The 85,970-nt window shown below is 67.8% G+C and carries 83 protein-coding genes, 1 tRNA gene and 2 pseudogenes (2 of these 86 cut by a window edge); 29 read left to right on the top strand and 57 right to left on the bottom strand.

The genetic code is table 11. The features are described 5' to 3' along the window. Positions 1 to 215 carry the 5' end (the start) of a DNA-3-methyladenine glycosylase gene (locus tag H0B43_RS31855; protein WP_185724297.1) on the bottom strand. The gene continues 403 nt to the left of window position 1, outside the view, so 215 of the gene's 618 nt are visible here — the first part of the coding sequence; the start codon lies at positions 213 to 215; its stop codon lies off the left edge, out of view. Between the two features lie 92 nt (positions 216 to 307). Here H0B43_RS31855 and H0B43_RS31850 point away from each other — a divergent pair, with 92 nt between their 5' ends. From H0B43_RS31850 to H0B43_RS31840, 3 genes are read left to right on the top strand one after another with little or no spacing between them, the layout of a single operon-like run. Continuing rightward, entirely contained in the window at positions 308 to 1,039 is a 732-nt protein-coding gene (locus H0B43_RS31850; protein ID WP_185724298.1) for an ABC transporter ATP-binding protein, read from the top strand. Continuing rightward, positions 1,039 to 1,794: an ABC transporter permease gene (locus tag H0B43_RS31845; RefSeq protein WP_185724299.1), complete on the top strand. Its 756-nt coding sequence runs from the start codon at positions 1,039 to 1,041 to the stop codon at positions 1,792 to 1,794. Before H0B43_RS31850 ends, H0B43_RS31845 begins: the two co-directional genes overlap by 1 nt. Beyond that, positions 1,791 to 2,417, top strand: coding sequence for a TetR/AcrR family transcriptional regulator (locus tag H0B43_RS31840; RefSeq protein WP_185724300.1), 627 nt, complete (start codon positions 1,791 to 1,793; stop codon positions 2,415 to 2,417). The genes H0B43_RS31845 and H0B43_RS31840 overlap by 4 nt, the downstream gene beginning before the upstream one ends. Here H0B43_RS31840 and H0B43_RS31835 read toward each other — a convergent pair whose 3' ends face one another. From H0B43_RS31835 to infC, 17 genes are all read right to left on the bottom strand, one after another. Then, entirely contained in the window at positions 2,418 to 2,630 is a 213-nt protein-coding gene (locus tag H0B43_RS31835; RefSeq protein WP_073361972.1) for a Trm112 family protein, read from the bottom strand. A gap of 38 nt (positions 2,631 to 2,668) precedes the next feature. Next, positions 2,669 to 5,653: an acyl-CoA synthetase gene (locus H0B43_RS31830; protein WP_185724301.1), complete on the bottom strand. Its 2,985-nt coding sequence runs from the start codon at positions 5,651 to 5,653 to the stop codon at positions 2,669 to 2,671. Positions 5,654 to 5,765: 112 nt separating this feature from the next. Beyond that, positions 5,766 to 7,214: an argininosuccinate lyase gene (gene argH / locus H0B43_RS31825; protein ID WP_185724302.1), complete on the bottom strand. Its 1,449-nt coding sequence runs from the start codon at positions 7,212 to 7,214 to the stop codon at positions 5,766 to 5,768. A gap of 2 nt (positions 7,215 to 7,216) precedes the next feature. Beyond that, positions 7,217 to 8,416, bottom strand: coding sequence for an argininosuccinate synthase (locus tag H0B43_RS31820; protein WP_185724303.1), 1,200 nt, complete (start codon positions 8,414 to 8,416; stop codon positions 7,217 to 7,219). A gap of 47 nt (positions 8,417 to 8,463) precedes the next feature. Next, positions 8,464 to 9,027 (bottom strand): arginine repressor, encoded by a 564-nt coding sequence (locus H0B43_RS31815; RefSeq protein ID WP_185724304.1) that lies wholly within the window; start codon positions 9,025 to 9,027, stop codon positions 8,464 to 8,466. Further along, positions 9,024 to 9,959 (bottom strand): ornithine carbamoyltransferase, encoded by a 936-nt coding sequence (argF, locus tag H0B43_RS31810; RefSeq protein WP_213015295.1) that lies wholly within the window; start codon positions 9,957 to 9,959, stop codon positions 9,024 to 9,026. Before argF ends, H0B43_RS31815 begins: the two co-directional genes overlap by 4 nt. 8 nt (positions 9,960 to 9,967) lie before the next feature. After that, positions 9,968 to 11,167, bottom strand: coding sequence for an acetylornithine transaminase (locus tag H0B43_RS31805; RefSeq protein WP_185724306.1), 1,200 nt, complete (start codon positions 11,165 to 11,167; stop codon positions 9,968 to 9,970). Next, positions 11,164 to 12,090 carry an acetylglutamate kinase gene (gene argB, locus H0B43_RS31800; RefSeq protein WP_185724307.1) on the bottom strand — a complete coding sequence of 309 codons (927 nt, stop codon included), beginning with the start codon at positions 12,088 to 12,090 and terminating at the stop codon, positions 11,164 to 11,166. Before argB ends, H0B43_RS31805 begins: the two co-directional genes overlap by 4 nt. Further along, positions 12,087 to 13,331, bottom strand: coding sequence for a bifunctional glutamate N-acetyltransferase/amino-acid acetyltransferase ArgJ (gene argJ, locus H0B43_RS31795; RefSeq protein WP_185724308.1), 1,245 nt, complete (start codon positions 13,329 to 13,331; stop codon positions 12,087 to 12,089). Before argJ ends, argB begins: the two co-directional genes overlap by 4 nt. After that, positions 13,328 to 14,383: an N-acetyl-gamma-glutamyl-phosphate reductase gene (gene argC, locus H0B43_RS31790; RefSeq protein ID WP_185724309.1), complete on the bottom strand. Its 1,056-nt coding sequence runs from the start codon at positions 14,381 to 14,383 to the stop codon at positions 13,328 to 13,330. Before argC ends, argJ begins: the two co-directional genes overlap by 4 nt. Positions 14,384 to 14,450: 67 nt before the next feature. Continuing rightward, entirely contained in the window at positions 14,451 to 14,849 is a 399-nt protein-coding gene (locus H0B43_RS31785) for a hypothetical protein (protein WP_185724310.1), read from the bottom strand. A gap of 42 nt (positions 14,850 to 14,891) precedes the next feature. Continuing rightward, entirely contained in the window at positions 14,892 to 17,378 is a 2,487-nt protein-coding gene (pheT, locus tag H0B43_RS31780; RefSeq protein ID WP_185724311.1) for a phenylalanine--tRNA ligase subunit beta, read from the bottom strand. 67 nt (positions 17,379 to 17,445) lie between these two features. Further along, complete coding sequence (gene pheS, locus H0B43_RS31775; protein ID WP_185724312.1) at positions 17,446 to 18,531, bottom strand: phenylalanine--tRNA ligase subunit alpha; 1,086 nt, start codon at positions 18,529 to 18,531, stop codon at positions 17,446 to 17,448. A gap of 94 nt (positions 18,532 to 18,625) precedes the next feature. Continuing rightward, positions 18,626 to 19,435, bottom strand: coding sequence for an RNA methyltransferase (locus H0B43_RS31770; protein ID WP_185724313.1), 810 nt, complete (start codon positions 19,433 to 19,435; stop codon positions 18,626 to 18,628). A gap of 38 nt (positions 19,436 to 19,473) precedes the next feature. Continuing rightward, the gene (gene rplT / locus H0B43_RS31765; protein WP_185724314.1) at positions 19,474 to 19,863 is read right to left on the bottom strand and encodes a 50S ribosomal protein L20; all 390 of its coding nucleotides are present in this window, start codon (positions 19,861 to 19,863) and stop codon (positions 19,474 to 19,476) included. A 63-nt stretch (positions 19,864 to 19,926) separates the two neighbouring features. Further along, entirely contained in the window at positions 19,927 to 20,121 is a 195-nt protein-coding gene (rpmI, locus tag H0B43_RS31760; protein WP_005247390.1) for a 50S ribosomal protein L35, read from the bottom strand. A gap of 58 nt (positions 20,122 to 20,179) precedes the next feature. Further along, complete coding sequence (infC, locus tag H0B43_RS31755; protein ID WP_185729731.1) at positions 20,180 to 20,824, bottom strand: translation initiation factor IF-3; 645 nt, start codon at positions 20,822 to 20,824, stop codon at positions 20,180 to 20,182. A gap of 401 nt (positions 20,825 to 21,225) precedes the next feature. On the opposite strand from infC, the gene H0B43_RS31750 reads away from it, so the two are divergent. Both H0B43_RS31750 and H0B43_RS31745 read left to right on the top strand, forming a co-directional pair. Then, on the top strand, positions 21,226 to 21,609 hold the full coding sequence (locus H0B43_RS31750; RefSeq protein WP_185724315.1) for a DUF1844 domain-containing protein: 384 nt from the start codon (positions 21,226 to 21,228) through the stop codon (positions 21,607 to 21,609). A gap of 1 nt (position 21,610) precedes the next feature. After that, positions 21,611 to 22,024, top strand: a complete 414-nt coding sequence (locus H0B43_RS31745; protein ID WP_185724316.1) for a DUF1801 domain-containing protein — start codon at positions 21,611 to 21,613, stop codon at positions 22,022 to 22,024. Positions 22,025 to 22,031: 7 nt separating this feature from the next. On the opposite strand, the gene H0B43_RS31740 is transcribed toward H0B43_RS31745, so the two are convergent. Beyond that, the gene (locus H0B43_RS31740; RefSeq protein WP_397517505.1) at positions 22,032 to 22,268 is read right to left on the bottom strand and encodes a helix-turn-helix transcriptional regulator; all 237 of its coding nucleotides are present in this window, start codon (positions 22,266 to 22,268) and stop codon (positions 22,032 to 22,034) included. A gap of 47 nt (positions 22,269 to 22,315) precedes the next feature. Between H0B43_RS31740 and H0B43_RS31735 the strand changes: the two genes are divergently transcribed. Both H0B43_RS31735 and H0B43_RS31730 read left to right on the top strand, forming a co-directional pair. Continuing rightward, positions 22,316 to 22,627, top strand: a complete 312-nt coding sequence (locus H0B43_RS31735; protein WP_185723806.1) for a transposase — start codon at positions 22,316 to 22,318, stop codon at positions 22,625 to 22,627. Continuing rightward, entirely contained in the window at positions 22,624 to 23,529 is a 906-nt protein-coding gene (locus tag H0B43_RS31730; protein ID WP_185723805.1) for an IS3 family transposase, read from the top strand. The genes H0B43_RS31735 and H0B43_RS31730 overlap by 4 nt, the downstream gene beginning before the upstream one ends. Positions 23,530 to 23,551: 22 nt before the next feature. On the opposite strand, the pseudogene H0B43_RS31725 reads toward H0B43_RS31730, so the two are convergent. After that, positions 23,552 to 24,025, bottom strand: a pseudogene (locus H0B43_RS31725) (helix-turn-helix transcriptional regulator); the annotation flags it as partial. A gap of 119 nt (positions 24,026 to 24,144) precedes the next feature. On the opposite strand from H0B43_RS31725, the gene H0B43_RS31720 reads away from it, so the two are divergent. Continuing rightward, positions 24,145 to 24,891, top strand: a complete 747-nt coding sequence (locus H0B43_RS31720; protein ID WP_185724317.1) for an alpha/beta fold hydrolase — start codon at positions 24,145 to 24,147, stop codon at positions 24,889 to 24,891. 6 nt (positions 24,892 to 24,897) lie between these two features. On the opposite strand, the gene uvrA is transcribed toward H0B43_RS31720, so the two are convergent. After that, positions 24,898 to 27,888, bottom strand: a complete 2,991-nt coding sequence (gene uvrA, locus H0B43_RS31715; protein WP_185724318.1) for an excinuclease ABC subunit UvrA — start codon at positions 27,886 to 27,888, stop codon at positions 24,898 to 24,900. A gap of 151 nt (positions 27,889 to 28,039) precedes the next feature. Between uvrA and H0B43_RS31710 the strand changes: the two genes are divergently transcribed. The 4 genes from H0B43_RS31710 to H0B43_RS31695 all read left to right on the top strand — a co-directional run bounded on the left by H0B43_RS31710 (position 28,040) and on the right by H0B43_RS31695 (position 32,687). Continuing rightward, positions 28,040 to 28,729, top strand: a complete 690-nt coding sequence (locus H0B43_RS31710) for an MBL fold metallo-hydrolase (protein WP_185724319.1) — start codon at positions 28,040 to 28,042, stop codon at positions 28,727 to 28,729. Between the two features lie 170 nt (positions 28,730 to 28,899). After that, complete coding sequence (locus tag H0B43_RS31705; protein WP_185724320.1) at positions 28,900 to 29,862, top strand: DoxX family protein; 963 nt, start codon at positions 28,900 to 28,902, stop codon at positions 29,860 to 29,862. 159 nt (positions 29,863 to 30,021) lie between these two features. Beyond that, a complete protein-coding gene (locus tag H0B43_RS31700; protein ID WP_185724321.1) occupies positions 30,022 to 32,304 on the top strand; it encodes an ATP-binding domain-containing protein in 2,283 nt (760 codons plus the stop codon). Then, complete coding sequence (locus tag H0B43_RS31695) at positions 32,301 to 32,687, top strand: DUF732 domain-containing protein (protein ID WP_185724322.1); 387 nt, start codon at positions 32,301 to 32,303, stop codon at positions 32,685 to 32,687. Before H0B43_RS31700 ends, H0B43_RS31695 begins: the two co-directional genes overlap by 4 nt. Before the next feature lie 10 nt (positions 32,688 to 32,697). Here H0B43_RS31695 and H0B43_RS31690 read toward each other — a convergent pair whose 3' ends face one another. The 3 genes from H0B43_RS31690 to uvrB form a co-directional block, all read right to left on the bottom strand. Continuing rightward, positions 32,698 to 33,150, bottom strand: a complete 453-nt coding sequence (locus tag H0B43_RS31690; protein ID WP_005247414.1) for a universal stress protein — start codon at positions 33,148 to 33,150, stop codon at positions 32,698 to 32,700. A 187-nt stretch (positions 33,151 to 33,337) separates the two neighbouring features. Then, positions 33,338 to 34,210 carry an SCO6745 family protein gene (locus tag H0B43_RS31685; protein WP_185724323.1) on the bottom strand — a complete coding sequence of 291 codons (873 nt, stop codon included), beginning with the start codon at positions 34,208 to 34,210 and terminating at the stop codon, positions 33,338 to 33,340. A gap of 46 nt (positions 34,211 to 34,256) precedes the next feature. Further along, entirely contained in the window at positions 34,257 to 36,419 is a 2,163-nt protein-coding gene (gene uvrB / locus H0B43_RS31680) for an excinuclease ABC subunit UvrB (RefSeq protein ID WP_185724324.1), read from the bottom strand. A gap of 78 nt (positions 36,420 to 36,497) precedes the next feature. Between uvrB and H0B43_RS31675 the strand changes: the two genes are divergently transcribed. After that, positions 36,498 to 37,016, top strand: coding sequence for a DUF402 domain-containing protein (locus H0B43_RS31675; RefSeq protein ID WP_185724325.1), 519 nt, complete (start codon positions 36,498 to 36,500; stop codon positions 37,014 to 37,016). Between the two features lies 1 nt (position 37,017). Here the strand turns inward: H0B43_RS31675 and coaE are convergent, their stop codons facing one another. Continuing rightward, on the bottom strand, positions 37,018 to 38,232 hold the full coding sequence (gene coaE / locus H0B43_RS31670; protein WP_185724326.1) for a dephospho-CoA kinase: 1,215 nt from the start codon (positions 38,230 to 38,232) through the stop codon (positions 37,018 to 37,020). A gap of 169 nt (positions 38,233 to 38,401) precedes the next feature. Here coaE and H0B43_RS31665 point away from each other — a divergent pair, with 169 nt between their 5' ends. Beyond that, a complete protein-coding gene (locus H0B43_RS31665) occupies positions 38,402 to 38,620 on the top strand; it encodes a hypothetical protein (protein ID WP_185724327.1) in 219 nt (72 codons plus the stop codon). A 134-nt stretch (positions 38,621 to 38,754) separates the two neighbouring features. Here H0B43_RS31665 and rpsA read toward each other — a convergent pair whose 3' ends face one another. Beyond that, positions 38,755 to 40,239 carry a 30S ribosomal protein S1 gene (gene rpsA / locus H0B43_RS31660; RefSeq protein ID WP_012687956.1) on the bottom strand — a complete coding sequence of 495 codons (1,485 nt, stop codon included), beginning with the start codon at positions 40,237 to 40,239 and terminating at the stop codon, positions 38,755 to 38,757. A 249-nt stretch (positions 40,240 to 40,488) separates the two neighbouring features. Here rpsA and H0B43_RS31655 point away from each other — a divergent pair, with 249 nt between their 5' ends. After that, positions 40,489 to 41,382: a class I SAM-dependent methyltransferase gene (locus tag H0B43_RS31655; protein WP_185724328.1), complete on the top strand. Its 894-nt coding sequence runs from the start codon at positions 40,489 to 40,491 to the stop codon at positions 41,380 to 41,382. 40 nt (positions 41,383 to 41,422) lie between these two features. Here H0B43_RS31655 and H0B43_RS31650 read toward each other — a convergent pair whose 3' ends face one another. The 4 genes from H0B43_RS31650 to H0B43_RS31635 form a co-directional block, all read right to left on the bottom strand. Next, the gene (locus tag H0B43_RS31650; RefSeq protein WP_282555424.1) at positions 41,423 to 42,184 is read right to left on the bottom strand and encodes an amino acid ABC transporter ATP-binding protein; all 762 of its coding nucleotides are present in this window, start codon (positions 42,182 to 42,184) and stop codon (positions 41,423 to 41,425) included. Continuing rightward, on the bottom strand, positions 42,181 to 43,164 hold the full coding sequence (locus H0B43_RS31645) for an amino acid ABC transporter permease (RefSeq protein ID WP_185729732.1): 984 nt from the start codon (positions 43,162 to 43,164) through the stop codon (positions 42,181 to 42,183). Before H0B43_RS31645 ends, H0B43_RS31650 begins: the two co-directional genes overlap by 4 nt. Before the next feature lie 20 nt (positions 43,165 to 43,184). After that, complete coding sequence (locus H0B43_RS31640) at positions 43,185 to 44,114, bottom strand: ABC transporter substrate-binding protein (protein WP_185724330.1); 930 nt, start codon at positions 44,112 to 44,114, stop codon at positions 43,185 to 43,187. Positions 44,115 to 44,262: 148 nt separating this feature from the next. Further along, the gene (locus H0B43_RS31635; protein ID WP_185724331.1) at positions 44,263 to 45,357 is read right to left on the bottom strand and encodes an isocitrate/isopropylmalate dehydrogenase family protein; all 1,095 of its coding nucleotides are present in this window, start codon (positions 45,355 to 45,357) and stop codon (positions 44,263 to 44,265) included. 19 nt (positions 45,358 to 45,376) lie between these two features. On the opposite strand from H0B43_RS31635, the gene H0B43_RS31630 reads away from it, so the two are divergent. Continuing rightward, positions 45,377 to 45,898, top strand: a complete 522-nt coding sequence (locus H0B43_RS31630; protein WP_185724332.1) for a 2'-5' RNA ligase family protein — start codon at positions 45,377 to 45,379, stop codon at positions 45,896 to 45,898. Here the strand turns inward: H0B43_RS31630 and H0B43_RS31625 are convergent, their stop codons facing one another. Beyond that, a complete protein-coding gene (locus H0B43_RS31625) occupies positions 45,899 to 46,801 on the bottom strand; it encodes a DMT family transporter (RefSeq protein WP_185724333.1) in 903 nt (300 codons plus the stop codon). 194 nt (positions 46,802 to 46,995) lie between these two features. On the opposite strand from H0B43_RS31625, the gene H0B43_RS31620 reads away from it, so the two are divergent. After that, positions 46,996 to 47,994 carry a helix-turn-helix domain-containing protein gene (locus H0B43_RS31620; protein WP_185724334.1) on the top strand — a complete coding sequence of 333 codons (999 nt, stop codon included), beginning with the start codon at positions 46,996 to 46,998 and terminating at the stop codon, positions 47,992 to 47,994. Positions 47,995 to 48,066: 72 nt separating this feature from the next. Continuing rightward, entirely contained in the window at positions 48,067 to 48,435 is a 369-nt protein-coding gene (trxA, locus tag H0B43_RS31615; protein WP_005247443.1) for a thioredoxin, read from the top strand. A gap of 19 nt (positions 48,436 to 48,454) precedes the next feature. Here trxA and polA read toward each other — a convergent pair whose 3' ends face one another. Beyond that, positions 48,455 to 51,199, bottom strand: a complete 2,745-nt coding sequence (polA, locus tag H0B43_RS31610; RefSeq protein ID WP_185724335.1) for a DNA polymerase I — start codon at positions 51,197 to 51,199, stop codon at positions 48,455 to 48,457. 225 nt (positions 51,200 to 51,424) lie between these two features. Here polA and H0B43_RS31605 point away from each other — a divergent pair, with 225 nt between their 5' ends. From H0B43_RS31605 to H0B43_RS31590, 4 genes are read left to right on the top strand one after another with little or no spacing between them, the layout of a single operon-like run. Next, positions 51,425 to 52,795 carry a branched-chain amino acid ABC transporter permease gene (locus H0B43_RS31605; RefSeq protein ID WP_185724336.1) on the top strand — a complete coding sequence of 457 codons (1,371 nt, stop codon included), beginning with the start codon at positions 51,425 to 51,427 and terminating at the stop codon, positions 52,793 to 52,795. A gap of 4 nt (positions 52,796 to 52,799) precedes the next feature. Further along, a complete protein-coding gene (locus H0B43_RS31600; RefSeq protein ID WP_073361903.1) occupies positions 52,800 to 53,789 on the top strand; it encodes a branched-chain amino acid ABC transporter permease in 990 nt (329 codons plus the stop codon). After that, positions 53,782 to 54,801, top strand: a complete 1,020-nt coding sequence (locus tag H0B43_RS31595) for an ABC transporter ATP-binding protein (RefSeq protein ID WP_185724337.1) — start codon at positions 53,782 to 53,784, stop codon at positions 54,799 to 54,801. The genes H0B43_RS31600 and H0B43_RS31595 overlap by 8 nt, the downstream gene beginning before the upstream one ends. Continuing rightward, positions 54,798 to 55,592 carry an ABC transporter ATP-binding protein gene (locus H0B43_RS31590; RefSeq protein ID WP_185724338.1) on the top strand — a complete coding sequence of 265 codons (795 nt, stop codon included), beginning with the start codon at positions 54,798 to 54,800 and terminating at the stop codon, positions 55,590 to 55,592. The genes H0B43_RS31595 and H0B43_RS31590 overlap by 4 nt, the downstream gene beginning before the upstream one ends. A gap of 61 nt (positions 55,593 to 55,653) precedes the next feature. On the opposite strand, the gene H0B43_RS31585 is transcribed toward H0B43_RS31590, so the two are convergent. Both H0B43_RS31585 and H0B43_RS31580 read right to left on the bottom strand, forming a co-directional pair. Continuing rightward, entirely contained in the window at positions 55,654 to 56,976 is a 1,323-nt protein-coding gene (locus H0B43_RS31585; protein ID WP_185724339.1) for an ABC transporter substrate-binding protein, read from the bottom strand. A gap of 166 nt (positions 56,977 to 57,142) precedes the next feature. Then, entirely contained in the window at positions 57,143 to 57,703 is a 561-nt protein-coding gene (locus H0B43_RS31580) for a TetR family transcriptional regulator (RefSeq protein WP_185724340.1), read from the bottom strand. 110 nt (positions 57,704 to 57,813) lie between these two features. Here H0B43_RS31580 and H0B43_RS31575 point away from each other — a divergent pair, with 110 nt between their 5' ends. Next, a complete protein-coding gene (locus H0B43_RS31575; RefSeq protein ID WP_185724341.1) occupies positions 57,814 to 58,653 on the top strand; it encodes an oxidoreductase in 840 nt (279 codons plus the stop codon). 43 nt (positions 58,654 to 58,696) lie between these two features. On the opposite strand, the gene H0B43_RS31570 is transcribed toward H0B43_RS31575, so the two are convergent. Then, positions 58,697 to 59,326, bottom strand: coding sequence for an ANTAR domain-containing response regulator (locus tag H0B43_RS31570; RefSeq protein WP_185724342.1), 630 nt, complete (start codon positions 59,324 to 59,326; stop codon positions 58,697 to 58,699). Positions 59,327 to 59,426: 100 nt separating this feature from the next. Here H0B43_RS31570 and H0B43_RS31565 point away from each other — a divergent pair. Beyond that, positions 59,427 to 59,500, top strand: a tRNA-Leu gene (locus tag H0B43_RS31565). Positions 59,501 to 59,583: 83 nt separating this feature from the next. Here H0B43_RS31565 and H0B43_RS31560 read toward each other — a convergent pair. Next, positions 59,584 to 60,039, bottom strand: a complete 456-nt coding sequence (locus H0B43_RS31560; protein ID WP_185724343.1) for a carboxymuconolactone decarboxylase family protein — start codon at positions 60,037 to 60,039, stop codon at positions 59,584 to 59,586. Between the two features lie 98 nt (positions 60,040 to 60,137). Here H0B43_RS31560 and H0B43_RS31555 point away from each other — a divergent pair. From H0B43_RS31555 to H0B43_RS31545, 3 genes and pseudogenes are all read left to right on the top strand, one after another. Continuing rightward, positions 60,138 to 60,665, top strand: a pseudogene (locus H0B43_RS31555) (sigma-70 family RNA polymerase sigma factor); the annotation flags it as partial. 240 nt (positions 60,666 to 60,905) lie between these two features. Next, a complete protein-coding gene (locus H0B43_RS31550; RefSeq protein WP_185724344.1) occupies positions 60,906 to 61,409 on the top strand; it encodes an SRPBCC family protein in 504 nt (167 codons plus the stop codon). Between the two features lie 18 nt (positions 61,410 to 61,427). Further along, positions 61,428 to 62,453: a DUF4185 domain-containing protein gene (locus H0B43_RS31545; protein ID WP_185724345.1), complete on the top strand. Its 1,026-nt coding sequence runs from the start codon at positions 61,428 to 61,430 to the stop codon at positions 62,451 to 62,453. A 7-nt stretch (positions 62,454 to 62,460) separates the two neighbouring features. Here H0B43_RS31545 and H0B43_RS31540 read toward each other — a convergent pair whose 3' ends face one another. The 13 genes from H0B43_RS31540 to H0B43_RS31480 form a co-directional block, all read right to left on the bottom strand. Next, a complete protein-coding gene (locus H0B43_RS31540) occupies positions 62,461 to 64,248 on the bottom strand; it encodes an ABC transporter ATP-binding protein/permease (RefSeq protein ID WP_185724346.1) in 1,788 nt (595 codons plus the stop codon). A 94-nt stretch (positions 64,249 to 64,342) separates the two neighbouring features. Further along, complete coding sequence (locus tag H0B43_RS31535; protein WP_185724347.1) at positions 64,343 to 64,585, bottom strand: hypothetical protein; 243 nt, start codon at positions 64,583 to 64,585, stop codon at positions 64,343 to 64,345. Between the two features lie 105 nt (positions 64,586 to 64,690). Continuing rightward, positions 64,691 to 65,569, bottom strand: a complete 879-nt coding sequence (locus H0B43_RS31530; protein WP_185724348.1) for an acyl-CoA thioesterase II — start codon at positions 65,567 to 65,569, stop codon at positions 64,691 to 64,693. After that, on the bottom strand, positions 65,570 to 66,988 hold the full coding sequence (gene pyk / locus H0B43_RS31525) for a pyruvate kinase (RefSeq protein WP_185724349.1): 1,419 nt from the start codon (positions 66,986 to 66,988) through the stop codon (positions 65,570 to 65,572). A gap of 37 nt (positions 66,989 to 67,025) precedes the next feature. Beyond that, positions 67,026 to 68,528, bottom strand: coding sequence for a glutamate synthase subunit beta (locus H0B43_RS31520; RefSeq protein ID WP_185724350.1), 1,503 nt, complete (start codon positions 68,526 to 68,528; stop codon positions 67,026 to 67,028). Then, positions 68,521 to 73,104 carry a glutamate synthase large subunit gene (gene gltB, locus H0B43_RS31515; protein WP_185724351.1) on the bottom strand — a complete coding sequence of 1,528 codons (4,584 nt, stop codon included), beginning with the start codon at positions 73,102 to 73,104 and terminating at the stop codon, positions 68,521 to 68,523. The genes H0B43_RS31520 and gltB overlap by 8 nt, the downstream gene beginning before the upstream one ends. 273 nt (positions 73,105 to 73,377) lie before the next feature. Beyond that, positions 73,378 to 74,205 carry a TM2 domain-containing protein gene (locus H0B43_RS31510; protein WP_185724352.1) on the bottom strand — a complete coding sequence of 276 codons (828 nt, stop codon included), beginning with the start codon at positions 74,203 to 74,205 and terminating at the stop codon, positions 73,378 to 73,380. Continuing rightward, a complete protein-coding gene (gene lgt, locus H0B43_RS31505) occupies positions 74,198 to 75,250 on the bottom strand; it encodes a prolipoprotein diacylglyceryl transferase (protein WP_185724353.1) in 1,053 nt (350 codons plus the stop codon). Before lgt ends, H0B43_RS31510 begins: the two co-directional genes overlap by 8 nt. Continuing rightward, entirely contained in the window at positions 75,247 to 76,050 is an 804-nt protein-coding gene (gene trpA / locus H0B43_RS31500) for a tryptophan synthase subunit alpha (RefSeq protein ID WP_185724354.1), read from the bottom strand. Before trpA ends, lgt begins: the two co-directional genes overlap by 4 nt. Next, complete coding sequence (trpB, locus tag H0B43_RS31495) at positions 76,047 to 77,366, bottom strand: tryptophan synthase subunit beta (RefSeq protein WP_185724355.1); 1,320 nt, start codon at positions 77,364 to 77,366, stop codon at positions 76,047 to 76,049. Before trpB ends, trpA begins: the two co-directional genes overlap by 4 nt. Positions 77,367 to 77,429: 63 nt before the next feature. Then, complete coding sequence (gene trpC, locus H0B43_RS31490; protein WP_185724356.1) at positions 77,430 to 78,239, bottom strand: indole-3-glycerol phosphate synthase TrpC; 810 nt, start codon at positions 78,237 to 78,239, stop codon at positions 77,430 to 77,432. Positions 78,240 to 78,325: 86 nt separating this feature from the next. Further along, on the bottom strand, positions 78,326 to 79,027 hold the full coding sequence (locus H0B43_RS31485) for a TIGR02234 family membrane protein (protein ID WP_185724357.1): 702 nt from the start codon (positions 79,025 to 79,027) through the stop codon (positions 78,326 to 78,328). Beyond that, positions 79,024 to 80,610, bottom strand: a complete 1,587-nt coding sequence (locus H0B43_RS31480) for an anthranilate synthase component I (protein ID WP_185724358.1) — start codon at positions 80,608 to 80,610, stop codon at positions 79,024 to 79,026. Before H0B43_RS31480 ends, H0B43_RS31485 begins: the two co-directional genes overlap by 4 nt. Before the next feature lie 59 nt (positions 80,611 to 80,669). Here H0B43_RS31480 and H0B43_RS31475 point away from each other — a divergent pair, with 59 nt between their 5' ends. Next, positions 80,670 to 81,134: a peroxiredoxin gene (locus tag H0B43_RS31475; RefSeq protein WP_185724359.1), complete on the top strand. Its 465-nt coding sequence runs from the start codon at positions 80,670 to 80,672 to the stop codon at positions 81,132 to 81,134. Here the strand turns inward: H0B43_RS31475 and H0B43_RS31470 are convergent. After that, entirely contained in the window at positions 81,122 to 81,901 is a 780-nt protein-coding gene (locus H0B43_RS31470) for a dioxygenase (RefSeq protein ID WP_185724360.1), read from the bottom strand. The two genes, H0B43_RS31475 and H0B43_RS31470, sit on opposite strands and share 13 nt — an antisense overlap. 179 nt (positions 81,902 to 82,080) lie before the next feature. Between H0B43_RS31470 and H0B43_RS31465 the strand changes: the two genes are divergently transcribed. After that, on the top strand, positions 82,081 to 82,590 hold the full coding sequence (locus tag H0B43_RS31465) for a MarR family winged helix-turn-helix transcriptional regulator (protein ID WP_185724361.1): 510 nt from the start codon (positions 82,081 to 82,083) through the stop codon (positions 82,588 to 82,590). A gap of 30 nt (positions 82,591 to 82,620) precedes the next feature. On the opposite strand, the gene H0B43_RS31460 is transcribed toward H0B43_RS31465, so the two are convergent. The 7 genes in view from H0B43_RS31460 to hisH are tightly spaced (at most 20 nt apart) and all read right to left on the bottom strand, a layout consistent with a single transcriptional unit that may run on beyond the window. Further along, complete coding sequence (locus H0B43_RS31460; protein WP_073361860.1) at positions 82,621 to 82,809, bottom strand: 2-hydroxymuconate tautomerase family protein; 189 nt, start codon at positions 82,807 to 82,809, stop codon at positions 82,621 to 82,623. 20 nt (positions 82,810 to 82,829) lie between these two features. Continuing rightward, positions 82,830 to 83,174 (bottom strand): phosphoribosyl-AMP cyclohydrolase, encoded by a 345-nt coding sequence (hisI, locus tag H0B43_RS31455; protein WP_185724363.1) that lies wholly within the window; start codon positions 83,172 to 83,174, stop codon positions 82,830 to 82,832. Next, positions 83,171 to 83,944, bottom strand: a complete 774-nt coding sequence (gene hisF, locus H0B43_RS31450) for an imidazole glycerol phosphate synthase subunit HisF (protein WP_005247506.1) — start codon at positions 83,942 to 83,944, stop codon at positions 83,171 to 83,173. Before hisF ends, hisI begins: the two co-directional genes overlap by 4 nt. Beyond that, complete coding sequence (locus H0B43_RS31445) at positions 83,941 to 84,774, bottom strand: inositol monophosphatase family protein (protein WP_185724364.1); 834 nt, start codon at positions 84,772 to 84,774, stop codon at positions 83,941 to 83,943. Before H0B43_RS31445 ends, hisF begins: the two co-directional genes overlap by 4 nt. Positions 84,775 to 84,783: 9 nt before the next feature. Further along, positions 84,784 to 85,518 carry a bifunctional 1-(5-phosphoribosyl)-5-((5-phosphoribosylamino)methylideneamino)imidazole-4-carboxamide isomerase/phosphoribosylanthranilate isomerase PriA gene (gene priA / locus H0B43_RS31440; protein ID WP_185724365.1) on the bottom strand — a complete coding sequence of 245 codons (735 nt, stop codon included), beginning with the start codon at positions 85,516 to 85,518 and terminating at the stop codon, positions 84,784 to 84,786. A gap of 19 nt (positions 85,519 to 85,537) precedes the next feature. Then, complete coding sequence (locus H0B43_RS31435) at positions 85,538 to 85,795, bottom strand: hypothetical protein (protein WP_185724366.1); 258 nt, start codon at positions 85,793 to 85,795, stop codon at positions 85,538 to 85,540. Continuing rightward, on the bottom strand, positions 85,792 to 85,970 hold the 3' portion of the coding sequence (gene hisH, locus H0B43_RS31430) for an imidazole glycerol phosphate synthase subunit HisH (protein WP_185724367.1). 457 nt of this gene lie beyond the right edge of the window; 179 of the gene's 636 nt are visible here — the last part of the coding sequence; its start codon lies beyond the right edge, outside the window — the gene reads right to left on this strand; the stop codon is at positions 85,792 to 85,794. The genes H0B43_RS31435 and hisH overlap by 4 nt, the downstream gene beginning before the upstream one ends.

Raw genomic sequence — 85,970 nt, 5'->3', positions numbered from 1 at the left:
TACAGGTGGCCCGCGGGTCCGAACATCACCTCGTTCCGCGGTGTCCGCCCGCGGTAGGAGTGGGATGCCGGATCCGGCCACGGGCCGTCCTTTTGCCCGCCGTACGCCTCCACCTCGACGATGCGGATGCGCACGTCGCCGACGATCAGCGTCGAACCGAGCACGATCTTCGCGGCGTCGACGGGTTCCGCCCGGGCAAGTCGATCGATGGTCACGCCCCGATTCTCCACACCGTTGACGTGGGCACCGAAACGGTCGCATAATTCATCAAGCAATGAATTCACCCAGTGATGAATTGAGGCACGCCATGAGCGGCAGCCCTGCGATCGACATTCGAGACCTGCATGTGCAGCGAGGGAAGAACGAAGTACTTCATGGCATCGACGTCGAGGTGCCGAGCGGATCCATCACCGGCCTCCTCGGACCGTCGGGTTGCGGGAAGACCACTCTGATGCGCTGCGTCGTGGGTACCCAGATCGTGGAATCCGGGACGGTCACCGTGCTGGGCTCCCCCGCCGGTTCGGTGTCGTTACGGAGCCGCGTCGGTTACGTCACCCAGTCGCCCAGCGTGTACGCCGACCTCACGGTGAAGAGGAACGTGGCCTACTTCGCGGCGCTCTACGGTCAGCCGTCGAGTGCCGTCACCGAGGCCGTCGACGCGGTAGGCCTGACCCGCTTCGCGACACAGAAAGCCGCGGATCTGTCGGGAGGTCAACTCGGGCGGGTCTCCCTCGCCTGCGCCCTCGTGGCCCGCCCCGAACTCCTCGTCCTCGACGAACCGACGGTCGGACTCGATCCACTCCTGCGCGTCGAACTCTGGGAGCGGTTCGAAGCTCTCGCCGACGCAGGGACCACCCTGCTCGTGTCGAGCCATGTCATGGACGAGGCCGAACATTGCGCGTCACTGCTCCTCATGCGCGACGGCTACGTTCTCGCGCAGGTCTCCCCCGGCGAACTCCGGGAGCAGACCGGTGAGACGAGCCTCGAAGACGCCTTCCTGAACCTCATTCGCGCATCACACGTCGGGAGCGAGAACTGATGAACGTCACGATCTTCGCGGCCACCACCGGCCGGATCCTCGCGCAACTGCGCACGGATCACCGTACCGTCGCCATGATTCTGGTGGTACCCAGTCTGCTCATGGTGCTGCTGTACTTCCTGTACCAGAACGTGCCTGCGCCGCCCGGTCAGCTGTCGCTGTTCGAGCGCGTCGCGATCACGATGCTCGGCATCCTCCCGTTCGTCGTGATGTTCCTCGTCACCTCGATCGCGATGCAACGCGAACGGACGTCGGGAACGCTCGAGCGCCTGCTCACCACCCCGATGGGCAAACTCGACCTGCTCGGCGGCTACGCGGCGGCGTTCTCCACGGCCGCGGCCGCGCAGGCGGCGCTCGCCTGCATCGTCTCGTTCGGATTCCTCGGCCTCACCACCGAGGGCAGCGTGACGTGGGTGCTACTGATCGCTGTCCTGAACGCGATACTCGGCGTGGCGCTGGGCCTGCTGTGCAGCGCGTTCGCGCGCACCGAGTTCCAGGCGGTGCAGTTCATGCCGGTGGTCGTCGTCCCCCAACTGTTCCTGTGCGGGCTGCTCGTTCCGCGCGATCAGCTCCCCACGTGGCTCGAGTGGATCAGCAACATCCTCCCGCTCAGCTATGCCGTCGACGCGCTCCAGCAGGTCGCCACCCATCCCGGAGCGACGGGCGACATGTGGCGTGACCTGGCTGTGGTCACCGGTTTCGCGCTGCTCGCGCTGTCGCTGGGGGCCGCAACGCTGAGGCGCCGCACCCCATGACCGACCCCGCAACACGCGAAGAAGCGGCCACCGCCCAACGGACGGGACGCCGTCCCGGCAACCCGGACACACGATCGCGAATCCTGGCGACGGCCCGGAAACTGTTCGCACAGAACGGATTCGACAAGACGAGCGTACGATCCGTGGCCGGCGGGGCGGGCGTCGACTCCGCTTTGGTCCACCACTACTTCGGCACCAAGCGTCAGCTGTTCCTCGCCTCGGTGGACATCCCCGTCGACCCGACGCAGGTGATCGCGCCGGTGCTCGCCGGCCCTACCGACGAGATCGGACGCCATCTCGCGCGTGCCGTCCTCTCGGTCTGGGAGTCTCCGCACCGGCCCGCCGTCGTCGCGGCGTTCCGGTCTGCGATGTCGGGAGACGAACCCACTCTGATCCGGACGTTCCTGCTGGAGGTCGTGCTCCGAGACCTCGGCCCGCGGGTCGACGAACCGCCTGGAACCGGGATGCTGCGCATGCAACTGGTGGCATCCCAGATGGCGGGTGTCCTGGTGACGCGGTACGTCCTCGAATTCGAGCCACTCGCGTCGCTGCCCGTCGACGACCTGGTCACGATCGTCGCTCCGACGTTGCAGCGCTACCTCACCGGCGATCTGCCGGTGTGATCAGGCCTCGCCGGCGGCCCTAGCGAGCAGCGTGGCGTGCTCGTCCTCGCCGACGTCCCGCGCCTCGTCGATGAGGAGGACGGGAATCCCGTTCTCGATGGGATACGCCCGCCGGAGCCGAGGGTTGTAGAGCAACTCGTCTCCGACCAACAGCAGAGGTCCCTTGTCCTGCGGGCACGCGAGAATGCCGAGCAATGTCGGATCAATAACCACGGAAGTCCTCTCCAACCGTTCGGGTGAGCAGTGTCAGGTTACCGCGCGCCGGCAGGCACTCCGGCCGACCCGTCCTGGAACTCCGCGGCGACCGCCTTCGTCAGCCGCTTGTACTGCTGCGAGCCCGGATCGAGGTACCACACACGAGTTCCCGGTTTCGGAAGCCCGGCGGCGCTCAGGGCCTCGGCGTTCGGACGGTACGAGGACCCCAGCGGGATGTCCGCCACCACCTGGACGAGGTCGGGTCGCAGCGCTAGGGGAAGCTCGTCGAAGGCCTGGGCGATTTCGGTGAGCCTCGGCGGCCGGCCCTCCCGCACAGTGAACGCCGCGACGGCCAGCGTCCGACCACCCACGTCCACGCCGTACGCGACCGCGAGATCGACGCGATCGACGGCGCCGAGTGCGTCGACGATCGGCTGCGTGAAGACCGGTCCTCGCGGTGTGGCGATCACGGTCTTCCTGTGATCGACCAGCCAGTAGTCCCCATCGGCATCGCGACGGAAGAGGTTCTCCGTCGGAATCCACGCGTCGCCCGCCGCGAAGATCCCCCGCATCGCTCCACCGGACATCTCCGCGTGGACGCCGGCCCTGCCGAGAAGCAGACCCACCTCGCCGTCCAGGCATTCTCGGATGAATCCCTGCTGATCCTCCAACAGCCGACCGGCGATCGGGTCGTAGGCGGCGAGACGCACCTCCGCACTCCCGGGAAGGGGGCGCCCCTTGGACCCGACCTTCGCGCCGGCGACGTTCGCGAGTACCACGTCGCCCTCCGTCGAGGCGTAGAACTCGAGGACCTTCGCCGGGGCGAACCGCTCGGTCGTGCGGCGCCACAACCCCTGCGGCATACCGGATCCGATGAACAGCCGGACGGGGTGGCTGCCGTCGAGCGCGAGGTTATCCGCGTCGAGGATCTCGCGCATCATCGTCCACGTGTAGCTGACGACCGTCACGCCGTACCGGTGGACTTCCTCGGCGAATCGTTCGGGGTCGAGTCCGCGCGACAGCGCGATCCGGGAGCCACCCGCCACCGCGCCACCGATCGCGGCGAGCAGGCTCGACGAATGGTGGAGCGGTGCAAGGCAGTACACGGTGTCACCGCGGTCGAGATCGGCCGCGGACGCCGTCCCGAATGCGGACAGCGCCCACCGGTAGTTGGTGATCTGCTTGGTCTCCCAGTGTCCGTTGGACTCACTGCAGATGATGAACGCCAGTTCGCGCGCCAGACCGGGATCGGGCCGGTACCAGCCAGGCAGGGTCACGGTTTCGGGATCGATCTTCTCGAGATCCACGACGTCAGCCGAGGCGGGTACGTCGAGGTCACGCTGGGCGCCGCCGCCCAGTACCAGCACCTGCATGCCGGTCGCGATCGCCGCGTCCAGATTCTCGGGGTCGGTGACGACGCGCTCGACACCGTCGATGCGGAGGGCGGTATGGACCTCGCGGCCCGGCGGCAGGAGAACCGCGACGGCACCGAGACGGGACAGCGCGACGATGGCGGCGAGTGCGCTCGGGCGCGTCTGCATCATGACGCCGACGTGCGCGGCGGGGCGGACACCGGCCTGGATCAGGCCACGCACCACGTTGTCGATCCGCTGGTTGACCGCCTCGTAGGTATGGACGCGGTTGTCGAAGAGGAAGCACTCGCCACCCGGTGCCTTCCGGCGCTGCTCGGCCAGCAGTCGGCTGAGCGAAATCTGGGTGTGCGGCTGGATCTGCCCGAGCCGTGCCAGCCGCGGCAGGGCGCGGGTGGCCTCACCGGACAGCTCGACGGTTCCCCGCAGCGCGCCCGACGCGAAGTCGCTGATTCCCTTGCCGACACCGACACCGACCTCGGCGACCGAGGCCACGGTGTGGATGATGCGGTCGCTGATGGAGACTCCGGACTCACTGCCGAAGTGCTCGTCGTAGCGCATGAGATCGATGTCGGCGGGCCGCGCTCCGAGCCCCTCGTTCCACAGCACCCACTTGCCGGTAGTGGGCCACGTGTGGGTCGCCGCCGACGACCCCACCACGAGGCCGAAATGACCTGCCCTCAAAGTGGATTCATACACGTTCGCTCGCGGCGCGGCACGGCGGATGCCGCGGACCGCCAACGGCTGACCGATGTCGTCGACCTCACCGACGAACGCAAGGATCGGGCAGGTCAGTTCGGCGAGCGAGACCACCTGGTCCTTGATCACGAACCCGCCGGTCATCATGCGGTTGTGCACGATGAATTGTGTGAGCAGCTCGGCGACGGCGGGACCGGACCACGCCACCCAACCGTCGGTTGCGAGGAATCGTCGCTGCTGCTCCCGCGGCAGGAGCGCTTCCCTGTCGTGCAACTGACGAAGGAAGTCGAGTCGCGACTTCAGGGTCTTGACGGGATCGAGGAGCTGAAAACCGGTGCGCGCCATCCACCCCGACACCGCGAGGCGGTTGAAGACGTGGTCGGCGAGGAAACCGGCCGCGTCGGTGGCGAAACCGGCGGGTATGCCGAACGGCAGCCCGGCGAGCGTGTCGACCGGACTTCCGAACGTGACCAGGCCGGCGATGTCACGGCTTCGGCGATAGGCCGCCGCCTGGTACGCGAACATGCCGCCCTGCGAGTAGCCGGAGAGGTAGACGTCCCGGCCCGTGTGCGCCCGCACGTGGTCGATGATCTCGCTGATCGCGATGATGTGGTCGGCGAGAGTCCGATCCCAGCCCCCCTCTTCGGAATCGGGCGATCCGAAGTCGACCACCCACGGGTCGATCCCCATTCCGCGGAGGATGCCGACCGCCCCCTGATCCCGCGTCACGTCGTACACGTCGGCCGACATCATCATCGGCGGAATCAGAACGATCGGAGGTCCGGCGTCGGCAGGGTCCGTGTCGGGGAAATACCGCCGCAGCCGATACATCGGCGCACGTTCGACCACCTCGAACGGCGATGTGGTGAGGTCTGTCTCGAGCCCCCCGAGACGGACCACCTCCAACCCGTTCTGCGCCGTCGCCACCACGCGACGGATCGGGCCCATCACCGTTTCGGTATTCAATCCCACGAATACTCTCCCAGACTCTCGCTCCGCAACGCAGTTCTCACTGCCGCCCGCCCTCACCCTACTGCGCTCGACGCGTCACAAAGCCCCTAATCTGGGGCGTCCGACACCGGTCTCATCGACACCATTCGCGCAGCGACTCCGACAGCCGGCGGACCCCGCCCAACTGTTCGGCAACACGGACACCGGCCGTACCGCCGCGGGCGTTACGCGAGGCGATCGAGCCCTCGACGGTGAGCACCTCGCGCACGTCCGGAGTGAGCGCCGCGTCGACGCCGGCGAGTTCCTCATCGGTGAGGTCTTCGAGTCCGGCGCCCCGGGCCTCGGCGACGCGGACGCACGCCCCCGCCGCCTCGTGCGCGACCCGGAACGGGACGCCCTGCCGCACGAGCCACTCGGCGATGTCGGTGGCCAGCGTGAACCCTGCCGGCGCCAGTTCCGCCATTCGGTCCGTGTGGAATTCGAGGGTGGAGACCAGCCCGGTGATCGCCGGGAGCAGCAACTCGAGCTGCGCCACCGAATCGAAGACCGGCTCCTTGTCCTCCTGCAGATCCCGGTTGTACGCGAGCGGTTGCGCCTTCAGGGTCGCCAGCAGGCCGGTCAGGTTGCCGATCAGCCGACCCGCCTTGCCGCGGGTGAGTTCGGACACGTCGGGGTTCTTCTTCTGCGGCATGATCGACGAGCCGGTAGACCAGGCGTCGGCGAGCGTGATGTATCCGAATTCCGGGGTGCTCCACAGGATGACCTCCTCGGCCATCCGCGACAGGTCGACGCCGATCATCGCGAGGACGAACGCCGCCTCGGCCGCGAAATCCCGGGACGACGTGGCGTCGATGGAGTTCTCGGCGGAAGAATCGAATGCGAGTTCCGCGGCGATGGCCTCGGGATCGAGCCCCAGGGACGAGCCGGCCAGCGCGCCGGAACCGTACGGCGACACGGCCGCTCGCACGTCGAAGTCCCGCAACCGCTGGACGTCACGAAGCAACGGGTGCGTGTGCGCCAGCAGATGGTGCGCAAGCAGAACCGGCTGCGCCGCCTGCAGGTGCGTCTTGCCCGGCATCACCGCCGACGGGTGCGCCGCCGCCTGCGTCGCGAGAGCGTCGACGACGTCGAGAACGCCCTCCGCAACCCGGCGGACCGCGTCCCGCAACCACATCCGGAACAGCGTCGCCACCTGATCGTTGCGCGACCGCCCGGCGCGCAGGCGACCGCCGACCTCCGGACCGACCCGGTCGATCAGGCCACGCTCGAGTGCCCCGTGCACGTCCTCGTCGGATTCGCTCGGGACGAAGTCACCGCTCGCGACGTCGGCCGCGAGTCGGCCGAGACCGTCGAGCATCGTCGCCAGATCGTCGTCACCGAGCAGGCCGGCCTTGTGCAGCACCCGGGCGTGCGCCTGGGACGCGCGCACGTCGTAGGGCGCCAGCACCCAGTCGAAATGGGTGGACTTGCTCAGCGCCGCCATGGCGGCGGCCGGTCCGGACTCGAACCGGCCGCCCCACAGTGCGCCGGTCACGGTCGCACCCTGACGGGGCGCTCCTTCGTTGGTGCCGTGAGCACTCATACCTAGAGGCCCAGATCGCGCTTCGCCGCGACCTTCGAGGACAGCCCGTGGATCTGCACGAATCCCTTGGCGTAGGACTGGTCGAACGTGTCGCCCTCGTCGTAGGTGGCGAGGTTGAAGTCGTACAGCGACTGGTTACTGCGTCGGCCGTTGACGATGATCGCACCCCCGTGCAGCACCAGCCGGATGTCGCCGGAGACGCGTTCCTGGGTCTTCTCGATGAAGGTGTCCAGTGCGACCTTCAGCGGCGAGAACCACAGGCCGTCGTACACCAGCTCGCTCCAACGCTGCTCGGTCTGCCGCTTGTAGCGGCCGAGTTCGCGTTCCTGCGTGACGTGCTCGAGTTCCTGGTGGGCGTTGATCAGCACCATCGCGCCGGGGGCCTCGTAGATCTCACGGCTCTTGATGCCGACGAGACGGTCCTCGACGACGTCGAGGCGGCCGACGCCCTGGGCACCCGCGCGGCGGTTGAGTTCCTGGATGGCCTCGAGCACGGTGACCGGCTTGCCGTCGATCGCGACCGGGCGGCCCGCCTCGAAGCTGATGATCAGCTCGTCCGGGGCCTGCCAGTTGACGGTCGGGTCCTGGGTGTAGTCATAGACGTCCTTGGTCGGCGCGTTCCACAGGTCCTCGAGGAACCCGGTCTCGACGGCGCGTCCCCACACGTTCTGGTCGATCGAGAACGGCGACTTCTTGGAGACGCTGATCGGGATCTCGTTCTCCTCGGCGAACGCGATCGCCTTCTCACGGGTCCACGCGTAGTCACGCACCGGCGCGATCACGTCGAGGTCGGGGGCGAGCGACCCGAAGCCGACCTCGAACCGAACCTGGTCGTTGCCCTTGCCGGTGCAGCCGTGCGCGACGGTGGTGCCGCCGTGGGCGCGCGCCGCCTCGACGAGGTGCTTGACGATCAGCGGCCGGCTGATGGCCGACACGAGCGGGTAGCGGTCCATGTACAGGGCGTTGGCCTGGATGGTCGGCAGGCAGTATTCGTCGGCGAACTCGTCGCGCGCATCCACCACGACCGATTCGACCGCACCGCAGTCGAGTGCACGCTGACGCACGACCTCCATGTCCTCGCCGCCCTGGCCGAGATCGATGGCGACAGCAACAACTTCCTTGCCCGTCTCCTTGCCGATCCAGCTGATGGCGACTGAGGTGTCCAGCCCGCCCGAGTAGGCGAGTACGACGCGATCGGCCATGGTCCTTGTGCTCCTTAGGTTGAAGATCTGTAGAGATGATTCAGTTGTCAGGCGAGGGATTCGATCTTGGCCGCGAGTTCCGCCCCGCTCAGCGGCTCACGTGCCACCACGAGAACGGTGTCATCCCCCGCGATGGTTCCCACGACGTCAGGTAATGATGCCCGATCGAGTGCACTCGCCAGATAGTGCGCTGCCCCCGGAGGAGTTCGCAGCACCGCCATGTTGCCACTGGAGTCGGTCGACACCAGTAACTCCCCCAGCAACCGAGACAGCCGGTCGGTGCCGCCGGACACCCCGCGGACGGGATTTCCGTCCTCGGGCACCACGTACACCCCGGCGCCACCGTCCGCGGCGCGGAGCTTCACAGCACCCAGTTCCTCGAGGTCACGCGAGAGCGTGGCCTGCGTGGCATCGATGCCTTCGGCCGCGAGCAGGGCCGCGAGTTCCGTCTGGCTGCGGACGGGATTGTTCGACAGGATCGCGACGATCCGCGCCTGCCGTCCCGCCCGGGTCGGTGCCGTCGCCGCGTTCGCGGCGCGCGGGCTCTGCGGCTGAGCCGCACCTGGGCTCTGCGGCTGAGCCGCACCTGGACTCTGCGGTTGAGCAGTCACGGACGGTCACCGGTTCGTTGTGCGAGCAGCCACACCAGCAGCGCCTTCTGCGCGTGGAGGCGATTCTCCGCCTCGTCCCAGACGACGCTCTGCGGTCCGTCGAGAACCTCGTCGGTGATCTCCTCGCCGCGGTGGGCGGGCAGGCAGTGCAGGACCACCGCGTCGGCGTCGGCCTTCGCGAGCAGTGCGTCGTTGATCTGGAAGGGACGGAAGGGACCGACCCGGTCGAGTCCGTCGTTCTCCTGACCCATCGACGTCCAGGTGTCGGTCACGAGTGCGTCCGCGCCGGCGACCGCCGTCTGCGGGTCGTCGGTGAGGGTGATGGTCGCACCGGTCTCGGCTGCCCGCGTCCGGGCGGCCTCGACCACCCACGGCAGCGGTGCGAACCCCTCGGGGCTGGCGATGGTCACGTGGACGCCTGCGGTCACACCACCCAGCATCAGCGAGTGCGCCATGTTGTTGGCGCCGTCGCCGAGGTAGGTGAGCTCGAGCCCCGTCAGCGACCCCTTCCGCTCCGCGAGCGTCTGCAGATCGGCCAGGACCTGGCACGGGTGGAATTCGTCCGACAGCGCGTTGACGATCGGCACGCTCGCGCCGGAGGCCATCGCCTCGAGCCGCTTCTGCCCGAACGTGCGCCACACCACCGCGTCGACGTACCGGGAAAGGACGCGGCCGGTGTCCTGCAGCGTCTCCTCTCGGCCGAGCTGGGTGCTGCGCCCGTCGACGACGATCGCGTGCCCGCCGAGCTGCGCGATGCCCATCTCGAACGAGAACCGGGTGCGCGTCGAGTTCTTCTCGAAGATCACGCCGACCCCGCGGGGTCCTTCGAGCGGACGTTCGGCGAACGGGGCCTTCTTCAGTCGGGCGGCGAGCTCGAGGACCTCGGCCTGCTGCGCGGGGGTGAGATCGTCGTCGCGGAGAAAGTGCTTCATTTCCGTCGTCACTGCTTTCCCGGCTGAGCGGCCGATTGTGCGTTGTCGAGAATCGCGGGCAGCGCCGCGACGAAGGTGTCGGCCTGCTCGTCCGTCAGGACCAGCGGCGGAGCCAGCCGGACGACGCCCGGCTGTGCGGCGTTGACCAGGTATCCGGCCTCGCGCGCGGAGTTCTCCACCGCGGGGGCCACGTCCTCGGTGAGGACGATGCCGAGCAGCAGTCCTGCGCCCCGGACATGATCGACGAGCGGATGGCCGAGGCCTTCGATGCCGGCCGACAGCGACTTGCCGAGCGTGTCGGCGCGGGAGATGAGGTCGTCCTCGGCGATCGTCCGCAACACGGCGAGGGCTGCCGACGCGCAGACGGGGTTCCCGCCGAATGTCGTGCCGTGCTTACCCGGGCCGAAGAGGTCCGCGGCCGCACCGGTCGCGATGCACGCGCCGATCGGCATCCCGCCCCCGAGACCCTTCGCGAGGGTCATGACGTCGGGGACGATCCCGACCGCATGGTGAGCGTAGAACCAGCCTGTGCGGCCGATCCCGGTCTGCACCTCGTCGAGCACGAGGAGAGCACCACGATCGGCGGTGATCTGCCGTGCGCCCACGAGGTACCCCTCCGGCGGAACGACGACACCACCCTCGCCCATCATCGGCTCCAGGAACACGGCCGCGGTGTCGGCGTCGACGGCACGGTCGAGGGCGTCGAGGTCGCCGTACGGCACGTGCTCGACACCTGGAGGCATCGGCTCGAACGGCAGTCGCTTGGCGGCCTGCCCGGTGAGCGCGAGGGCGCCCATCGTCCGGCCGTGGAAGGAGTTCTCGGCCGCGATGATCTTCGATCGGCCCGTGGCCCGCGCCAGCTTGAACGCCGCCTCGTTGGCCTCCGTCCCGGAATTGCAGAAGAAGACACGTCCGGGGGCACCCAGGTGGGAGAGCAGCTTCTCGGCCAGTTCGATTGCCGGTTCGCTGGCGTACAGGTTGGACACGTGCCCGAGGGTCGACAGCTGCGCCGTGACGGCCTCGATGATGGCCGGGTGCGCATGTCCGAGGATGTTGACGGCGATGCCCGCGAGGAAATCGACGTACTCCTTGCCGTCGGCGTCCGTCAGCACCGCGCCCTGACCGCGCGTCAGGGCCACCCGGGGGACGCCGTACGTGTTCATCAGAGCGCCGGACCAGCGCTGCTGGAGTTCCGGGGTTCCGGTCATGGGGCTACTCCCTCGGTAGGTGACGTCGGGCCGGGCGTGACCATCGTGCCGATGCCCTCGCCCGTGAACAGTTCGAGCAGAACGGAATGCGCGACGCGGCCGTCGATGACGTGCGCGGTGGGCACTCCGCCGCGGACCGCGCGCAGGCACGCCTCCATCTTGGGCACCATGCCGGCGTCGAGGCTCGGGAGCAGTTGCGCGAGCGCGTCCACGTCGATCTCGGTGGCCAGCGAATCGCGATCCGGCCAGTTCGTGTACAACCCTTCGACATCCGTGAGGACCACGAGCTTCTCGGCACCGATGGCCTCCGCGAGCGCGGCGGCGGCGGTGTCCGCGTTGATGTTGTGCACCACGCCGTCCGAGTCGGGAGCGATGGTGGACACCACGGGAATTCGGCCGGCGCGGATGAGGTCGAGCACGGCCTCCGGGTTCACGGTCGTCACGTCACCGACGAGGCCGATGTCGGTCGGCGTGCCCTCGACCATCACGGTGCGCTTGGTGGCGGTGAACAGGTGCGCGTCCTCACCGGAGATGCCGACGGCATACGGTCCGTGCGCGTTGATCAGCCCGACCAGTTCGCGGCCGACCTGGCCGAACAGCACCATGCGGACCACGTCCATCACCTCGGGAGTGGTGACACGGAAGCCACCCTTGAATTCCCCTGTCATGCCGAGCTTTCCGAGCATGGCATTGATCTGGGGGCCACCGCCGTGCACGACGACCGGTTGAATGCCGACCGTCCGCAGGAACGCCATGTCGGCGGCGAACGCCGTCTTCAGCGCGTCGTCGACCATCGCGTTGCCGCCGTACTTCACGACGACGACCTTGTCGCGGAATTGTTGCAGCCACGGCAGCGCCTCCGCCAGAACGTGTGCCTTCTGGTGATCGGTGATGCCGGTGAGCGCCTCGCTGGTCGCCGTCATGACGAATACGCCGAGTTCTCTTCGACATACGCGTGCGAGAGGTCGGTGGTCCGGATGGTCACCGCATGCTCGCCCAGCCCGAGGTCGATGTCGAGCGCGATGTCCGTGTCGCTCAGGTCCACGTCCCGCGCGCCTGGTGCACCGACGCCGTCGATGCACACCGGCGCGCCGTTGAACGACACCGAGATCCTGTCGGGGTCCAGTTCGATCGGCGCGATGCCGATCGCGGCCAGCACCCGGCCCCAGTTGGGGTCGGACCCGAACAGCGCCGTCTTGACCAGGCTGTCCCGGGCCACCGTCCGGGCGCCGATCAGGGCGTCGTCCTCGCTGACCGCGCCGCGAACCGTGACCCGCACCCGCTTGGTGACACCCTCCGCGTCGGCCATCATCTGGTCTGCGAGATCGTCGCAGACGGCCGTCACGGCCGCATCCAATTCTTCCTGGGTCGGTGTCACGTTGCTCGCACCGGACGCGAGCAGGAGCACCGTGTCGTTGGTCGAGGTGGCTCCGTCGACGTCCAGTCGATCGAATGTCACCCGGGTAGCGGCACGCAGCGCGGCATCGAGTTGTGCCGCCGTCGCCACGGCGTCGGTGGTCACGACACACAGCATGGTCGCCAGCGACGGGGCCAGCATCCCGGCGCCCTTCGCCATCCCGCCCACGTTCCACTTGCCCGCGTGGTGCAGGGCGGCCTGTTTCGGCACCGTGTCGGTGGTCATGATCGCGTAGGCGGCGTCGGTGCCACCCGAGATTCCCCCGGCGAGTTCGTGCACCGCCTCCGTCACGCCCGCCAGGACCTTGTCCATGGGCAGGCGGTCGCCGATGAGCCCGGTGGAACACACCGCGACCTCGACGGCGCCGGTCTCGGTGCCCCAATTACTCAGCGCCGACGCCACTTGCTCGGCCGTCTTGTGCGAGTCCTGGAATCCGCCGGCACCGGTGCACGCGTTGGCCCCACCGGAATTGAGCACCACCGCGCGCAGCCGGCCCGTCGTGAGCACCTGCTGCGACCACAGCACGGGGGCGGCCTTCACCTTGTTCGCGGTGAAGACGCCGGCGGCCGCGAGCTCGGGTCCCTCGTTGACGACGAGGGCCAGGTCGGCGTTGCCGTTCGCCTTGATTCCCGCCTTGATCCCGGCCGCACGGAAGCCCGCGGGCCCCGAGACTCCCTGGCTTCGGACCAGGGTGCCGCCGGCGACCTCCCGGGTCGGGTGCGTATCGATCGTGCTGTCACTGGTCACGGGGCAACTCCCACTGTCGAGAGACCGGCGGTCTCGGGTAGGCCAAGCGCAAGATTCATCGATTGCACCGCTCCCCCGGCGGTGCCCTTCGCAAGGTTGTCGATCACCGCGATCACGACGATCTGACCGGCGTCCGCGTCGACCGTCACCGCGATCTGGACCGCGTTCGATCCGACCACTGCGCCCGTCTGCGGCAGCACGCCCTGGGGCAGCACGTGCACGAACGGCTCGTCCGCATAGGCTTTCTCGTAGATCGCGCGCACTTCGTCCTCGGAGGCGTTGGTGGCCGCGGTGCACGTGGCGAGGATGCCGCGCGGCATCGGCGCCAGCACGGGGGTAAACGACACCGTGACCCGCTCACCGGCGAGTTCGGAGAGGTTCTGGATGATCTCCGGCGTGTGGCGGTGCACGCCGCCGACACCGTAGGCACGGACCGAACCCATCACCTCGGAACCGAGGAGGTCGGCCTTGGGCGCGCGACCCGCACCGGAGGCGCCGGTGACGGCGACGATCGTGACCCGCGGTTCGACGACACCCGCCGCGACCGCCGGCGCCATCGCCAGGCTGGACACCGTCGGGAAACACCCGGGGACTGCGATGCGCGTGGCACCGGCCAACTTCTCCCGGGCGCCAGGGAGTTCCGGAAGTCCGTACGGCCAGCTACCCGCGTGTGGGCTCTTGTAGTACCGCTCCCAGTCCTCCGCATTCGTCAACCGGAAGTCGGCGCCGCAGTCGATGATGACCGTGGACTCGGGCAGCGACTTCGCGTACTGCGCCGAATTGCCGTGCGGCAGACCGAGAAACACGACGTCGTGCCCGGCGAGGGTCTCGACGGTGGTGTCTTCGAGCACCCGGTCGGCGAGGGGTAGCAGGTGCGGATGGTGCGAGCCCAGCGTCGATCCGGCGTTGCCGCCGGCAGTGAGCGCGCCGATGACGAGCGAGCCGTCCGCATACGACGGGTGCCCCAGCAGCAGACGCAGCACTTCGCCACCGGCGTATCCGCTCGCGCCGGCGACGGCGATCCTGATCGGTCTTCCCGCGTGCTCAGTCATACGATTGATTATGCATCATCATGCAAGCTAATACACAAAGCCGCACCCGAGAGGGCGAAATCCGCGGTCACTGCTTGCCGAGCGACCGCCGGATCTCGTCGAGTTTGGCCTTGCCCGCCTTCTCCCGCGCTTCCCACGCCTCGTCCAGCGACTGCCCCGACGGACTGTCGTGCGCCAATTCGGACGATCCCATCGCCGTCCCGAACCGTCCCTCGATCCGGTCGCGCACACGATCGAAGGTCGGGACACCGCCCGTGGTGTAGTCGGGCTCGGGGGCCCCGGGCGCGAAATGCGGCACGACCTCCGCCGTCACCGGTTCGCCCGTCGGCACCGCGGCGCCGACGTCGACGGCGGCGAGGAGCGCGCCGAGACCCGGACGACCCGCGGCGACCGCCCGCACCACCTCGAGGAACTCCGCGTCGGTCAACTGACTCGCCGCTGCCACGACGTCGCGCACTTCGGTCATCGCTGCTCCTCACCGCCTCGGGCCCACCACCCAGGCTACGGGTCAGCTGCGCAGTTCGGCACCCACCGCGGCAGACGCGGCGGCGACGGCGGCATCGCGGGCGGCGCTCGCCTCGTCCTCGGTCAGCGTGCGATCGACGCCGCGGAATCGCAGTGCGAACGCCAGCGATTTCCGGCCGTCCCCGACCTGCTCGCCCTCGAACACGTCGAACAGCCGGATGTCCTCGAGAAGGTCACCGCCACCCGATCGCAGCGCCGCCTGGACCTCGGCGGCGGGTACCGCGGTGTCGACCACGACCGCCACGTCCTGCAGAACCGCCGGGAACGGCGAGACCTTCGGGGCGGGCAGATTCTCCCGCAGGGGCAGTGCGTCGACGTCGATCTCCACGGCACACGTCCGCGGAGGAAGCCCGGACCGCTCGAGCACGGCCGGATGCAGCTCGCCCGCGTGTCCGACGACGACGCCGTCGACGAGAAGTTCCGCGCCGCGGCCCGGGTGCCACGGCAGGTACTGCGTGGCACGGAACTCCAGTTCGACGCCGGCCGCCGCCGCGATCGTCCGGGCGGCCGCGAACGCGTCGGTGGCGTCCGCAACCCGGCCCGGCCCCCACGGACCGCTCGGTTCGCGCTGACCGGTAAGTACGGCCGCCACGTGCACCGGCTGGTCCGGCAGCGACCGCAGCAGCGCCGTGATCTGCTCGTTGGTCGGGCGCCGGTCCACCGCAAGCGCCTCGACCGGTTTGGTGTCGGGGCCCGGCAGCACGACCTGCGCGATGCCGAACAGCGACAGATCGCGCTGACCACGGGAGACGTTGCGGGCGAGGACCTCGAGAAGTCCGGGCAGCAACGTGGTCGCCAGCTCCGGCCGATCCGATTCGAGTGGATTGAGCACCTTGCTGGTGGCCCGGCGCGGATCGTCGGCGTCCAGTCCCCACGTGTCGAAGACCGCGGTGGGCAGGAAGACAGGGGGAAGGATCTCGACGTACCCCGAGAACGCGAGGGCCCGGCCCACCGCGCGCCTGCGACGCTGCGCGGGCGTCAATCCACGACCCGCCGGTGCGGCGGGCAGTACCGACGGAATCTTCTCGAGACCCTCGAGACGCAGCACCTCCTCCACCAGGTCGGCGGGCTGCACCAGGTCGGGACGCCACGACGGCGGACCGGCGACGAGCTGGCCCTGACCGGTGTCGCTGACACCGACCTCGACGTTGCAGCCGATCTGCGTCAGCCGGCGCGCCGACGTTCCGTTGGGGTAGTCGACCCCCGCCACGCGGTCGGGAAGGTCGATGTCCATGTGGATGGGCGCGTGCGGGGTGACCTCACCGATGTCGGTGAGCACCGGTTCGACCCGGCCGCCGGCGATGTCCACGAGCAGCGACGCCGCCCGGTCCAGCGCCGCCACCGGAATCTCCGGGTCGACCTCGCGCTCGAAACGCTTGCTCGCCTCGCTCGACAGCTTGTGCCTGCGCGCGGTCTTGAACACCGCGAGCGGATCCCACGTGGCCGCCTCGAGCAGGATGTCGGTGGTGTCCGACCCGACCTCGGTGGACGCGCCGCCCATGACACCGGCCAGCGACACGACACCCGAATCGTCGGCGATCACGACGTCCTCGGGATCGAGGACGCGCTCGGCCTCGTCGAGAGTCGTCAGCTTCTCCCCGGCCACCGCACGCCGCACCACGAGCTCACCGCTGATCTTCGCGGCATCGAACGCATGCAACGGCTGGCCCAGTTCGAGCAGCACGTAGTTGGTGACGTCGACGGCCGGCGAGATCGGGCGGATACCCGACAGCAGCAACCGGCGCTGCAGCCACCACGGGCTGACCGCCTTCGGATCGATACCGGTGACCCGGCGGGCGGCGAACCGCCGTGCCTTCGAGTCCGATTCGACGCGGATCGGCCACGCCTCCCCCTCCGCGGGGTACCGCGCCACCGACGCCGGGTCGGCGAAGTCGAGGTCGAAACCGCACGCCAGTTCACGCGTGAGCCCGCGCACCGAGAAACAGTAGCCGCGGTCCGGGGTGATGTTGAGCTCGATGACGGTGTCGTGCAGGCCCATCAACTCGTTGGCGTCCGCGCCCGGGAGTGCGGTTCCCGGTTCGAGAACGAGAATGCCCGAATGATCCTTGCCGATGCCGAGTTCGGCGACCGAGCAGATCATCCCGTCGGAGACCTGGCCGTACGTCTTGCGCGACGCGATGGCGAAACCACCGGGAAGGACAGCGCCCGGCAGAGCCACGACGACGAGATCGCCCTCGGCGAAGTTCCGGGCGCCGCACACGATGCCCTGCGGCTCGGCCGCCCCCACGTCGACCTTGCAGAACCGGATCGGCTTCTTGAATTCGGTGAGCTCGGTGATCTCGAGAACCCGTCCGACCACGAGCGGGCCGTCGACGGGCTCGAGCCGGTCGACTTCCTCGACCTCGAGCCCGACCCGGACGAAACCTTCGTCCAGCTCCTCCGCGGTGACATCCCAGTCCGGGGTGGCACGCTGCAGGATCTCGGTCAGCCAGGATTGCGCTACTCGCACGTCTGCTCAGCTCTCTCGTTCGTGAAGATGTCGTGACTGTGGTGGACGGGATCCGGGTGACGCCCGGTCAGTCCTGAACTCCGAAGGGCAGCGTGAACCGCACGTCGCCCTCGACGATGTCGCGCATGTCGGGAATCCCGTTCCGGAACTGGAGCGTGCGCTCGAGCCCCATGCCGAACGCGAACCCGGTGTACACGTCCGGGTCGATTCCGGAGGCGCGCAGCACATTCGGGTTGACCATGCCGCAGCCGCCCCACTCGACCCAGCCCGCGCCGCCCTTCTTGTTCGGGAACCAGACGTCCACCTCGGCGGACGGTTCGGTGAACGGGAAGTAGTTCGGCCGCATCCGGGTGCGGGTCTCGGGACCGAACAATGCGCGGGCGAACGCGTCGAGCGTGCCGCGCAGATGCGCCATCGTGAGGCCCTTGTCGACGGCGAGCCCCTCCACCTGGGAGAAGACCGGGGTGTGCGTCGCGTCGAGTTCGTCGGTGCGGAACGTCCGCCCGGGACACACCACGTAGATCGGCACCTCGCGCGACAGCATCGTGCGCACCTGCACCGGCGACGTGTGTGTGCGCAGCACCTGGCGCGAGCCCTCGGGTGCGAGGTGGAACGTGTCCTGCATCGTGCGCGCGGGATGGTCCGGCAGGAAGTTGAGCGCATCGAAATTGAAGTGCTCGGTCTCGACCTCCGGGCCCTCGGCGACCTCCCAGCCCATGGCCACGAACACGTCCTCGACCTGCTCGGAGATGATGCGGATCGGGTGGCGGGCACCAACCGGCTGACGCTGCGACGGCAGTGTCACGTCGATGGACTCGGCCACGAGGACGGCGGCGTCGCGCTCGGCGAGCAGGACGGCGCGACGCTCGTCGAACGCCGCACTGATCCGGGTGCGCGCGACATTCACACGCTTGCCTGCGTCGGCCTTCTCCTTGCCCGGGAGGGCTCCGAGTCCGCGGCGGGCGAGAGCGATCGGCGACTTGTCACCCATGTGTTCGACCTTGGCCTTCGCCAGGTCGTCGAGATCCACCGCCGAAGCGAACGCCTTCTCGGCGCTCTCCGCTGCCGCAGTCAGAGCATTTTCGGTGAGCGCGCTCGGATCGACCGCGTTGTCTTCGACCCCCGAGGAGGCAGCGCCCTCTTTTTTAGCCACGACCGGTGCCACTCCTTAAGTTCTTTCGATCAACACTCACGACGAAACCGAAACAGCTCGCCGTCAAATCTTATGCGATCCAATTTTCGCCGTTTCAGCTGTCGGTTCGGCTGCGGTTCTGGATCCGCGCACTCGAATACAGGCAAATCGACGCCGCCGTCGCCAGGTTGAGGCTCTCGGCACGACCGTGGATCGGAATCCGCACCCGGTGGTCCGCACGCGCCGAGGTGGCAGCGTCGAGACCGTGAGCCTCGTTGCCGAACAGCCACGCCGTGGGACGGGCCAGCAGTTCGTCTGCGTCGTCGAGATCGACTTCGCCGCCCGCGGCCGTGGCGAGCACCTGAATTCCGGCCGCGCGGATGCTGTCGAGCACTGCGGCGGTGTCTCGCTCACGCACCACCGGAAGGTGGAACAGGCTGCCCGCGGACGCCCGGACGCACTTGCCGTTGTGCGGGTCGACGCTGTCGCCCGCGAGGATCGCCGCGTCCGCACCCACCGCGTCCGCGACCCGGATGACAGTTCCTGCGTTGCCCGGTTCCGCGACCGCGACCGGAACCGCGAGCAGCCGCGTTCCGGGTCCCACCGCGTCGGCCAGCGGTACGTCGAGGAGATCGCAGACCGCGACCAGGCCCGGAGGTGTCACCGTGTCGCTCAGCGCGCGAATCGCCCGGTCCGTGACCAGCGACGTCCGGACACCCGCCGCGTGCGCGCGGTCGATCAACCGGGCATACCGCCGCTCCGCGTCCTCGGTGTAGAAGAGGTCGTGCACGCCCCTCGTGCCGAGTGCCTCGCCGACGGAGTTCTCGCCCTCCACCAGGAACCGACCGACCTTGCGGCGTTCCGCCGTGCGCAGCAGCTTGACAGCAGAAACGACCCGCGGGGTTCGCTCGGTGAGCGGGTCCACGGGTCGTTTCCGGGGCGTCAGGGGCCGGGGTGCGAGACTCAGGCCGCTTCTCCGGCAGGAGCGTTCACGTCAGCCGGGAGCGCCGCCTTGGCCAGTGCCACGAGGCCGGCGAATGCCGCCGCGTCCGACACGGCCAGCTCGGCGAGGTTCTTGCGGTCGACCTCGATCTCGGCCAGGCGCAGACCCTGGATCAGGCGGTTGTACGTGATGTCGTTCGCCCGTGCAGCAGCGTTGATACGCGTGATCCACAGCTTGCGGAAGTCGCCCTTGCGCGCACGGCGGTCACGGTAGGCGTAGGTCATCGAGTGGAGCTGCTGTTCCTTCGCCTTGCGGTACAGGCGCGAGCGCTGTCCGCGGTAGCCGCTGGAGGCTTCGAGAATCGAACGACGCTTCTTCTGGGCGTTTACCGCCCTCTTTACGCGTGCCACTGAAAAATCCTGTCAATCTTGGGGCGGTGAGCTGCCCCGGGTGGTCAGTAAAAGGGTGTCGACTCAGATGTCGAGCAGGCGCTTGATGCGAGGAGTGTCAGCCTTGCTGACGACAGCCACGCCATCGAGGCGACGGGTCACCTTCGTGGCCTTGTGCTCGAGCAGGTGGCGGCGACCGGCCTTCTGGCGCAGGATCTTTCCGCTGCCGGACACCTTGAATCGCTTCGCGGTGCCGCTGTGGGTCTTCGACTTGGGCATGGAGTCCTCAGTTCTCTGTATCCGGACCATTGATCCGGGTCGTGCTGGTGTAGTCGGACTAGCTGGTCGGCGCTTCGCCGGGCGCCTGCTCCGCAGGTGTCGCCGGAGCCTGTGCCGGTTCGGCAGGCGCCGGGGCAGCCCGCTGCGCCGGCGGCGCCGCGGCGCTTTCCTGCGCCTTCACACGGGTCTTCGCGCCCTTGTGCGGAGCGAGCACCATCGTCATGTTTCGACCGTCCTGCTTGGCGGACGTCTCCACGAACCCGAGATCCGCGACGTCTGCACCGAGACGCTGCAGCAGTCGGAATCCGAGCTCCGGACGCGACTGCTCACGTCCGCGGAACATGATCGTGACCTTGACCTTGGATCCGGCTTCGAGGAAGCGAACGACATTGCGCTTCTTCGTCTCGTAGTCGTGATCGTCGATCTTGGGGCGGAGCTTCTGCTCCTTGATGACCGTGAGCTGCTGGTTCTTGCGCGACTCACGCGCCTTCTGCGCGGCCTCGTACTTGAACTTGCCGTAGTCCATGATCTTGCAGACCGGCGGGCGAGCGTCGGGGGCCACCTCGACCAGGTCGAGATCGGCCTCGAGGGCCAAGCGGAGTGCATCTTCAACACGCACGATGCCAACCTGTTCACCTCCGGGTCCGACGAGGCGGACCTCGGGAACTCGGATGCGATCGTTGATGCGGGTCTCAGTGCTGATGGGGCCTCCTAGGTTGAACGGTCTTGTCTCGAGACCGCCAGCAGCCCGTACGCCCGGATTCCCAACAAAAAAGCCCCGCTGCGGTGAATCCTTCTCACCATGCGGGGCCCGATGTCGACCGATCAGACGAACTCACGGCTCACGCCGATCTGCCATCTCCTCGCACTCGAGGAACTCGACCCGAGTAGCCTCGGACCGAGCGACCGGACCACTGAGCTGCAGTTTTACCTGCCGCGCAGAGGTGGGAGTCGGACTCCACTTGCTGCCCCCGACAAATCCGAAGGCGGTCGTTGCGTCAAGGGTAACATTTGCGCACGTCGTGAGCTAATCGATACCGGGACGTTGCGTCCCACGCCCACCTGGCCGTCATCCCACCAGCCGCTGGTGGAATCCTCTAGGGCATGACGGACAACATCGATCACCCCCCGAACGACGGCACCCCGCCCGGCGGCGACCAGAATACCGACGTCCGGGAACTGGCCGACGTTCCCTCGGTCGAGGTCATCAGCCGCGCCGCGGTCATGCTCATGAGTTCGGCCGCCGAGAAGCTCGGCCTGTCCGACCCCGATCCCGAGTCCAGCCCGCACCTCGACCTCGACGAGGCCCGGCGTGTCATCACCGCCCTCGCCGGGTTGGTGACCGCGTCCATCGAATACCTCGGACCGCATGCCGGACCGATCCGCGAAGGCCTCCAGGCGCTGCAGCGGGCGTTCCGCGAAGCGTCGTCACACCCCGACGAGCCCGGCAAGGGCCCGGGAGAGAAGTACACCGGCCCCGTGTACTGACATGGCGAGACGCAACAAGACCGCGCGAACGCCGGCCGGCGTCGACGAGTTTCTCGCCACCGTCGCCGACCCGGTCAAGCGCGCCGACAGCGCACGACTGGTGGAACTGCTCACCGCGGCGAGCGGTGAACCGCCCGCGATGTGGGGCACGAGCATCATCGGATTCGGTTCCCGTCACTACCGGTACGCCAGCGGCCACGAGGGCGATACCGCTCTGATCGGCTTCTCCCCTCGGGCCGCGGCGCTCACCCTCTACCTCTCGATCGACTTCACCGAGCACGAGGCCGAACTCGCCGCGCTCGGCACGCACACGCTCGGCAAGGGCTGTCTCTACGTCAAGAAACTCGCCGACGTCGACGAGTCGGTGCTCGTGTCGCTGCTGAACCGGTCCGTGGCGGCCGCCCGCGCGCTCTGATCCGACCTCACCGGTCGAATACCGTGCGGGCGTCGCCGGGAGGTTCGCCGAAGAGGGCCGGATCACGCGGGACGAACGACCGGCCGGTGAGGGTCGCGTCGGACACCCGATCCAGCCGGAACCACCGGACACCCGACCGGGTCAGGCACCACGCGACGAGGAACCACGATCCCCTCGTGTGGGCGAGCAGGTGCGGTTCGACGACGCGTTCGGTGCGACCGCCGTCACGATCCACATAGCGCAGCGTGAAGTGGACCCCGTTTGGTGGACACCTCGTGTAGGAGGTAGTTCATGTCGAATGGTGAAGGTCCGGTCCGTCGTCGGAGGACGACGTATACCCCGGAGTACAAGGCCGACGCCGTGGCGATGGTCCTCGATACCGGTCGCACGATCGCCGAGGTCGCCCGCGGCCTCGGAATCGGTGATCAAACGCTGGGTGTGTGGGTCAAGCAGGCCCGCATCGACCGCGGCCAGCGCGAGGGCCTGAGCAGCGAAGAACGGGACGAGCTGACCCGACTACGCCGGGAGTTGGCGAAGGTCACCGAGGAGCGCGATCTGCTCAAACGAGCCACGGCTTTCTGGGTGAAGGAGTCGACCCGGTGACCCGCTACCGCTGGGTCGACGACCGGAAAGCCGAAGGATTCCCGGTGCGCCCCGCGTGCCGGGTGGCGCAGGTGTCGACCTCGGCGTACTACGCCTGGGCCGGCCGACATCACCGCGGCCCCACCGTAGCCGAACTCGACGAGGCGTACCTGGTCAACGCGATGCTCGACATCCAGACCGAACACGACCGCACCTACGGGTGGCGGCGGATGACCGCGGCGCTGCGCCGAGCCGGCTGGTTGGTCAACCACAAGAAGATCGCCCGGCTGATGCGCGAGAACCGGATCGGTGCGCTGCTGCGGCGACGGAAGAAGCGCACCACGATCCCGGCTCCGAATCCGCCGGTGGTACCCGATCTCGTCGAGCGCCGATTCGCACCCACGGCACCGGATGTGGCCTGGTGTGGGGACATCACCTATGTCCGAACGGGTGAGGGCTGGCTGTATCTGGCCTCGGTCCTGGATCTGGGCTCGCGGAATCTGCTCGGGTACGCGATGGCCGATCACATGCGCACCGACCTGGTCACCGACGCATTGACCATGGCGGTGGGAATCCGCGGCGGCAAGACGAACGGAATCGCCTTTCACAGCGACCGCGGCAGTCAGTATCTGTCGGCGGATTACCGGCAGCATCTCGCTGCATTTGGGATGCGGCAATCGGCTGGCCGGACCGGTCAATGTTGGGATAACGCGGTGGCCGAATCGCTGTGGTCGAGTATCAAACGCGAACTGCTGCATCGGTATCGGTGGCCCACCCGGGCGGCGGCACGGCAGGCGATCTTCGCCTGGATCCATCGCTATAACCGGACTCGGCTTCATTCGTCCCTGGGTTATCTGCCGCCGGTCGAGTACGAACAGCAGTACCATCACAACCGAACCGTCAGCGGACTCGAAGCCGCATAATCACGTGTCCGGCAAACGGGGACCAGGTCAGCGACACCATCAGGTCGCGCTGCACTCCCTCCTCCACGACGCGGCGGATCCGCGGTTCCGCGCCACCCGGATCGGCGTCCCGCCGGATCCACACCTTCGCGCCGAGCCGCTCCACCCGCTCCCTCGACTCCGCATCCAACACGTCCAGCAACTTGGCCAGCGCCGCGCGGCCGTCGGTCGAGAATGGCGCATCGCGACATGCAGTTAGAGCAAGGGCGACCGAGACCGCTTGCGCGGGAGTGAAATTCACCGGAGGCAGGGTGCCGCTCCCGATGATGCCGTAACCCCCGCCCGGCCCTGCCGTCGCCCGGATCGCGGCACCGGAGGACTGCAGCACCGCGATGTCCCGCTTGATCGTGCGGGTGGTCACCTCGAACTGCGCCGCCAACTGCTCCGCGGTACGGCCGCGAGACCCCGCCCGGCGTAGTTCTTCCGTCAGGGCGTGGAGGCGGGCTGGGCGGTCCATGAGGGCATTCTGCCGAACGAGCACGACAGAGTCGCCGCTCTCGCCGACGAAGTCCGTTATGTGACTGTGACATACACGGTGACATGCTGATGTCACCGTTGCCGGTTCATCGTTGTCTCATGACTCCGACACACGAAGTACCCGGCAGTTCGACCACACACGTCATTCTGGTTCCCGGATTCTGGCTCGGTGCGTGGGCCTGGGAGTCGGTGGCATCCGACCTCGCCGGCCGCGGCCACCACGTCTCGACGCCGACCCTGCCCGGTCTCGACTCGGTCGACACCGATCGTCGCGGCATCCGGCTCGACGACCACGTCTCCGCCGTCGTCGACGCGGTCGCCGCGACGCCGCCGTCGGAGCGTGCGGTCGTGGTCGCACACAGCGGCGCCGGTCCGGTGGCCTACGCCGCGAGCGACCGGGTGGCCGGCCGACCGGCCCGGCTGGTCTACGTCGACTCCGGGCCGTTGCAGAACGGCACCGCACTTCGCGACGACCTCGATCCTGCGGTCACCGAGATCCCGCTTCCGTCCTGGTCCGAACTCGAGGCCGAAGGCAGCAGCCTGGGCGGTCTGGACGATGCCACGCTCACGATGTTCCGAAGCCGGGCGGTGCCCCAACCGGCCGGTCCGGCGCGGGACACGCTCGACCTGCGCGACGCCGGCCGTCTGGACGTGCCGAGCACGGTGATCTGCACCAGCTTCCCGTCGGACGCCATCCGGCAGATGGCGGAGGCCGGCCACCCGATGGTCGCCGAACTCGCGCAGATCGCGAACGTCGACTACGTCGATCTGCCGACCGGCCACTGGCCGATGTGGTCGCGGCCGGCAGATCTGGCGAGCGCGATCGACGCGGCCGCCACTAACTGACCGAACTCAGCTGACGGCCGCGGCCTTCTTCGGAGCCCGCTTGCGCGGTGCCGCCGAGGCCGCGGCCGTCTTCTTCGCCGTCGCGCCCTTCCGCGCCGTCGACGACTTGGCCGCCTTGGACTTGGTGCCGGTTGGCGCCGGCACCGCGAGGACACTCTCGAGGAACCGCCCCGTGTAGCTCTCCGGCACCTGCGCCACCTCCTCCGGGGTTCCTTGCGCCACAACGGTTCCGCCGCCGGACCCGCCCTCGGGACCCATGTCCACGACCCAATCGGAAGTCTTGATGACGTCGAGGTTGTGCTCGATCACGATCACCGTGTTGCCCTTGTCGACCAACCCGTTGACGACACCCAGCAACTTGCGGATGTCCTCGAAGTGCAGACCCGTCGTGGGCTCGTCGAGGATGTACACGGTGCGGCCTGTCGACCGCTTCTGCAGTTCGGCGGCGAGCTTCACGCGCTGGGCCTCGCCACCGGACAGTGTCGGCGCGGGCTGACCGAGCCGCACGTATCCGAGACCGACCTCGACCAGGGTCTTGAGATACCGGTGAATCGAAGTGATGGGCTCGAAGAACTCCGCTGCCTCCTCGATCGGCATGTCCAGCACCTCGGCGATGGTCTTGCCCTTGTAATGGACCTCGAGCGTCTCGCGGTTGTACCGAGCGCCGTGGCACACCTCGCACGGCACGTATACGTCGGGAAGGAAGTTCATCTCGATCTTCAGCGTGCCGTCACCGGAACAGGCCTCGCACCGGCCGCCCTTGACGTTGAACGAGAACCGGCCCGGCTGGTAGCCACGCACCTTGGATTCCGTGGTGGCGGCGAACAGGGTGCGGATCTTGTCGAACACCCCCGTGTAGGTGGCCGCGTTGGAACGCGGGGTGCGGCCGATCGGTGACTGGTCGACCTGCACGAGTTTGTCCAGGTGGTCGAGCCCGTTGACGCGGGTGTGCCGGCCCGGCACCTGGCGGGCGCCGTTGAGTTTGTTCGCCATCACCGTCGCGAGGATGTCGTTGACGAGCGTCGACTTACCCGACCCGGACACGCCGGTCACCGACGTGAGCACGCCCAGCGGGAAGCTGACGTCGATGCCCCCGAGGTTGTGTTCGCGCGCACCGATCACCGTGACCTGCCGCTTGCGGTCGACCGGACGGCGGATCGCGGGAATCTCGATGTGACTGCGGCCCGACAGGTAGGCGCCGGTCAAGGATTCCTCGCAGTCGAGCAGTTCCTGGTACGGCCCGCTGTGGACGACCTTTCCGCCGTGCTCACCGGCGAGCGGTCCGATGTCGACCACCCAGTCGGACGTGCGGATCGTGTCTTCGTCGTGCTCGACCACGATGAGCGTGTTCCCGAGGTCGCGCAGGCGTGTGAGGGTCTCGATGAGACGCCGGTTGTCGCGCTGATGCAGACCGATCGACGGCTCGTCCAGCACGTACAGGACACCCACCAGGCCGGAACCGATCTGCGTGGCGAGACGGATGCGCTGCGCCTCACCACCGGACAGTGTCCCGGCGGCGCGGGCGAGCGACAGGTATTCGAGGCCGACGTCGAGCAGGAACCCGAGGCGGGCCTGCACTTCCTTGAGCACCTGACCGGCGATGGCCTCCTCACGGCTGCCCAGCGTGAGGCTGTTGAGGAAGTCGGCGCAGTCGGAGATCGACAGTTCGCAGACCTCGGCGATCGACTTCATCCCGAACTTCTCGCTCGCGATGGTGACCGACAGGATCTCGGGGCGCAGACGAGCACCGCCGCACGCGGGACACGGCGTGTCGCGCATGTAGCCGTCGTAGCGTTCCTTCATCTGGTCCGACTCGGTCTGTTCGAGCCGGCGGTGCAGGAAAGGCATGACGCCCTCGAACTCGGCGTAGTAGGAACGGGTACGCCCGTACCGGTTCTTGTACCGGACGTGGACCTGCTCCTCACTGCCCTCGAGGATCGCCCGGCGTGCCTTCGCGGGGAGCTTGTTCCACGGCGTCTTCATGTCGAAGCCGAGGATGTCGCCGAGACCGGACAGCAGACGGCCGAAGTACTCGGAACTCTGCCCCATCGACCAGGGTGCGATGGCGCCGTCCCCCAGCGACAGTTCGGGGTCGGGGACCACGAGGTCGGGGTCGACCTCCTTGCGGATTCCGAGACCGGTGCACTCCGGGCAGGCGCCGTACGGGGAGTTGAACGAGAACGAGCGGGGTTCGAGGTCGTCGATGGAGAGTGCGTGACCGTTCGGGCAGGCCAGCTTCTCCGAGAAGCGGCGTTCCCGGTCGGCGGCGTTCTCCTCGCGGTCGACGAAGTCCAGGACGACGATGCCCTCCGCCAACCGCAACGCGGTCTCGACGGAGTCGGTGAGGCGCTGCTTGGAACTCGCCTTGACGGTGAGGCGATCGACGACGACCTCGATGTCGTGCTTCTCCTGCTTCTTGAGCTTCGGCGGATCGGAGAGCGGATGCACCACGCCGTCCACGCGCACGCGCGAGTAACCCTGCATGTTGAGCTGGTCGAACAAGTCGACGAATTCACCCTTGCGGGTACGGACGACCGGAGCCAGCACCTGGAAGCGGGTGCCCTCCTCCATGTCGAGAACCTGGTCGACGATCTGCTGTGGCGTCTGCCGCGCGATCTGCTCGCCGCACACCGGGCAGTGTGCGGTGCCCGCCCGCGCATACAACAGGCGGAGGTAGTCGTAGACCTCGGTGATGGTGCCGACGGTGGACCGCGGGTTGCGGTTGGTCGACTTCTGGTCGATGGAGACCGCCGGCGACAGACCTTCGATGAAGTCGACGTCCGGCTTGTCCATCTGACCGAGGAACTGGCGCGCGTACGCCGACAGCGACTCGACGTAGCGTCGCTGGCCCTCGGCGAAGATCGTGTCGAATGCCAGGCTCGACTTACCCGAACCCGACAACCCGGTGAACACGATCAGGCTGTCGCGGGGCAGATCGAGATCGACCCCTCGCAGATTGTGCTCACGGGCACCCCGCACGATCAGGCGATCCGCCACTCCAAGTCCCTTCATTGTTCGACGGCCGAGGGCGCGCACGAACGCTGAGCCCTCTGGCCGTGCCATGGTAAGCGGGGGCACCGACACGTTTTCTGCGACGGATGGCCGCCCTGCCACTCACCTGCTTGTATTCGACGGTAGCCTCCCCACCATGACCGAGCAGCCCATGGTGATAGAAGACTCGTACACCGGCCACGTCTCCCCCGGTTCGGCGCCGCAGCGCCGCACGGTTCCGGGAGCCACGATCACGAAGATGTCCGTCGGCCCCATGGACAACAACGTGTACCTGGTCGTCTGTTCCGCCACCGGAAAATCCGTCCTCGTCGACGCCGCCAACGAGGCGGACCGCATCAACCAACTGATCGGCGAACACGCGCCGTCCCTCGACTTGATCGTCACCACCCACCAGCACGGTGACCACTGGCTGGCGCTCGAGGACGTCGCGTCCGCCACGCGCGTCGACACCGCCGCCCATCCCCTCGACGCCGACGCGCTCCCCGTCCGTCCCGACCGGCTTCTCGACGACGGCGACACCATCGGGGTCGGTGACATCACCCTCGACGTGATCCACCTCGCCGGCCACACCCCCGGTTCCATCGCACTCGCGCTCACGGAAGCGGACGGCGGACGCACCCACCTCTTCACCGGCGATTCCCTCTTCCCCGGCGGTGTCGGCAAGACCGCCGACGCGAAGGCATTCGCGTCCCTGCTGTCCGACGTCGAAACCAAGCTCTTCGACCGCTACGGCGACGACACCGTCGTCTACCCCGGTCACGGTGACGACACCACTCTCGGCGCCGAGCGCCCGCACCTCGGAGAGTGGCGCGAGCGCGGCTGGTGACCACACCCGATCGCCGATCGCGCGCCCAACGGCCTGCGATTGGCGATCGGCCTCCCTGGGTACTGGGGTGAATGGGCAGCACGTCGGTTCGGCAACGGCGCCGTACGCCGACGACTGCCCAGAACTCTCGTTAGTGTGAGACGGGAGAACTCGAGATTGGGAGGCCAGGAATGCTCGTCCGTCGTATCGCTCGCCCACTGCTGTCCGCGATCTTCATCAGCGGAGGGATCGATGCACTTCGAAATCCGGCGCAGAAGGCACAGGCCGCCGCACCATTGATCGACAAGTCCACCGAGACGCTTCCCGAGTCCGTCACTCAGAAAATCCCCTCCGACCCGGAGACGTTGGTCAAGATCAACGCCGCCGTGCAGATCGGCGGCGGCGTGCTGCTCGCGACCGGGAAGGCACCACGCCTCGCGTCGCTCGCGCTCGCAGGCAGCCTCGTGCCCACTACCGTTGTGGGGCACGACTTCTGGAACGAGACCGACCCGGCGAAAAAGGCGGCTCAGCGTACCCAGTTCCTCAAGAACGTCAGCTTGCTCGGCGGGCTGTTGATCGCCGCCGTCGACACGGAGGCGAAGCCCTCCCTCGGCTGGCGTGGACGCCGCGCCGCACGGCACGCGCGCGAGACCGTGGCCGAGGCCCTGCCCCTCGGATCGAGTCACGACCATCACGGTCCCGAGATCGGGGAGGTACTGGCGGCGGCATCGGAGCGGGCCCGCATGCTGTCCGGCGAGGCCGCCGAGCGCGGGTCCGGTCTCCTCGAGGTCGCGAAGGACCGCGGCGCCGAATTCGCGAAGCTCGCGGCGGATCGCGGCCCCGAGTGGGCGGACGTCGCCAAGGAACGCGGCTCCGAATGGGCGGATGTCGCCAAGGAACACGGCTCCGAGTGGGCCGAGGTGGCCAGGGAGCGCGGCGCGGAACTCGTCGAACTGGCGAGGGAACGCGGCACGGAACTCGTCGAGGCGGCGAGGGAGCACGGCCCCGAATTGGCCGAGGCCGCCCGCGAGAAGGGCGGCGAATGGGCCGGCACCGCCGCAGAACGCGGCGAGGTCCTGAGCAAGCGGGCCCGCAAGCAAGCGGAAACCGCGCTCGAGAAGGCCCGCGAGAAGCGGGACGAACTGTCCCACTGACCCGAGCCGCGGCGTCGACCGGCGCCGGATAATCGCTCTGATCGGCCCCGGAGATCGCCGCTGACCTGCGACGTCAGCGGCACGCCTCCGGGGCCGACTAGACTGTCCAGGCACTTTTGCAGCCGATCCGGTTGCAGCCGAACCAGTCAAGGAGACCTCTTGCCCGACGAGGACACGTCACGCGACGAGCGCGAGCTCGAGCAGCAGTATGTGACGATGCTCTACACCCGACTGGACGGACTCCGCCAGTACGCGGCGAATCGGCTGAGCCGCGTACTGCTCGAAACCGGGGGAACGCCGCAGGCCCGCAGCGAGCGGGAGTCGTTCAACCAGCTCTACACCGAAGACCTCGCAAAGTACGACGCCGCCGAGAACGGGCTCTGCTTCGGGCGCATCGACCTCGACGGCGAACATCGCTACATCGGTCGACTCGGGATCCTCGACGAGGAGAACGACTACGAGACGATGCTCCTCGATTGGCGTGCGCCCCTTGCCCGCCCGTTCTACCTCGCCACCCCGGCAGCCCCCGACGGCGTCTCCCGTCGACGGCACATCCGCACCCGGAGCCGCCGGGTGACGGCCGTCAACGACGAGTACCTCGACCTGGCGGCCGCGGAGGCTGCGGGCACCGTCACCGGCTCGGACGGCGTGGCCGGTGAGAGCGCGCTGCTCGCGGCCTTGAACGCGGCCCGCACCGGTCAGATGAACGATATCGTCGAGACGATCCAGGGTGAGCAGGACGCGATCATCCGGTCCGAGCACAAGAGCGTGCTCGTGGTCCAGGGGGGTCCCGGGACCGGCAAGACCGCCGTCGCGCTGCACCGCGCCGCCTACCTGCTGTACACCTACCGCCAGCAGCTCGCGAAGGCCGGCGTCCTGATCATCGGCCCCAATGCCACCTTCCTCGACTACATCGGCCAGGTGCTGCCCTCACTCGGTGAAACGGGTGTGCTGCTGTCGACCATCGGAGATCTGTACCCCGGGGTCCGCGCCATCGGCGAGGACGGTCTCGAGGCCGGCGAGATCAAGGGCTCTCTCGACATGCTGGACGTCCTCAAGAAGGCTGTCCGGGATCGGCAGGAAGTGCCGTCGCGACCGGTCGAACTGACGTTCGACACCTACCGCATCACCCTCGACCGTAAGGTCGTCACACGCGCTCGGGGCCGCGCGCGGTCGTCGCGGCGCCCACACAACCTGGCCCGCCCCATCTTCGTCTCGGCCGTGATCGAGGCGCTGGCCCAGCAGCTCGCGGACACGTTGGGTGCCAACGTCGTCGACGGCGGCAACCTGCTGAGCCGGGACGACATCGCCGACATGCGCGACGAGATGCGTGAGGACCCGGAAATCATGGCGGCGATCAGCGCTCTGTGGCCGGAGCTGTCGCCGCAGCAGGTCCTCGCCGAGCTGTACGCCTCGCCGAAGCGGCTGCTCGATGCCGCCCCGAATCTGACCGAAGCGCAACGTGAGTCGTTGCGCCGCCCCGTCGTGCGCGGCTTCAGTGCCGCCGACGCGCCGCTTCTCGACGAACTGGCGGAACTGCTCGGCGTCGACGACGCCGCCGAACGGGAGCGCGCCCGCCGACAGTGGCGGGCCCAGATCGCGGATGCCCAGGGCGCCCTGGACATCCTGACGGGTTCGGCGCCTCAGGACCTCGAAGACGAGCTGGACCCCGAGATCTTGATGGCCTACGACCTGATCGACGCCGGCCAGCTCGCCGCGCGCCACGACGTCGGGCAGCACCAGACCACCGCGGAGCGCGCCGCGGGAGACCGCACGTGGACCTACGGTCACGTGATCGTCGACGAGGCGCAGGAACTCTCGGAGATGGCCTGGCGAATGCTCATGCGCCGCATACCGAATCGGTGGATGACACTCGTCGGGGACACGGCGCAGACCGGCGACCCGGCGGGAACGTCGTCGTGGCAGCGCATTCTCGAGCCGTACGTGGCGAAACGGTGGAAGCTGACGGAACTGACCGTCAACTACCGCACACCGGCGGAGATCATGACGACGGCGCGGCGGGTTCTCGCCGAGATCGACGCCGAACAGACCGTGCCGCGCTCGGTCCGCGAATCCGGCTTCGCGCCGTGGGCTCTGCGGGTCGCCGAGGACGACCTCGCCGATACCGTGCGGACCTGTGTGTCCAGGGAAGCCGGACCGGGCACCACCGTCGTGATCGGGGGTCACAACCTGGTCGCGGCCCTCGCCGACCTGCGATCCGACTCCGTCAGTGTCCTGACGGTGCGGGATGTGAAGGGATTGGAATTCGACTCGGTGCTCATCGCCGAGCCGCAGGACATCCTGGACGAGTCGCCGCGCGGCATGAATGATCTGTACGTGGCCCTGACCCGCGCGACGCAACGACTCGGTGTTCTGCATTCCGGGCCGTTGCCCGAGGTGTTGACCGATCTCGCTCCGGCCGAGGCCGGGACCCAGTCGTGACGCCGGGCGGTCGGGCCCGGCTGGTCGGGTGCGGACTCGTCCTCGCCGCGATCGTGTTGACGGCGTGTTCGGAGGCGGTTGCCTCGGACCCGCCGTCACCGGCTCCGGCTGCCTCCACCACCGCCGCGTCGCATCTGGACGCCCGCGGTCAGCGCTACAAGGAGTCGTTGACCGACGCCGGGATCCCACCACTACCCGACGACACGCTCATGGCTCTGGCAAACGGGATCTGCGGCCAGCTGTCCCGGGGCACCGACGCGGCGGCCATCCTCGCACATCTGACCCCGATGGCGCAGTTCGCCTCGGCGACATCCGAGAAGGGTCTCACCACCGAACAGGTGGCGCGGGTCTATCTCGATGCCGCCGAAGCGAACTACTGCTGATCTCTCGTCGTCAGCGCACCGTGTGAACGATGAGGACGTCGGATGTGGACTTGCGCGCGGCATCGGACGGCACCGAGCCCAAGAGTCGCCCCGTGAGGGTGTTGAGACCACGGTTGCCGATCACCAGCAGGCCGGCCTCGACCTCGTCGACCAGGTTCAGCAGCGACTCGACAGGGGCACCGACGACGGCACGTTCCACGACCTCTTTGGCACCGGCGGCGTGGGCACGCTCCTTCGCGGTGCGCAGAATCTCGTACGTCGGGGCCGAACCGGTGATCTGGTATGCCTCGTCGCCGAGAGCGTCGGCGGCCTGCCCGACGTCCTTCGGGTCGGCGGGGTAGTACGCGCAGGCGATGATCAGCTTGGCACCGGCGTCCCCCGCGATGGCGGCGGCCTTCTCGACGGCCAGAAACGACGACTCGGAGCCATCGGTTCCGACGACAACGGTCCGGTAGGCGCTCATTCATTCCTCCATGTCTGCGGTGGTCATTTGGCCGGGGTCAGACGCACGTCGTGCCTGGACCCAGCAGCCACTGCGCTGACCCTAGCGGTATCGGTGCCCGCATAGGTGCATTTGCAGCACACGCCACAAGGGATATCCCCAGTGCATGACGGATCACATTCCGCGTGGGTACGGGCTGTGATCGGCGTCAGAGTGACGTGCGGACCCTGGGACCGAACACACCGGCGGGGAACACCCCGTCGGCGACGATCGTGTCACGCCACGGGGTCGCGAGTTCGACGAGCCGGGCCGCCCCGTCCTCGCCCAGCGCGGCCCACGGAGCCAGCGCCAGATCGTCGGTGAGATCCTCGACCAGTTCCCGCAGTTCCTTGCCGTCGGCGGTGAGTTCGCCCCTTGCGTCCAGGATCTCCCGGTCTCGCAGGCTGTCGCATGCCGAATCCCACTGATCCTGGGTCCAGGCGCGGCGGGTGATCGCGAACTTCTTCTGGAACCCGAATCCTGTCGCGGTGTGCGTGATCAGCGATTCGAGTCCGCTCAGGCCCGCCGTCTGCAGGGCGGCGACATGGCCGTCGCCGCGGTACTCGCGCAGCAAGGTGAGCGCATGCCAGAACGCGAGATGCGGTGCGTCCGGCCACTCCACATCCGCGTATCCCGCATACAGCGGTCTGCCCTCGACACCCGGGATGCCCCGTGCCGCAATCGATGCGAGTTCGGCCGCCTCGGCCATCTCCGGCGAAGTGGTCACCGATTCACCGAGCAGTCGAACGTACGCCTCCCCGACCGCCCGGTACCGCGCCTCGACGACGGCTGTGGGTGTGGCCAGACCCCAGGCGCGCGGAACGACCGACTCGATCACGGCCGGACTGAAGTTGAAGAACGTGGCAGTGACGACGCTCGCGCCGACCGCGCCCATCGGAGCGGAACGACCCGCGAAGTAGCCCATCCGTCCCGGTTCCAGACCTGCCTCGACCAGGCGCTCCTCGACCTCGGGGACGAAATAACTCAGCGAGTGGAGTAACTCCAAGGACCGAGCCGTGCGACCTGCGGTGTGTGCATCCATACTTGCGACCGTACTGCCTCGGGTCCCAGCTATTTCAGACCCGCGGCTACTTCAGGCCCGCCGCATCCATGCCGCGCAATTCCTTCTTCAGATCGGCGATCTCGTCGCGCAGCCGCCCGGCGAGTTCGAACTGCAGATCGCGGGCCGCGTTCATCATCTGATCGGTCAACTGCTTGACCAGATCCGCCAACTCCGCCCTGGGCATCGACTTGGTGTCGCGGCCCTCGTACACGCCGGCACTGACCGAGCGTCCCGCCTCCCCCTGGGCGCGGCGACCGCGGGTGGCATTGCGCCCCGAACCGCCGATCTCGACGCCGCTCGCCGTGTCGTCCGCCTCCTCGTACACCTGGTCGAGGATGTCGGCGATCTTCTTTCGCAGCGGCTGCGGATCGACGCCCATTTTCTCGTTGTAGGCCACCTGCTTCTCGCGTCGCCGCTCCGTCTCCTCGATCGCGTGCCGCATCGAGTCGGTGATCTTGTCGGCGTACATGTGGACCTGGCCGGAGACGTTACGAGCCGCGCGGCCGATGGTCTGGATGAGGCTCGTCGAGCTGCGGAGGAAGCCCTCCTTGTCGGCGTCGAGGATGGCCACCAACGACACCTCGGGAAGGTCGAGACCCTCACGCAGCAGGTTGATACCCACCAGGACGTCGTACTCCCCCAGCCGGAGTTGCCGGAGCAGTTCGACACGTCGCAGCGTGTCGATATCCGAGTGCAGGTACCGCACCCGGATGCCCAGCTCGAGGAGGTAGTCGGTGAGATCTTCCGCCATCTTCTTCGTCAAGGTGGTGACGAGGACCCGCTCGTCGCGGTCGGCGCGCTCGCGGATCTCGTGCACGAGATCGTCGATCTGCCCCTTGGTCGGTTTGACCACCACCTCGGGATCGACGAGACCCGTCGGGCGGATGACCTGTTCGACGAACTCGCCGCCGGCCTGCCCCAGCTCGTATTTGCCCGGTGTGGCCGACAGGTACACCGTCTGCCCGATGCGCTGGGTGAACTCCTCCCACGTCAGCGGACGGTTGTCGGTGGCGGACGGCAACCGGAACCCGAAATCGACGAGGTTGCGCTTCCGCGACATGTCCCCCTCGTACATGGCACCGATCTGCGGGACCGTCACGTGGGACTCGTCGATGACCAGGAGGAAGTCCTCCGGGAAGTAGTCGATGAGCGTCGCGGGCGCCGTGCCCGGACCACGACCGTCGATGTGGCGCGAGTAGTTCTCGATGCCGGAGCAGAACCCGACCTGTTTGATCATCTCGAGGTCGTACTGGGTGCGCATCCGAAGCCGCTGCGCCTCGAGAAGCTTGCCCTTGTTCTCGAGGTCGGCCAGCCGCTCCTCGAGTTCCGCTTCGATGTCCTTGACGGCGCGTTCCATCCGTTCGGGACCGGCGACGTAGTGCGTGGCCGGGAAGATGCGCACCGAGTCGACCTGCCGCACGACGTCCCCGGTGAGGGGGTGCAGGTAGTACAGCGCCTCGATCTCGTCGCCGAAGAACTCGATCCGCACCGCCAGTTCCTCGTACGAGGGGATGATCTCGACTGTGTCACCGCGCACCCGGAACGATCCGCGGGTGAACGCCACGTCGTTGCGGTTGTACTGCACGTCGACCAGCAGCCGCAACAGGGCGTCGCGCGGCACCTCCACACCGACCTCGAGCTGCACCGAACGGTCGAGGTACGACTGCGGAGTGCCGAGACCGTAAATGCAGGACACGGACGCCACCACGACCACGTCCCGCCGCGAGAGCAGGCTCGACGTGGCCGAGTGCCGCAACCGCTCGACGTCGTCGTTGATCGACGAGTCCTTCTCGATGTAGGTGTCGGTCTGCGCGATGTACGCCTCGGGCTGGTAGTAGTCGTAGTACGAGACGAAGTACTCGACGGCGTTGTGGGGCAGCATGTCGCGCAACTCGTTGGCCAACTGCGCGGCGAGCGTCTTGTTGGGCGCCATCACCAACGTGGGCCGCTGCACCTTCTCGATCAGCCACGCCGTCGTCGCGGATTTGCCGGTACCGGTGGCGCCGAGCAGGACCACATCCTTCTCACCGGCATTGATGCGGCGTTCGAGGTCCGCGATCGCCGTCGGCTGGTCGCCGGCCGGTTTATGGTCGCTGACGACCTCGAAGCGTGCGTCCGACCGCTCGATCTCCCCGATGGGACGGAACTCGGAATGTGCCACCACGGGGTGCTCGGATGCAAACGCCATGGAACCAGGGTAGGCCTAGGTACCGACAAACTCCCCGTCGATCTCCGTCGGCTGAAGAATCCCGGTAGGTTCCCCACCATGGCAGGCGCGAGTCACGGCATCCACCCACCGAAGGTCGAGTACTTCGACCTACGAGATCACACCAACACCGACCCCAAGGGTTTCGTCCGCCACGTCGACCACTACCGCGTCGAGCCGTGGGGTCTGTACATGGCACGCACCTCCGACCACCGGCAGTTCCACTACCTGGAGTCGTGGCTGCTCCCCGACCTCGGTCTGCGCGCGTCGATCTTCCACTACCACCCCTACCACCAGCGCGATCAGGACCACTACGTCGACATCGGCACTTTCACCCGGGGCGACGACGTGTGGAAGTCCGAGGACCACTATCTGGATCTGGTGATCCGCACCGGCCGTGACACCGAACTTCTCGACGTCGACGAACTGATGGAAGCGCACAGCACCGGCCTGCTCGACGCGGCGACGGCCGAGCAGGCGATCCTCACCGCGACCACGGCGATCGACGGGATTGCCGCGCACGGTCACGACCTCGGACGCTGGCTGGCGTCGCTCGGCATGCCGATCGACTGGCGGTGACCTATGCGCTCCACCCGGTCCGTTCGGCCCACTCCCACGCCCGGTGGTAGGCGCGGTCGAACCACGGCGTCTTCGCGTCGACGTACGCGGTGATCGCGTCGCTGTAGTCGGTGTGCGCGGCCGCCTTCTCCGCTGCGGCCTCCTTGATCTCGCGGTATTCGGCGCGGGCGTCGGCGTCGGCGCGGAGCCAGTCGCGGAACACGAGCGCGAACTGCTGCCCCGGCCACCCGTCGACGCGGAGGTGGATGTTGACCGGCCGACCGGGATCGGCGCCGCCGTGGATTCGTTTGCCCCACAACGCCGGATCGGTTTCGCCGCCCTGGTAGGCGGGCTTGGGGTCGTCGGCGGTGATGTGCGCGAGGCGGGGGAAGCCGGCGTCGGCGAGTGCGTCGGCGAGGGCATCCGCGGCGTCCAGGTTCGCCACCGTCACCTGCAGGTCGACGATGTCCTTGGCGGGCAGTCCCTCGACGGCCGTCGACCCGATGTGGTCGATCCGCACGGCGCGGTCGCCGCAGACGAGACCCAGCCGGGCGATCAGCCGGTCCGCCTGCGCCGGCCACTGCGGATTCGGCGGTGCGAGCTCGGGCAGGACGCGGACCGCGGTCCCCGTGCGGAGGTTCGATTCGAACGGCACGAGACGATCCGACCACAACGCGCGGATCTCCGGCTCGAGCGCTCCCGGGGGCCCGCTGTTGTCCAGCCAGACGTCGGCGGCGGCCCGCCGCCGATCGTCGTCCGCCTGCGCGGCGATCCGCGCCCGCGCGTCGGACTCGGGCATCCCCCGCGACCCGACGAGCCGCTGCACCCGTTCCTCTGCGTCGACGAACACGACGACAACCAGGTGGAACGCGGCGCCCATTCCGCCCTCGACCAGCAGCGGAATGTCCTGGACGAGGATCGCGTCCGTCGGCGCCGATGCAATCATCTCGGCGGTGCGCGCCCCGACGAGCGGGTGGACTATCGAATTCAGTGCCAGCCGGGACTCGTCGTCTGCGAAGGCGCGCGCCGCCAGCGCGGGCCGGTCCAGCGTCCCGTCCGCGGTCAGGATCTCCTCGCCGAACCGCTCGACGAGAGCCGCGAGGCCCGGCGTTCCGGGTTCGACGACCTCCCTCGCGATCAGATCGGCATCGACGATCACGGCCCCCAGTTCCGCGAGGACCTTCGACACGGTGGACTTGCCGGCTCCTATGCCTCCAGTGAGGCCGATTCTCAACACGTCCCCCAGTGTTGCATCCACCGCGCAGCGAGCACTCACGTCCCGTGCCGATCGTCGCTCTCATCGCTACCGGCAGACTCACCAGCCCCAAATACCACAGAAGTCCGGCACGGTCGGTTATGTTCGAGCGAACGCACCGACCTGCACCTTCTCGAAGAAGAGGAACGCCATGCGCGATCACCGCAACCAGTTCGGTCGGCACCGCCTCGGCTTTGCGGGCGGGGTGCATTGCATCGAGATTCCCGAGGTGGCCTCCGCGCTCGCCGAGCATCGCCGGACCTGGCTCACCGCACTCATCGGCCAGGGCAGGCACAGCTTCGCGACGATGCGTAAGCGCACCGAGGTGCAGTCCTCGTCGGGTCACTGGATTCCCGCAACCGCGAGCTGACGCACCCTCTACTGTGGCCCGACCTCCGAAGAGGTTGGGCCCCAGTCATATTCAGGGTCTTGAACCGACGAAACCCCGCCCCTGCAGTGCAGGAGCGGGGTTTTCGGCTGTGCCCGACGAGTCAGGCGGACTTGCTAGGCGTTGCCCGACAGCTTCTCGCGCAGAGCGGCGAGCTGTGCGTCGCTGGCCAGCGAACCGCCGGCAGACTCGGACGACGAGGAGCTGGAGGACGAAGCGGCGTCGGCATCGCCGGCACCCGACTCGGAGGAGTAGCCGGCAGCAGCGGTGGCGGCCTCGGCGGCCTCGTCTGCAGCGGTCTTCTCCATCTGAGCGGTGTGCATCTTGTGGCGACGCTCAGCCTCGGCGTAGCGGTTCTCCCACTCTTCACGCTGCTTGTCGAAACCCTCGAGCCATTCGTTGGTCTCGGGATCGAAGCCCTCGGGGAAGATGTAGTTGCCCTGCTCGTCGTAGCTGTCCGCCATGCCGTACTTGGACGGATCGAACTCGGCGTTGTAGTCCTCGTTGGCCTGCTTCAGCGACAGCGAGATCCGGCGACGCTCGAGGTCGATGTCGATGACCTTGACGAGTGCATCGTCGTTCACGCCGACAACCTGGTCCGGGACCTCCACGTGGCGCTCGGCCAGCTCGGAGATGTGGACGAGGCCTTCGATTCCCTCTTCGACGCGCACGAAGGCACCGAACGGAACCAGCTTCGTGACCTTGCCGGGCACGATCTGGCCGATGGCGTGCGTGCGGGCGAACTGACGCCACGGGTCTTCCTGCGTGGCCTTGAGCGACAGCGACACGCGCTCGCGGTCCAGGTCGACGTCGAGCACCTCGACGGTGACCTCGGTGCCGACCTCGACGACCTCGGACGGGTGGTCGATGTGCTTCCAGGACAGCTCGGACACGTGCACCAGGCCGTCTACGCCGCCCAGGTCCACGAAGGCACCGAAGTTGACGATGGAGGACACGACGCCCTTGCGGACCTGGCCCTTCTGCAGCTGGTGCAGGAACTCGCTGCGAACCTCGGACTGCGTCTGCTCGAGCCATGCGCGGCGCGAGAGGACGACGTTGTTGCGGTTCTTGTCGAGCTCGATGATCTTGGCCTCGATCTCCTTGCCGACGTACGGCTGGAGGTCGCGGACACGGCGCATCTCGACGAGCGAAGCGGGAAGGAAGCCGCGCAGGCCGATGTCGAGGATCAGGCCGCCCTTGACGACCTCGATGACGGTGCCCTTGACGGCCTCGTCCTTCTCCTTGAGCTCCTCGATGGTGCCCCAGGCACGCTCGTACTGAGCGCGCTTCTTCGACAGGATCAGTCGGCCTTCCTTGTCCTCCTTGGTGAGGACGAGAGCTTCGACCTCATCGCCCACGGAGACGACCTCGTTGGGGTCGACGTCGTGCTTGATGGAGAGCTCACGGGAAGGGATGACACCTTCGGTCTTGTAACCGATGTCGAGCAGGACCTCGTCACGATCGACCTTGACGATGGTGCCTTCGACGATGTCGCCATCGTTGAAGTACTTGATCGTTGCGTCGATGGCGGCGAGGAAGTCCTCGGCGGAGCCGATGTCGTTGACGGCTACCTGCGGCGAGGTCACGGTGGTGGAGGGCATGTGTTGGGTTGCTCCGGACGGGTTGTGGTCGGTTGATGGTGTTCTGTCGGACAAGCAACCTGCTCCGACGAAGCACTCCCGCCGAATCAGATCACCGCAAGCGAAATGAACGACACCCGACTGGAACCGAACGTACTCGAACTGAACCGATCCGATGCCGCACACATAGACACTCGCGTGCAATAGGCTACGCGCCCCTGGGCAAGCTGGGCAAACCCGGGCACCTCCCCACGCTCTACTCTGTTGCCCATGTCCGATCCCCGCCCGTCCGATTCTCCCCTCTCCGCCGAAGACGACCGTCACGGCACCGCCAACAGCGTCCTCGGAACCACCGGGGTGAGCCGCGTCCGCGTCGATTCCGAATCCAGTGAGCGCGCGAGCCGTGCCTGGTGGGATGCGGACGCCGACGACTACCACCGCACGCACGGCGAGTTCCTCGGCGTCGACTCGGCCGAGGGCGAGTTCATCTGGTGTCCGGAGGGGCTTCACGAGGGCGATTACCACCTACTCGGTGACGTGGCGGGCAAGGACGTCCTCGAAGTGGGTTGCGGTTCCGCGCCCTGCGCGCGCTGGCTGGCCGGCCGCGGTGCCCGGGCCGTCGGCCTCGACCTGTCGATGTCGATGCTGACCCGCGGCGTCGAGGCCATGCGGGCCGGTGGCGTGACGGTGCCGCTCGTGCATGCGGGAGCCGAACACCTCCCCTTTGCCGACGCGAGCTTCGACGTCGCATGTTCGGCTTTTGGTGCTGTTCCGTTCGTGGCGGATTCACAGCAGGTGATGCGTGAGGTCGCTCGGGTTCTCCGGCCGGGTGGACTGTGGGTGTTCGCCGTCAACCATCCGATCCGGTGGATCTTCCCGGACGACCCGGGCCCGCGCGGGCTGACTGCCTCGCTCCCCTATTTCGACCGCACGCCCTACGTGGAGGTCGACGGCGACGGCGTCCCCACCTACGTCGAACACCACCGGACCATCGGCGATCGGGTGCGCGAGATCGTCGCCGCCGGACTGGAGGTGCGCGACATCATCGAACCGGAGTGGCCCGAATGGCTCGACCGAGAATGGGGGCAGTGGAGCCCGCTGCGCGGGCAGATCTTCCCCGGCACCGCCATCTTCAGCTGCCGCAAACCCGTGAGCACTCGGTAACCGCGGTCGGTTGAACAAGTACTCACGAGACCGAAGGCCATCACAGCAATTTCGACAAGAACGCCTTGGTGCGGTCGTGTTGGGGATTGGCCAGCAACTCCCGGGGGTTACCCGACTCGACGACCACGCCGCCGTCCATGAACACCAACTGGTCGGCCACCTCACGGGCGAAGCCCATCTCGTGGGTGACGACGACCATGGTCATTCCGCCGGCCGCGAGATCTTTCATCACGGTGAGCACCTCCCCCACCAATTCCGGGTCGAGGGCGGACGTCGGCTCGTCGAACAGCATCAGCTTCGGGTCCATCGCGAGCGCACGGGCGATCGCGACGCGCTGCTGCTGGCCACCCGACAGTTGCGCGGGGTAGGCGTCCGCCTTCTCGCTGAGACCGACCTGATCGAGGAGATCCCGGCCCCGCTCGAGCGCCTTCTTCTTGCTCAGCTTCTTCACCTGGATGGGTGCCTCGATGATGTTCTCGAGGGCAGTCCGGTGCGGGAACAGGTTGAAGTGCTGGAAGACCATCCCGATCTCGCGGCGCTGCTTCGCGGCCGCCCGCGGATGGAGTTCGTACAGCTTGCCGCCCCGCTCGGAGTATCCGACGATCTCGCCGTCGACGTACAACCGTCCGGCATTGACCTGCTCGAGGTGGTTGATGCACCGCAGGAACGTCGATTTCCCGGATCCGGACGGTCCGACCAGGCACAGGACCTGGCCGGCGCCGATCTCCAGCGACACACCCTTGAGTACCTTCAACGCCCCGAAGTTCTTGCAGACCCGGTCTGCCACGACCATCGGCGTCATCGTCGTTCCCCTCCGGGTGTGTCGGGCAAGGTTTCAGGCCCCGGTTCGATCACCAGGGGTTTGCCCTGCGCGTCGGCGAGCGCCTGCAGTTGCCGCGCGGTGAGCTTGCGGGATGCCCCCTTCGAGTAGTAGCGCTCCAGGTAGAACTGGCCGATCATGAGCAGGCTCGTGATGGCGAGGTACCAGGTGGCGGCCACCATCAGCAGCGGAATCGGCTGGAAGTTGGCGCCCGAGATATCTCTGGCACGGCCGTACAACTCGAGGCTGTACGGCACGGCGGTGACCAGCGACGTCGTCTTCAGCATGCTGATCAACTCGTTACCGGTGGGCGGGATGATGACCCGCATCGCCTGCGGCAGCACCGTGCGGCGCATGGTCTGCGACCACGTCATGCCGAGCGCCACCGACGCCTCCGTCTGCCCCTCGGCCACCGAGTTCACGCCGGCTCGGACGATCTCGGCCATGTACGCGGCCTCGTTGAGACCCAGTCCGATCACCGCGAACAGGAAGGCCGCGTTGATTCCCTGCAGATCGATGTGCACGAACTGGTGCACGAACGGGATTCCCAGATCCAGCTGTTTGTAGATGGACGGGAACAGTCCCCAGAACACCAACTGCACGTAGACCGGGGTGCCGCGGAAGATCCACAGGTATCCCCACGACGCCGCCTTCAGCACGGGGTTCGGCGACAGCCGCATCACGGCGAGAATCACACCCAGCACGATGGCGATTGCCATCGACAGAATCGTCAGCTGGATGGTGTTCCACGCCGCCGCGGAGATCCGTGCATCGAACAGATAGCGGGCATAGACGTCCCAGCGGTACGCCTCATTGGTGCGCGCTCCGTTGACGAATAGCGCCAGCAGCAGACCGACGACGATCGCGGCGATCCAGCGGCCGGGCCGCCGCAACGGGATCGCCTTGATCGGTTCCGGTTCCTGGCCCGGCTCGGTGCCGGACCGCTCCGGAGCCTTCTCCACGTCAGACACTCGTCAACCGCTCAGCTCGTGGCGCCGTTGATCTGCGACGTCGTGATGACGCCCGCCTCGACGCCCCAGTTCTCGGCGATCTTGCGGTAGGTGCCGTCGTCGATGAGGTGCTGCAGCGCCTGCTGAAGGGTCTGCGCGAGCGGTGAACCCTTCGCGACAGGCCAGCCGTAGGGTGCGGCGTCGAAAACCTCGCCGGCCGCCTCGATCTTGCCGTCACTCTGCTTGATCGCGTACGCGGTGACTGGCGAGTCGGCGGACATCGCGTCGACCTTGCCGAGTGCGACGGCGTTGGCGGCGTCGTCCTGGCTGTCGAACTTCACGATCTCGATGGGTGGCTTACCGGCCGCGACGCAGGCCGCACTCTTGGCAGGCACTTCCTCGAGATCCTCGATGGTGGTGGTCTGCACCCCTACCCGGAGCCCGCACGCGTTGGTGGGGTCGACGGACTTCCCGGCGGGCTGCGCCCACTGCACACCGGCGCTGAAGTACGTCGTGAAATCGACGGACTGCTCGCGTTCCTTGGTGTCGGTGAACGACGACATACCCATGTCGTAGCTGCCGGCCTGGATCGACGGGATGATCTTGTCGAAATCCGCCTCGGTGTACTCCGGCGTCACGCCGAGCACCTTGCCGACGGCATCCACGAGGTCGACGTCGAACCCGACGATCTTGCCGCTCGGATCCTTGAACTCGTTGGGCGAGTAGGGAATATTGACGCCGACGATGATCTTGCCGGACGAGGCGATTTTCTCCGGCAAGGTCGCCGCGATCGCATCCACCTTGTCGACTTCCACGGCGACGGTGCCGTCTCCGGACGGCGAGCCACCGCCCTCTGTGTTACTGGCACATCCCGCGAGCAGCAGCGCACTGCCGCCCGCCAGTGCGCAAATGGTGCGGGCCAGGCGGCCTCGCGCGAAGACGGATCGACCAGACACTGGCATGTCCTCCCAGAAGATCGTGGTGCACCGAGCGAGCTACGGCGACGGAGAACTGTCGAACTCCGAATAGTCGAACGGTAGGGCACGATACCCACATCTGCGGATGTCGTTACCGAACACTAACGGCCGACCGCGGCCCATGGCGGCGGTTTCAGCGACGGAGTGTGCGCGCGAGGACGGTCTCCGTGAATTCACTGGTCGATGCGAGTCCACCCAGGTCAGCCGTGGCGACTCCGGAGGCGATCGTCGCGCGCACGGCGTCGCGGATCCGGTGGGCCGCGCCGGCCAGATGACGGTCCGCGCGACGGTCCCCGAGCAGGTCCAGCATCATCGCGGCGGACAGCATCAGGGCTGTCGGATTGGCCCGGTTGTGGCCCGCGATGTCGGGGGCGGCTCCGTGCGCCGCCTGCGCCATCACCTTGGTCTCGGAACTGTTGATCGACGGCGCCGTGCCGAGCGAGCCGGACAGCTCACCCGCCAGATCCGACAGGATGTCGCCGAACATGTTCTCCGTCACCACGACGTCGAAGTCTCGCCCCCTGCGGACCAGGTGCGCGGTCATGGCGTCGACGTGCTCGTCGTCGATCCGGACGTCCGGGTAGGCCCGCTCCCCCACCTCGCGGCACACGTCCCGGAACAATCCCGTGGTCATCGACAACACGTTGGCCTTGTGGACGATCGTGACGTGTCGGCCCCGCGTGCGCGCCAACGCGAATGCGGTGTGCGCGATGCGCTCACAGGCCGTCCTCGTCACGACGCCGACGGCCAGTGCCACGTCGGGAGTCGGCATGAACTCGCCGCTGCCGGCGAACATGTTCCGGTCCGCGTACAGCCCTTCGGTGTTCTCTCTGACGATCACGAGGTCCATGTCGGGCACCGTCGCGGCGACGCCCTCGAGCGAGCGCGCGGGCCGGATGTTCGCGAAGAGGCCGAATCGTTTGCGCACCACCCCGCCGGGGGTCAGGCGGCCGTGGAACGGTTCAGGATAGGCGGCGCTGTCGTGCGGGCCCAGGATCCAGGCGTCGAGTTCGTCCAGCGCCGCGAGCGTGCAGTCGGGAATCGGGGTTCCGTGCGATTCGATGGCGCCCAGGCCGAGAGGCAGTTCCACCCAGTCGACACCGCCTCCCGCTGCTGTCACCGCCGCCGAGACCACCCGCTGGGTCGCCGGAACGATCTCGTGACCGATGCCGTCGCCGAGGAGCACCCCGATCCGGGTATCGGAAATGTTTGCCGTACCACCGCTCATGAGGCCATCATTGCCTACCATGGTCCAGTCGGTGGAACTGCTGTTCGACGAAGCGACCGACGTTGCCGTGCGCGCCGAGTGGCAACGTCTGTGGGATGCGGGGATGCCCAGCCGCACACGCGTTCGCGCCGAATCGAATCGGCCGCACATCACCCTGTTCGTGGCGCGCCACATACCACCGGAGATCGACGAGTTGCTCGGGCGCCGGATCGCGACGCCCTCCTTCCACATCAGGTTGGGCGGACTCGTGATGTTCGGCGGCAGGCACGTCACACTGTCCCGGCTGGTGGTGCCGTCGAGAGCCCTGCTGTCCCTGCACCGCAGCGTCTTCGATCTCGCGGAACGCGCCACCGAGATCACGCCGCACATCCGCCCCGGCGAATGGACGCCGCACGTGACCCTCGCGCGGCGACTCCCGGCCGATCAGATTCCGGAAGCCGCACGACTCCTCGACGGTGGTGACATCATCGGCCGGGCATCGGTGGTGCGCCGCTGGGACGGGGAGGCCAAACGCGAGTGGGTCGTCACGGCGCCTCCGTGATCACGGCGTCGCCGCGACCGTCGCGCCGGCCTTGCGCGAAGACCGCTGGGTCACGACGATTCCCGCGATCACCGCGAGCACGCCGACGGGCTGATTCCACGAGATGTGCTCGTCGAGGGCGACCGCGCCCAGCACGACTCCGACCACCGGCGTCAGGTAGGTGACGGTCGAGGCCGCGGTGGGCCCCCAGCCGCGCACCACGTTCGTGTTCCACACGAACGCCAGCCCGGTTCCGAACGCCCCCAGTCCGATCATCGACGCGACGATTGCGGGGGTCAGGTGCATCGGCGTGCTCGCGACCCACGGGGTGGCCAGGACCATGGCGGCCGCGGCGATCGAGACCTGCATGAACGCGATGGTGGGTGTGCCGACGCCCCGCGGAAGGATGAACCGCCGCAGGTAGACCAATGCCACACCGTACGACGCGGTGGCCCCCAGGCACGCGAGCTGAGCGGGAACGCTGCCGACGATTCCCGCCTGCCACGGCGCCAGAACCACGACCACCCCCGTGAATCCGAGCAGGAGGCCGAACAGCTTTGCGTCGGTGAGCTTCTCACCCGGCAGGAACGCCAGGGCCACCGACATCGTCATGAGCGGTGTGGTCGCGTTGTAGATGCTGGCCAGACCCGAACTGATGCTCTGCTCGGCCCAGCTGAACAGCAACCACGGCACCAGGCACTGCGCGAGCGCCAGCACCGACAGGTGCGCCCACGTCGCCGCGTCGCGCGGCAACCGGGTCCGGGTGATCCCGAGAACTGCACCGAGGGTCACCGCCCCGAACACCAGCCGCCACAGCACGACCTGGGTGAAGGACAGGCCCTCGAGCCCGACCTTGATGAACAGGAAACTCGCACCCCAGGCGAGCGCCGTGCTCGCATACTGGACCGCCAGATTCCCTGTCAAAACCGGAAGTCCCCGTGCTGGATGACTTCGTTGTGGGTGTCGGGCGCGCGGCCGGCGAGCGCCAGCGCGTCGAGCGCCAGGAACACGAGGAGTATCACGACCAGGATTGTCATGTCTTCAGCCTTGTTCCACCGAACCCGGAGGAAAAGTGGCAGAAAAGACATTGTTAGCCATATTTCTGCCATACTGGCGTAGTGCTGAAAAAGGTCGTCGTGCCGCTCATGCCGCTCACCGAGGCGTTCGAACTCGGCGTCGCCTGCGAGGTCTTCGGCTTCGACCGATCCGACGACGGACTGCCGACCTACGACTTCTCCCTCGTCGCCGGCTCGACGGAACCCATCCGCACCCGCTTCGGATACGGCATCGACGTCCCCTACGACCTGGACCGACTCGACGACGCCGACCTCATCGTCGTCCCCGCGGGCGGAACCTACGCCGAGCCGGACGGCACCTTCGTCTGCGCGAAGGACCCCGATCCCTGCATGGACCCCCTCCTCGACAAACTCCGGGCTGCGGTCGACCGGGGCGCCAAGGTCGCCAGCCTGTGCAGCGGCGCGTTCGTGCTCGGCGCGGCCGGACTGCTGGACGGCCGCAAGTGCACCACCCACTGGCGGCACGCCCGGCGGCTCGCCGACCTCCACCCGGCGGCCACCGTCGATCCGAACGTCCTCTACGTCGACGACGATCCCGTCCTGACCAGCGCGGGCACGGCCGCCGGCATCGACCTGTGCCTGCACATCGTCCGCAAGGAACAGGGCAGCAGGGTGGCCAACGGAATCGCGCGGCGCATGGTCGTCCCGCCGCACCGGGACGGCGGTCAGGCGCAGTACGTGGCGATGCCACTGCCGTCCACGACGATCGACACCCTCGGACCGCTGCTCGACTGGATGACCGAGCATCTCGCGCTCGATCTGTCGGTGACCGCTGTGGCCGCCAAGGCCAACATGTCACCCCGCACATTCGCGCGGCGCTTCCAGGCCGAGACCGGGACCACACCCGCCCGGTGGCTCAGCGACCAGCGGGTGCTCGCCGCGCAGCACCTGCTCGAGAACTCGGACCTCTCGGTCGACGTGATCGCCGAACGGGTCGGCTTCGGCGGCGGCCCGGTGCTGCGGCAGCATTTCCTGCGACTCCGCCACACCACCCCGCAGGCGTACCGCCGCACGTTTCGCGCCACGGAGCGCACCGGCTGAGAACGTGCAGGGAAGAATCGTCGGCGCCTCGGCGTTGCACAGGCAACACAGTCACCGAACGAAAGGACCCTCGTGGCCACCAAGACACTGACTCAGCAGAACTTCGACGAGACCGTGACCGGCAACGATGTCGTTCTGGTCGACTTCTGGGCGTCGTGGTGCGGACCCTGCCGCTCCTTCGCGCCCACCTTCGAGGCCTCATCCGAGCAGCACCCCGACGTGGTGCACGCCAAGGTCGACACCGAGGCGGAGCAGGGCATCGCCGCCGCGGCGAACATCCGCTCGATCCCGACGATCATGGCGTTCCGCGAGGGTGTGCTGGTGTTCAGCCAGCCGGGCGCGTTGCCGCCGGCGGCGCTCGAGGATCTGGTCACGCAGGTCAAGGCCCTCGACATGGACGAGGTGCGTAAGCAGATCGCCGAGCAGGCGCCGGCCGAATAGGGCGGCGGACCGCCGCCGCCTAGTGTGCGGCGGCGTCCCAACTGCGACCGGTGCCCACGGACACGTCGAGCGGCACCGACAGTTCGATGGCCGTCGACATCTTGTCGCGGACCAGCTGTTCCACCTGCTCCCGCTCCGTGTCGACGACCTCGAGCACGAGTTCGTCGTGAACCTGCAGCAGCATGCGCGACTTCAAGCCCGCCTCGCGTAGCGCACGCTGCACGTCGATCATCGCGACCTTGATGATGTCGGCGGCGGTGCCCTGGATGGGGGCGTTGAGCGCGGCGCGCTCGGCGACCTCCCGGCGCTGGCGGTTGTCGCTGGTGAGGTCGGGCAGGTAGCGGCGGCGCCCGTACAGCGTGGACGTGTAGCCGTCCTTGCGGGCCTGTTCCACGACCTCGTGCAGATAGTCGCGGACCCCGCCGAACCGGGCGAAGTACGCCTCCATCTGCGATTTGGCCTCCTCGGTGGAGATCTTGAGCTGGGCTGCCAGTCCGAAGGCGCTGAGTCCGTACGCCAGGCCGTAGGACATCGCCTTCACGCGGCGGCGCAGTTCCGGGGTGACCTCCTCGATCGGCACGCCGAAGGCTCGCGCGCCGACGAAGCTGTGCAGGTCTTCTCCGGTGTTGAACGCCTCGATCAGCCCCTCGTCGCCGGACACGTGGGCCATGATCCGCATCTCGATCTGGCTGTAGTCGGCCGTGAGCAGCGAGTCGTACCCCTCGCCGACGACGAAACCGTCCCGGATCTGCCGGCCCGCGTCGGTGCGCACCGGGATGTTCTGGAGGTTGGGTTCGGTGGACGACAGCCGGCCGGTGGCCGCGACGGTCTGGTTGAACGTCGTGTGGATGCGGCCGTCCTCGGCGACCGTCTTCAGCAGGCCGTCGACGGTCACCTTCAGCCGCGTCGCGTCGCGGTGCGCGAGCAGGTGCTCGAGGAACGGGTGCGATGTCTTCTCGAACAGGTTCTGCAGCGCCTCCGCGTCGGTGGTGTAGCCCGTCTTCGTCTTCTTCGTCTTCGGCATCTCCAGCTCGTCGAACAACACGACCTGCAACTGCTTGGGCGACCCCAGGTTTATCTGCTTGCCGATGACCCCGTAGGCCGCGTCCGCCGCCTCCGAAACCTGCGCCGCGAACCGGCTCTGGAGGTCGTGCAGGTGGTCGCCGTCGACGGCGATACCGGACGCCTCGATGTCGGCCAGCACCTCCAGCAGCGGCAGCTCCATCTCGGACAGCAGCGCCGTCGATTCGATGGTCGCGAGTTCGGTGTCGAGCGCGTCCGCGAGGTCGAGGACGGCGCGGGCGCTGAGAATCTCGGTCTCGGCGGCTTCCGCGTCCACCTGGTCGGCGTCGTCGAGCAGCGACAGCTGCTCCTGGCCGGTCTCCTCCACCCGCAGTTCCCGGCGCAGATACCGCAGCGACAGGTCGTCGAGGTTGAACGTCCGCTGCCCGGGGCGAACCAGGTAGGCGGCCAGTGCGGTGTCGCTGGTGAGACCACCGAGCACCCAGCCGCGTCCGCGCAGCGCGTGCATCGCCCACTTGGCCTCGTGCAGGGCCTTCGGCCTGTCCGCGTCAGCGAGCCAGTTGCCGAGCGCCTTCTCGTCCTCCGGTGTGGCGGAAGCGGTGGCGATGTAGGCGCCCTCGCCGTCGGCAGCCGCGATGGCGATCGCCGTCACGTCACCGCCGTACGGGGTGCGCGTGCCGACCACCGACACGCCGGATCGCTCGCCCGTCGACGCGTGCGCCGACAACCAGTCCGCAACCGCACCGGGATCGAGCGCACTCCCGCGCACCTCGAACCCCTCCTCGGCCTCTGCTTCGACCGGGGCGAGCGTGGCGAACAGCCGATCGCGCAGCACCTTGAACTCGAGATCGTCGAACAGCGCGTGGATCTTCTCCCGATCCCACTGTGCAAGCATCAACTGGTCCGGGGTGTACGGCAGCGGGACGTCGCGCACCATCTCGGTGAGTTCCCGGTTGAGCAGGACGTTCGGCAGGTTCTCCCGCAACGCGTCCCCGACCTTGCCGCGGACCTTGTCGACGTTGTCGACCAGGCCGACGAGATCGCCGTACTCCCTGATCCACTTGGTGGCGGTCTTCTCCCCCACCCCCGGGATGCCCGGCAGGTTGTCGCTCGGGTCGCCGCGCAGGGCGGCGAAATCGGGGTACTGCGCAGGTGTGAGCCCGTACTTCTCCTCGACGGCCGCGGGCGTGAACCGAGTGAGATCCGAAACGCCCTTCTTCGGGTAGAGCACCGTCACTCCGTCGGTGACCAGCTGGAGCGAGTCGCGGTCGCCGGTCACGACGAGAACGCGGTACCCGAGCGCCTCGGCCTGGGTGGTGAGCGTGGCGATGATGTCGTCGGCTTCGTATCCTGCCTCGGCCATCACCGGGATACCGAGCGCACCGAGGACATCCTTGGTGATCTCTACCTGCCCCTTGAACTCGTCCGGAGCCGCGCTGCGATTGGCCTTGTACTCGGGGAACTTCTCCGCCCGGAACGTCTGCCTGGACACGTCGAACGCCGCCGCCACGTGGCTGGGCTGCTCGTCGCGCAGCAGGTTGATCAACATCGACGTGAACCCGTAGACGGCGTTGGTGACCTGACCGCTGTGCGTCTTGAAGTTCTCGGCGGGCAGGGCGTAGAACGCACGGAAGGCCAGCGAGTGGCCGTCGAGCAGCATCAAGGTGGGGCGATCGTCGGACGACGCGGCGGCGCCGGACGCGGGGGACGTGGTGGACCGGGGGGTGGTTGCAGGGCTCACGGTTGCCCAGTCTAGGGAGCAGATCCGACACCGATCAGCCGGATGCGATACCCAACCGAAACGTGCCGGAAATCCGAGAACCCCATTTCATGCGACCGGAGCCGTTAGAGTCCGGAAATTGCGGCACGGGCTCGATAGTCGAGTCCGTCGCCGCACGTTCCTGACCGATCTACACGTCCCCGGAGGACCTGCGTGGCCCCAACCGTGAGGAAGCGACTCCCAGCAGTGAGGACGCGACCGACATCCGCGAGGAGACGCACGAGACGAGGACCGCTCGGCCGGCACCTCGGCCGTGCGTTCGTTCTCGTCCTGTTCGGCCTCGTCGCGGCGATCGCTCTCGGCGGTCCTGCGGCGGCACAGGAACCCACCCCACCGCCCCCACCGCCCGCGAGCAGTCAGCAACCGGCGCCACCGGCGAACGCGGTACGGGTCAGCGGCAATCTCAACAACGCCGGCGAGCGACTCGCGGGCGTCGAGGTGCGCGCGCTCGATTCGTCGGGCACCGAGGTGGCGAAGGCGACGTCGGAGTCCAGCGGTCGCTGGGAACTTCAGGTCGCGCCCGGCACCTACACCTTCGAAATCGTCGCGGACACCCTTCCCGAGAACGTCAGCGTGCAGGCCACGGTGGAACGTGACGTGGTGGCCGGTCGCTCCAACACGGTGATCTTCTCGTTCGGCGAGGCCCGCACCGGTTCCGCGGTCCCGTTCTACGAGAAGCTGATTCGCCAGACCATCGACGGACTCCGTTTCGGTCTCGTCATCGCGATCGCCGGTGTCGGGCTGAGCCTCATCTACGGCACCACCGGCCTGACGAACTTCGCGCACGGCGAACTCGTCACCCTCGGGGCGGTCGCGGCGTGGGTGATCAACGTGACGTTCGGGGTGCAGCTGATCCCGGCCACCGTCCTCGCCGTGATCGTGGGAATCCTGATCGGCCTCCTGAACAACGCCGCGATCTGGAAACCGCTGCGGAAGCGTAAGACCGGCCTGATCGCGCAGTTGGTGGTGTCGATCGGCCTCGCGATCTCCCTGCGCTACCTGATCCTGATCTTCTTCTCCGATCGCGCGGAGCCGTTCGTCGACTACCAGGCCCAGGTCGAACGGCACTGGGGGCCGATCGCGATCACCGACGCCAACCTCGTGTGCATCGCCATCAGTCTCGTCGTCCTCGTCGGAGTGGCCCTGCTGCTGCAGAAGACCCGCATCGGCAAGGCCATGCGCGCGGTGTCCGACAACCGCGACCTGGCCGCGTCGTCCGGTATCGACGTCGAACGGGTGATCCGCTTCGTGTGGGGTCTCGGCGGCGGGCTCGCCGCACTCGGCGGGGTCCTGTTCGGCATCTCCGAACTCGGCGGACGCGTGCAGTGGGAGATGGGTTTCAAGCTCCTGCTGCTGATGTTCGCCGGCATCACGCTCGGCGGACTCGGCACCGCCTACGGCGCGCTGCTCGGCTGCGTGATCGTCGGCCTGCTCGTCCAATTGTCGACGCTGGTGATCAACCCCGACCTCAAGTACATCGGAGGACTGCTCATCTTGATCGTCATCCTGGTCGTCCGGCCTCAGGGCATTCTCGGCAGCCGGCAAAGGATCGGGTGACGGCATGGATGTCACAGGAGCACTCCAGGTCTCTCTCGCCCAGCTGATCGGCCCGTCGGCGATCTTCTACGCACTGCTGGCGATCGGCCTCAACCTGCACTTCGGCTATGCCGGACTGCTGAACTTCGGCCAGATCGGTTTCGCACTCCTCGGCGGCTACGGCGTCGGGATCATGACCGTCACCTACCATCAGCCGCTGTGGGTCGGCATCCTCGTCGGTCTCGCCGCCGCCGGGCTGCTGGCCGTCGTCCTCGGTATCCCGACACTGCGGTTGCGGGCCGACTACCTCGCCATCGTCACCATCGCCGCGTCGGAGATCCTGCGGCTGATCTTCCGTTCCACCGCTTCGGATTCCATCACCGGGTCCACCAACGGCCTGTTCGGTTTCGCGGATCCGTTCACCACCCTCAGCCCGTTCGACTCGGGTAAGCAGTACAACTTCCTCGGCGTGAAGTTCTACGGCGACGACCTGTGGTCGATGGTCGTCGGCTGGACCCTCGTCCTGGTGCTGTGCGGGTTCGTCTACCTCCTCACGCACAGTCCGTGGGGCCGCGTCCTCAAGGCCGTCCGCGAGGACGAGGACGCCGCGCGCGCACTCGGCAAGAACGTCTTCGTCTACAAGATGCAGGCGCTGGTCCTCGGCGGCATGATCGGTGGGCTCGGCGGTGTGTTCAACGCACTGCAGACCAAGTCGATCAACCCCGACTTCTACTCCACCGCGCAGACGTTCTTCGCGTTCGGCGCGCTCATCCTCGGCGGCGCCGCGACCGTCTTCGGACCGGTGGTCGGGGCGATGCTGTTCTGGTTCCTGCTGGCCATCCCGGATGCCCTGTTGCGGCAGGCGATCTCCGGGCCCGAACCTCTGTTGCCGCTGACGGAACAGCAGGTCGGCGCCATGCGGTTCGTCCTCCTCGGCATCATGATCGCCGTGCTGATGGTCTTCCGGCCGCAGGGCATACTGGGCAATAAGCGGGAGGTGCAGCTCAATGCCTGACCACAGACTGCCGGATCGTCAGCAGACCGACACCGTGCTCACCGCCGAGGAACGGGCCTCCATCTTCACCGACGTCCCGCACTCCCCCGGCGCAGCCAAACCCGACCCGATCCTCGTCGTCGACGACGTGTCCCGCACATTCGGCGGACTCAAGGCCGTCGACGTGGCGCATCTGGAGATTCAGCGCGGCTGCATCACCGGTCTGATCGGTCCGAACGGCGCCGGCAAGACGACCCTGTTCAACCTGCTCACCGGTTTCGACCGGCCGGACAGCGGCACCTGGTCGATGGACGGGCAGTCCCTCGGCCGCATGTACCCGCACCAGGTGGCACGCCGCGGCGTCGTCCGCACGTTCCAGCTCACCAAGGCGCTGTCGAAGTTGACGGTGCTCGACAACGTGCGGCTCGGCGCCACCGGGCAGCGCGGCGAACGCATCGTCAACACCCTCCTGCCGTGGACGTGGAAGGGCCAGGAGCGGGCCGTCACCGAGCGCGCCAACGAACTGCTCGCGCGGTTCAAGCTCGACGCCAAATCCGACGATCTCGCCGGTTCGCTGTCCGGCGGTCAGCGCAAGCTGCTCGAGATGGCGCGGGCGCTGATGACGGAGCCGACGGTGGTGATGCTCGACGAGCCGATGGCCGGGGTGAATCCCGCACTGACACAAAGCCTCCTGGGGCACATCAAATCACTGCGGGACGAGGGCATGACCGTCGTGTTCGTGGAACACGACATGGACGTCATCCGCGACATCAGCGACTGGGTGGTCGTGATGGCGCAGGGCAGCGTGATCGCCGAATCCACACCGGAACACCTCTCGTCCAACACCGCGGTGGTCGACGCCTATCTCGGCAGCCACCACGACCAGGCGCTCGAGTTCGACGCCGAGGGCAACCCGGTGGGCGCGACGGCGGTGCTGGCCGAAGCGCTCGAGAGCGCCGAGGCCGAAACCCTCGAGACCGGCGGCGACCTCTCCGAACCCGACATCACCGAGCTGAGGCGTGAGAACCCATGACCGAACTGACCCCAGCGGAATTCGCGGCCACCCCCGAGGAGCATGCCCGGCTCGCCGAGGGTGCCCTCGTCCGCGCGGACGGAGTGGTCGCCGGCTACATCCCCGGCGTCAACATCCTGCGTGAATGCAACTTCTTCCTGCGCGAGGGGGAGATCGTCGGCATCATCGGCCCCAACGGCGCCGGAAAATCCACGCTCCTGAAGTCGTTGTTCGGGCTGATCCCGGTCCGGGAGGGCGCCGTGACCCTGCGCGGCGAGGACATCACGTCCCAGCCGGCCCACGTCCTCGTCCAGAAGGGCGTCGGCTACGTCCCGCAGACGCAGAACGTCTTTCCGTCGCTCACCATCGAGGAGAACCTCGAGATGGGGATGTATTTGCGCCCCAAGCTCTTCGCCGAACGGTTCACATTCGTCGGCGACCTGTTCCCACTGCTCGCCGAGCGGAAGAAGGTGAAGGCGGGCGCACTGTCCGGCGGCGAACGCCAGATGGTCGCGATGGGTCGCGCGCTGATGATGGACCCGTCGGTGCTGCTGCTCGACGAGCCGTCCGCCGGGCTGTCCCCGATGTTCCAGGACGAGGTGTTCATCCGCTGCAAGAAGATCAACGCGGCGGGCGTCTCGGTGATCATGGTGGAACAGAACGCCCGCCGGTGTCTGCAGATCTGCGACCGCGGGTACGTCCTGGACCAGGGCCGCAACGCCTACACCGACTCCGGTCCCAACCTGATGCACGACCCGAAGGTGATCGAACTGTACCTCGGGACCCTGGCGGGAAGTCAGGAGAAGAAGTAGTCCCACCATACGACTGTGGGCCAGGTTTCCCTGGCCCACAGTCCGTTTCAGATGTGTGCGATCATCCGCCGACGACGATGTATCCCTCCGTCGTCAGCTTGTTGTCGGCGCCGAACTTCAGCTTGCCGTACGAACCGATGGACGGCTCGCCTGCAGCGGCGAAGTCGAGCTTGCCGGTGATGCCGTTGTAGTCGATGTCCGTTCCGGCCTGCACGAGCGGCAGGCACTCCTGGTACGACGTGCACGGGGTGCCACCCTCGGTGACGGCGTTGATGTTGGCCGCGATGTCGCGCCCCGCCGTCGATTTTCCGGCCTCCGCGGCGAGCGCGGAGATGACCACGGCGTCGTACGACTCACCGGCGTAGTTGAAGTCGATCAACCCCGGGTTGATGGCCTTGAGGCGATCCTGGAAGGCGGGACCGACGTCGGTGAGGGGCGTGGTGCCCTGCATGCCGTCGAGCAGCGGTGCGGCGACCGATTCGCCGAGCGCGTTACCCATGTTGCCGTCCACGCCGTAGACCTTCATGCCGTCGGACGGGCCGATGCCCACCTCGTGCATGCGGGTGATGATCTTCGCCGACTCCTCGAATCCGACCACGGCGACGGCGTCGGGTGCGAAGTCCTTGACCTGATCGACCTCGGAGTTGAAGGACTGAGCATTGGGGTCGTAGATGATCTTCTGGATCTGGTCCCCGGGGATGCCGGCGTCGACCAGGTTCTTCTGGATATTGTCGGCGAGCCCGGTTCCGTACGGGTCGTTGAGCGCCAGGATGGACACTCGCTGGCCGCCGTCGTCCGAAATGAGCTGTGACACAGCCTGAGCCTGCAGCACGTCGGTGGGCGCGGTGCGGAAGTACTGGCCCTTGTCCGGGTAACAGACGAACTGGTCGGACGTGTTGGCCGGGGAGAACATCACGACGCCGGCGCTCGATACCTTGTCGATGACCTTCAGCGACACCGACGACGACGCCGCGCCGATGATCACCTGGGTGCCCGCGGCCAGTTCCCGGTCCACCGTGGTGTTCGCGGTGTCGGTGGTGGTGTCGCCCGAGTCGCCGGGAATCAGTTGGACGGGCTGACCGAGAACCCCACCGGCGGCGTTGACGTCGTTGACACCGAGCTGGGTGCCCGCCACCATCGGCGGTCCGAGGAAGGAGAGACTTCCCGTGTCGGGAAGCAGGGTGCCGATCTTCAGGGGCGCGGTGGACGGTGCCCCCGCTGCCGTCGCTTGTTCGGGAGTGCAGTCGGTGGAGACGGTGGTGGCCGAGGCAGAGCTGCCACTCCCGCTCGCGGAGTCGTCGCCACTGTCCGAACTACAACCTGCCAGTGCGAGAGATGCCGCGCCGAGAACCGCGGCCGCCCGCACGAGGGTCCGTTTAGCCATCCAAACTCTCCTTAGATCACCTGTGTACGGGCGCCACCCGAGTCGGCGTCCGCTGTGGGATCAGACGCTAGCGGTCCGGCGGCATTCGCGATCCGTCCGGAAAGGCTCGTGACCTTACTGTGATCTGAAAAGGACGAGTGTTTACGCGGACGTAGCGTGACACCCCTCAGGCGGCGACGAGACGCCGCACGGAGTCGACGACCACCTGCCGTCGGCGGGCCCGGTCCGCGGGGGCCGACGCGCCGAGTTCCGGTGTCTGCGTGTGCCAGGCCATCGCGACGGACCGGACGACGGCGAGCAGTTCCACGGGCTCGAATCGGGTGGGCAGCACCCCGTCTCTCTGCGCACGCTCGATGTCGGCGAGCTTCTGCCGGTTGGACGCCACCACCACCTGCAGCGGCTCACCGTCGGGACGCTCGAGTTGGTACCAGGTGGCGAGCCGGAGCGTCGCCGGGTTGTCCTCGTACAGGTCGAAGGAGCGTCCCGCGTAGCCGGGGAGGTCGGTGGCGTCGAACCGCACCCGCTCGGTGAAGGCCACCACGTGAGCGGCGAAGACGGCGTCGAACAGTTCGCCCTTGTCGCCGAAGTAGGCATAGATCATCGACTTGTTGGCCTTGGCGGCCAGCGCGATGCGGTCGACCCGGGCCCCGGCGATGCCGAACTCGGCGAACTCGGCCGCCGCCGCGTCGAGGAGCCGCTTCTTCGTTGCCTCTGCGTCGCGCACCATGACTACAGGCTAGCAACCAAATGGTTGGTTGACAGCATCGCCCTGCGAGTGTTTCATGGGATCAATCGGCAACCAACCAGTCAGTTGCAAGAGATTCGAGGGAGAAACCCATGGCCAAGACCTGGCTCGTCACCGGAAGCTCACGCGGTTTCGGCAGGGAACTCGTGACAACAATCCTCGCCGCCGGCGACAACGTCGTCGCCACCGCACGGCGACCCGAGCAGCTGAACGACCTGGTCGACGCGTTCGGCGACCGGGTTCGGACGGTCGCCCTGGACGTCACCGACGCCGCGGCCGCCCGTGCCGCCGTCGCGACGGCCGTCGACGAGTTGGGGAGCCTCGACGTGGTGGTGAACAATGCCGGCTACGCCAACAGTGTCCCGATCGAGGAAATGGACGACGAGGACTTCCGGCAGCAGATCGACGCCAACTTCTTCGGCGTCGTCAACGTCACCCGCGCCGCACTGCCGATCCTGCGCGAGCAACGCAGCGGCAGCTTCGTGCAGTTCTCCTCCGTCGGAGGTCGCGTCGGCGGCACGCCGGGGCTGGGCGCCTATCAGGCCGCGAAATTCGCCGTCGAGGGATTCTCCGAAGTCCTGGCCGCGGAGGTGAAGCCGTTCGGTGTGCGGGTGCTCATCGTGGAACCGGGAGCGTTTCGCACCGACTGGCAGGGTTCGTCGATGCAGCGCCGTTCCGTCGGTCCCGACTACGAGGCGACCGTCGGCGCGATGAACCGCTACCGGGAGGACACCGACGGCACCCAGGCCGGCGACCCGACCCGGGCCGCCCGGGTGATCATGGATGTGGTTGCCGCCGAGGACGCGCCGCTGCGACTACTGCTCGGGGCAGGCGCCGTCGACCTGGCCGAGAAGTCGTCCCGCGAACGCGCCGCCGAGGCCCAGCGGTGGGCCGACGTCAGCCGCGCCGCGGACTTTCCCGCCGGCGCCTGACCCGCGACGGCGAAAACGCAGCGGCCGTCGCCGATCTCACGGATCAGCCGGCAGGGGCTTCCCCACCGAGTGTTTCGAGGACCACCTGCGCGACCGCCTTCATGGTCGACCTGCGGTCCATCGCGGCGCGCTGGATCCACTTGAACGCTTCGGGCTCGGTCAGCGACTGCTTCTCCATCAACACGCCTTTGGCCCGCTCGACGATCTTGCGGGTCTCCAGACGCTCGGACAAATCGGAGATCTCCCGCTCGAGCGCGGTCACCTCCTTGAACCGGCTGGCTGCCAATTCGACCGCAGGCACCAGGTCGGCCGTGGAGAACGGCTTGACCAGATACGCCATCGCCCCGGCGTCGCGCGCCCGCTCCACCAGCTCGCGCTGGCTGAACGCTGTGAGAATGACCACGGGCGCAATGCGTTTCGCCGCGATCTCCGACGCCGCGTCGATGCCGTCCCGGCGGGGCATCTTCACGTCCATGATCACGAGGTCGGGTTTGAGCTCCACCGCCAGATCGACCGCTTCCTGCCCGTCGCCCGCCTCACCGACCACGTCGTAGCCCTCTTCCCGCAGCATCTCGACGAGATCGAGCCTGATCAGCGCCTCGTCCTCGGCCACCACGACCCGTCGCGGCTGCGACGGCACACCTTGCTGCTGGGGAGCGTTCATGGCCACCATTCTCCTCTGCTCGGACGACCCCGGCGCGGGGAGCGAACGTTAGAAGGGTACCGGTGGTTGACTCCGGACGACGATCTTCTACAGTGGTACAGCGCAACACGCCCTCGTATCCCAATTGGCAGAGGAAACGGATTCAAAACCCGTCCAGTGTGAGTTCGAGTCTCACCGAGGGCACTGCCAGGATGTTCCGCGAATCGCAGGTCGGATGCTTTCTCCGACCTGCGATTCGCGTCTAGTCCCCCATTACGGCGTTCCCGCTACCACTGCGCGCCCGCGACCTGTCGGGTGGCGGCGTTGAGGCGGTTCCACAGGTTCACGGTGGCGATCGACAGGACCAGCGCCGCGAGCGCCTCCTCGTCGTAGTGCCGGGTGGCCTCGTCCCACACGTGGTCGGGGACCGCGTCCGCGCGATCGCTCAACCGGGTCATCGACTCGGCCAGTGCCAGGGCCGCGCGTTCGGCGTCGGTGAAGTACGGCGTCTCCCGCCACGCCGCCACCGCGAAGATCCGCTCGTTGGTCTCCCCCTCCTTCTCCAGTTCGCGCGCATGCATGTCCACGCACACGCTGCAGCCGTTGATCTGACTCGACCGCAAGTGCACGAGCGCGTGGGTCACCGGCGGCACGTTGGCCTTCGCGGTCGCCTTCCCCAGTGCGAGGAGTGCCGTCATGGCGTCGGGAACGATCATGGCGGGATTGGTCATCCGGGCTTTCATGATTGCCTGCCTCCAACGGTATTCGGGTGATGTGATGTCACCTCGGCTTGTTTTCGTTCGTCACTGTTATGACGGACCGCGACGAGGGAATGTGACAGATGAACGACAACGAGTTTCTGGCACGTCCATTCGAGCAGAACCGCACTCATCTGAAAGCGGTTGCGTACCGGATGCTCGGCTCGCTCAGCGAGGCGGAGGACGCCGTGCAGGAGGGCTGGCTCCGGCTCAGCCGCAGCGAGACGGCGCAGGTGGAGCTGCGCGGCTGGTTGACGACGGTCGTCGCGCGGGTCTGCCTCGACATGCTCCGCGCGCGAACGACGCGCCGCGAGGAGTCCCTGGACGCCCACGTCCCTGATCCGATCGTGAGCGCGGTCGACGGTGCCGATCCCGAGCACGAGGCAGTGCTCGGTGACTCCGTCGGGCTCGCCCTGATGGTGGTTCTCGACACCTTGACGCCGGCCGAACGGCTCACGTTCGTGTTGCACGACATGTTCGCCCTGCCCTTCGACGAGATCGCTCCGATCGCCGGACGCACCCCCCGCGCCTCCCGCCAACTCGCGAGCCGTGCCCGCCGCCGGGTGCGCAGGTCGGGACCGGTTCCGGATACCGACCTCGTCCGGCAGCGAGATGGTGGCCGCACCCGGCGGAAAGGCCATGTCCGTCATGGCGTTCACCGTCGCGGACGGGAAGATTGCGCGGATCGACATCCTCGCCGACCCGGACCGCATGCAGCATCTGGGACTGCCACTCGTCACAGAATGACGATCCGCAGGTAGCGGCGGTTTTTTGTGGCCGATTCTGGGGTTCTGCGCCGTCCTGCCAGTACCATGGGGGGACAGGTACGCCCTCGAGCACGGAGGTCACCCATGGAGCTCGGCACCGTCACATTCACCTACGACGGGCGGGTAGCCCTTCGATTCCAGCAAGCGCTCTCGCACTCGCCGGAGAAGGTGTGGCGTGTTCTCACCGACCCGCAGTACCTGAAGGCCTGGTTCCCCGCCGACGTCGAATTCGATCTCACTCCTGGCGCGGAGCTCGTGTTCCGGGTCACTCCGGAGCAGGTGCGCCGATTCGGACTTCCTGCAGATCAGACCACCACCGGGACGGTCATCTCGGTTCATCCCGCACATATCCTCGAGTACCTGTGGGACGCCGAGACGCTGCACTGGGAACTCGTTCCCGACGGCAGCGGCGGTTGCTGGCTGACACTCACCCACACCGTCGAGGAAGAAGAATCCGCCTACGCACACGCCGCCGGCTGGCATGCCGGCCTCGAAGTGGTCGAGGCTCAGCTCGACGGCCGCGAGGTCGACTGGTCGCCGTGGGATCGCGCCGACGAACTCGCCTCGTCGTATCGCAAGACGTCCTGACCACCGCAACACGGAGGAGTGCCCATCCCGGGCAGCACGACCACACCGGCAGCCACCTTCGTCACGGAGGTCACCGGCACGGCGACGCGGCGATGGCGTGTGCACGGTACCGACCTGGGCTGTCCCGTGCGCCTGGCCGACGGCAGCGTCGCGTTCTTCTTCGGCGACACGTTCAGCTCACCCGGCCGAGGGCCCCGTGGGTGGCGCAGTCCCGTCATGTTGCGTTCCACCACAACCGATCTCCGCGGTGGGATCGGGTTCATCTCCGCCGCGGGCGGCAGGACGGCGCGGGAGATCCTCCCCAACGCCCACGACGTTCGCGAACTCCCCGACCGGGATTCGCCGGGCAGTGAGTTCACCGTCGTTCCCGCGGACGCCGTCACGATCGGCGACCGGACGTATCTGTCCGTCGTCAGTGTGCACTCGTGGGGGTCTGCCGACTGGCCGACGAACTTCACCTATCTCGCCTGCACAGACGACTGCGGCGAGACGTGGCACCGGACCGACGCCCGCTGGGACAACCGCGGCGGCTCGCTCGACCAGCTGTGGACGATGGAACGGCGCGACGGCTACGTGTACGTGATCTCCAGTACGTTCGACCGCGACAATCCGCGGGGGATGATCCTGCGACGGGTCCCCGAATCGCACATCCTCGATCCGGCGGCCTACGAGGACTGGGGCTGGGATCCCGCCACGAACTGGGCCTGGGGACAATCCGCGACACCAATCCTGCCGGGACCCGTCGGGGAAATGTGCCTGCGGAACATCGAGGGCATCTGGGTCCTCGCGTACTTCGATCCCGCCGCGTACGCGATCGTCACCCGCATCGCTGAGCGTATCGACGGTCCGTGGTCGCCACCGACCGTGCAGGTCGCCGGCGGCGACTGGGGTGCAGCGGACGGAACGTGGGCGCAGATCTACGGCGGTTACATCCATCCCGCCTCGACGGTGGACGACCTGCATCTACTTGTGTCGCAATGGAACACGACCACCGGAGATCCCTACCGCGTTCTCCAGTTCAGAACCCGGCTGGACCTGCGGTAGCTCGCCCTCACCCGACGAGTTCCGACTCCGACCACCGGCCCTCGCCCTCGAGTTCCACCCCACGGGAGTGGAACTGGTTCAGGGTGCTGCGATGCCCGACGCTCACCACGATGCTGTTCGGGAGTTCGGTCCCGAGCAGGGTGTAGAGCGTGTGCTCGAGCCCCTCGTCGATCGCCGACGTGGCCTCGTCGAGGAAGATCACCGCGGGACGGGCGATCAGTACCCGCGCAAACGAGAGACGTTGCTGCTCACCCGGCGACAGAATTCGCGTCCAGTCGGCGATCTCGTCGAGCCGATCACCCAGATTGCCGAGCGACACCTTCGTCAGCGCGTCACGCACGGCGTCGTCGGCCGCCGACGGCTCCTTCGGGTATGCCAGCGCCGTCCGCAGGGAACCGAGCGGAAGATACGGCCGCTGCGAGAGGAAGATCGCCTCTCCCGACGGCCGGGACACGGTGCCGTCGGCATAGGGCCACAGATCCGCGAGAGTGCGGAGAAGAGTGGTCTTGCCCGACCCCGAGGGACCCTTGACCAGCAACGACTGGCCCGGGCTCACGGTGAGCGCGAGGCCCTCGATGAGCGTCTCCCCCGTCGGGATGCGGACATCCAACTTCTCCACCTGGAGGTCGTCGCCCGACTTTCCGGTCTTCAGGACCGGAAGTTCGTCGGCGTGCTGGTTGTCGTTGGCGAGGCCGTTGAGTCGGATGAGGGTGGCACGGAAACTCGCGAAGTCCGCATACGATTCGCGGAAGAAGGACAGCGAGTCGTGGACCTGGCCGAAGGCCTGCGACGTCTGCATCACGTCACCGAGCGACACCTGACCGGTGAACAGCCGCGGACCCTGCACGAGGAACGGGAAGATGACGGCCGTCTGGTTGACGGTGAGGTTCCATCCGCTGAACTTCAAGGTTCGGAAGACGATCTGCCACATGTTGCGGATGACGTCCGCGAACCGGCCGGCGAGGGTGCGGCGCTCGACGTTCTCCCCGCGGAAGAACGCGATGCTCTCGCCGTACTCCCGCACCCGGATCAGTGCGTAACGGAAGTTGGCGCCGAGTTTCTCGTTGAGGAAGTTCAGCTTGATGAGCGGCTTGCCGATCCAGAACGCCACCGCCGTGGTCAGCAGGACGTAGATGTAGACGAGGAAGATCATCGCCCGCGAGATCTCCACCCCGAACACCGTCATCGGGCCGGACAGATCCCACAGGATGCCCGTGAAGGACACGATCGACAGGACCGCCGTCACCGCGCCCATCGACAGCGTGCGGGACGTCGTCACGAAGTTGGTGATGTCGGCCTGGATGCGCTGATCCGGGTTGTCGATCGCGTCGTCGAGGAACCGGTCGCGGTAGTAGGCGCGGCTGTCGAGCCAATCGTCGACGAGATGATGGTTGAGCCAGGTGCGCCAATCGATGTCGAGGGTCTGGCCGATCAGGTACTCCACCAGGGCCCGCACCACGTGGACGGTCGCCAGAATCGCGAACACACGGAGGAAGTGCCAGAACGCCGTCTCGTCCAGATTCTGGATCGAATCGTAGAAGTCGTTGTACCAGTAGGAGAACAGCACGGTCATTCGCACCGCGAAGACGGTCGACAGAAGCAGCACCGCCAGGATCGCCAACGGCTTGAGACTCCGCCGCGGATCGAAGTAGGGCGCGGCGAAGCGCCAGAACTGCCTACCCCATTTCGTGAACCGCGCCAGCAGCACAACCACGACGACGAACACCACGACAGTCATGACGTAGGCCTTGAGCAGCCACATCGAGCTGTCCCACACCACGTTGTTCCAGTCCACGACCCATATCCCCGATCACGAGGTGAAACTCACCAGAAAAGATGGCGAAGTCTAACCCCGCACGCGGGTGCTGGGCGAGAGATACGCGCAGTGTCTACGAGCCCTTCTCCGGCTCAGGCTTTTTCAGGTTGCCTTCGTCGTCGACGTAGTCGTCGAAGGCAGTGCCCGACACCGTGCCGTCGGAGCCGGGCAGGACGACCGTCTCCCGGGCGCCCGGCTCGTAGCGCGCATCGATCTCTTCCATCTTCTTCTTGGCCTCGGCGATCGCCTCGTCGTCGGGGACGGGGATCTCGGTCTCCCGGCCGGCGTTCTTCTGTTCGGGTTCGTCTGCGCTCATCGTGCACGTCCGTTCCGTTTCGGAGATTCCTGACCGACCCTACGCCGCGACCACTGGTTGAACTACCGTTCAAAGCCGTTCGGTGGCAAAGGAATGGCGGGGTCGCTACGTCCGCGGCGGGAAGTGCCGGATCAGGCCCTCCTGGACCACGGTGGCCAGGAGCTCGCCTTCGAGGGAGAAGAACCTGCCCGTCGCGAGGCCGCGGGACCCGGCCGCGACCGGCGATTCGGTGGCGTAGAGCGTCCAGTCGTCGAACCGGAACGGCCGGTGGAACCAGATGGAATGGTTGACGGTGGCAGCGACGATCCGGTCGAGCCCCCACGACAATCCGTGGGTGGTGATGATCGAATCGAGAACCGTGGTGTCCGACGAGTACCCCATGACGGCCACGTGGATCAGCGGATCGTCGGGGAGGTCTCCGTCCGACTTCATCCAGACCCGGTTGTGGGTGAGCTTCTCCCCCGTGCCTTTGAGGATCCACGACGGGTCGTTCGCGTAGCGCATGTCGATCGGCTTGAGCGCGTCCACGAACATCTTCAGTCGGTCCTCGTACCCCATGAAGTGGTCGCCCAGCGGCGGCAGCGTGTCCGGGAACGGGACGTCGGGCACCTCGACCGCGTGCTCGAGTCCCTTGCCCCAGTCCTGGAACGCCGCCAGCATGACGAACAGTTCTTGGCCGTCCTGCAACGCGGTGACCTGCCGGTTCGCGAAGGCCCGGCCGTCACGGTGCCGTTCGACGCGGTACTCGATGGGTTCCTTGACGTTGCCGCCTCGGATGAAGTGGGCGTTGACCGCGTGCACGGCGCGGTCGCCGCTGACGGTGCGGCCGGCGGCGACCAGTGCCTGGGAAATCAACTGGCCGCCGAATGTCCGGCTACCCACCTGCGCGGGATGCCGACCTCTGTACGTGTCCTCGCCGGTCTTCTCGAGATCGAGAAGTTCGAGCAGGGTCTGGAGATCGGACTTCGCCGCGGCTTCGCTCACCTAGTGGTCCTCTTCGCCGATTCTGTGGACGTGGATCAGGTTGGTCGAGCCTACGGTGCCCGGCGGAGATCCGGCGACGATGACCACCAACTCACCCTTCTGGTACCGGCCCAGCCCCAACAGGGCATGGTCGACCTGCCGCACCATCGCGTCGGTGCTGTCGACCGGATCGACGATGAACGTCTCCGTGCCCCACGTCAGCGACAACTGGCTGCGCACCTCCGGCAACGGCGTGAACGCCAGCAACGGCAACGGCGTGTGCAACCGCGCCAACCGGCGCACCGTGTCCCCGGACTGCGTGAACGCCACCAACGCCTTCGCATCCAGGCGTTCGCCGATGTCACGGGCCGCATAGGAGATGACCCCGCGCTTGGTCCGCGGCACGTGCGTCAGCGGTGGCACCTGCGTCGACTCGTGCTCGACCGCCTCGACGATCCGCGCCATCGTGCGCACCGTCTCCATCACATACTTGCCGACCGACGTCTCACCGGACAGCATCACCGCATCGGCACCGTCGAGGACGGCGTTGGCCACATCGGACGCCTCCGCCCGCGTGGGCCGCGAATTCTCGATCATCGACTCCAGCATCTGCGTGGCCACGATCACCGGCTTCGCGTTCTCCCGCGCGATCTGAATGGCCCGCTTCTGCACCAGCGGCACCTGCTCGAGCGGCAACTCGACACCGAGGTCGCCGCGGGCGACCATCACCGCGTCGAACGCCAGCACGATCGCCTCGAGGTTGTCGATCGCCTCCGGCTTCTCGAGCTTCGCGATCACCGGGATCCGGCGGCCGACCCGATCCATCACGGCGTGCACCAGTTCCACATCCGCCGGGGACCGCACGAACGACAACGCGATGAAGTCGACGCCGAGACCGAGAGCGAACTCGAGGTCCGCGATGTCCTTCTCCGACAGCGCCGGGACCGACACGTTCATCCCCGGCAGCGACACACCCTTGTTGTTGGACACCGGACCACCCTCGGTGACCCGGCACACCACGTCGTTGTCCTCGACACCGGTGACGACGAGACCGACCTTGCCGTCGTCGACGAGCAGCCGATCACCCGGCTTCGCATCCTCGGCGAGCTGCTTGTAGGTGGTCGAGACCCGGTCGTGGGTGCCCTCGACGTCGTCGACGGTGATCCGCACGACTTCCCCGTTGGCCCACGTGGTGCGGTCCTCGGCGAACCGGCCGAGCCGGATCTTCGGGCCCTGCAGGTCCGCGAGGACACCGACGGCCTTGCCCGTCGCATCCGAGGCAGCGCGGACGCGCTTGTAGTTCTCCTCGTGGTCGGAATGATCTCCGTGGCTGAAATTCAGCCGGGCCACGTCCATACCGCTTTCGACGAGTTCGCGAATACGGTCACCGGTGGCGGTAGCAGGTCCAAGTGTGCATACGATCTTCGTGCGTCGGTTCACGGCCTCGAGCCTAGTCGCCCGGCGCGCCCTTCTCCATTTAGACGACTGCCAGCGGGAGCGCCGTCGGATGCACCGGCGACGGCAGGTCCGACGCCCCCGTCAGGTACACGTCGACGGCGTGCGCCGCGGACCGGCCCTCCGCGATCGCCCACACGATGAGCGACGCCCCGCGATGCGCGTCCCCGCAGACGAAGACCCCGGGTGCGGTGGTCTGCCAGTCGGGCCCGCAGGACAGCGCGCCGCGCCGGGTGGGCGACAACCCGTAGTCGTCGAGCAGCGGCCCGAGATCCACGCCCTCGAACCCGATCGCGAAAAGCGCCAGATCGCACGGCAATTCGATTTCCTCGCCGACCGGGGTGATGGTGCGCTTGCCGTCCTCGCGGGTGACCCGGACCTCGGCGAGCACCATGGATCGGACGTTCCCGTTCTCGTCGCCGAGGAATCGCTGCACCGCCACCTGGTACCGGCGGACACCGCCCTCGGCGTGCGCCGGCGACGTGCGCAGCACCATCGGCCATGCCGGCCACGGCGTCGCGGACTCGTCCCGTTCCGTCGGCAACTCCGGGTTGTAGTCCAGCTGGGTCACCGACAGCGCGCCCTGGCGGTGCGCCGTTCCGAGGCAGTCGGCCCCGGTGTCGCCGCCGCCGATGATGACGACGTGCTTGCCCTTGGCCGTGATCGAGGCGGGCCCGTCCCCCTCACATTCCTTGTTCGAGGTCACGAGATGTTCCATCGCGAGGTGGATCCCGTTCAGCTCGCGGCCCTCGACGGACGTGTTGTCGCGGGCGCGCAGGGCACCGATCGCGAGCACGACGGCGTCGAACTTCTCATGCATCTGCTCCACCGTGAGGTCGACACCGACCTCGCAGTCGGTCACGAAGTGGGTGCCCTCGGCGCGCATCTGCATGAGACGCTGATCGAGGATCGCCTTCTCCATCTTGAATTCCGGGATGCCGTACCGCAGCAGTCCCCCGAGCCGGTCGTCGCGCTCGTAGACGGTGACGTCGTGTCCGGCGCGGGTCAGTTGCTGGGCCGCCGCGAGACCGGCCGGGCCCGATCCGACCACCGCGACCGTGCGGCCCGTCGCGATCATCGGCGGCTTCGGCACCACCGTGCCCGATTCCCACGCCACATCGGCGATGGCCTGCTCGATCCGCTTGATCGTCACGCTGCCCGTCGTGTGCGTGTCGGCGAGCGCCAGCACACATGCCGACTCGCACGGCGCCGGGCACACCCGCCCCGTGAACTCCGGGAAGTTGTTGGTGGCGTGCAGCCGCTCACTCGCCGCCGCCCAGCGGCCGCGGCGCACGAGGTCGTTCCACTCCGGGATCAGGTTGCCCAGCGGGCAGCCCGCACTTCCGGAGTGGCAGAACGGGATTCCGCAATCCATGCACCGGGCGGCCTGCTCGGACACCTCCGCCGCCCGCTCCGCCGGACTCTGCGGCGCGTACACCTCGTCCCAGTCGTGCACCCGCTCCGCGACCGGGCGCTTGCGCGCCTCCTTCTTCACGATGTGCAGAAAGCCCTGTGGATCAGCCACGTGCCGCCTCCATGATCGCGGTGTCGACGTCGAGTCCCTCGGCCTTGGCCATCCGGGTCGCGTCCAGCACCCGCTGGTAGTCGACCGGCATCACCTTGGTGAACAGCGCGGACCGACGCGGCCAGTCGGCCAGCACCGACGCGGCCACCGCGGACCCCGTCCACCGGTGGTGCCGGGTGACCGCGCCGCGCAACCAGTCGAGGTCGTCCGGGTCGGGTTGCAGGAGCGTGACCATGGCCGGGTTGACGTCGGCCGGGTCCAAGTCGAGGACGTACGCGATGCCGCCGGACATGCCGGCCGCGAGGTTCCGCCCGGTGGGTCCGAGGATCACCACCCGTCCGCCCGTCATGTACTCGCAGGCGTGGTCGCCGACCCCCTCCACGACCGCCGACGCACCCGAATTCCGCACCGAGAAGCGTTCGCCGACCCGCCCCCGGAGGTACAACTCCCCCGACGTGGCACCGTAGAGCAGCGTGTTGCCGGCGATCACCTGCGTTTCCGGCACGAACAGGACATCGTCGGCGGGGCGGACGACGATCCGCCCACCCGACAATCCCTTGCCGACGTAGTCGTTGGCGTCGCCGGTCAGGTCGATGGTGATGCCCGGGGGCAGGAACGCGCCCAGCGACTGCCCAGCCGACCCGGTGAACGTGAGCCGGATCGTGTCGTCCGGCAGCCCGGCGGCGCCGTAACGCCGGGTGACCTCCGCGCCGAGCAGCGTGCCGACGGTCCGGTTGACGTTGCGGACCGGCATCTCGATTTCGACGGCGTGCGCGTCCTCGAGCGCGCCCTCCGCCAACTGGATGAGGGTGCGGTCCAGTGCCCGATCCAGTCCATGATCCTGGTCGCGGTCGCGTCGCCGCTGCGACAGCGGCGCCCCGTCCGGCCCGGTGGGGACGGCGAACACGGGACCGAGATCGAGTCCGCGATTCTTCCAGTGCGCGATCCCCTGTGCGGTCTCGAGGACGTCCGCGTGTCCGACGGCCTCGTCGATGCTGCGGAACCCGAGGTCGGCCAGGTACTGCCGCACGTCCTCGGCGACGAACCGGAAGAACTCCTCCACGAATTCCGGTTTGCCGGTGTAACGCTTACGCAGTTCCGGGTTCTGGGTGGCGACGCCCACCGGGCAGGTGTCGAGGTGGCAGACCCGCATCATGATGCACCCGGCCACGATCAGCGGGGCGGTCGAGAACCCGAATTCCTCCGCCCCCAGCAGCGCCGCGATCACGACGTCCCGCGCGGTGCGCATCCCGCCGTCGCACTGCACGGTGATCCGGTCGCGCAGACCGTTGAGCACGAGCGTCTGCTGGGCGTCGGCCAGGCCGATCTCCCACGGCGCCCCCGCATGCTTCATCGACGTCAGCGGCGTGGCGCCGGTGCCGCCGTCGTTGCCGGAGATGAGAACCACGTCGGCGTGCGCCTTGCTGACCCCGGCGGCCACCGTTCCCACGCCCACCGAGCTGACCAGCTTCACATGGACCCGCGCCCGATCGTTGGCATTCTTCAGGTCGTGGATCAGCTGGGCGAGATCCTCGATCGAATAGATGTCGTGGTGCGGCGGCGGCGAGATCAGCCCGACTCCCGGCGTCGAGTGCCGGGTCTCGGCTACCCACGGATACACCTTGTACGCCGGCAGCTGGCCGCCCTCGCCGGGCTTGGCGCCCTGCGCCATCTTGATCTGGATGTCGCTGGCGTTGATCAGGTAGTCGCTGGTGACCCCGAACCGCCCACTCGCGACCTGCTTGACGGCGCTGCGCCGTGACGGATCGTAGAGGCGGTCTACGTTCTCGCCGCCCTCACCCGTATTGGACCGCCCGCCGAGGTTGTTCATCGCGACGGCCATCGTCTCGTGTGCCTCGGCCGAGATCGAGCCGTAGCTCATCGCGCCGGTGTTGAACCGGGTGACGATCCGCTCTACCGGCTCCACCTCGTTCAGCGGCACCGGCGGGCGCACACCCTCCCGGAAGGTGAACAGACCGCGCAGTGCTCCACCGGCCTCCGCGAGGCGGTTCACCTCGTCGCTGTATTTCGCGAACACCTCGTGCCTGCCGGTGCGGGTGGCGTGCTGCAGCAGGAACACCGTCTCGGGGGTGAACAGGTGCAGTTCGCCGTCGCGGCGGAACTGGTACTCGCCGCCGTCCTCGAGTCGCCGGTGGGCGAACTCCGCCGGATTGTCGGGGTAGGCCTGCCGGTGCCTGGCCGTGACCTCCCGGGCGATCTCGTCGAGACCGGCGCCGCCGAGTTTGCTGACGGTGCCCGTGAAGTACTCGTGGACGAGGTCGCGGTCCAGGCCGATCGCCTCGAACACCTGCGCCGCGGTGTACGAGCCGACGGTGGAGATGCCCATCTTCGACATCACCTTCAGCACGCCCTTGCCGAGCGCGGTGAGGTAGTTCCGCACGGCGATCGTGTGCTCGACTCCGGTGAGTTCGCCTTCGGACACGAGGTCGTCGATCGACTCCATCGCGAGGTACGGGTTGACGGCCGCCGCCCCGTAACCGATGAGCAGCGCGACGTGGTGGACCTCGCGGGCGTCACCGGATTCGACGACCAACGCCACCTTCGTGCGTTCCTTCGTGCGCACCAGGTGATGGTGCACCGCGGCCACCGCCAGCAGCGACGGGATCGGCGCGCGGGTGTGGTCGGAGTCGCGGTCCGAGATCACCAGCGTCCGGTAGCCGTCCGCGATCGCGGCGCTCGCCTGCGCCCGCAACTCCTCGATCGCCTCGGCCATCCCCGCACCGCCGCGCTCCACGTCGTACAGCGCGCGCAGCACCGCCGCGGCGAGCCCGGGATGGTTGCCGTCCGCATTGACGTGGATGATCTTGTTCAGCTCTTCGTTGTCGAGCACCGGCCACGGCAGCACGATCTGCCGGCAGGACGCCGCGGTCGGCTCGAGCAGATTCTGCTCCGGGCCCATGACCCGCGACAGCGACGTCACGATCTCCTCGCGGATCGCGTCGAGCGGCGGGTTCGTGACCTGCGCGAACAGTTCGACGAAATAGTCGTAGAGCAGCCGCGACCGCTGCGACATCACGGCGATCGGGGTGTCCGTCCCCATCGAGCCGAGCGGCTCCCCGCCGGACGCGGCCATCGGCGCCAGCAGAATACGCAGATCCTCCTCGGTGTACCCGAATGCCACCTGACGCCGCACCACCGACTCGTGATTGTGCTGCGCGTGCGGACGATCCGGTAGCGTCTTCAACTCGAGCAGACCGGCATACAGCCATTCGGCGTACGGCCGCTCCGCCGCCAGCCGCATCTTGATCTCCTCGTCGGGCACGATCCGTCCCTCGGACGTGTCGACGAGGAACATCTGTCCCGGTTCCAGGCGGCCCTTCGCCACGACCTCCGCTTGGGGAACGTCGAGGACACCGCTCTCGCTGGCCAGGACCACCCGGCCGTCGACGGTCTGCCACCAGCGTCCCGGGCGCAGACCGTTGCGGTCCAGGACCGCGCCGACCACGGTCCCGTCGGTGAACGTCACACACGCAGGCCCGTCCCACGCCTCCATCAGCGACGCGTGGAACTGGTAGAACGCCCGCCGGTCGGGGCACATCGACGTGTCGTTCTCCCACGCCTCCGGCACCATCATCATCACCGCGTGCGCGACACTGCGTCCGGCGAGGTGCAGGAGTTCGAGAACCTCGTCGAACGACGCCGAATCCGACGCGTCGGGCGTGCAGATGGGATACAGCCGGCGCAGATCGCCGGGGATCACCGAACTCGCCAGCAGCGCCTCCCGCGCGCGCATGCGGTTCCGGTTGCCGCGGACCGTGTTGATCTCGCCGTTGTGCGCGACGAATCGGAAGGGATGCGCGAGCGGCCAGGACGGGAACGTGTTGGTCGAGAACCGGCTGTGCACGATCGCGATCGCACTCGCGATCCGCGGGTCGCGCAGGTCGGGGAAATACCGCCCCAGTTGCGACGTGGTCAGCATGCCCTTGTAGACGAGGGTGCGGCTCGACAGGGACGGGAAGTACACGCCGCTGCCGTCGGACTCGACCTCGGCAGTGACCTGCTCGGCCCGTTTGCGGAGCGGGTAGACCAGGCGGTCCAGCGCGAGCCCGCCCGGTCGGATTCCGCCGACCACAGGTCCGGCGACGAACAACTGGGTCATGTGAGGTTCGCAGGCCCGCGCGGTGGAACCGACGTCCGCGCCGTCCGGATCGACGGGAACGACACGCCAGCCGAGGACCTCGAGTCCCTCGTCGGCGGCGAGGTCGGCCACCCGCTGCCGCGCGACCGCCCGCGCGCCGGGGTCCCGCGGGAGGAAGCAGATTCCCGCGGCGTAGGTGCTGCTGCCGTCGTCGAGAGGGGCGGGGAGATCGAACGGGGCGACATCCTCGAAGAACTCGGTGGGGAGCTGGAGCAGGATGCCGGCGCCGTCCCCGCTGTTCGGTTCCGAGCCCGCTGCCCCGCGATGCTCGAGGTTCTCGAGGGCGAGGAGTCCGTCGGCCACGATGGAATGCGAGCGACGACCGTGCACGTCCGCCACCATGGCGACGCCGCAGGAATCGACTTCCTGCTCCGGGTCGTACAAGCCCTGGGGTCCGGGCGACTGAGAGAACAGCACCGACATACCTCCACATCGGCCAGGAAGACCACCAGTGTGCGCTCCGCACGTGCTGTCGGCGGCCTCCGCTAGCGGGGTCGCCACGACGGGCGCTAACTGCTTTTCGGGGGTCTACCGGGACAGCATCGGCCCGTGAAGGTTGTAGCCGGACATATCTCCGGCGCGCTCAGCTTACCAGGACGGATACCCGGCAAGATATGCCGAACGGGGCCCCGGAACGCACCCGGGCCCGTGTCGCATCAGCAACACGGGCCACAGCTTTCTCTTCGGTCGTCATTGCTCCCGGAGGGGGCGCCCGTACTTGTCCTTCACACTGCCGGTCAGCATCATGATGCCGTCGACCAACGGCCAGATTCCGCCGATCCCGCAGGTGAGCCACGTGACGGCGATCTGCGCGACGGCGATGCCGGGCTGGTTGAGATAGAAGCGCCCGACTCCGAACGCGCCGAGAAAGATCTGCAGCAGCCCGGCGGTCAGCTTGGACTTGTCGGAATACGGCTCACCCGTCAGCGGATGCCGGCCGAACGGTGCCGACGGATCGGCGTACGCGTTGTATCCGGGCGCGTATCCCGGGGGCGGGTACCCCTGCTGGGGGTAACCCTGCTGCTGGCCGTATCCCGGCTGCTGGTACCCCGGCTGCTGGTAGTCCTGAGGTGCAGCCCCGTACTGCGCGCCGTAGTTCGGGTCGGGTGCGCCGTACCTGGGACCGTCCGGCTGCTGCGGCTTGTCGTAACCCGGATAGGGGGCGGTCGGCGAAGTCGAGTCGCCGACGTTCGGGAACGGCGCCGTCGGCTCGGTCCCGCTCGGCGACGGATACGTGGGCGTCGAACCCCAGCCCGGACCGTTCCCGACCCCCGAGTAGGTGTCCCATCCCGGCCCCGTGCCCGACGCACCCGGCGACGGTGTCGCATCGGACGTGGCCGGCGGCTGGGACAGCGAGGCCTCGGCGGTGGCGTCGTAATCGAAGGGTGAACCGAACTCGGGCGGCAGGTTCGACTCGGTGTTCTCGGTGCCGTCGCTGCTCTTCCCCAAGTCGACCTTGGGTGTGTCCTCGGGTACACCCTCGCCGGAATCGTCGGATGCTTTGCCCGGTTCAGTCATTCGCGTCATCCTTCTTGCTGTCGATGGATTTCGTGCCCGCGTCGCCGACCGCACTCGCAGTGCTCGCGGCCTTCTCCTCCGATGCCGGCTTCGACGCAGGCACGTCGGTGCCCTCGTCCGCCGCCTTCTCTTCGGGGTCTGTCTCCGCGGTCTCGCTCTCGATCGGTTCGCTGCCGGCGGGTCGCAGGTCCGCCGGATCCTCGCGGCCCTTCGTGGCGGCGAAGAAGTACACCAGGGCCGCGACGAACACGACGGCCGAGGTGAACGAATTCACGCGGATGCCCGCGATGAGGCTGGCGTGATCGCTGCGCATCAGTTCGATCCAGAAGCGTCCGGCACAGTAGCCGGCGACGTACAGCGCGAACAGCCGGCCGTGGCCGATCCGGAACCGGCGATCGACCCCTACGAGCACGAGGACGATCAGCACGTTCCAGAGCGCCTCGTACAGGAACGTCGGATGCACCACGAACGCGACCTGACCGGTGGAGACGCCGTCGATCAGCTGCGGCGACACCTGACCAGCATCGTTGCGGCGCTCGAAGATCTCGAGCCCCCACGGGACGTCGGTCTCGCGACCGTACAACTCCTGGTTGAAGTAGTTTCCGAACCGGCCGATGGCCTGCGCGAGCAGGATCGCAGGCGCGATCGCGTCGCCGAGCGCCGGCAACGGGATGCCGCGGCGACGGCATCCGATCCAGGCGCCGACACCGCCGAGGGCCACGGCGCCCCAGATACCGAGGCCGCCCTGCCACACCTTCAGGGCGTCGACGGGGTGGCCACCCTCCGCGAAGTAGGTCGGCCAGTCGGTCATCACGTGATACAGCCGGCCGCCGATCAGGCCGAACGGCACCGCCCAGATCGCGATGTCGAGGACGGTGCCCTTCTCGCCACCGCGAGCGACCCAGCGGCGGTCGCCCCACACGATCGCGACTATGATCCCGACGATGATGAACAGCGCGTACGCGCGCAGGGCCACCGGTCCGACATACCAGACACCTTGGGGCGGACTCGGAATGTAGGCCAGTACGTCCACAGTGGAAGTCACGACGCCACGGTAGCCGAGCGAACGCCCTCGGCGAGTTCCTCCGTGAGCGAGCGCACCGCGTCCAGACCGTTCTCCGCCGCGGTGACCAGCGCAGATCCGACGATGACGGCGTCTGCGTACGCGGCGATCTCGGCGGCCTGGGCGCCGGAACGCACACCCAGCCCGACGCCCACCGGAATGTCCGAATGGGCGCGGATGCGGGCGGTCAGCTCGGGGGCCATCGACGACACCGCGTCACGCGCGCCGGTGACACCCATCGTGGAGGCGGCGTACACGAAACCGCTGCTGGCGTCGAGGGTCAACGCGAGGCGCTCCTCGGTCGACGACGGCGCCACCAGGAAGATCCGGTCGAGGTCGTGTTCCTTCGACGCGGCGATCCACTCGCCGGCCTCCTCGGGGATGAGGTTAGGCGTGATCAGCCCGAGGCCACCGGCACTCGCCAGGTCACGGGAGAATTTGTCGACGCCGTACTGCAGAACCGGGTTCCAGTACGTCATCACCACGGCCTTGCCGCCGGCCGCCGCGATGGCCTCGACGACGGTGAAGACGTCGCGCACCCGGACACCGTTCTGGAGCGCCGTCTCGGCCGCGGCCTGGATGGTCGGACCGTCCATCACCGGGTCGGAGTAGGCGATGCCGACCTCGACGATGTCGCAACCGGATTCGACCATCGCCGTGAACACGTCGATCGATTCCCGGACGGTGGGGAAACCGGCCGGGAGATACCCGACGAGCGCGGCACGCTTCTCCTCGCGGCACTGCGCGAACGTCGGGGCGAGGCGCGAGAGTCGTTCGCTCACTTGGCCGAACCTTCCTTGTCAGTCGTGGTGGTCTCGGTCGAGTCGTCGGGATCGAACAATCCGAACCACTCGGCCGCCGTGTCCATGTCCTTGTCGCCGCGCCCGGACAGGCTGACGACGACGATCGCGCCCTCCCCCAGCTCGCGGCCCAGCCGCAGCGCGCCGGCGACGGCGTGGGCGGATTCGATGGCCGGAATGATGCCCTCGCGCTCGGACAGCAACCGCAGGGCGTCCATCGCCTCGGTGTCGGTGACCGGTTCGTAGGTGGCGCGGCCGATGTCCTTGAGGAGTGCGTGCTCGGGCCCGACACCCGGGTAGTCGAGGCCCGCGGAGATCGAATGCGACTCGATGGTCTGCCCGTCCTCGTCCTGCAGCAGGTACGAGTACGCGCCCTGGAACGCACCCGGCGTGCCTGCCGCGAACGTGGCGGCATGCCGCCCGGTCTCGACACCGTCACCTGCGGCCTCGTAGCCGACCAGCCGGACGGCCGGGTCGTCGAGGAACGCGTGGAAGATGCCGATGGCGTTGGAACCGCCGCCGACGCAGGCCGTCACCGCGTCGGGCAGCCGGCCGGTCAGCGCCTGCACCTGCGCGCGCGTCTCCAGACCCACGACCCGCTGGAAGTCGCGGACGATGGTCGGGAACGGGTGCGGCCCCGCCGCCGTACCGAAGCAGTAGTAGGTGTTGTCGGCATTGGTGACCCAGTCGCGCAGCGCCTCGTTGATGGCGTCCTTGAGGGTCTTCGACCCCGACTCGACGGACACCACCGAGGAGCCGAGCAGCCGCATGCGGGCGACGTTCAACGCCTGCCGCTTCGTGTCGACGGCACCCATGTAAATGACGCATTCGAGACCGAGAAGGGCACAGGCGGTGGCGGTGGCCACCCCGTGCTGTCCGGCGCCGGTCTCGGCGATGATCCGGGTCTTGCCCATGCGCTTGGCGAGCAGCACCTGGCCGAGCACGTTGTTGATCTTGTGCGACCCGGTGTGGTTGAGGTCTTCGCGCTTGAGGATGAGACGCGCTCCGCCGGCGAATTCGCTCATGCGGGTCGCCTCGAAGATCGGCGACGGACGGCCGGTGTAATCGCGCTGGAGACGATCGAGTTCGTGCAGGAACGCGTCGTCGGCGCGTGCCTTCTCGTACTCGGCGGTGACCTCCTCGATCACTGCCATCAGGGCCTCCGGCACGTGCCGTCCGCCGTACACGCCGAAATGACCTCCGGCGTCGGGGTCGTGCGTCGTGCGCTCGGCGATTCCGGCGCTGGCAGTCGGCAGATTGCCACCCTTGAAGACGGTTTCCGAATTACGTGAAGTCACAAGGTCCAGTCTGCCCCAACGCCGGGTGCCGCCGCCGTCCGGGTCAGTTCCGCCGACGCAGGCTCAGCGCGACGGCTTGGGGCAGGACGGGTGCGCGCCGGCATTGACCAGATCGGCCACCGCCTTGCGCGGATCCCCGCTGGTGACGAGGCCTTCGCCGACCAGGACCGCATCGGCTCCGGCACCGGCGTAGGCCAGCAGGTCGGCCGTGCCGCGGACCCCGGACTCTGCGATCTTGATGATCTCCGTGGGCAGCCCGGGAGCGATCTCGCCGAACGTGTTCTTGTCGACCTCGAGCGTCTTGAGGTTGCGCGCGTTGACCCCGATGACCTTGGCGCCCGCTTCGAGCGCCCGATTGGCTTCCTGCTCGGTGTGCACCTCCACGAGGGCGGTCATCCCGAGCGACTCCGTGCGGTCGATGAGCGAAGCCAGCGCGTGCTGGTCGAGAGCGGCGACGATGAGCAGCACGACGTCGGCGCCGTGCGCGCGGGCCTCGTGGATCTGGTACGGCCCGACGATGAAGTCCTTGCGGAGGATCGGAATGCTCACCGCCCGGCGCACGGCGTCGAGGTCCGCGAGAGACCCCTGGAACCGTCGCTCTTCGGTGAGCACACTGATCACCCGGGCGCCACCGGCCTGGTAGGCGGCGGCCAGGTCGGCGGGATCGGCGATGTCGGCGAGCGCCCCCTTCGAGGGGCTCGCGCGCTTGACCTCGGCGATGACTCCGATGCCCGGCTCGAGCAGGGCGGCCGCGGCATCGAGGGCCGGCGGTGCGGCAGCGGCGGCAGCCTTGACTGCGGCGAAGTCAAGGACGGCTTCGCGGGCGGCGACGTCGGCGCGCACCCCGTCGAGAATCGAGTCGAGAACAGTCATCGTGGCCCGAGTCCTTTCTGGGCAGAAACCCGATGTGAGGAACATCATCAGGGGTGAAGCCAGCCTAGATGGCACTCTGATTCTGTTTACGTTCGGGTACCCGGGTCCCTGCCGTCGTCGTCAACTTGGTCGACAGCTTCGGCTTTCTTGTCGTCGACCGTCGGGTCCTCCCCCGCGTCGAGCGCGTCCCAGAGCATGCGCTGGGTGACGGGTTCGCCGACCGAATCGCCGCCGGTCTTCGCCGCATCGCGCCGGGCACCCGGGCTGTCGTACTTGGAGGAGAGCCCGGCCCGCACCCGGGGACGCCGGACGAGTTCCACGGCGGCGACGAGGGCCGCGAGCGCGCCGATCAGCACGAGCACGGCGGGTCCGACGTGCACCGACACCGATTGGACCTCGGCGCGGCCCGGGAGTTCGGCCAGCCGTCCCGCCTCGTCGTCGGAGGCGCCGGAGACGATCAACCTCACCGCGGGCACGGCAGCCGCGACGGCCACCACCGCGACGAGCACACCGAGCACCCGAAGCGCCCAGCCCTTGACCGCGAACGACGCCGCGATCGCGGCGACCAGGGTCAGTGCGAGTGGTGTGAGCGCCGCAGCCCACGTGCCGCCGACGAGCGCCGCGGTGCGTGCCTCGCCGAGCCCGTCGGAGGAGGTGACCTCGACCCACGTCATCCGGGACGCACCCCACAGGCACACCGCGGCGACCGCGAGCAGCAGGACCGCGATCATCGACCGGCGACCTCCCGCCCGCGCGGGTTCCCGAACCGTCTCCGACGCCTCACTCACTGCGTGTCGCCTCCCAGGGTCTTCAGTGTGTGCGCCGCCGCGATCGCGCTGAGCACCGCCATCGCCTTGTTCCGCGCCTCGGTGTCCTCGTACTCGGGGTTCGAGTCGGCGACGACACCGGCGCCGGCCTGGACGTACCCGACGCCGTCCTTGATCAGCGCGGTCCGGATCGCGATCGCCGTGTCGGCGTCGCCGGCGAAGTCGAGGTAACCGATGATGCCGCCGTAGATTCCGCGGCGCGTCGGCTCGAGTTCCTCGATCAGCTGCATCGCCCGGACCTTCGGCGCACCGGACAAGGTTCCTGCCGGGAAGCAGGCAGTGACGGCGTCGAGTGCCTGCTTGCCCTCCGCCAGGTGACCGGTGACGGTGGAGACGAGGTGCATCACGTGGCTGTACCGCTCGATGTGGCGGTAGTCGTGCACCTTCACCGTGCCCGGTTCGCACACCCGCCCCAGATCGTTGCGACCCAGGTCCACGAGCATCAGGTGCTCGGCGTTCTCCTTCTCGTCGGCGAGCAGATCCTTCTCGAGCAGGATGTCCTCCTCCTCGGTGTGCCCACGCCACCGGGTGCCGGCGATCGGGTGCGTCGTCGCCACGCCTTCCGACACGGTCACCAGAGCCTCCGGGCTCGACCCGACGATCGAGAACGCGGTCTCGCCGCCGCCGTCCGGCACGTTGAGGAGGTACATGTACGGGCTGGGGTTGGAGGCGCGGAGCATCCGGTAGACGTCGATCGGGTCCGCGGTGCAGTCGATCTCGAAACGCTGCGACAGCACCACCTGGAACGCCTCGCCCGCCTCGATGTCCCCGACGAGCTTGCGCACATCCGCACCGAAACCTTCGGTGGTGCGCTGACGCCGGTAGTCGGGGGCGGGCTTCGCGAACGTCGACACCGTCGACGACGCCGGGGCCGACAGTGCCCGGGTCATCCGGTCCAGCCGCTCGACCGCCGAGTCGTAGGCCTCGTCGACACGTTCGTCCGTGCCGTCCCAGTTGACGGCGTTGGCGATGAGGGTGATGGCGCCCTCGTGGTGGTCGACCGCCGCGAGATCCGTCGCGAGCAGCATGACCATTTCGGGGACCTGCAAGTCGTCGGTGGCGTGCTCACCGATGCGCTCGATGCGCCGGACCGCGTCGTAACCGAGGAAGCCGACCATGCCGCCGGTCAGCGGCGGGAGGTCGGGCAGTCGCTCGGTCCGGAGCAGTTCCAGCGTCCGGCCGAGGGCCGCGATCGGATCCCCGCCGGACGGCACACCCGCGGGAACGTTGCCGTACCAGGCGGCCTCACCGTCGACGACCGTGAGCGCGGCGGGACTGCCCGCCCCGATGAACGACCATCGCGACCACGACCGGCCGTTCTCCGCCGACTCGAGCAGGAAGGTGCCGGGCCGGTTCGCCGCGAGCTTGGTGTACGCCGACAGCGGAGTTTCCGCGTCAGCCAACACCTTGCGCGTCACCGGAACCACCCGGTGTTCGGCGGCGAGAGCGTGGAACTGCTCGCGCGTGGTGGTCGAGTCGGACCCGCCGTCGGCCGGGGTGGCGGCGGACTCGGGTGCGGGAATCGTGTTGGGCTCGCCGTGCATGCCGACCATCATCCCAGGCGCACTCGTCGTGGCTGCGTGCGCGGGTAGCCTCGGCACTCATGAAGCCAGGTCAGCTCGCACCGGAATTCACCCTGCCCGATCAGGACGGCATCGCACGGTCGCTGTCGAGCCTTCTCGAGGACGGCCCGCTGGTGCTGTTCTTCTACCCCGCGGCGTCGACGCCGGTCTGCACCGCCGAGGCCTGCCATTTCCGGGATCTCGGCGTCGAGTTCTCCGCCCTGGGCGCGTCGCGTGCCGGGATCAGCACCGACGCCGTGGCGAAGCAGGCGTCGTTCGCCGAGGCGCAGTCGTTCGACTACCCGCTGCTGTCGGATGCCGATGGCGCCATCGCGGAGAAGTTCGGTGTCCGGCGGGGACTGCTCGGCAAGCTTGCCCCGGTCAAGCGGTCCACGTTCGTCATCGACACCGACCGCACGGTGCTCGAGGTCATCTCGAGCGAATTCCGCGCCAACACGCACGGCGATCAGGCGCTGGCCTTCCTCCGAACGCGTCAGGCCACCTGAACCGACCGCTTGGCCAAACCCATCCAGAAACCGTCGATCACCTGCCGGGGAATCTGTTCGGGATCGCTCGACGCGCCCAGCGTGACGAACAGCGGAGCGAAATGCTCGATCGTCGGGTGTGCGTACGGCATGCCCGGCGCGAGCGAGCGGAAGTCGATCAGCGAATCCACGTCGCCCGCGGCGAGGCGTTCCTGCGTCCAGGCGTCGAACTCCGCCGACCAGCCGGGGGCCGTCGCCTCGGGCGACGGGTCGCGCAGGAACGGCAGTCCGTGTGTCGTGAAACCGGAGCCGACGATCAGCACGCCCTGCTCGCGCAGAGGACGCAGCCGCTCACCGAGGTGCAGCAGCCGCTGCGGGTCGAGTGTGGGGAGCGAGATCTGGAGCACCGGGATGTCGGCGTCCGGGTACATGACCGTCAACGGCACGTAGGCGCCGTGGTCGAGGCCGCGGTGTGGCTGACGCGCGACCGTCTCGCTGTCCGGCATCAGGGCCGCGACCTGCGCTGCGAGCGCCGGAGCACCGGGCGATTCGTAGGTGGCACGGTAGAAGCGTTCGGGGAATCCGCCGAAGTCGTAGACGAGCGGCGTGCCGGTGGTCGTGGAACCAATCGTGAGCGGCGCCGATTCCCAGTGCGCCGACACCATCAGGATGGCCGTCGGCCTGGGCAGCTCGCCCGCCCACTCGGCCAGCTGGGACACCCAGAGTGCGCTGTCCACCAGCGGAGGCGCACCATGGCTGAGGAACAGTGCGGGCATGGTGGCGGTCATCGCGACTCCTTCGGATCGAGGTCCGGCATCGACCACGTCAATGTTGAACCTTCAAGTTACTATAGGAGTCAACACGCGGCCGCTGCAACTATTCCCCGGCCACGACCCGGCCCGCGACGTGCTAACTATGTTGGACACGCTGCACGCGTGGATCGACGCACGAATGGAGGAGACCACTGATGGGTGGCTACGACGAGGGCAAACCGGCGCCCACCGAAACCCGATGGCTCGACGCCGAACAGCAAGAGGCCTGGCTCACCCTCATCGCACTGGTCACCCGGCTCCCCGCCGCACTCGACACACAACTGCAGCGTGACTCCGCACTCACCCACTTCGAGTACTTCGTCCTCGCCTCACTCTCCGGCGAGGAGAACCGGCGCCTCCAACTGTCCCTGCTCGCCCAGCGCGCCAACGCGTCACTCTCCCGGCTGTCCCACGTCGTCACCAAAATGGAAAAGGCCGGCTGGGTGCGCCGCGAGAGCATCCGCGGCAGCCGCGGCTCCGACGCCGTCCTCACCGACGAAGGCATGGCCAAAGTCGTCGAGGCCGCACCACCGCACGTCGAATCCGTCCGATCACTGATCTTCGACGGACTGTCCACCGATCAGGTGCGGCAGCTGTCCGAACTGTCCGGCGCCATGCTCACCCAACTGGACAAGAGCATCGCATCCGGAACCGGCCGAGCCTGACCGCAATCACCCCAGCGGCGTCCCGACAGCTCATCCCAGCGGCGTCCCGCCGACACCCCAGCTGTCGCGCGGGACCTCGGTGATCGTCACCCACACCGCCGCGGGATCCTTACCCGTCGCCTCGGCGTAGGCCTTCGTGACGGCCTCGATCGTGGCGCGCTTCTGCTCCGCGGTGAGCCCCGGTGTCTGACTGATCTGAATGAGTGGCATGGCGGACATTCTGCCCGACAGCCTGCGCGCTACTCCGCAGCGAGCAACACATCGGTGTCGAAGCAGGTGTGCGTGCCCGTGTGGCACGCCGCCCCCTCCTGATCGACGACGAGCAGCACACTGTCGCCGTCGCAGTCGAGCCGCACCTCGTGCACGTACTGCGTGTGACCGGACGTTTCACCCTTCACCCAGTACTGCTGGCGGGACCGGGAGTAGTACGTGCCCTTACGGGTGTCGAGGGTGCGCGCGAGGGCCTCGTCGTCCATCCACGCCACCATGAGGACGTTGCCCGTCGACCGTTCCTGCGCGACGGCGCTGAACAAGCCCGCCTCGTTGCGCTTGAGCCGGGACGCGATGGCGGGGTCGAGACTCATCGGACGGTGATCCCTTCTTCACGCATGGACTTCTTCACGTCGCCGATCGTCATGTCACCGAAGTGGAAGACGCTAGCGGCGAGCACGGCGTCCGCGCCCGCACCGACCGCGGGCGCGAAGTGCTCGACCGCGCCCGCTCCCCCGCTGGCGATCACCGGCACGTGCACGGCAGCCCGCACCGCCCGGATCATGGGCAGGTCGAAGCCGGCCTTCGTGCCGTCGGCGTCCATAGAGTTGAGCAGGATCTCCCCGACACCCAGTTCGGCGCCCCGGACCGCCCACTCGACGGCGTCGATGCCGGTGCCGCGCTTGCCGCCGTGCGTGGTGACCTCCCACCCCGAGGGGGTGTCGGGCTGCCCCTGCGGCACGGTGCGCGCGTCCACCGACAGCACGATGCACTGGGACCCGAAGCGTTCGCTGAGTTCGCGGAGCAACTCGGGCCGGGCGATCGCCGCGGTGTTGACGCTCACCTTGTCGGCGCCGGCGCGCAGCAGCCGGTCGACGTCCTCGACGGTGCGGACACCGCCGCCGACCGTGAGCGGGATGAAGACCTGCTCCGCCGTCCGGCTCACCACGTCGAGCATGGTGCCACGGTCCGCGGTGGACGCGGTGACGTCGAGGAACGTGAGCTCGTCGGCGCCCTGCGCGTCGTACGCGGCGGCCAGCTCCACGGGGTCACCCGCGTCTCGCAGGTTCTCGAAGTTGACGCCCTTGACGACGCGTCCGGCATCGACGTCCAGACACGGGATCACTCGAACCGCCAGAGTCATTGCGTACGCCCTCCTGAAGGCTCGGAACGAGGATCACCCAGTGATCCGAGGATATCGAGAATTTCGCCGTGCACTCCGGGCGCTCCAGCGAGTACCGAGTCCGACGTCACGGTCCACGGCCGGCCACCCAGGTCCGTCACCACACCACCCGCGGCGCGCACCAGCGCGACACCGGCCGCGTTGTCCCACGCATTGTGCCCGAACACCACCGCGCCGCCGAGAATTCCGGCCGCGGTGAACGCGAGGTCGACACCCGTGGATCCGTGGATCCGGATGCGCGAGGACACCCGGCTGAGCTGCGCGAGGACCTGCAGCCGGTAGGCGCCCGGGATGCGCCCGCGACTGTCGATGTTCAGCGCCCCCAAACCGACGATCGACGACGCCAGCGACGTGCGGCCGAGCCGCGGCAACGGCTGTCCCCCCTCGAGCAGCGGTCCGTCCGCGACGGCCGCGTACCGTCGCCCGACGAGCGGCAACCAGGTCAGACCGAGAACGGGAACCCCGTCGTCGAGGAGCGCGAGCAGGGTGCCGGCCGTAGGCAAACCCGCCGAATAGTTGAAGGTGCCGTCGATGGGGTCGAGCACCCACACGGGTCCGCTGTCGAGGTCGGGTCCGCCGAATTCCTCCCCGTGGACATCGATGCCGGTCCGGTCGCGCAGTTCCCCGGTCAGCCGCTTCTCGAGTTCGAGATCGACGGCGGTCGCGAAGTCGTCGGGACCCTTGTGGACGGCGCTGGGCGCACCCACACCCGAGACGAACCGGTCGTGCACTCCGTCGAGCAGCTCACTGGCGACGGCGAGGAGTTCCCGGGGATCGCGGGACAGGGCCATGGCCGGAACTCAGCCCGAGACCGCGGCGAGCGCCTCGGGAAGGGTGAACCGCCCCGCGTACAGCGCCTTGCCGACGATGGACCCCTCGACGCCCTGGTCGACTAGTCCGGCGATCGCCCGGAGGTCGTCGATGGTGGACACGCCGCCCGACGCCACGACGGGAGCGTCGGTGGCCGCGCAGACCTGCGCGAGGAGCTCGAGATTGGGTCCGGTGAGGGTGCCGTCCTTGCTCACGTCGGTGACGACGTACCGGGAGCAGCCGTCCTTGTCGAGCCGGGCGAGGGTCTCCCACAGGTTTCCGCCCTCGGTGACCCAGCCACGACCGCGGAGCTGGTACTCCCCGTCGACGAGGCGCACGTCGAGACCGACGGCGATCTTCTCGCCGTACTTGGCGATGGCGCGGGCACACCATTCGGGGTTCTCGATGGCGGCGGTGCCGAGGTTCACGCGACCGCAGCCCGTGGCCAGGGCGGCCTCGAGCGATGCGTCGTCGCGGATTCCACCGGACAGTTCCACCTGGACGTCGAGTTCGCCGACCACGTCGGCGAGGAGTTCCCGGTTCGATCCGCGACCGAATGCGGCATCGAGGTCGACGATGTGCACCCACTCGGCACCGTCGTTCTGCCACGCGAGGGCGGCATCACGAGGCGAGCCGTATCCGGTCTCGCTTCCCACCTCCCCCTGGACGAGGCGAACAGCTTCACCGTTGACGACATCTACAGCAGGCAAAAGGACCAGGCTCACGTGCGACAACCCTAGTCGCTCAGCGGTCGGAACCCGGCTCCGGGTCCTCACGATCGGGCCCGTAGGCGTTGCGGGTCATGCGTTTCGACACGTAGCCCATGGCCGCGATCGCGCCGGCGACGCCGAGCAGTCCGACGATCAGCCCGAGGACGGGGCCCGGCTTCGCCACCAGAATGATCGTGGTGGCAACGACGAGCACCGCGGTGGCGGCGCCCATCGCGCACACGGCGAGCCTGCCGATCGACAGATCCCCGCGACCGTCCCCGGGTTCGGTCACAAGCTGCGGACCCAGTTGCGGAGCAGTTCCGCTCCAGCGTCGCCGGACTTCTCGGGGTGGAACTGGGTGGCGGACAGTGCGCCGTTCTCGACCGCGGCCAGGAATTTGCCGCCGTGGTCGGCCCACGTCAGGGCCGGCGGTGCGAGCCGCTCCGGCGTCGGGAGCTCCCAGGTCT

This window comes from Rhodococcus sp. 4CII (genome assembly GCF_014256275.1).
In the GTDB taxonomy this organism is placed as follows: Bacteria; Actinomycetota; Actinomycetes; order Mycobacteriales; family Mycobacteriaceae; genus Rhodococcus_F; species Rhodococcus_F wratislaviensis_A.
This window is presented reverse-complemented; position numbering and strand designations above follow the sequence as displayed.

Coding starts and splice junctions, on each gene's coding strand:
- H0B43_RS31850 (WP_185724298.1), top strand. CDS start 308: ATGAGCGGCAGCCCTGCGATCGACATTCGAGACCTGCATGTGCAGCGA.
- H0B43_RS31845 (WP_185724299.1), top strand. CDS start 1,039: ATGAACGTCACGATCTTCGCGGCCACCACCGGCCGGATCCTCGCGCAA.
- H0B43_RS31840 (WP_185724300.1), top strand. CDS start 1,791: ATGACCGACCCCGCAACACGCGAAGAAGCGGCCACCGCCCAACGGACG.
- argH (WP_185724302.1), bottom strand. CDS start 7,214: ATGAGTGCTCACGGCACCAACGAAGGAGCGCCCCGTCAGGGTGCGACC.
- H0B43_RS31820 (WP_185724303.1), bottom strand. CDS start 8,416: ATGGCCGATCGCGTCGTACTCGCCTACTCGGGCGGGCTGGACACCTCA.
- argF (WP_213015295.1), bottom strand. CDS start 9,959: ATGAAGCACTTTCTCCGCGACGACGATCTCACCCCCGCGCAGCAGGCC.
- H0B43_RS31805 (WP_185724306.1), bottom strand. CDS start 11,167: ATGACCGGAACCCCGGAACTCCAGCAGCGCTGGTCCGGCGCTCTGATG.
- argB (WP_185724307.1), bottom strand. CDS start 12,090: ATGACGGCGACCAGCGAGGCGCTCACCGGCATCACCGATCACCAGAAG.
- argC (WP_185724309.1), bottom strand. CDS start 14,383: ATGACTGAGCACGCGGGAAGACCGATCAGGATCGCCGTCGCCGGCGCG.
- H0B43_RS31785 (WP_185724310.1), bottom strand. CDS start 14,849: ATGACCGAAGTGCGCGACGTCGTGGCAGCGGCGAGTCAGTTGACCGAC.
- rpmI (WP_005247390.1), bottom strand. CDS start 20,121: ATGCCCAAGTCGAAGACCCACAGCGGCACCGCGAAGCGATTCAAGGTG.
- H0B43_RS31750 (WP_185724315.1), top strand. CDS start 21,226: ATGACGGACAACATCGATCACCCCCCGAACGACGGCACCCCGCCCGGC.
- H0B43_RS31745 (WP_185724316.1), top strand. CDS start 21,611: ATGGCGAGACGCAACAAGACCGCGCGAACGCCGGCCGGCGTCGACGAG.
- H0B43_RS31735 (WP_185723806.1), top strand. CDS start 22,316: ATGTCGAATGGTGAAGGTCCGGTCCGTCGTCGGAGGACGACGTATACC.
- H0B43_RS31720 (WP_185724317.1), top strand. CDS start 24,145: ATGACTCCGACACACGAAGTACCCGGCAGTTCGACCACACACGTCATT.
- H0B43_RS31710 (WP_185724319.1), top strand. CDS start 28,040: ATGACCGAGCAGCCCATGGTGATAGAAGACTCGTACACCGGCCACGTC.
- H0B43_RS31705 (WP_185724320.1), top strand. CDS start 28,900: ATGCTCGTCCGTCGTATCGCTCGCCCACTGCTGTCCGCGATCTTCATC.
- H0B43_RS31690 (WP_005247414.1), bottom strand. CDS start 33,150: ATGAGCGCCTACCGGACCGTTGTCGTCGGAACCGATGGCTCCGAGTCG.
- H0B43_RS31685 (WP_185724323.1), bottom strand. CDS start 34,210: ATGGATGCACACACCGCAGGTCGCACGGCTCGGTCCTTGGAGTTACTC.
- uvrB (WP_185724324.1), bottom strand. CDS start 36,419: ATGGCGTTTGCATCCGAGCACCCCGTGGTGGCACATTCCGAGTTCCGT.
- H0B43_RS31675 (WP_185724325.1), top strand. CDS start 36,498: ATGGCAGGCGCGAGTCACGGCATCCACCCACCGAAGGTCGAGTACTTC.
- H0B43_RS31665 (WP_185724327.1), top strand. CDS start 38,402: ATGCGCGATCACCGCAACCAGTTCGGTCGGCACCGCCTCGGCTTTGCG.
- rpsA (WP_012687956.1), bottom strand. CDS start 40,239: ATGCCCTCCACCACCGTGACCTCGCCGCAGGTAGCCGTCAACGACATC.
- H0B43_RS31655 (WP_185724328.1), top strand. CDS start 40,489: ATGTCCGATCCCCGCCCGTCCGATTCTCCCCTCTCCGCCGAAGACGAC.
- H0B43_RS31650 (WP_282555424.1), bottom strand. CDS start 42,184: ATGACGCCGATGGTCGTGGCAGACCGGGTCTGCAAGAACTTCGGGGCG.
- H0B43_RS31640 (WP_185724330.1), bottom strand. CDS start 44,114: ATGCCAGTGTCTGGTCGATCCGTCTTCGCGCGAGGCCGCCTGGCCCGC.
- H0B43_RS31635 (WP_185724331.1), bottom strand. CDS start 45,357: ATGAGCGGTGGTACGGCAAACATTTCCGATACCCGGATCGGGGTGCTC.
- H0B43_RS31630 (WP_185724332.1), top strand. CDS start 45,377: ATGGTCCAGTCGGTGGAACTGCTGTTCGACGAAGCGACCGACGTTGCC.
- H0B43_RS31600 (WP_073361903.1), top strand. CDS start 52,800: ATGGATGTCACAGGAGCACTCCAGGTCTCTCTCGCCCAGCTGATCGGC.
- H0B43_RS31595 (WP_185724337.1), top strand. CDS start 53,782: ATGCCTGACCACAGACTGCCGGATCGTCAGCAGACCGACACCGTGCTC.
- H0B43_RS31590 (WP_185724338.1), top strand. CDS start 54,798: ATGACCGAACTGACCCCAGCGGAATTCGCGGCCACCCCCGAGGAGCAT.
- H0B43_RS31585 (WP_185724339.1), bottom strand. CDS start 56,976: ATGGCTAAACGGACCCTCGTGCGGGCGGCCGCGGTTCTCGGCGCGGCA.
- H0B43_RS31580 (WP_185724340.1), bottom strand. CDS start 57,703: ATGGTGCGCGACGCAGAGGCAACGAAGAAGCGGCTCCTCGACGCGGCG.
- H0B43_RS31575 (WP_185724341.1), top strand. CDS start 57,814: ATGGCCAAGACCTGGCTCGTCACCGGAAGCTCACGCGGTTTCGGCAGG.
- H0B43_RS31570 (WP_185724342.1), bottom strand. CDS start 59,326: ATGGTGGCCATGAACGCTCCCCAGCAGCAAGGTGTGCCGTCGCAGCCG.
- H0B43_RS31560 (WP_185724343.1), bottom strand. CDS start 60,039: ATGAAAGCCCGGATGACCAATCCCGCCATGATCGTTCCCGACGCCATG.
- H0B43_RS31550 (WP_185724344.1), top strand. CDS start 60,906: ATGGAGCTCGGCACCGTCACATTCACCTACGACGGGCGGGTAGCCCTT.
- H0B43_RS31535 (WP_185724347.1), bottom strand. CDS start 64,585: ATGAGCGCAGACGAACCCGAACAGAAGAACGCCGGCCGGGAGACCGAG.
- H0B43_RS31510 (WP_185724352.1), bottom strand. CDS start 74,205: ATGACTGAACCGGGCAAAGCATCCGACGATTCCGGCGAGGGTGTACCC.
- trpC (WP_185724356.1), bottom strand. CDS start 78,239: ATGACTGTTCTCGACTCGATTCTCGACGGGGTGCGCGCCGACGTCGCC.
- H0B43_RS31480 (WP_185724358.1), bottom strand. CDS start 80,610: ATGCACGGCGAGCCCAACACGATTCCCGCACCCGAGTCCGCCGCCACC.
- H0B43_RS31475 (WP_185724359.1), top strand. CDS start 80,670: ATGAAGCCAGGTCAGCTCGCACCGGAATTCACCCTGCCCGATCAGGAC.
- H0B43_RS31470 (WP_185724360.1), bottom strand. CDS start 81,901: ATGACCGCCACCATGCCCGCACTGTTCCTCAGCCATGGTGCGCCTCCG.
- H0B43_RS31465 (WP_185724361.1), top strand. CDS start 82,081: ATGGGTGGCTACGACGAGGGCAAACCGGCGCCCACCGAAACCCGATGG.
- H0B43_RS31460 (WP_073361860.1), bottom strand. CDS start 82,809: ATGTCCGCCATGCCACTCATTCAGATCAGTCAGACACCGGGGCTCACC.
- hisI (WP_185724363.1), bottom strand. CDS start 83,174: ATGAGTCTCGACCCCGCCATCGCGTCCCGGCTCAAGCGCAACGAGGCG.
- hisF (WP_005247506.1), bottom strand. CDS start 83,944: ATGACTCTGGCGGTTCGAGTGATCCCGTGTCTGGACGTCGATGCCGGA.
- H0B43_RS31445 (WP_185724364.1), bottom strand. CDS start 84,774: ATGGCCCTGTCCCGCGATCCCCGGGAACTCCTCGCCGTCGCCAGTGAG.